The 115343-nt window shown below is 69.9% G+C and carries 104 protein-coding genes, 5 tRNA genes and 1 other RNA gene (2 of these 110 only partly in view); 78 read left to right on the top strand and 32 right to left on the bottom strand.

All coding sequences use genetic code 11. From position 1 onward, the window contains the following. Positions 1–185 carry the end of a bifunctional 3'-5' exonuclease/DNA polymerase gene (locus tag MK786_RS02820; RefSeq protein ID WP_241110719.1) on the top strand. 1543 nt of this gene lie to the left of the window's left edge, so the window shows 185 of its 1728 coding nt (coding positions 1544–1728); its start codon lies beyond the left edge, outside the window; its stop codon occupies positions 183–185. Between the two features lies 1 nt (position 186). Here the strand turns inward: MK786_RS02820 and MK786_RS16415 are convergent, their stop codons facing one another. Continuing rightward, positions 187–1962, bottom strand: coding sequence for a DUF4012 domain-containing protein (locus MK786_RS16415; RefSeq protein WP_241110718.1), 1776 nt, complete (start codon positions 1960–1962; stop codon positions 187–189). A 4-nt stretch (positions 1963–1966) separates the two neighbouring features. Further along, complete coding sequence (locus MK786_RS02810; protein WP_241110717.1) at positions 1967–2671, bottom strand: LPXTG cell wall anchor domain-containing protein; 705 nt, start codon at positions 2669–2671, stop codon at positions 1967–1969. A gap of 155 nt (positions 2672–2826) precedes the next feature. Between MK786_RS02810 and rnpB the strand changes: the two genes are divergently transcribed. Further along, positions 2827–3196: RNase P RNA component class A (gene rnpB / locus MK786_RS02805), an RNA gene on the top strand. A gap of 105 nt (positions 3197–3301) precedes the next feature. On the opposite strand, the gene ppgK is transcribed toward rnpB, so the two are convergent. Next, positions 3302–4063 carry a polyphosphate--glucose phosphotransferase gene (gene ppgK / locus MK786_RS02800; RefSeq protein WP_241110716.1) on the bottom strand — a complete coding sequence of 254 codons (762 nt, stop codon included), beginning with the start codon at positions 4061–4063 and terminating at the stop codon, positions 3302–3304. A 99-nt stretch (positions 4064–4162) separates the two neighbouring features. Here ppgK and MK786_RS02795 point away from each other — a divergent pair, with 99 nt between their 5' ends. From MK786_RS02795 to MK786_RS02785, 3 genes are read left to right on the top strand one after another with little or no spacing between them, the layout of a single operon-like run. After that, entirely contained in the window at positions 4163–4390 is a 228-nt protein-coding gene (locus tag MK786_RS02795) for an SPOR domain-containing protein (RefSeq protein ID WP_191766380.1), read from the top strand. Positions 4391–4428: 38 nt separating this feature from the next. Then, the gene (glnA, locus tag MK786_RS02790) at positions 4429–5766 is read left to right on the top strand and encodes a type I glutamate--ammonia ligase (RefSeq protein ID WP_241110715.1); all 1338 of its coding nucleotides are present in this window, start codon (positions 4429–4431) and stop codon (positions 5764–5766) included. A 13-nt stretch (positions 5767–5779) separates the two neighbouring features. After that, the gene (locus MK786_RS02785) at positions 5780–8782 is read left to right on the top strand and encodes a bifunctional [glutamine synthetase] adenylyltransferase/[glutamine synthetase]-adenylyl-L-tyrosine phosphorylase (protein WP_241110714.1); all 3003 of its coding nucleotides are present in this window, start codon (positions 5780–5782) and stop codon (positions 8780–8782) included. On the opposite strand, the gene MK786_RS02780 is transcribed toward MK786_RS02785, so the two are convergent. Next, positions 8773–9525, bottom strand: coding sequence for a peptidase M23 (locus MK786_RS02780; protein WP_241110713.1), 753 nt, complete (start codon positions 9523–9525; stop codon positions 8773–8775). The genes MK786_RS02785 and MK786_RS02780 overlap by 10 nt on opposite strands. A 153-nt stretch (positions 9526–9678) precedes the next feature. Further along, positions 9679–11103 carry a type I glutamate--ammonia ligase gene (glnA, locus tag MK786_RS02775; protein ID WP_241110712.1) on the bottom strand — a complete coding sequence of 475 codons (1425 nt, stop codon included), beginning with the start codon at positions 11101–11103 and terminating at the stop codon, positions 9679–9681. A 133-nt stretch (positions 11104–11236) separates the two neighbouring features. On the opposite strand from glnA (MK786_RS02775), the gene MK786_RS02770 reads away from it, so the two are divergent. Further along, complete coding sequence (locus MK786_RS02770) at positions 11237–11629, top strand: RDD family protein (protein ID WP_241110711.1); 393 nt, start codon at positions 11237–11239, stop codon at positions 11627–11629. Positions 11630–11636: 7 nt separating this feature from the next. Here MK786_RS02770 and MK786_RS02765 read toward each other — a convergent pair whose 3' ends face one another. Next, entirely contained in the window at positions 11637–12347 is a 711-nt protein-coding gene (locus MK786_RS02765) for a DUF4191 family protein (protein ID WP_241110710.1), read from the bottom strand. A gap of 125 nt (positions 12348–12472) precedes the next feature. Between MK786_RS02765 and MK786_RS02760 the strand changes: the two genes are divergently transcribed. Continuing rightward, positions 12473–13753 (top strand): hypothetical protein, encoded by a 1281-nt coding sequence (locus MK786_RS02760; RefSeq protein WP_241110709.1) that lies wholly within the window; start codon positions 12473–12475, stop codon positions 13751–13753. A 10-nt stretch (positions 13754–13763) separates the two neighbouring features. On the opposite strand, the gene sucB is transcribed toward MK786_RS02760, so the two are convergent. From sucB to MK786_RS02745, 3 genes are all read right to left on the bottom strand, one after another. Then, positions 13764–15581 carry a 2-oxoglutarate dehydrogenase, E2 component, dihydrolipoamide succinyltransferase gene (gene sucB, locus MK786_RS02755; RefSeq protein WP_241110708.1) on the bottom strand — a complete coding sequence of 606 codons (1818 nt, stop codon included), beginning with the start codon at positions 15579–15581 and terminating at the stop codon, positions 13764–13766. A gap of 61 nt (positions 15582–15642) precedes the next feature. Then, positions 15643–17016, bottom strand: a complete 1374-nt coding sequence (lpdA, locus tag MK786_RS02750) for a dihydrolipoyl dehydrogenase (protein ID WP_241110707.1) — start codon at positions 17014–17016, stop codon at positions 15643–15645. After that, positions 17016–18491: a leucyl aminopeptidase gene (locus tag MK786_RS02745; RefSeq protein ID WP_241110706.1), complete on the bottom strand. Its 1476-nt coding sequence runs from the start codon at positions 18489–18491 to the stop codon at positions 17016–17018. Before MK786_RS02745 ends, lpdA begins: the two co-directional genes overlap by 1 nt. Positions 18492–18574: 83 nt before the next feature. Here MK786_RS02745 and MK786_RS02740 point away from each other — a divergent pair, with 83 nt between their 5' ends. From MK786_RS02740 to MK786_RS02730, 3 genes are all read left to right on the top strand, one after another. After that, positions 18575–19498, top strand: coding sequence for a PAC2 family protein (locus MK786_RS02740; RefSeq protein WP_241110705.1), 924 nt, complete (start codon positions 18575–18577; stop codon positions 19496–19498). A gap of 220 nt (positions 19499–19718) precedes the next feature. Further along, on the top strand, positions 19719–21137 hold the full coding sequence (locus tag MK786_RS02735; RefSeq protein WP_241110704.1) for an RNA polymerase sigma factor: 1419 nt from the start codon (positions 19719–19721) through the stop codon (positions 21135–21137). Continuing rightward, positions 21134–21829, top strand: coding sequence for a coenzyme F420-0:L-glutamate ligase (locus tag MK786_RS02730; protein ID WP_241110703.1), 696 nt, complete (start codon positions 21134–21136; stop codon positions 21827–21829). The genes MK786_RS02735 and MK786_RS02730 overlap by 4 nt, the downstream gene beginning before the upstream one ends. 72 nt (positions 21830–21901) lie before the next feature. Here MK786_RS02730 and MK786_RS02725 read toward each other — a convergent pair whose 3' ends face one another. Then, positions 21902–22924, bottom strand: coding sequence for a sugar-transfer associated ATP-grasp domain-containing protein (locus MK786_RS02725; RefSeq protein WP_241110702.1), 1023 nt, complete (start codon positions 22922–22924; stop codon positions 21902–21904). A gap of 45 nt (positions 22925–22969) precedes the next feature. On the opposite strand from MK786_RS02725, the gene MK786_RS02720 reads away from it, so the two are divergent. Then, on the top strand, positions 22970–23716 hold the full coding sequence (locus tag MK786_RS02720) for an alanine racemase C-terminal domain-containing protein (protein WP_241110701.1): 747 nt from the start codon (positions 22970–22972) through the stop codon (positions 23714–23716). Then, a complete protein-coding gene (locus MK786_RS02715; protein ID WP_241110700.1) occupies positions 23713–24759 on the top strand; it encodes an alanine racemase in 1047 nt (348 codons plus the stop codon). The genes MK786_RS02720 and MK786_RS02715 overlap by 4 nt, the downstream gene beginning before the upstream one ends. Positions 24760–24768: 9 nt before the next feature. Here the strand turns inward: MK786_RS02715 and MK786_RS02710 are convergent, their stop codons facing one another. Further along, positions 24769–24990 (bottom strand): hypothetical protein, encoded by a 222-nt coding sequence (locus MK786_RS02710; protein WP_191766395.1) that lies wholly within the window; start codon positions 24988–24990, stop codon positions 24769–24771. Positions 24991–25159: 169 nt separating this feature from the next. Here MK786_RS02710 and MK786_RS02705 point away from each other — a divergent pair, with 169 nt between their 5' ends. Next, positions 25160–27232 (top strand): type IIA DNA topoisomerase subunit B, encoded by a 2073-nt coding sequence (locus MK786_RS02705; protein ID WP_374200402.1) that lies wholly within the window; start codon positions 25160–25162, stop codon positions 27230–27232. 46 nt (positions 27233–27278) lie between these two features. On the opposite strand, the gene MK786_RS02700 is transcribed toward MK786_RS02705, so the two are convergent. Further along, positions 27279–29738 (bottom strand): DNA topoisomerase (ATP-hydrolyzing) subunit A, encoded by a 2460-nt coding sequence (locus tag MK786_RS02700; RefSeq protein ID WP_241110699.1) that lies wholly within the window; start codon positions 29736–29738, stop codon positions 27279–27281. A 66-nt stretch (positions 29739–29804) separates the two neighbouring features. On the opposite strand from MK786_RS02700, the gene MK786_RS02695 reads away from it, so the two are divergent. Next, complete coding sequence (locus MK786_RS02695; RefSeq protein WP_241110698.1) at positions 29805–30920, top strand: alkaline phosphatase family protein; 1116 nt, start codon at positions 29805–29807, stop codon at positions 30918–30920. Positions 30921–30985: 65 nt separating this feature from the next. Here MK786_RS02695 and sepH read toward each other — a convergent pair whose 3' ends face one another. Next, positions 30986–32020 (bottom strand): septation protein SepH, encoded by a 1035-nt coding sequence (gene sepH / locus MK786_RS02690; RefSeq protein ID WP_241110697.1) that lies wholly within the window; start codon positions 32018–32020, stop codon positions 30986–30988. Between the two features lie 208 nt (positions 32021–32228). On the opposite strand from sepH, the gene MK786_RS02685 reads away from it, so the two are divergent. Then, positions 32229–32522: a DUF4193 domain-containing protein gene (locus tag MK786_RS02685; RefSeq protein ID WP_241110696.1), complete on the top strand. Its 294-nt coding sequence runs from the start codon at positions 32229–32231 to the stop codon at positions 32520–32522. Here the strand turns inward: MK786_RS02685 and MK786_RS02680 are convergent. Then, a complete protein-coding gene (locus MK786_RS02680; protein WP_241110695.1) occupies positions 32497–32985 on the bottom strand; it encodes a DUF3093 domain-containing protein in 489 nt (162 codons plus the stop codon). The two genes, MK786_RS02685 and MK786_RS02680, sit on opposite strands and share 26 nt — an antisense overlap. A gap of 12 nt (positions 32986–32997) precedes the next feature. On the opposite strand from MK786_RS02680, the gene dut reads away from it, so the two are divergent. The 6 genes from dut to pepN all read left to right on the top strand — a co-directional run bounded on the left by dut (position 32998) and on the right by pepN (position 42531). Further along, positions 32998–33522: a dUTP diphosphatase gene (gene dut, locus MK786_RS02675; RefSeq protein WP_241110694.1), complete on the top strand. Its 525-nt coding sequence runs from the start codon at positions 32998–33000 to the stop codon at positions 33520–33522. Further along, positions 33519–34121, top strand: coding sequence for a DUF3710 domain-containing protein (locus MK786_RS02670; RefSeq protein WP_241110693.1), 603 nt, complete (start codon positions 33519–33521; stop codon positions 34119–34121). The genes dut and MK786_RS02670 overlap by 4 nt, the downstream gene beginning before the upstream one ends. Continuing rightward, entirely contained in the window at positions 34118–34912 is a 795-nt protein-coding gene (locus MK786_RS02665) for a DUF3159 domain-containing protein (protein WP_374200401.1), read from the top strand. Before MK786_RS02670 ends, MK786_RS02665 begins: the two co-directional genes overlap by 4 nt. A gap of 137 nt (positions 34913–35049) precedes the next feature. After that, positions 35050–37884, top strand: coding sequence for an aconitate hydratase AcnA (gene acnA, locus MK786_RS02660; protein ID WP_241110692.1), 2835 nt, complete (start codon positions 35050–35052; stop codon positions 37882–37884). 97 nt (positions 37885–37981) lie between these two features. After that, complete coding sequence (dxs, locus tag MK786_RS02655) at positions 37982–39940, top strand: 1-deoxy-D-xylulose-5-phosphate synthase (RefSeq protein ID WP_241110691.1); 1959 nt, start codon at positions 37982–37984, stop codon at positions 39938–39940. Between the two features lie 71 nt (positions 39941–40011). Further along, positions 40012–42531 (top strand): aminopeptidase N, encoded by a 2520-nt coding sequence (gene pepN, locus MK786_RS02650; RefSeq protein ID WP_241110690.1) that lies wholly within the window; start codon positions 40012–40014, stop codon positions 42529–42531. 188 nt (positions 42532–42719) lie between these two features. Here the strand turns inward: pepN and MK786_RS02645 are convergent, their stop codons facing one another. The 4 genes from MK786_RS02645 to MK786_RS02630 all read right to left on the bottom strand — a co-directional run bounded on the left by MK786_RS02645 (position 42720) and on the right by MK786_RS02630 (position 47940). After that, positions 42720–44867 (bottom strand): 3-hydroxyacyl-CoA dehydrogenase NAD-binding domain-containing protein, encoded by a 2148-nt coding sequence (locus MK786_RS02645; protein ID WP_241110689.1) that lies wholly within the window; start codon positions 44865–44867, stop codon positions 42720–42722. Positions 44868–44879: 12 nt separating this feature from the next. Further along, on the bottom strand, positions 44880–46085 hold the full coding sequence (locus tag MK786_RS02640; protein ID WP_241110688.1) for a thiolase family protein: 1206 nt from the start codon (positions 46083–46085) through the stop codon (positions 44880–44882). Between the two features lie 72 nt (positions 46086–46157). Next, the gene (locus MK786_RS02635) at positions 46158–47357 is read right to left on the bottom strand and encodes a ribonuclease D (protein ID WP_241110687.1); all 1200 of its coding nucleotides are present in this window, start codon (positions 47355–47357) and stop codon (positions 46158–46160) included. Then, positions 47350–47940 (bottom strand): DUF3000 domain-containing protein, encoded by a 591-nt coding sequence (locus MK786_RS02630; protein ID WP_241110686.1) that lies wholly within the window; start codon positions 47938–47940, stop codon positions 47350–47352. Before MK786_RS02630 ends, MK786_RS02635 begins: the two co-directional genes overlap by 8 nt. A 25-nt stretch (positions 47941–47965) precedes the next feature. On the opposite strand from MK786_RS02630, the gene MK786_RS02625 reads away from it, so the two are divergent. Then, positions 47966–49186 carry a S9 family peptidase gene (locus MK786_RS02625; protein WP_241110685.1) on the top strand — a complete coding sequence of 407 codons (1221 nt, stop codon included), beginning with the start codon at positions 47966–47968 and terminating at the stop codon, positions 49184–49186. Between the two features lie 13 nt (positions 49187–49199). Here MK786_RS02625 and MK786_RS02620 read toward each other — a convergent pair whose 3' ends face one another. Together MK786_RS02620 and MK786_RS02615 are read right to left on the bottom strand one after the other, a co-directional pair. Continuing rightward, entirely contained in the window at positions 49200–49640 is a 441-nt protein-coding gene (locus MK786_RS02620; protein ID WP_241110684.1) for a SufE family protein, read from the bottom strand. A 34-nt stretch (positions 49641–49674) separates the two neighbouring features. Then, positions 49675–50577 (bottom strand): sulfurtransferase, encoded by a 903-nt coding sequence (locus MK786_RS02615; RefSeq protein ID WP_241110683.1) that lies wholly within the window; start codon positions 50575–50577, stop codon positions 49675–49677. Between the two features lie 119 nt (positions 50578–50696). Here MK786_RS02615 and zapE point away from each other — a divergent pair, with 119 nt between their 5' ends. The 3 genes from zapE (at position 50697) to MK786_RS02600 (ending at position 53770) form a co-directional block, all read left to right on the top strand. Further along, a complete protein-coding gene (gene zapE, locus MK786_RS02610) occupies positions 50697–51725 on the top strand; it encodes a cell division protein ZapE (RefSeq protein ID WP_241110682.1) in 1029 nt (342 codons plus the stop codon). Between the two features lie 205 nt (positions 51726–51930). Continuing rightward, positions 51931–53172 carry an ammonium transporter gene (locus MK786_RS02605; protein ID WP_241110681.1) on the top strand — a complete coding sequence of 414 codons (1242 nt, stop codon included), beginning with the start codon at positions 51931–51933 and terminating at the stop codon, positions 53170–53172. A 70-nt stretch (positions 53173–53242) separates the two neighbouring features. After that, a complete protein-coding gene (locus tag MK786_RS02600; RefSeq protein WP_374200400.1) occupies positions 53243–53770 on the top strand; it encodes a type II toxin-antitoxin system PemK/MazF family toxin in 528 nt (175 codons plus the stop codon). 95 nt (positions 53771–53865) lie between these two features. Here the strand turns inward: MK786_RS02600 and MK786_RS02595 are convergent, their stop codons facing one another. From MK786_RS02595 to MK786_RS02585, 3 genes are all read right to left on the bottom strand, one after another. After that, positions 53866–56091: a glycoside hydrolase family 43 protein gene (locus MK786_RS02595; protein ID WP_241110680.1), complete on the bottom strand. Its 2226-nt coding sequence runs from the start codon at positions 56089–56091 to the stop codon at positions 53866–53868. 304 nt (positions 56092–56395) lie between these two features. Beyond that, a tRNA-Val gene (locus MK786_RS02590) sits at positions 56396–56474 on the bottom strand. A 274-nt stretch (positions 56475–56748) separates the two neighbouring features. Further along, positions 56749–57024, bottom strand: coding sequence for a hypothetical protein (locus MK786_RS02585; protein ID WP_241110679.1), 276 nt, complete (start codon positions 57022–57024; stop codon positions 56749–56751). Between the two features lie 177 nt (positions 57025–57201). On the opposite strand from MK786_RS02585, the gene MK786_RS02580 reads away from it, so the two are divergent. Both MK786_RS02580 and MK786_RS02575 read left to right on the top strand, forming a co-directional pair. Continuing rightward, positions 57202–57867, top strand: coding sequence for a hypothetical protein (locus MK786_RS02580; protein WP_241110678.1), 666 nt, complete (start codon positions 57202–57204; stop codon positions 57865–57867). A 137-nt stretch (positions 57868–58004) separates the two neighbouring features. Then, entirely contained in the window at positions 58005–58409 is a 405-nt protein-coding gene (locus tag MK786_RS02575) for a trypsin-like serine protease (protein WP_241110677.1), read from the top strand. A 117-nt stretch (positions 58410–58526) separates the two neighbouring features. Here the strand turns inward: MK786_RS02575 and MK786_RS02570 are convergent, their stop codons facing one another. Continuing rightward, a complete protein-coding gene (locus tag MK786_RS02570; protein ID WP_241110676.1) occupies positions 58527–59096 on the bottom strand; it encodes an ImmA/IrrE family metallo-endopeptidase in 570 nt (189 codons plus the stop codon). Here MK786_RS02570 and MK786_RS02565 point away from each other — a divergent pair. Then, on the top strand, positions 59014–59412 hold the full coding sequence (locus MK786_RS02565) for a tyrosine-type recombinase/integrase (RefSeq protein ID WP_241110675.1): 399 nt from the start codon (positions 59014–59016) through the stop codon (positions 59410–59412). The two genes, MK786_RS02570 and MK786_RS02565, sit on opposite strands and share 83 nt — an antisense overlap. 60 nt (positions 59413–59472) lie before the next feature. Here MK786_RS02565 and MK786_RS02560 read toward each other — a convergent pair. Next, a tRNA-Val gene (locus MK786_RS02560) sits at positions 59473–59545 on the bottom strand. Positions 59546–59698: 153 nt separating this feature from the next. Between MK786_RS02560 and MK786_RS02555 the strand changes: the two genes are divergently transcribed. The 3 genes from MK786_RS02555 to MK786_RS02545 all read left to right on the top strand — a co-directional run bounded on the left by MK786_RS02555 (position 59699) and on the right by MK786_RS02545 (position 59999). Beyond that, a tRNA-Gly gene (locus tag MK786_RS02555) sits at positions 59699–59771 on the top strand. Positions 59772–59827: 56 nt separating this feature from the next. Next, positions 59828–59901, top strand: a tRNA-Cys gene (locus MK786_RS02550). 23 nt (positions 59902–59924) lie between these two features. Beyond that, a tRNA-Val gene (locus tag MK786_RS02545) sits at positions 59925–59999 on the top strand. Positions 60000–60063: 64 nt separating this feature from the next. Here MK786_RS02545 and MK786_RS02540 read toward each other — a convergent pair. Then, positions 60064–60276: a KTSC domain-containing protein gene (locus tag MK786_RS02540; RefSeq protein WP_241110674.1), complete on the bottom strand. Its 213-nt coding sequence runs from the start codon at positions 60274–60276 to the stop codon at positions 60064–60066. A 226-nt stretch (positions 60277–60502) separates the two neighbouring features. On the opposite strand from MK786_RS02540, the gene thrS reads away from it, so the two are divergent. Next, positions 60503–62494, top strand: a complete 1992-nt coding sequence (gene thrS / locus MK786_RS02535; protein WP_241110673.1) for a threonine--tRNA ligase — start codon at positions 60503–60505, stop codon at positions 62492–62494. Continuing rightward, on the top strand, positions 62491–63048 hold the full coding sequence (locus MK786_RS02530) for an HIT domain-containing protein (RefSeq protein ID WP_241110672.1): 558 nt from the start codon (positions 62491–62493) through the stop codon (positions 63046–63048). The genes thrS and MK786_RS02530 overlap by 4 nt, the downstream gene beginning before the upstream one ends. 151 nt (positions 63049–63199) lie before the next feature. Here MK786_RS02530 and pdxY read toward each other — a convergent pair whose 3' ends face one another. Together pdxY and MK786_RS02520 are read right to left on the bottom strand one after the other, a co-directional pair. Then, positions 63200–64051 (bottom strand): pyridoxal kinase PdxY, encoded by an 852-nt coding sequence (gene pdxY, locus MK786_RS02525; protein WP_241110671.1) that lies wholly within the window; start codon positions 64049–64051, stop codon positions 63200–63202. Positions 64052–64058: 7 nt separating this feature from the next. Then, on the bottom strand, positions 64059–65402 hold the full coding sequence (locus MK786_RS02520; RefSeq protein WP_241110670.1) for an aminotransferase class I/II-fold pyridoxal phosphate-dependent enzyme: 1344 nt from the start codon (positions 65400–65402) through the stop codon (positions 64059–64061). A gap of 114 nt (positions 65403–65516) precedes the next feature. Between MK786_RS02520 and pdxS the strand changes: the two genes are divergently transcribed. The 12 genes from pdxS to MK786_RS02460 all read left to right on the top strand — a co-directional run bounded on the left by pdxS (position 65517) and on the right by MK786_RS02460 (position 76486). Continuing rightward, entirely contained in the window at positions 65517–66407 is an 891-nt protein-coding gene (gene pdxS, locus MK786_RS02515; RefSeq protein ID WP_191766422.1) for a pyridoxal 5'-phosphate synthase lyase subunit PdxS, read from the top strand. A 16-nt stretch (positions 66408–66423) separates the two neighbouring features. Beyond that, positions 66424–67053, top strand: coding sequence for a pyridoxal 5'-phosphate synthase glutaminase subunit PdxT (pdxT, locus tag MK786_RS02510; RefSeq protein WP_241110669.1), 630 nt, complete (start codon positions 66424–66426; stop codon positions 67051–67053). A 60-nt stretch (positions 67054–67113) separates the two neighbouring features. Further along, positions 67114–67350 (top strand): DUF1697 domain-containing protein, encoded by a 237-nt coding sequence (locus MK786_RS02505; protein ID WP_241110668.1) that lies wholly within the window; start codon positions 67114–67116, stop codon positions 67348–67350. After that, on the top strand, positions 67296–67646 hold the full coding sequence (locus tag MK786_RS02500; RefSeq protein WP_308220018.1) for a DUF1697 domain-containing protein: 351 nt from the start codon (positions 67296–67298) through the stop codon (positions 67644–67646). The genes MK786_RS02505 and MK786_RS02500 overlap by 55 nt, the downstream gene beginning before the upstream one ends. 144 nt (positions 67647–67790) lie before the next feature. Beyond that, positions 67791–68549, top strand: a complete 759-nt coding sequence (locus MK786_RS02495) for a YebC/PmpR family DNA-binding transcriptional regulator (protein WP_241110667.1) — start codon at positions 67791–67793, stop codon at positions 68547–68549. 63 nt (positions 68550–68612) lie between these two features. Further along, positions 68613–69191 (top strand): crossover junction endodeoxyribonuclease RuvC, encoded by a 579-nt coding sequence (ruvC, locus tag MK786_RS02490; protein WP_241110666.1) that lies wholly within the window; start codon positions 68613–68615, stop codon positions 69189–69191. Positions 69192–69240: 49 nt separating this feature from the next. After that, the gene (ruvA, locus tag MK786_RS02485) at positions 69241–69861 is read left to right on the top strand and encodes a Holliday junction branch migration protein RuvA (protein ID WP_241110665.1); all 621 of its coding nucleotides are present in this window, start codon (positions 69241–69243) and stop codon (positions 69859–69861) included. After that, positions 69854–70882, top strand: coding sequence for a Holliday junction branch migration DNA helicase RuvB (gene ruvB, locus MK786_RS02480; protein WP_241110664.1), 1029 nt, complete (start codon positions 69854–69856; stop codon positions 70880–70882). The genes ruvA and ruvB overlap by 8 nt, the downstream gene beginning before the upstream one ends. Before the next feature lie 84 nt (positions 70883–70966). Beyond that, positions 70967–71410 carry a preprotein translocase subunit YajC gene (gene yajC, locus MK786_RS02475; protein WP_241110663.1) on the top strand — a complete coding sequence of 148 codons (444 nt, stop codon included), beginning with the start codon at positions 70967–70969 and terminating at the stop codon, positions 71408–71410. A gap of 40 nt (positions 71411–71450) precedes the next feature. Continuing rightward, positions 71451–73190 carry a protein translocase subunit SecD gene (gene secD, locus MK786_RS02470; RefSeq protein ID WP_241110662.1) on the top strand — a complete coding sequence of 580 codons (1740 nt, stop codon included), beginning with the start codon at positions 71451–71453 and terminating at the stop codon, positions 73188–73190. Next, the gene (secF, locus tag MK786_RS02465) at positions 73190–74182 is read left to right on the top strand and encodes a protein translocase subunit SecF (RefSeq protein ID WP_241110661.1); all 993 of its coding nucleotides are present in this window, start codon (positions 73190–73192) and stop codon (positions 74180–74182) included. The genes secD and secF overlap by 1 nt, the downstream gene beginning before the upstream one ends. 54 nt (positions 74183–74236) lie before the next feature. Next, complete coding sequence (locus MK786_RS02460; RefSeq protein ID WP_241110660.1) at positions 74237–76486, top strand: bifunctional (p)ppGpp synthetase/guanosine-3',5'-bis(diphosphate) 3'-pyrophosphohydrolase; 2250 nt, start codon at positions 74237–74239, stop codon at positions 76484–76486. Here MK786_RS02460 and MK786_RS02455 read toward each other — a convergent pair. The 3 genes from MK786_RS02455 to MK786_RS02445 all read right to left on the bottom strand — a co-directional run bounded on the left by MK786_RS02455 (position 76473) and on the right by MK786_RS02445 (position 79134). Further along, positions 76473–77027, bottom strand: a complete 555-nt coding sequence (locus MK786_RS02455; RefSeq protein ID WP_241110659.1) for a type IV toxin-antitoxin system AbiEi family antitoxin — start codon at positions 77025–77027, stop codon at positions 76473–76475. The two genes, MK786_RS02460 and MK786_RS02455, sit on opposite strands and share 14 nt — an antisense overlap. Positions 77028–77111: 84 nt before the next feature. Beyond that, positions 77112–78716 carry a DUF349 domain-containing protein gene (locus MK786_RS02450; protein WP_308220016.1) on the bottom strand — a complete coding sequence of 535 codons (1605 nt, stop codon included), beginning with the start codon at positions 78714–78716 and terminating at the stop codon, positions 77112–77114. Between the two features lie 100 nt (positions 78717–78816). Beyond that, positions 78817–79134 carry a dioxygenase gene (locus MK786_RS02445; RefSeq protein WP_241110658.1) on the bottom strand — a complete coding sequence of 106 codons (318 nt, stop codon included), beginning with the start codon at positions 79132–79134 and terminating at the stop codon, positions 78817–78819. Positions 79135–79300: 166 nt separating this feature from the next. Between MK786_RS02445 and MK786_RS02440 the strand changes: the two genes are divergently transcribed. From MK786_RS02440 to MK786_RS02300, 29 genes are all read left to right on the top strand, one after another. Further along, the gene (locus MK786_RS02440) at positions 79301–80602 is read left to right on the top strand and encodes a replication-associated recombination protein A (RefSeq protein WP_277397224.1); all 1302 of its coding nucleotides are present in this window, start codon (positions 79301–79303) and stop codon (positions 80600–80602) included. A 195-nt stretch (positions 80603–80797) separates the two neighbouring features. Continuing rightward, positions 80798–81427, top strand: coding sequence for a 30S ribosomal protein S4 (rpsD, locus tag MK786_RS02435; protein WP_191766437.1), 630 nt, complete (start codon positions 80798–80800; stop codon positions 81425–81427). A gap of 166 nt (positions 81428–81593) precedes the next feature. Next, entirely contained in the window at positions 81594–81878 is a 285-nt protein-coding gene (locus tag MK786_RS02430) for an ATPase (protein ID WP_241110656.1), read from the top strand. A gap of 61 nt (positions 81879–81939) precedes the next feature. Next, positions 81940–84597, top strand: coding sequence for an alanine--tRNA ligase (alaS, locus tag MK786_RS02425; protein WP_241110655.1), 2658 nt, complete (start codon positions 81940–81942; stop codon positions 84595–84597). Then, positions 84594–85061 carry a Holliday junction resolvase RuvX gene (gene ruvX, locus MK786_RS02420; protein WP_241110654.1) on the top strand — a complete coding sequence of 156 codons (468 nt, stop codon included), beginning with the start codon at positions 84594–84596 and terminating at the stop codon, positions 85059–85061. Before alaS ends, ruvX begins: the two co-directional genes overlap by 4 nt. A gap of 1 nt (position 85062) precedes the next feature. Continuing rightward, a complete protein-coding gene (mltG, locus tag MK786_RS02415; RefSeq protein ID WP_241110653.1) occupies positions 85063–86799 on the top strand; it encodes an endolytic transglycosylase MltG in 1737 nt (578 codons plus the stop codon). Beyond that, positions 86766–87638, top strand: a complete 873-nt coding sequence (locus MK786_RS02410; RefSeq protein ID WP_241110940.1) for a shikimate dehydrogenase — start codon at positions 86766–86768, stop codon at positions 87636–87638. The genes mltG and MK786_RS02410 overlap by 34 nt, the downstream gene beginning before the upstream one ends. A gap of 35 nt (positions 87639–87673) precedes the next feature. Beyond that, entirely contained in the window at positions 87674–88903 is a 1230-nt protein-coding gene (gene aroC / locus MK786_RS02405; RefSeq protein ID WP_241110652.1) for a chorismate synthase, read from the top strand. Next, positions 88887–89432, top strand: coding sequence for a shikimate kinase (locus MK786_RS02400; RefSeq protein WP_241110651.1), 546 nt, complete (start codon positions 88887–88889; stop codon positions 89430–89432). The genes aroC and MK786_RS02400 overlap by 17 nt, the downstream gene beginning before the upstream one ends. Next, a complete protein-coding gene (gene aroB, locus MK786_RS02395) occupies positions 89429–90505 on the top strand; it encodes a 3-dehydroquinate synthase (protein ID WP_241110650.1) in 1077 nt (358 codons plus the stop codon). Before MK786_RS02400 ends, aroB begins: the two co-directional genes overlap by 4 nt. A gap of 101 nt (positions 90506–90606) precedes the next feature. After that, positions 90607–92178: an MFS transporter gene (locus MK786_RS02390; RefSeq protein ID WP_241110649.1), complete on the top strand. Its 1572-nt coding sequence runs from the start codon at positions 90607–90609 to the stop codon at positions 92176–92178. A 12-nt stretch (positions 92179–92190) separates the two neighbouring features. Then, entirely contained in the window at positions 92191–92649 is a 459-nt protein-coding gene (aroQ, locus tag MK786_RS02385) for a type II 3-dehydroquinate dehydratase (protein ID WP_241110648.1), read from the top strand. Between the two features lie 98 nt (positions 92650–92747). After that, entirely contained in the window at positions 92748–93308 is a 561-nt protein-coding gene (gene efp, locus MK786_RS02380; protein ID WP_241110647.1) for an elongation factor P, read from the top strand. 3 nt (positions 93309–93311) lie between these two features. Continuing rightward, positions 93312–93722 carry a transcription antitermination factor NusB gene (nusB, locus tag MK786_RS02375; RefSeq protein ID WP_241110646.1) on the top strand — a complete coding sequence of 137 codons (411 nt, stop codon included), beginning with the start codon at positions 93312–93314 and terminating at the stop codon, positions 93720–93722. Between the two features lie 109 nt (positions 93723–93831). After that, a complete protein-coding gene (locus MK786_RS02370; RefSeq protein ID WP_241110645.1) occupies positions 93832–95397 on the top strand; it encodes a Rieske 2Fe-2S domain-containing protein in 1566 nt (521 codons plus the stop codon). Positions 95398–95572: 175 nt separating this feature from the next. Further along, entirely contained in the window at positions 95573–96112 is a 540-nt protein-coding gene (locus MK786_RS02365; protein ID WP_241110644.1) for a DoxX family protein, read from the top strand. 120 nt (positions 96113–96232) lie between these two features. Continuing rightward, positions 96233–96763, top strand: coding sequence for a bifunctional pyr operon transcriptional regulator/uracil phosphoribosyltransferase PyrR (gene pyrR / locus MK786_RS02360; protein ID WP_241110643.1), 531 nt, complete (start codon positions 96233–96235; stop codon positions 96761–96763). Further along, entirely contained in the window at positions 96760–97746 is a 987-nt protein-coding gene (locus MK786_RS02355; protein WP_241110642.1) for an aspartate carbamoyltransferase catalytic subunit, read from the top strand. The genes pyrR and MK786_RS02355 overlap by 4 nt, the downstream gene beginning before the upstream one ends. Further along, on the top strand, positions 97743–99089 hold the full coding sequence (locus MK786_RS02350; RefSeq protein ID WP_241110641.1) for a dihydroorotase: 1347 nt from the start codon (positions 97743–97745) through the stop codon (positions 99087–99089). Before MK786_RS02355 ends, MK786_RS02350 begins: the two co-directional genes overlap by 4 nt. Continuing rightward, positions 99086–99595: a hypothetical protein gene (locus MK786_RS02345; RefSeq protein ID WP_241110640.1), complete on the top strand. Its 510-nt coding sequence runs from the start codon at positions 99086–99088 to the stop codon at positions 99593–99595. The genes MK786_RS02350 and MK786_RS02345 overlap by 4 nt, the downstream gene beginning before the upstream one ends. Beyond that, positions 99592–100749, top strand: coding sequence for a glutamine-hydrolyzing carbamoyl-phosphate synthase small subunit (carA, locus tag MK786_RS02340; RefSeq protein WP_241110639.1), 1158 nt, complete (start codon positions 99592–99594; stop codon positions 100747–100749). Before MK786_RS02345 ends, carA begins: the two co-directional genes overlap by 4 nt. Then, positions 100742–104029: a carbamoyl-phosphate synthase large subunit gene (carB, locus tag MK786_RS02335; RefSeq protein ID WP_241110638.1), complete on the top strand. Its 3288-nt coding sequence runs from the start codon at positions 100742–100744 to the stop codon at positions 104027–104029. The genes carA and carB overlap by 8 nt, the downstream gene beginning before the upstream one ends. After that, positions 104026–104886, top strand: a complete 861-nt coding sequence (pyrF, locus tag MK786_RS02330; RefSeq protein WP_241110637.1) for an orotidine-5'-phosphate decarboxylase — start codon at positions 104026–104028, stop codon at positions 104884–104886. The genes carB and pyrF overlap by 4 nt, the downstream gene beginning before the upstream one ends. A gap of 1 nt (position 104887) precedes the next feature. Continuing rightward, positions 104888–105778, top strand: coding sequence for a guanylate kinase (gene gmk, locus MK786_RS02325; protein WP_241110939.1), 891 nt, complete (start codon positions 104888–104890; stop codon positions 105776–105778). Positions 105779–105867: 89 nt separating this feature from the next. After that, positions 105868–106122: a DNA-directed RNA polymerase subunit omega gene (rpoZ, locus tag MK786_RS02320; RefSeq protein ID WP_191766458.1), complete on the top strand. Its 255-nt coding sequence runs from the start codon at positions 105868–105870 to the stop codon at positions 106120–106122. 89 nt (positions 106123–106211) lie between these two features. Then, positions 106212–107405 carry a methionine adenosyltransferase gene (gene metK / locus MK786_RS02315; protein WP_241110636.1) on the top strand — a complete coding sequence of 398 codons (1194 nt, stop codon included), beginning with the start codon at positions 106212–106214 and terminating at the stop codon, positions 107403–107405. A 58-nt stretch (positions 107406–107463) separates the two neighbouring features. Further along, entirely contained in the window at positions 107464–109473 is a 2010-nt protein-coding gene (locus MK786_RS02310) for a primosomal protein N' (RefSeq protein ID WP_241110635.1), read from the top strand. 8 nt (positions 109474–109481) lie between these two features. Continuing rightward, the gene (gene fmt / locus MK786_RS02305) at positions 109482–110405 is read left to right on the top strand and encodes a methionyl-tRNA formyltransferase (protein ID WP_241110634.1); all 924 of its coding nucleotides are present in this window, start codon (positions 109482–109484) and stop codon (positions 110403–110405) included. Next, a complete protein-coding gene (locus tag MK786_RS02300; protein WP_241110633.1) occupies positions 110402–111772 on the top strand; it encodes an RsmB/NOP family class I SAM-dependent RNA methyltransferase in 1371 nt (456 codons plus the stop codon). The genes fmt and MK786_RS02300 overlap by 4 nt, the downstream gene beginning before the upstream one ends. A 41-nt stretch (positions 111773–111813) precedes the next feature. Here the strand turns inward: MK786_RS02300 and glsA are convergent, their stop codons facing one another. Continuing rightward, on the bottom strand, positions 111814–112986 hold the full coding sequence (gene glsA, locus MK786_RS02295; RefSeq protein ID WP_241110632.1) for a glutaminase A: 1173 nt from the start codon (positions 112984–112986) through the stop codon (positions 111814–111816). 20 nt (positions 112987–113006) lie between these two features. Between glsA and rpe the strand changes: the two genes are divergently transcribed. The 4 genes from rpe to hisF form a co-directional block, all read left to right on the top strand. Further along, complete coding sequence (gene rpe, locus MK786_RS02290) at positions 113007–113705, top strand: ribulose-phosphate 3-epimerase (RefSeq protein ID WP_308220015.1); 699 nt, start codon at positions 113007–113009, stop codon at positions 113703–113705. Positions 113706–113784: 79 nt separating this feature from the next. Next, positions 113785–114048 (top strand): phosphoribosyl-ATP diphosphatase, encoded by a 264-nt coding sequence (locus MK786_RS02285; RefSeq protein ID WP_241110631.1) that lies wholly within the window; start codon positions 113785–113787, stop codon positions 114046–114048. Between the two features lie 43 nt (positions 114049–114091). Beyond that, positions 114092–114934 carry an ATP phosphoribosyltransferase gene (hisG, locus tag MK786_RS02280; RefSeq protein WP_241110630.1) on the top strand — a complete coding sequence of 281 codons (843 nt, stop codon included), beginning with the start codon at positions 114092–114094 and terminating at the stop codon, positions 114932–114934. Continuing rightward, on the top strand, positions 114934–115343 hold the 5' portion of the coding sequence (hisF, locus tag MK786_RS02275; RefSeq protein WP_241110629.1) for an imidazole glycerol phosphate synthase subunit HisF. The gene runs 373 nt beyond the window's last position; only the first 410 of its 783 coding nucleotides appear in the window; the start codon lies at positions 114934–114936; the stop codon falls past the right edge of the window. Before hisG ends, hisF begins: the two co-directional genes overlap by 1 nt.

Below are 115343 nucleotides of genomic sequence, written 5' to 3'. Positions count from 1 at the left end.
GCCGCCCGCACCTCGCCTTCTTCCTGCACGACGAGGTCATCGTGCATGCCCCGGCATCCCTCGCCGATGGTGTTGCACAGGCGGTGACGGATGCCGCGGCCGCCGCGGGGCGCCTGCTGTTCGGCGACTTCCCGGTGGACTTCCGCCTCGACGTGAACATCGCCGACTCAGCGCTCAAGGGCTGAGTCAGTCGCATCCGACGGGAACGATGTCGATCTCGGGATCCCCGATCAGCGGCGTGTGGAGCACGACCGGCGCGAAATCACGGTCGCTGTCCATCACGAAGCGGAATTCGAGTACGCGTGTCTCTCCGGGTGCCATCGTCACCGCGGCGGCGCTCGAGGGGAATCCGGCCTCCTCCACGTCTGTCGAGATCACCCGTTCACCGTCGACCCGCACGCCGCCGAAGAATGCGCCCGGGGGGGCCGAGACGGTCACGTTGGTCGCGATGTCGCCCGGTCGGACACCCTCGAGACCGCCGCCGGTCAGCCACCACGGCAAGGTGGTGCCGGCGTCCGGCGGCGCGGTGTTAGCCAGCGACACGCTGACCGCCACCTCGCGCTTGCCGTCGGGGCGGCATTGGGCGGTGCCCGCGCTCATGGAGAGGTCGAGGAAGGGTCCCATCTTGCCCGAGGTCGCGTCATTGAAGTACACCGCGAAGGCGTCGGCGCCGGCGGCCTGCTGCCGTGCTGCGGGGCCGCCCAGCGGGCCCTCCGCGAGTCGCTCCGCCTCGTCGGCGTGCGCGCTCCACAGCGCGACGTGACCCTGCTCGACCGGGCCGGCCAGCGCTTCGGCCCACGCGAAGGGGTCGATGTCCTTCGTCAGTATGCCCGACATCAGAGCACTCGTCAGCTCACGCTGGTACACCGTCTGCTGCTCCACGTCCAGCGACAGGTAAGGATCCACGAGAACCCGCTGCACGAGGTTGTCGGCGGTCAGTTCGCTGCCGTCCGGCAGTGGAATCGGACCGGTCGCAGACAGCAGAGCCCGGACGGCCCACATGTCGACGGACAGGATGGCGTCGGGGGCTACGTCGGACCGCGTGGCCCACCAGGCGCGCACGAGTTCGGAGGTCAGGCCGAAGTCCGATGGCATGGACGTGTTCTGCACGAATCTGCCCACGCGATCGCCGTAGAGCGCCGTCACGGACTCCGGCACGGGAGCGATGGGCTCCGTGCGGGCGGCGAACTGCCCGCCGTCCGCCTGGTCGACGACGTCGAGCGTTCCCCGGTCAGCGCGGAGGAGGACGAACGAACCGGTGATCCCGCCTCCCGTGCGCACCTCGGCGCTGTTCTGCAGCATGACCAGGATGTGCCGTTCGCCGTCCAGCCCGAGCATCGGCGGCAGGACCGCCATCGCCGAGGCGAGCGACTCCGCGACCGGCGCGGCTTCCGCAGTCAGGGCGGCGAGCCGGCCGACGCCGTCCGAGAGGGGGCTCAGCAGCGGGCCCCGATCGATGTCGGCGAGGGCTTCCGCGGCTCCGGTGAGCGCATCGGAGGTGTGCTGGACCGAGGGAGCCAGCTCGGCGAGACGATCGATGTCGAACCCGCCATCCTCGTTCGACGATTCCGCCGCGCCCTGGAGGGCGGGAATGAGTTCCTCGACCGCGCGGGAGATCTCGTCGAGCTGCGCCGACACCACGCGTGCGGCACCCAGATTGGCGCCGAGGACGGGCACGAACTCCGCGATGCGCCACGCGGGATCGCCCGACAGCGCGCGGGCTTCGGCAGCCCGGCCGGCGAGCTGGCCCACGGCCGAGTCGACCCGGGCGAGATCGCGTGCCGCGGCCGCGTCCTGAAGCTCCGCGGCCATCGGCGCCATCGCCTCGAGCTGATCCTTGACGAGGAGCGCGCGAATGCCGACCCAGGCCGCAAGGCCCACGACGACGAGCACGACCGCGCCGATGACCAGCAGGACGGTTCGACGCGAAACCCGTCGCCGTCCGGCGACAGGCTCTGTCACGCGGTCACCCGTTCGCGCGATGGCGGCGCCGCGCTGCGACGACGATCAGGCCGATGGCGGCCAGCAGCCCGCCCACCAGGGCGATCGGGAGCAGCGATGCGCCTAGGCCGGTAGCGGGAAGGAACCCGGCAACCGTCGGCTCGGGCGAGTCCGGACTGAGCATGGGCGTCTCCGGCGCCGCGGCGCACACCGGGGTTGCCGGCGGGTACGACAGCGGGACGGCGACCTCGGGGTTCACGGTGATCTTGGCCGAGATGTTGCCGCGCGTCCACCGGTAGTTGCCATCGGTTTCGACCCACGTGCCGTCCACGAAGGCCCAGCCGGGCCAGCCTGTCGCGTTGCCCGCACCGTCGACCGAGGCGCCGGGCCACAGGATCCGGCCGCTGAGCTTCCCGTCGACGAGGTCGCCGAGCACCAGGGTCGCGGTGTTCGTGCCGTCCGTGATCACGAGGCGCGCGGTGTTCCCGGTCGCCTGCTGGTCGGGGTCGGTCAGCTCGACGGCGTAGCTGATCCATGGCACGTCTCGCTCGCACTCGCCGACCGCGGTCGAGCCTGCGAGCGTGGGCTCGTCGGGCTCGTTCGGCGTGTAGCCGTCGGTGACATCGGTCTCCGTCGAATCGATGGACGCCGGTGCGGCGGCGTGTGCCGCGCTCGGCGCAAGACAAAGCATCGCTGCAACAGCGAACGCGAGAAGTGCGCTCTTACGCATATCGACCAGCCTCCCCAGGCGGCTCTTCGCAGAGCCTCTCCCCAGTTGGAGGCCCTGTGTGCGCTCATGATACTACGCGGAACGAAGCGCTCACGCCAGCGATCCACGAGCCGCCGGTGTGTCGCGGTCGCGAGAGATAGGATCGACTCCGCGAATGGGTCGGCTGGACGGTCGCGTCGCGAGCGGTCCGCCGCTTCGCGCCGAGGAACGTCCGGGCTCCGCAGGGCAGGGCGGTGGGTAACACCCACCCGGAGCGATCCGCGAGACAGTGCCACAGAGAGCAGACCGCCGGGACCTCGGTCCCGGTAAGGGTGAAAGGGTGGTGTAAGAGACCACCGGGGTCGCGGTGACGCGACCCGCAAGGTAAACCTCGCCCGGAGCAAGGCCAGACAGGGGATGATGACGCGGCCCGCTGAGTCCCCGGGTAGGCCGCTGGAGCGGCACGGCAACGTGTCGCCGAGAGAGATGACCGTCCAGGGGGCTCCGGCCCCCGGACAGAACCCGGCGTACAGGCCGGCCCATTCGCCCTCTCGTCAGGTGCGGCGCCGAGAGGTGTCAGGCGAGCGCGAGGGCTGCGGCGCTGTGCCGATGGGATGATCGCGGGGTTCCCCCGCGAGGCACCGAGAGGTGTCAGGCGAGCGCGAGGGCTGCGGCCCCTATGATGCCCGCGTTGTTGCGATGCACGGCCGGCACGATCGGCGTGCGCAGGTCGAGCAGGTGCAGGAACTGGTCGGCGTGCTTCGAGACGCCGCCGCCCACGACGAACAGGTCGGGGCTGAAGAGGAACTCGATGTAGCTGTAGTACCACTGCAGACGCTTGGCCCACTTCTCCCAGCTGAGGTCTTCGCGCTCCATGGCGGAGTAGGCGGCGTACGCCTCAGCATCCTTCCCGTGCTTCGCCCGCTGCACGTGGCCGAGCTCGGAGTTGGGCACGAGCACCCCGTTGTAGAGCAGTGCAGACCCGATGCCGGTGCCGAGGGTGGTGAGGATCGTCAGGCCGGGCTTGCCCTTCGCCGCGCCGTAGCGCACCTCAGCGACGCCGGCGACGTCGGCGTCGTTGGCGAAGTGGATGTCGCGCCCCAGCCCGTCCTCGAAGAACCTCTCGGCCTCGAAGTCGATCCACTTCTCCGAGACGTTCGCGGCCGACAGCGTGCGGCCGTTCTTCACGATCGCGGGGAACGCGACGCCGAGGGGAATGGACTCGCCCGTCACGCCGAGGGTCGAGAGCACTTCGGTGACGGCATCCAGCACGTCCTGCGGCTCCGCCCCCTCGGGAGTCGCGACCTTGATGCGGTCGCTGATGAGCTGTCCGCGCTCGAGGTCGACCAGCCCTGCCTTGATCCCGGTGCCGCCGATGTCCACGCCGACAGCGCGAGTCGCCTGAGAAGCCATGCCTTCACCCTATCCAGCCCCGGCGCGCGGGTGCGAGGCGACGGTCAGTAGGATCGTGCCGAGGGCAGCCTCGACCGATCGGAATCCCTGGAGCGCACCATGACGAGTGACAGCGAGAAGTACTGGTACAACCTCAAGACGGGAGAGGTCGAGAAGGGCTTCGAGTCTCCTGCCCCCGACCGCGCTGGACCGTTCGACACCGCCGAAGAGGCCGCTCAGGCGCCCGAAGTCATCCGCAGACGCTCGCGCGCGTGGGCCGAGGAAGAGGCACGGGAGGACTCCTGGGGTGGTTCCGCCGCGTCCGGTGACGACCGCGACGACCAGTAGTCTGGCTACGGCCGCATCGGGCACCCGGAGAGGATGCGATGGACAAGCAGCGTGACTTCGTTCTGAGGACGATCGAGGAGCGGGGCGTGAAGTTCGTCCGGCTGTGGTTCACCGATGTGATCGGCACGCTCAAGTCGGTGGCGATCGCCCCGGCCGAGGTCGAGGGGGCCTTCAGCGAGGGCCTCGGGTTCGACGGCTCCGCCATCGAAGGGCTCACGCGCTCGTACGAGTCCGACCTGCTGGCGCACCCCGACCCCACGACATTCCAGACCCTGCCGTGGCGGGGCGAGATCGACCCGACGGCGCGCATGTTCTGCGACATCACGACGCCCGACGGGCAGCCCGCGGTCGCCGACCCGCGCCATGTGCTCAAGCGCGCGCTCGCCAAGGCCGCCGACGCCGGCTTCACTTTCTACACCCACCCCGAGATCGAGTTCTACCTGCTCAAGTCGTCGTCGTTCGGCGCCGACGGACCCGAGCCCGTCGACTCGGCCGGCTACTTCGACAACGTGCCGGGCGGCACCGCGCACGACTTCCGTCGCCGCTCCGTCCGCATGCTCGAAGACCTCGGCATCTCGGTCGAGTTCAGCCACCACGAGGGCGGCCCCGGTCAGAACGAGATCGACCTGCGCTACGCCGACGCCCTCGCGACGGCCGACAACATCATGACGTTCCGCACGGTGATCAAGGAGGTCGCGATCGAGCAGGGCGTCTACGCGACGTTCATGCCGAAGCCCCTCAGTGGCAAGCCGGGCAGCGGAATGCACACCCACATGTCGCTCTTCGAGGGTGATGTCAACGCCTTCTACGAAGAGGGCGCGCAGTATCAGCTGTCCAAGGTGGGTCGTCAGTTCATCGCGGGCCTGCTGCGCCATGCCAACGAGATCGCCGCGGTGACCAACCAGTTCGTCAACTCCTACAAACGACTGTGGGGCGGCGACGAGGCCCCGAGCTTCATCTGCTGGGGTCACAACAACCGCTCCGCGCTGGTGCGCGTGCCGCTCTACAAGCCGAGCAAGGGCCAGTCGTCTCGAGTCGAGTACCGCGCGCTCGACTCCGCCGCCAACCCCTACCTTGCTTACGCGCTCATGCTGGCTGCCGGCCTGAAAGGCATCGAAGAGGGCTACGAGCTCCCGCCCGAGGCGGAAGACAACGTCTGGTCGCTGACCGACGCCGAGCGCCGCGCGCTGGGCTACGCGCCGCTGCCCGCGAGCCTCGACCACGCCCTCGAGTACATGGAGGAGTCCGAGCTGGTCGCCGAGACGCTCGGCGAGCAGGTGTTCAACTACGTGCTGCTCAACAAGCGCCGCGAGTGGCAGGAGTACCGCTCGCAGGTCACCCAGTTCGAGCTCAAGAGCAACCTCGAGATGCTCTGAGCCGCCGTGGCGCATGTCCGCGAGCGAACGTTCCAGCTCTCTCACCCATCTCGCGCGCCTCGGCTTCACGAGCCTGAGCGACGCCGACGCCCTCCTCGGGGAGGTCGAGGCGTCGACCGGCGTGCCGCGCGATTCGATGACGTCCGGCGCGCAGCTCGCGGCGGATGCCGATGAGGCCCTGAGCGCGCTCGCGCGCATCGCCCGGCGGGATGCCGATGCCGTGCGACGGCTGCACGGCGACGAACAGGGCTGGCGTGCGCTGTGGGCGCTGCTCGGTGCATCCACGGGGTTCGCCGACTTCTTCCACCGCAACCCGGCTGAGCTGTCGGAGCTCGCCGGAGCAGGCGTGACGCTTCCGTCCTCCTTCGAGCTGCGCGACACGCTCCTCGACGCGGTCGGCGCAGAGGACGGCTTCGCCCAGGACGGGGGAGAGGCAGCCTGGGTCGCCCTGCGCGTCCGCTACCGCCGAATGCTCGCCCGCATCGCCGCTTTCGACCTCTTGAGCGCGTCTCCCGTGGATCATGTGCCGTCGGTGGCGGCTCGATTGGCGGATGCCGCGGCCGCGGTCCTGGAGGCCTCGCTCGCGGTTGCGCGCACCCGGGTCTCGGGCGGCGCAGCGGGCGCCGGACTGTTCCCCCGCGAGCAGGTCGCGCGTGCGAAGCTCGCGATCATCGGGATGGGCAAGACGGGCGCGCGCGAGCTCAACTACGTCAGCGACGTCGACGTCATCTTCGTCGCAGGGACGGACGAGGGCGCGGCTGAGGAGCTGAGCGAGAGCCGCGTGGTCGACATCGCCACGCGCCTCGCCGTGCAGACGATGCGGGGCATCTCGGGCATCGAGATCGAGCCGCCGCTGTGGGAGGTCGACGCCAACCTGCGCCCCGAGGGCAAGCAGGGGGCGCTCGTGCGCACGCTCGACTCCCATCTGGCGTACTACGAGCGCTGGGCGAAGAGCTGGGAGTTCCAGGCGCTGCTGAAGGCGCGCGCGATCGCGGGCGACCTGGCGCTCGGCGAGGCGTACGTCGCGGCCGTGCAGCCGAAGGTGTGGACGAGCGCCGCGCGCGAGAACTTCGTCGACAGCGTGCAGCGGATGCGCGAGCGCGTGACCGAGCACATCCCGGCGGCGGAGGTGGCGCACCAGATCAAGCTCGGCCCGGGGGGCATCCGCGACATCGAGTTCACCGTGCAGCTCCTGCAGCTCGTGCACGGGCTCTCCGACGACCGGATCCGCCAGCGGGGCACGCTCGAGGCCCTGGACGCGCTCGTCGCCGAGGGATACATCGGTCGGAACGAGGCATCCGCCTTCGCCCGCGACTATCGCGTGCTGCGTCTGCTCGAGCACCGCGTGCAGCTGCGCAATCTGCGGCGAACGCACCTGATGCCGTCCCGGCCAGAGGAGCTGCGGGTGCTCGCTCGCGCGACCGGCCTCGCCGACACGGGCGACGGCGTGTGGGAGCTGTGGGAATCGGTGAAGCGCGAGGTTCGCGACATCCATGTCCGTCTCTTCTATCGTCCTCTGCTGTCTGCTGTCGCCGCCCTGCCGGCCGAGGAACGGGCGCTCTCGGCCGAGCAGGCCCACGACCGCCTCGCGGCGATCGGCTTCGCCGACCCAGCGGGGGCACTGCGCCACATCGCCGCGCTGACGAGCGGGCTGCGGCGGAAGGCGGCGATCCAGCGTCACCTCATGCCCGTGATGATCCGCTGGTTCGCGGAGGGCGTCGATCCCGACTACGGTCTGCTCGCCTTCCGTCGGCTGAGCGAGCGGCTGGGCGACACTCCGTGGTTCCTGCGGATGCTGCGCGACTCGTCGGCCGCCGCTGAGAGCCTGACGCGCGTGCTGTCGGGGTCGCGGTACATCGGCGAGCTCATGGAGTGGATCCCCGAGTCGGCCGCCTGGCTCGATGACGACGAGCTGCTGCGCCCGCGGACGGGCATGGCGCTCCAGCAGGAGGCCCGTGCGATCCAGGCGCGCCACGGGTCGGTCGAGGACGCGATGCGATCCGTCCGTGCGCTTCGCCGCAGGGAGCTGCTGCGCACCGCGATGGCGGCAGTCATCGGCACCATCACGATCGAAGAGGTCGCCGACGCGCTCACCACGATCACCGATGTGACGATCCAGGCGACGCTGCGTGCGATCCGCCCGACGATCGTCCCGCCTGAGGACGACGACCTCGATTTCTCGGTCATCGGCATGGGACGGTTCGGCGGGCGCGAGCTGGGCTTCGGGTCGGATGCCGATGTGATGTACGTGTACCGCGCGAACAGCGTCGACCCGCAGCGGGCCCATGAGCTCGCCGTGAAGCTGGTGGCGGCGCTGCGCACGCACTCCGAAGACCACCGTGTGCCGCTCGACCTCGACGCCGATCTCCGTCCCGAAGGGCGCAACGGGCCGATCGCGCGCTCGCTCGACGCGTACGCGGAGTACTACCGGCGGTGGTCGCTGTCGTGGGAGGCGCAGGCGCTCCTGCGGGCTCGCGGGGTGGCAGGCAGCGTCAAGCTCATCGGGTCCTTCATGGAGCTCGCCGACCAGGTGCGATACCCCGCGACCGTCGATCAGCAGGGTCTGCGCGAGATCAAGCGGATCAAGGCGCGCGTCGAGAGCGAGCGGCTACCGCAGGGCGCCGACCCCGCCCGGCATCTGAAGCTCGGCCCAGGCTCGCTCAGCGACGTGGAATGGCTGGTGCAGCTGCTGCAGCTCGAACGCGCCCATGAGGTCGAGGGGATGCGAACGACGTCGACCCTGGCCGCCCTGAAGGCGGCGCAGCAGGCGGGCGTCATCGCGGCGGTGCCGGCGGCGCGCCTCACCGAGGCCTGGCGGCTGGCGAGCCGCCTGCGGTCGGCCAACACGCTGCTCTCCGGCCAGACCAGCGACATCCTTCCTGTGGACCGCAAGCGCCTCGACGGCATCGGTCGCCTGCTGGGATACCCGCCGCGCTCCGCCACGCAGGTCGAGGAGGACTACCTCGGCGCCACCCGCCGGGCGCGACGCGTGTTCGAGAAGCTCTTCTACGGCTGAGCGGGGCAGAGAGTGACGCCCTCGATGCTGTCGCCGTCGAGCGGTGCACCGTTGAGTGCGGCCACCACGCGCACCGCGCGGTTCCAATAGCGCGCGTAGTGCTGCGGATCCGCATTGACCTGCGTGCGGTGCGCGACGAGAGTCGGCTCGAGAACCGCACGGTCGGGCACGCGCGCGAGCATCGCCCGGTAGAAGATCGTCGCCGCGCTGTACGGGTCCAGCCGCGCCTCCCGCGACCCCCAGCCGTCCTGCTGCTGGAACAGCCCGATCGAGGTCGTGCGCGAGCCATCGGGGTTGGTGACGCCGTTCGTCTCCCAGTCGCCGTAGTCGATGTTGCGCAGCGACGACTCGCCCATCGCGGTCATCACGGCGATCGTCTGATCGCGCTCGTCGAGCCCGAGGTCGCGGCCGGCGTTGAGGATCGTGCAGGCGTTCGCGAGCCGCTCGTTGCCGTAGCCTGCGACGCCGGGAAGGGCGGGGAGGATGAACCGTGGAGCCGGTGCGGCCTCGGGTTCATCGATGGGGATGGACAGCGCGTGCGCGACCAGAGCGCCCGCCACCGCGACGCCGGCGACGGTGGTGACGATCGTCGCCGCCAGGGACGCGGCGACGATGCCGAGGACACGCGGGAAGCGTCCCGTCCTGGCGCGCGATGCGCGCCGACGCACGGTCTTCCGGCGCCGCGCAGGCTTCGACGAGCGCGGCGCAGCGCGTCGCTTCGTCGCAGCGGGTCGGGAGGACATCGTTCGTTCGCTTTCGGTCAGACGGAACGCAGCCCGTTCAGCGTACGGGCGGCGACTGGGTGAGCGCCATGGCACGCAGAGCACGACGCGCGGAACGGCCCCCGGCGCGATGCCGGGGGCCGTTCCGGGAGCGATGCTCGACCGCGGTTCGACTCAGACGCCGAAGTACAGCTCGTACTCGAACGGGTGCGGACGCGCCGCGAGCGGCTTGATCTCGTTCTCGAGCTTGTACTCGATCCACGTCTCGATCAGCTCGGGCGTGAACACGCCACCCGCGAGGAGGAACTCGTGGTCGGCCGCGAGGGCGTCGAGCGAGTCCTGCAGCGAGTTCGGCACCTGCGGGATGTTCTTGGCCTCCTCGGGCGGCAGCTCGTAGAGGTCCTTGTCGACGGGCTCATGGGGCTCGATGCGGTTCTTGATTCCGTCGAGGCCGGCCATGAGCTGCGCGGCGAAGGCGAGGTACGGGTTGCCCGAGGCGTCGGGGGCGCGGAACTCGATGCGCTTGGCCTTGGGGTTGGAGCCCGTGATCGGGATGCGGATCGCCGCCGAGCGGTTGCCCGCCGAGTAGACGAGGTTGACCGGAGCCTCGTAGCCCTTCACCAGGCGGTGGTAGCTGTTGAGGGTCGGGTTGGTGAACGCGAGCACCGAGGGCGCGTGCGCGAGGATGCCGCCGATGTACCAGCGCGCGATGTCGGACAGGCCGCCGTAGCCCTTCTCGTCGTAGAAGAGCGGCTCGCTGCCGTTCCACAGCGACTGGTGGGTGTGCATGCCCGAGCCGTTGTCGCCGAAGAGGGGCTTCGGCATGAACGTCGCGACCTTGCCCCACTCGAGGGCGGTGTTCTTGACGATGTACTTGAACTTCAGGATGTCGTCCGCCGCGTGGACCATCGTGTCGAAGCGGTAGTTGATCTCGGCCTGGCCGCCGGTGCCCACCTCGTGGTGAGCCCGCTCGAGGTGCAGACCCGCCTCGATGAGCTTGAGGCTGATGTCGTCGCGCAGGTCGGCCTGCTTGTCGACCGGCGAGACGGGGAAGTAGCCGCCCTTGAACGGGGTCTTGTTGGCGAGGTTGCCGCCCTCTTCGACGCGCCCCGTGTTCCACGCGCCCTCTTCGGAGTCGACCGAGTAGAAGCTGGAGTTCTGCTTCACCTCGTAGCGGACGTCGTCGAAGATGTAGAACTCGGCCTCGGGGGCGAAGAACGCGGTGTCGGCGATGCCCGTCGACGCAAGGTACTTCTCGGCCTTCTTCGCGACCTGGCGCGGGTCCTTGCCGTAGATCTCGCCGTTGCGCGGGTTGTAGATGTCGAAGATCATGATCAGCGTCTTCGCCTCGCGGAACGGGTCGAGGTACGCCGTCGAGACATCCGGGATCAGCTGCATGTCGGACTCGTGGATGTTCGCGAAGCCGCGGATCGACGAGCCGTCGAAGAGCTGGCCGACCGTGAAGAACTCCTCGTCGACGGTCGACGCCGGGATGTTGAAGTGCTGCTGCACACCAGGAAGATCCGTGAACCGGATGTCGAGGAACTTGACGTCCTCGTCCTTGATGAACTTGAGCACCTCGGATGAATCTTTGAACATGAAGGCTCCAGTGATAGGGCATCGGGAACTGCCGCACGCGTGCGCGCTTGTCAGGAACGGTACCCGGAGGGGATTGCCCGGCAGTGACACCATTGTTTCCGGGATGTTACGGGGCCCTGGGTAGGCTTGACCGGTGACAGACCAGGCCCCCGACTATCCCGGGGAACGACTCGGGCTGCCCCGTGAAGGAAGCGGATCGATCGCGCGGCTCGGACGGCGCGTCGGCGCACTCTTCGTCGACTACGGGGCCGCGTACCTGATCTCCGGCTTCTTCGGCTGGGACCCGCTGGCGATCCTGGCGATCTTCGCCGCGATCCAGATCGTGTTCATCCCGACGCTGCAGGGCAGCCCCGGCCACCGCATCTTCGGTCTGCGACTCGTGCGGCTCGACGGGGCATGGACCGGCCTGTGGCGGCCCGTGGTGCGCACGCTGCTGCTGATCGTGGTCGTTCCCGCGGTGATCTGGGACGCCGACCAGCGCGGACTGCACGACAAGGCCGCAGGAACGATCCTGCTGCGCGCCTGACGCGCGATCAGCGCGGGCGCGGAGCTCGCACCTTGGTCGGGTCGATGCCCTTCGGAATCGGCAGCGAGGTGAGCGTCTGGGACACCGATTCGATGCGCTTGATGACCGCGGCCATCGTCGCGCGATCGACCTTGGTGGGCAGTGCCTTGATCGTCGCGGCGAGCTTCGAGATGGGCACGTCGCCTTCGCCGTGGCCGACGTAGAGCACGGTCACGGGGACGCCCGAGGCGACGCGCTGCACCTTCGAGCGCTCGTCGTTGACGAGGCGGGTGAGGCGACCCCGCGCGCCCTCGCCGACGATGACGACGCCACCGCGGCCGACGGCGCGGTAGACCGCCTCCTGGGTCTTCGGGTTGACGCCCACCGGCATGTCGGCCGCCTGCCACTTGCGGCCGAGCGACGTCGACAGCACGTGGCCGGCGGCTCCGGGCATCCCGTCGATCTTCTTGAACATCGCCCGGGTCGACAGGCGCGTCATGAGCATGAGGGAGCCGAGGATGCCGAGCATGAGTCCGGTGATGCCCCACAGGATGATGCTCCAGATCGCGACGGGCGGGATCAGGAAGCCCACGCCCACGCCGGCGGCGATGCCGAGCAGCACGATGCCCACGAGGAGCCACGGCAGCCAGGAGTACGCCTGCTGCGTGAACGTGTAGAGGGAGCGGATCTGCGAGAAGAAACCGGGGCGCTTCTCGGGAGCGGTACTGCGGGCGGCCATGGGGTCCAGCCTACCTTTCCGCGCGGGCGGACTGCGGCTCCTCCCCATGTCCTCGCGACCGGCGATCGTCCACAGGCGGAGATGAGCCCTCCCGGCGACCGCGAGTGCGCCGCAACGCTGGTGCGGTGACCCGTGAGACCGATGCCCTGCGCGCGCCGTACCGACCGGTGCGACCTGTGGGGGCGACTGATGACGGGCCCTGGCCGGGCCTTCTGGTGGGCCTGGAGTCGGGCGAGCGTCGCGTCCTCGTCGATGCGGCGGTGCTCGGACGCGAGTGGAAGGGGTGGGATGCCGCGCCCCACGGTCACGTGCTGGCGCCGATCGACGTCGTCAGGCGAAGCGACGGGCACGACGTGGCTCTGCCGGTGTGCACCGAGCGCGTCACCGATCTGCTCGCGCGCCGGGCGGCGACCGGCCCGCCGCTCATGCCCGGCGAGGCGGTGACGCTCGCCGTGAGCGTGCTGCGCGGATTCGCCGAGCTGCGCGATCCGTCCGCTGTCACGGGGGAGTGGTGGCTCACCGATGCCGGGCGCCCCGTGTTCGTGACGGATGCCGCGCCCCGATCGCTGCGCGACGCGTCGATCTCGCTGCTCGCCGGCGTGGCCCTCGGAAGGCCGCACGAGGCGTGGGACGCGGCGGGCGCCGCGATCATGGCGGAGCGTCCGTCGGCCATCGAGCTCGAGCGCGCTGAGGCATTGCTGTTCCACCTGGCCGAACCTCTCGCCATCACGACGGAGCCGGCCGGCCCGGGCGGCGTGCGGCCACTCGCGCGGTACGACCGCCATGACGCGTCGGCGGACGAGTCCGTGGACCGGCGGCGTCCGTGGGACGGTCTCCTCCGCCACGTCGACGGCGACCTCGCCGACCTCGTCTCGCGGGCCACGACGCGCGTGTGGCGGCGTGCGACGAGCGCACGCACGTCTTCGCGCCGGGCGTCGCTGCTCGTAGCGGGCGCCGCTGCGGCGGCGGTGCTCGGCGTGGGTCTGTTCTGGCCATCGGACGGCGACGACGCGGCGACGGCGGAGGTGCCGGTGCCCGCGACCACGGCGACGATCGAACCTGAGGGTGCGACTTCGACGGGGTCAGCTGATCCGGTCGGTGCGGTCGGCGAGGTCGAGACCGATCTGAGCCGCGTGGTGGGCGAGCTGCTTCACCAGCGCCTCGCCTGTCGCGGCGAGATCGACTGCCTGGCCGGCGTGATGGTGGATCCGGAGTCGTCGTGGGCGGCCGGGCCGATCGACGCGCCGCGCGAGCAACGGGCGATCGCGTTGCTCGACGACTTCGGCGGGGTCGCCGTGCTGCGCGTAGACGCGGTGGACGGCACAGCAGCTCAGTTCGTCGTCATCGAGCGCAGAGACGACGAATGGCTGCTGCGCGACGTGCACGCCGCCGCGCAGCAGCCATAGTCAAGGTGGCTCAGATGCCGAGCTGGCTCTCGAACTCCGCAGCCTCGAGACGGGCCTTCACGGCGCCGAGGAAGCGCGCGGCGTCGGCACCGTCGATCACGCGGTGGTCGTACGACAGCGCGAGGTAGACGTACGAGCGGACCGAGATCGCGTCCTTGCCGTCGACCGTCACGACGCCCGGGCGCTTGACGACGATTCCGGTGCCGAGGATTGCGGTCTGGGGCAGGAAGACGACCGGGGTGTCGAACAGCGCGCCGCGCGAACCGGTGTTCGTCAGCGTGAACGTGCCGCCGGCGAGCTCGTCGGGCTTGAGCTTGTTGTCGCGCGTGCGGGCGGCCAGGTCGGCGATCTCGTGTGCGATCTGCGCGAGGTTCTTCGACGCGGCATCGCGAAGCACGGGCGTCAGGAGGCCTCGCTCGGTGTCGACCGCGATCGAGAGGTTCTCGCCCGGCGGGTACACGATGTCGGTGCCGTCGACCGTGGAGTTGATCACGGGGTACGCCTGCAGCGCCTCGGCGGCGGCGAGCGCGAAGAACGGCAGGAACGACAGCTTGTCGCCCGTCTTGGACTGGAAGTCGCCCTTCACCTTGTCGCGGAAGCTCGAGAGCTTCGTGACGTCGACCTCGACCACGGTCGTCAGCTGCGCCGTCGACTGCATGGAGGCGACCGCACGCTCGGCGAGAACCTTGCGCAGACGCGACATGGGCTGGGTCGTGCCGCGAAGCGGCGAGACCTCGAGCGGTGCTGCCGCCGATGCGGGGGCGGCACCGGCTTCGGGCGCAGGAGCGGACGCCGCCTCGGCGGCCTTCAGCACGTCTTCCTTGCGGATGCGGCCACCGACGCCGGTGCCCTTGACCGTCGCGAGGTCGACGCCCTGCTGCTGCGCGAGCCGGCGCACGAGCGGGGTCACGTAGGAGACGACCTCATCGTCCTCGGTGGCCGGCGCAGCGGGAGCCTCGGCGGCGGGAGCAGGGGCAGGTGCGGCAGCCGGGGCGGGCGCGGGAGCCGGTGCAGCGGCAGGAGCCGGAGCGGGCGCCTCGGCGGGGGCGGCCGGAGCCTCTGCCGCGGGAGCCTGAGCCGCGGCTGCGGGAGCTTCGGCTGCGGGAGCAGGAGCAGGAGCTTCGGCTGCGGGAGCAGGAGCTTCAGCCGCGGGAGCGGGAGCGGCGGCGCCAGACTCACCGATGCGTGCGAGGGCCGACCCGACCTCGACCGTCTCGTCCTCCTGGACGAGGATCTCCTGAAGGGTGCCGGCGAAGGGCGAGGGGATCTCGGTATCGACCTTGTCGGTCGAGATCTCGAGCAGCGGCTCGTCGACCGCTACCTCGTCGCCGACCTGCTTCAGCCAGCGGGTCACGGTGCCCTCGGTCACGCTCTCGCCGAGCTCGGGAAGCACGACGTCCTTGCCGCCGGACGAGGCCGGGGCGGCAGCGGGTGCAGCTTCGGCGGCGGGCGCGGCCTCGGCGGGTGCAGCTTCGGCGGCGGGCGCGGCCTCGGCGGGTGCAGCTTCGGCGGCGGGCGCGGCCTCGGCGGGCGCGGCTGCCTCGGGCTGTGCGTCGGCCTCGGGCTGCGGGGCGGCCTCCGAGGATCCCGAGCCGTCGCCGATCTTGGCGAGCACGGCGCCGACCTCGACGGTCTCGTCCTCCTGGACCAGGATCTCCTCGATCACACCGCTGACGGGCGACGGGATCTCCGTGTCGACCTTGTCCGTGGAGATTTCGAGCAGGCCCTCGTCCGCCTGGACGGTGTCGCCGACCTGCTTGAGCCAGCGGGTGACCGTACCCTCGGTGACGCTCTCACCGAGAGCGGGGAGGACCACGGAAGTGCTCATGACGATGTCTCCTTCGGAATGGATATCGGATCTAGCTTAGTGATGCCGCGGGGCCCCAGCGTCAGAGCGCGTGGAGCGGTTTTCCGGCGAGTGCGAGGAACGCCTCGCCCAGGGCTTCGCTCTGGGTGGGGTGTGCGTGGACGAACGGAGCGATGTCCTCGGGATGCGCTTCCCAGCCGACGGCGAGCTGGCCCTCGGTGATGAGTTCGCCGACCCGGTCGCCGACCAGGTGCACGCCGATCACGGGGCCTTCCTTCACGCGGACGACCTTGACGATGCCGCCCGTGCCGAGGATCTCGCTCTTGCCGTTGCCGGCCAGGTTGTACTCGTAGGCCACGACTGCGTCAGCGCCATGTGCCTCGGATGCTTGCGCCTCGGTGAGGCCGACGGACGCGACCTCGGGGTGGCTGTAGGTGACCTTCGGGATCTGGGTATCGGAGACGACGACGGGGGAGAGACCGGCGATCTCCTCCGCGACGAAGATCCCCTGCTGGAACCCGCGGTGGGCGAGCTGCAGGCCGGGGACGATGTCGCCGACGGCCCACACGTGGGGCACGCTCGTGCGCAGGCGCTCGTCGGTCACCACGAAGCCGCGGTCGATCGTGACGCCTGCCTCCTCGTAACCGAGCCCGGCGGTCGCGGGGCCCCGCCCCACGGCGACGAGGAGGTAGTCCGCCTCGAACGTCTTGCCGTCCTCGAGCGTGACGGTCACCCCCTCGGGCGTCTGCGTCACACCCTGGAACCGCACACCGAGCGACGACGCGATTCCCCTGCGCCGGAACGCGCGCTCGAGGGCCTTGCTGAGCGCGACGTCCTCGTTGGGGACGAGGTGGTCGAGCGCCTCGACGATCGTGACATCGACGCCGAACGAGCGCCACACGCTCGCGAACTCCACGCCGATGACACCGCCGCCGAGGATCACGACGCGCGACGGGATCTCGTCGAGTTCGAGCGCGTGCTCGCTGGTGAGGATGCGACCGCCGATCTCGAGCCCCGGGAGGGTGCGGCTGTAGGACCCCGTCGCCAGGATGACGTCGGTGCCGCGGTACACGTCGTCGCCGACGCGGACGGCGGGTCCGGCCTCGAGGCGGCCCTCGCCCGGGACGACGGTGATGCCTCGCGACTTGACCAGTCCTTCGAGTCCCTTGAACTTCTTCGCGACGATGCCCTCGCGGTAGGCGCGGACCCCCGCCGGGTCGATGCCCTCGAAGGTGGCGCGGATGCCGATGGTCGCGGCATCCCGAGCAGTGTCCGCCACCTCGGCGGCGTGGAGTAGCGCCTTCGTCGGGATGCAGCCCCGGTGCAGGCAGGTGCCGCCCACCTTGTCCTTCTCGACGAGGGCGACGGACTTGCCGAGCTCTGCGGCGCGAAGTGCCGCTGCGTAGCCGCCGCTGCCGCCGCCGAGGACGACGAGGTCGAAGGTGTGGTCGGTCATCAGGACTCCTCTGTCGTGACGAAGCGGATCAGGCTGCGGACGGTGGCTGCCGTCGGTCCCTTGTCGGTGTAGCCGTAGCCCCCGCCCTTGTTCATCCCGACACCGGCGATGTCCAGGTGCACCCACGGTATGCGCGGAGCGTCCGCCTCATCGCCGGTGCGACCGACGAAGTGGCGCAGGAAGAGGCCGGCGAACAGCGAGCCGCCGGCGGGGTCGCCGATCTTCGCGTTCTGCAGATCGGCGATGGGGGAGTCGAGCTCATCCACCATGTGCGCGGGCAGCGGAAGCTGCCACGCCGGCTCAGCCTCGGCGGCGGCGGCGGCGAGGTAGGCGGCGACCGCCTCGTCATCGCCCATGACCCCCACGTGGCGGGTGCCCAGGGCGACGGTGATGGCGCCGGTGAGCGTGGCGACGTCGACGATGACATCGGGATGCTCGCGACTCGCCGCGACCAGCCCGTCGGCGAGCACCAGCCGGCCTTCGGCGTCGGTGTTGAGCACCTCGACGGTCGTGCCGTCGAGCATGCGCAGCACGTCGCCGGGGCGCGTGGCGCGGCCGGACGGCATGTTGTCGGCGACGCAGAGCCAGGCGGTGACCTTGACCGGCGCGCCGACGGTGGCGACGGCACGGAGCACGGCCAGCGCGGTGGCGGCGCCGCACATGTCGTACTTCATGCCGACCATGGACGCGGCCGGCTTCAGCGACAGGCCGCCCGTGTCGAACGTGATGCCCTTGCCCACGAGTGCGACGTGTCGCTTCGCGCTCTCGGGGGCGTACTCCAGGCGGATGAGGCGGGGCGGCCGGTCGGAGCCCTGCCCGACGCCGAGGATGCCGCCGTAGCCGCCCTCGCGCAGCGCGTCCTCGTCGAGCACCTCGACCCTGACGCCGAGGCCGTCGACGGCCTGGGTCGCGCGCTCGGCGAAGTCGGCGGGCCCGAGCCACTCGGCCGGCGTCGTCACGAGATCCTTCACGAGCGCGACCGCGTCGGCCGTCGCCGTGATCGCGGCGAGCCTCTCGGCGTCGGCGGCCGCGGTGCCGTGGACGACGACCTTCGACGCGCGGGGCTTGGGCGCCTCGGACTTGTAGCCGTCGAAGCGGTAGCCCCCGAGCGCGGCGCCTTCCGCCGCAGCGGTCCACAGGGCGTCGTCGGCGAACGGCGCGGCGACGGCGACCGTGGCGAAGCCGGTCAGGGTGCGGATCGCGGAGCCGACCGCGTCGCGCAGGGCCGCGGCATCCGGGGCCGCACCGGTTCCCACGACGGCCAGCGGCTTGTCCGACGTCTGCGGCGCGTAGACGCGCTGGAAGGAGTTGGGTGAGCCGGTGAAGCCGGTGGCGAGGAGTGCCTCCCGCAGGCCGGGCCAGCCGCCCAGATCGGGGGCGCCTTCGCCGTCGACCGGGGGAAGGGCGAGGAGAAGGACGTCTGCGTCGGACTCTCGGACGGGGGATTCGCTGTACGCGAGGTCGGGAAACGACATGGTCTCCATCCAACCACGGGTGTTCGCTCTGAGCGGGACGGCCGCCGACCCCGGGCGTCGGCGTCGGCTCGTAGCATGGAGGCATGCCCCTCACCGGTCCGCTGTTCGAGCGCTCCGCCTCCGCGCCTCCCGTGCCCCGGGGCCTCCCGCTCGTGGTGGCGCTGACCGGATTCACCGACGCGGGCAACGCGGTCAGCCGGGTCGTCGACTATTTCCGCGACGACATCGTGCCCACCCCGCTCGCCGTCTTCTCCAACGACGTGCTCCTCGACTACCGCGCCCGCCGCCCGGTGATCGCGTTCGACCAGGATCACCTGACCGACTACCGGCCGCCTCGGCTGGAGCTGTCGTTCGCCCACGATGCGCTCGGCCAGCCCTTCCTGCTCCTCGCCGGCTACGAGCCCGATTTCGCGTGGGATGCCTTCGCCGCCGCGGTCCTCGACTTCGTCGACGACTACGAGGTGTCCACGGTCACGTGGGTGCACGCGATCCCGATGCCTGTGCCGCACACGCGACCGATCGGCACGACCGTGAGCGGGACCCGCAGCGAGCTCACCGAGGCGCACTCGGTGTGGAAGCCGCACACCCAGGTTCCCGCCACCGCAGGGCACCTGCTCGAGTACCGCCTCGCTGAGGCGGGCATGCGCGTCGCCGGGTTCGTACTCCTCATTCCGCACTACCTCGGCGACACCGAGTACCCGGCCGCCGCTCTCGCCGCACTCGACAGCCTCACGGTCGCCACCGGGCTCGTGTTCACCGGAGAAGAGCTGCGCGAAGAGAACCGCGACTACCTGTCCAAGGTCGAAGAGCAGGTCTCCGGCAGCGACGAGCTCTCCCGCATGGTGAAGGGCCTGGAAGAGCGCTACGACGCCTATATGGCGGGGTCCACGCTCGCTGCGCCGATGATCCACACCGGCGACCTGCCCAGCGCCGACGAGCTCGCCGCCGAACTCGAGCGGTTCCTGGCGAGCCGCCCCACCGGCGACGAGGACAAGCGTGGCCTCTGATCGGAATGAGCGGGCTGTCCTGGGTGTTGTAGAGGAGAGCGATCCGATGCATTGCCGCGAATGCTGGCGGCAGATCCCAAGTATGCGATACTGGATGCTCTGACCCGTTGTCAACTGGTTCCCCGAGGTGCACTCGGCGGCGCCGGGACTTGACAAGGGTCTTACTAGTGTCCGAAATCTCCCGGGGGCGTCGGCACACACTCCCGGTGAAAGGCGAAACGTGACCTCAGGCACGAACACCAAGGCCCGCTCGGCCGCGAAGGACACCGAGACGGACGAGACCACGGCGGCCGAGGCTGCGACGAAGGCGCCCGCGAAGGCCGCGTCGAAGCCCGCCGCCAAGAAGACGGCGACCAAGACCGCGCCCAAGAGTGCGAAGGCCGCGCCCAAGAGCGCCAAGGCCGCGCCCAAGAAGGCTGCGACGAAGGGCGCCGCGTCCGACGAGGATCTCGAGGACGACGTCGAGGAGCTCGACGACGTCGAGCTCAACGCCGACGACGATCTGGAAGAGGCGGGCGACGACGACGCCGAGACGCCTGCTCGCCCGGCTGCGCGCCGTGGCGCGAAGGCCGCCGCAGCCGACGAGACTCCTGCGGCCGAAGACGAGGAGGAGGAAGAGGAGAGCACCAAGCCGGCGTTCACCGAGCCTCTTCCGACCGGTGCGATCGTCATCACCTCGAGCGACGAGGACGACGTCCCCGTCTACTCGACGCAGATCACCGGCGCGACGGCCGACCCCGTCAAGGACTACCTGAAGCAGATCGGCAAGGTGCCGCTCCTCAACGCGGCCGAAGAGGTCGAGCTGGCGATGCGCATCGAGGCGGGTCTGTTCGCCGAGGAGAAGCTGTCGCACATGTCGGCGGCCGAGAAGTCGTCGCAGCTCGGGCTCGACCTGCAGTGGGTCGCCCGTGACGGCCAGCGTGCGAAGTCCCACCTGCTCGGGGCCAACCTGCGCCTCGTGGTGTCGCTCGCCAAGCGCTACACCGGCCGTGGCATGCAGTTCCTGGACCTGATCCAGGAGGGCAACCTCGGTCTGATCCGCGCCGTCGAGAAGTTCGACTACACCAAGGGCTTCAAGTTCTCGACCTACGCCACCTGGTGGATCCGCCAGGCGATCACCCGTGCCATGGCCGACCAGGCGCGCACCATCCGCATCCCGGTCCACATGGTCGAGGTCATCAACAAGCTCGCGCGCGTCCAGCGCCAGATGCTGCAGGACCTCGGGCGCGAGCCCACGCCAGAAGAGCTCAGCCGCGAGCTCGACATGACCCCCGAGAAGGTCATCGAGGTCCAGAAGTACGGACGCGAGCCCATCTCCCTGCACACCCCGCTCGGCGAGGACGGCGACAGCGAGTTCGGCGACCTGATCGAAGACACCGAGGCCGTCGTCCCGGCGGATGCCGTCGGCTTCACGATGCTTCAGCGTCAGCTCGAGTCCCTCCTCGACTCGCTCTCCGAGCGCGAGGCGGGCGTCATCCGCATGCGCTTCGGGCTGGGCGACGGTCAGCCCAAGACGCTCGACCAGATCGGCGACACCTTCGGCGTGACGCGCGAGCGCATCCGTCAGATCGAGTCCAAGACGATGGCGAAGCTCCGTCACCCCAGCCGTTCGCAGTCGCTGCGGGACTACCTCGAGTGAGCGAGGCGAACGACGGCAAGGCGCTCACCGTCTCCGTCGAGGGTTCGTCGTACGCCCGCATCCCGATCCGCACGCGGGTCGTGATGCCGGGCGACGACCTCGACGGCTTCGTGAGCGAGTACGCCTCAGGACTCGTCCGTGACGGCGACCTGCTCTTCGTGACGGAGAAGATCGTCGCGATCACCCAGGGTCGCTCGTACCTCGTCGAGGACATCAGGCCGCGCAAGCTCGCCTACTTCCTCTCGAAGTACGTGACGCGCACGCCGTACGGCATCGGCCTCGGCATGCCCGAGACCATGGAGATGGCGCTGCGCGAGTGCGGCACGATCCGCATCTTGGTCGCGGCCGCCGTGTCGGCCGTGACCAAGCTGTTCGGCCGCAAGGGCGACTTCTACCGCATCGCGGGCGACAAGGCGCGGGCGATCGACGGACCGACGAGCGGCACCATCCCGCCGTACAACAAGGCCGTCGTCCTCGGGCCCGAGCGTCCCCGCGAGGTCGCGGCTCATCTCAAGGCGCTCCTCGGGGGCGTCCCCGAGGTCGCGGTGGTCGACATCAACGACCTCGGCGGCAACATCCTCGGGTCGACCGTCGACAAGGCGTACGAGAAGCGCCTCATCGCGATCCTGCAGGACAATCCGCTCGGTCAAGGGCATCAGTCCACGCCGCTCGGAATCATCCGCGCGGTCTGACCGCCCCCTCCCGCGTACGAAGGCGCGGCACCCCTCGGGGTGCCGCGCCTTCGGCGTTCGGGTCCGATCGGCTCAGAAGCCGATCGCGGCGCGGTAGCGGGGCTTGTGGCCGGTGCGGATGCCGGTGACGCTGGGCTTGTTCTCGTACACGCCGGCGCCCCAGTTGCCCTCCACGAGCACGGGGCCGTCCGGGGTCACGACGATGTCCCAGCCGACGTACTGCACCTGCGGCACGACGCGGGCGACGCGGTCGACGAACGCCTTCACCTCGTCGATCATCGGCAGCTGGAAGTCGGCGATGACGAAGCCGCTGTCGGGGTGCTTCTCGTGCACGTGGGCGTGCGAGTCGTACCCGGGGCCGACGGCGTGGCCGTCCTCGTCGAGCATCGTGTAGAAGCCGCCGAAGGTCATCTGGTCGCTCACGGCGCCGCGGCCGAACTTCTGCGCCATGGCGAGGATGTGCGTCTCCTCGCCGTCGAAGAAGGCGGTGACCCGGGTCGTGTTGACGGTGCCGGGGCACACGGCGGCGAGATCGGGGTGCTGCTGGATGACCTCCTCCATGAGCACCTCGCCGCGGTGGAGCAGCCCGCGGTGGAAGGCATTCCAGTCGTCCACGTCCTCGGCGCGGTATCGGTGCACGCCGGTGCCTGCCTGACCGATGGGTTCTTTCGTCACGATCGTGCCGAGGCGCTTGGTGAAGGCGCGGACGGCGTCGGCGTTGTCGTCCTCGACGACCATCCACTCGCGGTGCAGATGCTCGCTGAACACGCGGTTGAATTCCACCTTGTGATGGAACTGGTGCCGGAAGTCGGGGTGGTCGTACTTCTGCGACAGCTCATTCGAGACGGGGTGCGTCATGTAGGTCGCGCGCTCGGCGCGGCTGAGGATGGCGAAGTCGTAGTCGACGTAGTCCTGGAACCCGACCTGCCGGAAGCCGGCCGACCACAGCATGTCGACCAGGACGGCGGGCGTCCACTTGCCGTGCTGCTGCGACGTCTCCTTCGCACGTTCGACCACGGATCCGACGTCGATGCGACGGGCGCGGGCGGCGAGGTAGCGAAGGCGGGGCGCGAGGCCGAGGCCCTGAGAAGGCATGCGTACTCCGGGTTGGGGATCGGGGGTCCCGGATAGTCTAGAGGCGTGAGTTCGGCGAACCCTGGGCATGGCGACGCTGCGTGGATCCATGAGCCGTCCAGTGCCCCGGTCGCCCGAGTCTCGGCCTCCGCCATCGCGCACAACGCCACGCTGGCCGTGGCGCGGCTGCCGGAGGGCACGCGGGCGGTCGCCGATCTGCGGGCCGATGCCTGGGGTCACGGCGCACCCGCAGTCGCCGCAGAGCTGCTCGCCGCCGGGGTGGACCGCCTGATCGTCGACGACGCCACGGCTGTCCGCGTGCTCGCCGACGCGCGCGTTGCGGGAGCCACCGCGAGCGATTCGCCCGGCCTCGATACCCTGACGCTGTACGGGCTGCCGGGCGGTGCGCCCGACGCGGTGCCGGCGATGCGCCTGAGCGGCACCGTGCTGGGTGTGAAGGCACTCCGCGCAGGGGAGGGCGTGTCGTACGGGTACCGCTTCCGCGCGGCCGCAGACACCCGTGTGGCGCTGGTCACGGGCGGCTACGCCCAGGGCGTCGTGCGCGACCTCGGCAACCGGGCGCGCCTGACGATCGGCGGCGCATCGCTTCCCATCATCGGCCGCGTGGCGATGGACGTGTGTGTGGTGGATGTCGGCGCCGCCCCGGTGCGGCGCGGCGACGAGGCCGTCTTCTTCGGCGATCCTCGGGCGGGCGAGCCGTCGGTCGCGGAGTGGGTGGAGGCCACCGGCCTGCGCGCCGACGAGCTCGTCACCGTGGTCGGCTTGCGTGCGGCGCGGGAGTGGATCGCATGAGCGGGGTGCTTCGTATCGACCTCGATCGCTTCGCGGCCAACCTTTCTCGCGTGCGCGAGGCAGTCGCTCCGGCCGAGCTGATGCTCGTCGTGAAGGATGACGCCTACGGGCACGGGCTCGACGCGACCGTGCGGCGAGCGCGGCGCGAGGGCGTGCGCTGGATCGGCGCCTTCGACGTCGCCACCGGCCGTCGCGTGAGGGACGTGCTGGGCGGCGACGTCCGCGTCTTCTCGTGGATCGCTGCCTCGCGGGCGGAAGCGGCGGAAGCCGTGGCGGCGCGACTGGACCTCGGGGTCGGCGACGCCGAACTGCTTGAGGACGTCGCCGCCGAGGCGCGGGTCGCCGGTGCGCTCGCGCGCGTGCACCTCAAGATCGACACGGGCCTGCACCGCAACGGCGTACGTCCCGAGGAGTGGCCGGAGTTCACCGCCCGTGCGGCACAGCTCGCAGCGGAGGGATGCCTGGAGGTGGTCGGCATCTGGAGCCACATCGCCGAGGCATCCGACGAAGAGGACGACGCTGCCCGCGCTCTGTTCGACGCCGCGGTGACCACCGCGCGCCAGGCAGGCCTCTCGCCCACGATGCTGCACCTCTCGGCCAGTGCCGCCTCGTTCGCCCGGCCGGAATTCCGCTACAACCTCGTGCGGGTGGGGGCATTCTGCTACGGCATCCGCTCCGCCGGCGGCCCAGACGAAGAGCACCTCGGCGTGCGGCCGATCGCGACGCTCGAGGCGCGGGTCACCGCGGTCGACGACGACGGAGCCTCGATCGACGTCGGTCCGCTCGACGGCCTGCCGTCGATCCTCGCCGGCCGCGTGACCGTCGGCACTCCGGGTGGTCCGCGTGCCCTGACCGCTTCGGGATCGGGTTTCCGAGTGGAGGGGTGGACGAATTCCGCGCCCGGCGACGTCGTGCGCATCTACGGCCCCGGCGACGGGGGCGAGTCCTCGGCGACCGATCTCGCTGAGGCGATCGGGACGATCGGCGAAGAGATCGCGGTGCGCGTCTCGCCGCTGGTGCCGAGGATCTACTCGGGAGAGTGAGTCCCCGGCTCAGTTGGCCTCAGCCAGGCGGGCCGTCTCGTCGTGCCACGAGGTGGCGACGGCGCGGAGCTTCTCCTCGTACTTGCGGCCGTGGTGGGCGCAGAAGAGCAGTTCGCTGCCGTTGACCTCGGCCGCGATGTATGCCTGAGCGCCGCAGGAGTCGCAGCGGTCCGCCGCGGTGAGGCGGTACTCGAGGACGGAGCCCAGCTCGGTGGGTGTCGAAGTAGTCATCTCGGTGCCTCCTCGTAGTGATAGAACTCCGGTGCGGGTCATGAAATACAACCACGCCTTTGTTTCGAGAATGCCGCGAACGGGTCACATTTCGCTCAGCGCGTACGGCGCGGCCCCAAGAAGCGTGTCGGCCGACCGGCGTCTGTGACCCCGGATACCCTTGGAGATTGTGACCGCCGAGTACTCCGCCCACCATCTGCAGGTCCTCGAAGGACTCGAAGCGGTCCGCAAGCGCCCCGGCATGTACATCGGCTCGACCGACTCCCGTGGCCTCATGCACTGCCTGTGGGAGATCATCGACAACTCGGTCGATGAGGCGCTTGCCGGCCACGGCTCGCTCATCGAGATCATCCTGCACGCCGACGGCAGCGTCGAGGTGCGCGACCGCGCCCGCGGCATCCCGGTCGACATCGAGCCCCGCACCGGACTCTCGGGCGTCGAAGTCGTGTTCACGAAGCTCCACGCGGGCGGCAAGTTCGGCGGCGGATCGTACGCCGCATCCGGCGGCCTCCACGGCGTCGGCGCGTCCGTGGTCAACGCCTTGTCCGAGCGTCTCGACGTCGAGGTCGACCGCGGGGGCAAGACGTGGGCCATGTCGTTCCACCGCGGTGAGCCCGGCATCTTCGCGAACGGGTCGCCGTCGTCGGCGTTCACCCCCTTCGAGAAGAGCTCCGAGCTGCGCGTCGTGGGGCGCGCCGCGAAGGGCGTCACGGGCACCCGTATCCGCTACTGGGCCGATAAGCAGATCTTCACAAAGGATGCCGCGTTCACCCTCACCGAGCTCGAGCAACGGGCACGCCAGACGGCGTTCCTGGTGCCGGGTCTCGAGATCCTGATCCGCGACGAGCGCGGCGAAGAGGCGGTCGAGACCAGCTTCCGCTTCGACGGCGGTATCTCGGAGTTCGCGGACTTCCTCGCGCCCGACGCACCGATCACCGACACGTGGCGCCTCACCGGCAGCGGCTCGTTCACCGAGACGGTGCCGGTGCTGCAGCCGTCCGGGGCCATGGTGCCGACCGAGGTGCAGCGCGAGTGCGAGGTCGACATCGCGGTGCGCTGGGGGACCGGCTACGAGACCACGACCCGCTCGTTCGTCAACATCATCTCCACGCCTAAGGGCGGGACGCACCAGCAGGGCTTCGAGCAGGGGCTCATGAAGGTGCTGCGCACGCAGGTCGAGCAGAATGCGCGCCGCCTGAAGTTCGGCTCGAACGACAAGCTCGAGAAGGACGACATCCTCGCCGGACTCGCGGCGGTGCTCACGGTGCGCATCCCCGAGCCGCAGTTCGAGGGCCAGACCAAGGAAGTGCTCGGAACTCCGGCCGTCCGCCAGATCGTGGCGAACGTCGTCGCCAAAGAGCTCACCGCCCGGTTCACCTCGACCAAGCGCGACGACAAGGCGCAGACGTCGCTCCTGCTCGACAAGGTCGTTGCAGAGATGAAGGCGCGCATCTCGGCGCGCGCGCACAAAGAGACGCAGCGCCGCAAGAACGCGCTCGAGTCCTCGTCGCTGCCGGCCAAGCTCGCCGACTGCCGCACGAACGACGTGGCGGCGTCAGAGCTGTTCATCGTGGAGGGCGACTCGGCCCTCGGCACGGCGAAGCTCGCGCGCAACAGCGAGTATCAGGCGCTCCTGCCGATCCGAGGCAAGATCCTCAACGTTCAGAAGGCATCGATCAGCGACATGCTTTCGAACGCCGAGTGCGCCGCGATCATCCAGGTGATCGGCGCCGGCTCGGGGCGCTCGTTCGACCTCGACGCCGCGCGCTACGGCAAGATCATCCTGATGAGCGACGCCGACGTCGACGGGGCGCACATCCGCACGCTGCTGCTCACGCTCTTCTTCCGCTACATGCGGCCGCTGATCGACGACGGTCGCGTGTACGCCGCCGTGCCGCCGCTGCACCGCGTGGTCGTGATGAACCCCGGCACGAAGCCGAACGACACGATCTACACGTACACCGAGCAGGAGCTGCACGCCCTGCTGACCAAGCTCACCAAGGCGGGCAAGCGCTGGCAGGAGCCCGTGCAGCGCTACAAGGGCCTCGGAGAGATGGACGCCGACCAGCTCGCGACGACCACGATGGACCGCGCCGGCCGCACGCTCCGACGCGTGCGCATGCAGGACGCCGAGGCCGCGGCATCCGTCTTCGAACTCCTCATGGGCAACGACGTCGCCCCGCGCAAGGAGTTCATCATCGACTCGAGCGACCGCCTCGCCCGCGAGCGCATCGACGCGTGAAGCACCTGGGGCGGGTGCGACCCGCGCCCCGCGGAGATCAGCCGGATCAGCGGATGCCGGTGCCGACCGCGCCGATGACCGCGTCGAGCGGCGTGCCCGAAGCATCCCGCTTCGCACCCGCGTCCGGCAGCGTGCGAGTCGCGCCATCCGGAGCCACTGCACGGGGATCGGAGCCGACCCAGGCGAGCGTGAGCATGTCCTCGCCCTTGAGCAGGCGCTGAGCGCGCACGCCGCCGGTGGCGCGTCCCTTAGCGGGGAACTCCGTGAACGCCGAGACCTTCGCGCTTCCGGGGTCGGTGCCGGCGAGGGCGGCGCGGGAGCCTGCGACCGTGACCACCACGGCGTCGAACGCCGACGCACCCACGACGCCGAAGGAGATGACCTCGGCGCCGTCGCTCAGGCGGATGCCCGCCATACCGCCGGCCGCGCGCCCCTGCGGGCGCACCGACGACGCGTCGAACCGCAGGAGCTGGGCGTCGTCGGCGACGAACACCAGCTCGGCGCCGTCGGTCGCCGGCGCGGCGCCGACCACCCGGTCGCCGTCGCGCAGCGAGATGATCTCGATGTCGTGCTTGCTGCCGAGCTCGGTGGCCGCCACGCGCTTGACCACGCCGTGGCGCGTGCCGAGGGCGATGGGCGGGCCGTCCTCGAGGGGGACGATCGCCACGACGTGCTCGCCGGACGGCAGACCCAGGTACTGGTCGGCGCGTGTTCCGGCGGCGAGCTGCACGGAGTTGCCGGGCACGGAGGGCAGGTCGACGGGAGAGAACCGGATGAGGCGCCCGGCGCTCGTGACCGCACCGACGTCTCCGCGCGTGGTCGTGTCGACCCACGAGCGGATGGCGTCGTGCTTCGCGCGCCGCGACGGCGGCACGATGCCGCCGTTGGGCGCATCCGCAACCACTTCGGCGCGAGCCATGCGCCCCGTCGCCGACAGGAACACGCGGCACGGCGCGTCCGCGATCTGCAGATCGGCGGCTGCGGCGGCCGCACGTGATCGGGGCGCCGCCGGTCCGCCGTTGAGGAGAAGGGTGCGCCGCGGGGTGCCGTACGTCTCGGCCGCGGCATCCAGCTCCCGCGCCACCTGTGCGCGCAGCAGGATCTCGCTTCCGAGGAGCTCCTCCAATTCGGCGATCTCGGCCTTGAGCTTGTCGCGCTCGGCCTCGAGCTCGATGCGGGAGAAGCGCGTGAGCCGGCGCAGGCGCAGCTCGAGGATGTACTCGGCCTGCGGGTCGGACAGGTCGAAGACGTCCATGAGGCGCGTGCGTGCCTGCTCGCCGTCGTCCGACGTGCGGATGACCTGGATGACCTCGTCGATGTCGAGGATCGCGATGAGCAGGCCCTCGACGAGGTGCAGGCGCTCCTTGCGCCGCGCGAGCCGATAGCGGCTGCGGCGCGTCACGACGCTCATGCGGTGGTCGAGGTAGACGCGCAGCAGCTCGCGCAGTCCGAGCGTCTGCGGCTGACCGTCGACCAGGGCGACGTTGTTGATGCTGAACGAGTCCTCGAGGGGCGTCAGCCGGTAGAGGTGCTCGAGCACCGCATTCGGGTCGAAGCCCGTCTTGATGCCGATGACCAGCCGCAGGCCGTTGTGGCGGTCGGTGAGGTCGGTCACGTCCGCGATGCCCTGGAGCTTCTTCGCGGTGACGGCGTCCTTGATCTTCTCGATGATCCGCTCGGGACCGACGAGGTACGGCAGCTCGGTCACGACGATGCCGGTCCGGCGCGGGCCGAGCGACTCGATGGAGACCTTGGCCCGCGTGCGGAAGCTGCCGCGACCCTTCGTGTAGGCGTCCTTGATGCCGTCCAGGCCCACGATGATGCCGCCCGAAGGCAGGTCGGGGCCGGGCACGAACTCCATGAGCTCTTCGACGGTCGCCTCGGGGTTGTCGAGCAGGTGGATCGCCGCCCCCACGACCTCGATGAGGTTGTGGGGGGCCATGTTCGTCGCCATGCCGACGGCGATGCCGGTGGCGCCGTTGACGAGCAGGTTCGGGTACGCGGCGGGCAGCACCTCGGGCTGCTGGAACTGGCCGTCGTAGTTGGGGATGAAGTCGACGACGTCCTCGTCGAGGTTCTCCGTCAGTGCCAGAGCCGCCGCCGCGAGGCGCGCCTCCGTGTAGCGCGGAGCGGCGGGGCCGTCGTCGAGTGAGCCGAAGTTGCCGTGGCCGTCGACCAGGGGAACGCGCAGCGAGAAGGGCTGCGCCAGACGCACGAGCGCATCGTAGATCGGGGCGTCACCGTGCGGGTGCAGCTTTCCCATGACCTCGCCGACGACGCGGGCGCTCTTGACGTGGCCGCGATCGGGGCGCAGGCCCATGTCGGCCATCTGGTACAGGATGCGGCGCTGCACGGGCTTGAGCCCGTCGCGCGCGTCGGGCAGGGCGCGCGAGTAGATGACGGAGTACGCGTACTCGAGGAAGGACCCCTGCATCTCGGTCGAGACGTCGACGTCCTCGATGCGGCCGTGGTCGACGGGAGCGGAATCGGTGGGGGATGCAGGCATGACGATGTGGCCTCGGGTGACGGCGGTGCGGCGAGGGTCACCCGCGGGTGTGCGAGACTGACCCCGATGTCGATCAGCCTACCCGCGGACCCGCCGCGAGCCCGGAGCCTCACCGGTGTCGTGCCGCAGATGTCGGCAGCGCTCGATGGGACGTCGGACTGGTTCGCGCCCGCCGAGAGCGCCGTGGTGTTCGTGCTGGATGGCCTCGGATCGCACAACCTGTCGGCACGCGCCGGGCACGCGCGCTTCCTGGCGCAGGCGGGATCGAAGAAGGACGTGGCGCGCACCGTCTTCCCTTCGACGACGGCGTCCGCTCTGACCAGCCTGCTCACCGGCACGCTGCCGGGGGAGCACGGCATCGTCGGCTACCGCGCACGAGTCCCGGGGACCGACGACGTCGTGAATCAGCTGCGCGGATGGGACACCGACGGACTGCCGCTCGAGTTCCAGCGCGCGACGCCGCTCGCCACGTCCCTGGCCCGGCCGTTCTTCGTCGTCACGAAGAGCGAGTACCGCGGCACGGGCTTCACGGCAGCGACGCAGGCGGGCGCGGAGTTCATCGGCGTGGACGACCTCACCGAGCGCGTCCTCACTGCGGCGCAGCTCGGGACGCAGCATCCGGGATCCCTCATCTATCTCTATGCGCCCGAACTCGACGGCGTCGGGCATCGTCGCGGCTGGCAGTCCGACGAGTGGACCGTGATGCTGGAGAGAGTGGATGCCGCGGCCCGCGCTTTCGCCGAGGCGCTGGCACCGGGCACCGGCGCGGTGGTGACGGCCGACCACGGCATGGTCGACATCCCACGGCATCGGCAGATCCTCCTCCGGGACGGCGACCCTCTCCTCAACGGCGTGCGGCTGATCGGAGGCGAGCCGCGCATGCTGCACCTCTACGCAGAACCCGGCCACGCGGAGGACGTGGTGCACGCGTGGCGCGCGTCGGAGGAGGCGCGGTCGTGGGTGCTCTCACGCGACGAGCTGATCGCGTCGGGCGTGCTCGGGCCGGTGAGCCCCGAGGTGCGGGAGCGCCTCGGCGACGTCGTCGTCGCGGCGCGCTCGGGCGTCGTCTACTACGACGACCGACTCGCGGACAAGGCACCGCAGAAGATGATCGGCCAGCACGGCTCGTTCACCACCGAGGAGCGGGTCGTCCCGCTGCTGCGGCTGGGCGCGTTCGCCTGAGGGCGCCGCGGCTCTCGGTGCACGTCGGCGCGGTTCGCGCGGCGCCGCACCTGATCGGAGAGAGGTCAGTCGTCGCTGCGGGCGCCGAAGACGATCTCGTCCCACGACGGCATCGATGTGCGGCCCTTGCGGCGACCTGCCTCCGCCACTGCGGACGGCGCCACGTCGAAGTCGGAGACCTCGGGGTCGTCGTCGCCGGGGGCTTCGTCATAGCCGGGCTCGAGCGCGTCGAACAGCGCGACGGGCGACTGCGAGCGCGACGTGGAGGCCTCTTCGGCCCCGGGCAGCGGTTCGCGCTGACCACGGCGGCGGCGGAGCGCCTCGAGGAGGTCGGCCGTCTCGGCTGAGGTCACGGCCGGCTCGTCGGCGCGCTTGATCGCCGCCTGCTGCACGGCCGGCGCGGCGGGCGCAGGCAGATCGGGCGACTCGAAGTCGGCGTCGGGCAGCTTGCGCGGCCCGAAGGCTCCGCTGTCGAACCGGGTCTCGTCTTTGGCCGGCGTCGTCTCGAGCGCGCGCAGGCGGGGGATGAGGCCCTCGGGCAGCGAGCCCTGACGCGACAGCTGGATGGCGTCGGCGTTGAGCGGAGACAGCGTGCTGCGGCGGGGGTCGAAGCCCCAGCGTGCGTCGTGGTCGACCTCGCTGGCCGTGAACTCGAGCTTGATGATCCAGCCGGTGGGCTCTTTCCAGCTCGTCCATCGCTCGCCCGAGGCGCCCGCCTCGTGCAGCTTGGCGCGGACGGCGGCGCCGAACGTGGGGTTGCCCTCGCCCTCGAAGCCGCCGCCGAGCAGCACGGCGACCGCGAGCGCCTGGCCCACGATGTGCTCGCGCTCCGCGAGGACCGGGCCTTCGAACCGGCGGACGTCTTCCACGCGCGCGCCGAGAAGGTTCGCGACCTCTTCGGCCGAGAGCCCCGCGCGGATGTGCGATTGGATGTCGCGCGGACTCGGCCGCGCCGCCTGCGTGTCGTCGTCGCGGTCGCGACGCGCCTTGCGCAGTTCGATGCGCAGCACGTCGTCGACGGCGAGGGCGAACCTCTCGCCGGACTCGGTAGCCAGGACGAGTGTGTCGTCCTCGGTGCCGATGACCTTGAGCTGTTCCATGCGAACGCCCCTCCGATCCTGCGTGTCCCGGCCATGCTGACACAGGCGGTGTCCAAGGCCGGGAATATCCAGCGCGTGGCGCGAGTTTCACGGGGACGCATGGTCGAACAATCTGCGGCGCGCATTTGCGAAAACGGAGACGGTCATGCAAACTATCGCCGCCTGAACGGGCGCACCCGCGAGACTTCGGAAGTTGAGACGTTTACGAATGGCCACCGATTACGACGCCCCCCGCAAGACCGAGGACGACAGCGAGTCGATCGAGGCTCTCAAGGAGCGCGTTCCCGACAAGCTCTCGGGAGCGGTCGACGTCGAGGATGCCGACAACCCTTCGGGCTTCGAGCTCCCCGGGGCTGATCTGTCCGACCTCGAGCTCGACGTCGTCGTGCTGCCGCCGCAGGAGGACGAGTTCACGTGCTCGAACTGCTTCCTCGTGAAGCACCGCTCGCAGCTCGACCACGAGACCCCGGACGGGCCTATGTGCCGGGAGTGCTCGGCTTGACCTGGGCGCGGCGCACGGCGGCGGCGAGCCGGTCGGGTGTCCGCGACGAGATCACCCATGCCGGTGTCGGATCCTGAGGATCTGACACCGGCATCACTACGAGTCCGTCGATCCCACCCCGGATGACGTGCCACGATCGCGGGTCGAGAGCCGCGCCGCGGTGCTGACGGGCATCCTCCCCGACGTGCACCGCCGGGTCGCCCAGGAGGTCCACGGGGATGTGCGCACGCCCGGCGCGCAGCTCTCCGCCCTCGACGGCGACGACCGGCGAGCCCGCCACCAGCAGCGCGACCACGGCGACCCCGACGACCGCCCCGATCACGAGGGCGATCGTGGTGTCGATGGGGGCGAAGACGAGGGCGACCATCGGTCCGGCGACCGCGGCGCTGACCATGACCCAGAGGGACGGACCGAGCCGTTCGCGATAGTCGCGGGCTCCGACGTCGTGCGCTGTCTTCTGCATTACCCTCATTGGGTGACTGAAACGGTGGACGTCCCCATTATCGCCTCAGACGTCCCGGTGTACGCGCACCCGGGCGACGCCGGCGCCGACCTCATGGCCGCAGAGGCGATCCGCCTCGAGCCCGGCCGACGGGCGATGGTGGGCACCGGAGTGCGCATCGCCCTCCCGGATGGATACGTCGCGTTCGTCGTCCCGCGCAGCGGACTCGCCGCCAAGCACGGCATCACGGTCGTGAACGCTCCCGGGACGGTCGACGCCGGCTATCGCGGTGAGATCAAGGTCATCCTCTTGAACACCGATGCCGAGCAGGCCCACGACATCGCGGTCGGCGACCGCATCGCCCAGCTCATCGTGATGCCGGTGCCACGCGCCCGGTTCGTCCCCGTCGAGGCTCTGCCCGAGAGCGCCCGAGGCGAAGGCGGCTTCGGCTCCACGGGCTTCGCGGGCGGGGGCGCTGCTGTGCCGCCGACGAGCCTGGGCGAGTCCACGCGGGAAGCTCCCCGCGATCTTGACAAGAAGGACGGAGTCCTCGCATGACCGACCCCACTCCCGCAGCCGACTCCCCGCGCAAGGACGCGCCTGAGGACCGCGCCGTCGCCGGCCCGTTCGACGAGTCCGAGGCGAACCCCGTCCGCCCGTACATCGATCTCGGCGGGATCAAGATCCTCCCGCGGGAGGGCCTCAACTTGCGTCTCGAGGTCGAGGAGCAGACCAAGCGCATCGTCGCGGTCGGGCTCGACTACGCCGGTTCGACCCTGCAGGTGCAGCCGTTCGCCGCGCCGCGGACCGTCGGACTGTGGGCTGAGACGCGCGAGCAGATCCGCCAGCAGATCCGTCAGCAGGGCGGGCGCGTCGAGGAGCGCGAGGGTCCCCTCGGCCCGGAGCTCCTCGCTGAGGTTCCCGTGGCGGCGGGTCCCGACGGCACGTCGGGCAAGCGGCTCGCCCGGTTCGTCGGGGTCGACGGACCGCGCTGGTTCCTCCGCGGCGTGATCGGCGGTGCGGCGACGTCGGACGTCGAGGCCGCAGCTGCCGTCGAGGACCTCTTCCGCTCGATCGTGGTCGTGCGCGGCGGCTCGCCGATGCCGCCTCGCGACCTCATCCCGCTGCGCATGCCGGCCACCCCGGGCGCGGCGTGACCGACCAGCCCACGCCCTCGACCGGCGACGAGCAGCGCAGCGCCGGTCTGACCCCGCCCCCGGCGACCGAAGCATCCGCTTCCGACCTTCTCGGCGCCGCGCTCGGCGGTGCCGCGCGCCGTGCGGGGCTCGACCCCGCCGAAGGCGCCTCGACCGGTCACGTCGTCTGGGCCGCGATGGGCGGGTGGCGGGGCGTCCTCGAGTCCGTCCTGCCCGGCCTTGTCTTCATCGTCGTCTACACGCTCACCATCGATCCCGGAACGGGCGACGGCAACCTGTGGCTGTCGCTCGGACTGTCGGTCGGCATCGCGGCCGTCTTCACCGCGGCGCGGCTCATCGCCCGTCAGCCTGTGACGGCGGCGATCGGCGGACTGGTCGCGGCGGGCGTCGCCGCGGCCTTCGCGGCGTTCACGGGCGAGGCATCCAACAACTTCATCCCCGGCTTCATCACGAACGCGCTATACGGAAGCGCCTTCCTGACCTCAGCGCTCATCGGATGGTCGCTGATCGGCCTGGCCGCGGGATTCCTGATGGGAGAGGGCACCGCCTGGCGGGCCGACAAGCGCAAGCGCCGCGTGTACTTCTGGCTCGCGATCGCGTGGGCATCGCTCTTCGCCGCACGCCTGCTGGTGCAGCTGCCGCTGTACTTCGCCGACAACGTCACCGCGCTCGGGACGCTCAAGCTCGTGATGGGGCTGCCTCTTTTCGCGCCGCTCGTCGCCGTCACGTGGCTCGCCGTCCGCGCCCTGTATCCGCGTGGCGAGTCGAACGAGGCCACCGCCGCGGAGTGATACATTTATCTTGATATCAAGATAAATTGACCCCGCCGCGGATTAGGTCATCCTCACTAGCCGAGGGCTCCGGTGCGGGGGAAGATGGGGAGTGCCGGGCTCCGGCCCCGCTCCCGCCGCCGACGAAGGAGACAGACGTGTCCACGGTTGACAGCTTCGGTGCCAAGAGCACCCTGACGGTCGGCAGCACCGACTACGAGATCTTCCGCATCGACAAGGTCGCGGGCTACGAGAAGCTCCCGTTCAGTCTGAAGGTGCTGCTCGAGAACCTTCTCCGCACCGAAGACGGTGCGAACGTGACGAAGGCGCAGATCGAGGCACTCGGTTCGTGGGATGCCGCGGCCGAGCCCGACACCGAGATCCAGTTCACGCCCGCCCGCGTCGTGATGCAGGACTTCACCGGGGTTCCGTGCATCGTCGACCTCGCCACGATGCGCGAGGCGGTCACCGCGCTGGGCGGCGACCCCAACAAGATCAACCCGCTCTCACCCGCCGAGATGGTCATCGACCACTCCGTCATCGCCGACCTCTTCGGTCGCGAGGACGCCCTCGAGCGCAACGTCGAGATCGAGTACGAGCGCAACGGCGAGCGCTACCAGTTCCTCCGCTGGGGACAGACGGCGTTCGACGACTTCAAGGTCGTCCCGCCGGGCACCGGCATCGTGCACCAGGTGAACATCGAGCACCTGGCCAAGGTCATATACGACCGCAACGTCAACGGCGTGCTGCGTGCGTACCCCGACACGTGCGTCGGCACCGACTCCCACACCACCATGGTCAACGGCCTCGGTGTGCTCGGCTGGGGTGTCGGCGGCATCGAGGCCGAGGCCGCGATGCTCGGCCAGCCGGTCTCGATGCTCATTCCGCGCGTGGTCGGCTTCAAGCTCACCGGCGAGATCCCCGCCGGCGTCACGGCGACCGACGTCGTACTCACGATCACCGACATGCTCCGCAAGCACGGCGTCGTCGGCAAGTTCGTCGAGTTCTACGGCGAAGGCGTCGCGTCGGTGCCGCTCGCGAACCGCGCCACGATCGGCAACATGAGCCCGGAGTTCGGCTCCACGGCCGCGATGTTCCCCATCGACGACGTCACGATCGACTACCTGCGTCTGACGGGTCGCGACGAGGCTGCGGTCGCACTCGTCGAGGCGTACGCCAAGGAGCAGTCGCTCTGGCACGACCCGGCCCGCGAGCTCGTCTTCAGCGAGTACATGGAACTCGATCTCGGCACGGTGGTGCCCTCGATCGCCGGTCCGAAGCGCCCGCAGGACCGCATCCTGCTGTCCGAGGCGAAGTCGCAGTTCGAGGTCGACATCCTCAACTACGCCGACCCGACGGAGTCGAACGACATCGTCGACCTCGAGTCGAAGCACTCGTTCCCCGCCTCCGACCCCGGTGCGGTCCCGGGGGACGAGCACGAGGAGACGCGCGTCGTCCACATCTCCAGTGGCGGCCCGGCTGCGGCATCCAAGCCCGTCAAAGTCACCACGCCCGAGGGCACGTCGTACATCCTAGACAACGGAGCCGTCACCCTCGCCGCGATCACGTCGTGCACCAACACGTCCAACCCGTCGGTGATGCTCGCGGCTGGACTGCTCGCCAAGAAGGCACTCGACAAGGGCCTCAAGAGCAAGCCGTGGGTCAAGACCACACTCGGACCGGGCTCGAAGGTCGTCACCGACTACTACGAGAAATCAGGGCTCGACAAGGCGCTCGAGGGTCTCGGGTTCTTCACCGTCGGCTACGGCTGCACGATCTGCATCGGCAACTCGGGCCCCCTCATCGAGGAGGTCTCCGCCGCGATCAACGAGCACGACCTCGCGGTCACCGCCGTCCTCTCGGGCAACCGCAACTTCGAGGGGCGCATCAGCCCTGATGTGAAGATGAACTACCTCGCTTCGCCGCCGCTGGTCGTCGCGTACGCCCTGGCAGGCTCGATGCACTTCGACTTCGAGTCCGACCCGCTCGGCAAGGACACCGACGGCAACGACGTGTTCCTCAAGGACATCTGGCCGACGCCCGAAGAGGTGCAGGCGACGATCGACTCGTCGATCTCGCGTGAGCAGTTCATCAAGCAGTACGCCACCGTCTTCGACGGCGACGAGCGCTGGAAGAGCCTGCCCACACCCGACGCCGCGCAGTTCGAGTGGGACCAGGACTCCACCTACGTCCGGAAGGCGCCGTACTTCGACGGGATGACGATGGAGCTGACCCCGGTGGCCGACATCACCGGTGCCCGCGTGATGGCGGCCCTCGGCGACTCGGTCACGACCGATCACATCTCGCCGGCGGGCAACATCAAGGCCGGCACCCCGGCCGCGCAGTACCTGACCGAGCACGGAGTGGCGCAGAAGGACTTCAACTCCTTCGGCTCGCGTCGCGGCAACCACGAGGTCATGATCCGCGGCACGTTCGCCAACATCCGTCTGAAGAACGAGCTGGTCGCGGCGGTGAACGGCGGCCAGATCGTCGAGGGCGGCTACACGCGCGACTTCACGCAGGAGGGCGGCCCGCAGTCGTTCATCTACGACGCGTGCATGAACTACCAGGCGCAGGGCACCCCGCTGGTGGTCTTCGGCGGCAAGGAGTACGGCTCGGGTTCGTCGCGCGACTGGGCTGCCAAGGGCACCAGTCTGCTGGGCGTCAAGGCGGTCATCACCGAGAGCTTCGAGCGCATCCACCGCTCGAACCTCATCGGCATGGGCGTCGTCCCGCTTCAGTTCCCGGCCGGGGAGAGCTGGAAGTCGCTGGGTCTCGACGGCACCGAGATCGTCTCGATCTCGGGGCTCGAGCAGCTGAACGAGGGCGTCACGCCCAAGACGGTGCGGGTCACCGCCGAGCCGAGCGAGTTCTCGCCCGAGGGCAAGCAGACGGTCGAGTTCGACGCGGTCGTGCGCATCGACACGCCCGGCGAGGCGGACTACTACCGCAACGGCGGAATCCTGCAGTACGTGCTGCGTTCGCTGGTCTGACAGCTGATTCACGGGGGACCGGATGCCCCGGCATCCGGTCCCCCGTCTTGTCACAGGTAGACTTGCAGAGCCCTTCCGGGGCCGGAAAGGAGCCGGGATGTCGCTGCTGCCGTCCATTGGCGGACCCCGCGATCTCGACGCGCTGAGCACCACGGAGCTGGAGCGACTCGCGGAGGAGATCCGTGCGTTCCTCATCGAGAACGTCGCCCGCACCGGTGGCCACCTCGGTCCCAACCTCGGTGTCGTCGAGCTCACGATCGCCCTGCACAGGGTCTTCGACTCGCCCTCCGACCCGTTCATCTTCGACACGGGCCATCAGTCGTACGTGCACAAGCTGCTCACCGGTCGGCAGGACTTCTCCCACCTTCGCTCGCGCGGCGGCCTCGCCGGCTACCCGCAGCGGTCCGAGAGCCCGCACGACGTCGTCGAGTCCTCGCACGCATCCAGTTCGCTGAGCTGGGCCGACGGCGTCTCGCGCGCCCTGACGCGCACCGGGCGCAAGGACCGCCACGTGGTCGCCGTCGTCGGAGACGGCTCGCTCACCGGCGGCATGACGTGGGAGGCGCTCAACAACATCTCCGACGACAACGACCGCAATCTCGTCATCGTCGTCAACGACAACGGACGGTCGTACGCGCCGACCATCGGCGGCATGGCCCGGTACCTCAACCGCGTGCGCACCGCCGAGACGTACCGCAACCTGCACCGCGGCTCCGACACCCTCTTCCGCAAGCTCGGCCCCGCCGCCCGCGCCGTGTATCGCGGCGTGCGCGGCGGTACGCACGGCTTCCTCTCGCGCTTCACGAACAACGCGGCGCTGTACTCCAACCTCGACATCAAGTACCTCGGCCCGGTCGACGGTCACGACCTGCCCACGCTCATCGAGACGCTGGAGCTCGCCAAGTCGTACGGCGCGCCCGTCATCGTGCACGCGATCACCGAGAAGGGCCGCGGCTACCAGCCCGCCCTCGACGACCAGGCCGACGCGTTCCACGCTGTGGGCAAGATCGATCCGCTGACCGGCAAGACTGTCGGCAGTTCGGGCGGCGCGCCGGCGTGGACCGACGTCTTCGCCGACGAACTGGTCTCGGTGGGAGAGAAGCGCGACGACATCATCGCGATGACGGCCGCCATGCTGCGCCCGACCGGCCTGCTGCCGTTCGCGCAGCGATTCCCCGATCGGGTGTACGACGTGGGCATCGCCGAGCAGCATGCGGTCGCCTCGGCTGCCGGGCTCGCCTTCGGCGGGCTGCACCCCGTGGTGGCGATCTACGCCACGTTCATGAACCGCGCGTTCGACCAGGTGCTGATGGATGTCGCGCTCCACCGCGCGGGTGTCACATTCGTGCTCGACCGCGCCGGCGTCACCGGACCCGACGGTCCGAGCCACCACGGCATCTGGGACCTCGCCATGCTGCAGCTGGTACCGCACATCCGCATCGCAGTGCCGCGCGACGCGGAGCGGCTTCGCGAAGAGCTGCAGGAGGCCGTGGCCGTGCACGACGCTCCCACCGTCATCCGGTTCCCGAAGGGCGGTGTCAGCCCCGAGCTGCCCGCCGTCGAACGCCTCGAAGACGGGGTCGACGTGCTGGTCCGCTCGGAGGCGCAGGACGTGCTCATCGTCGGCATCGGTCCGATGGCGCACATCGCCGTCGACGTCGCCGGGCGCCTCCGCGATCAGGGCATCGGCGCGACGGTCGTCGATCCGCGATGGGTCGTGCCCGTCCAGCCGTCGATCGTGACGCTCGCGGCATCCCACCGTCTCGTCATCACGATCGAGGACGGCATCCGCGTCGGCGGCATCGGCACGCGTGTGCGCCAGGTGCTCCGCGAGGCGGGCGTCGACACCGCCGTCGACGAGCTCGGCGTGCCCGACGAGTTCATCGACCATGCCAGTCGCGAGCAGATCCTCGACGACGCCGGCCTCACGCCGGCGAAGATCGCGCACGACGTCGTGGCGCAGGTGCTGGGCACCCGCATCCCCGTCGCGCGCGGCGCGCAGACGACCGAGATCCCGACGATCCCCGCGCTCGCGCGCGACCAGCAGCGGCGCTGACGCCTCGCGCAGGCGGCGCGTCGGCTTCGGTGTCGGCGGGGTGCCGGCATCCGTCGTGAAAGCATGGACGGATGACCAGCGCCAACCTCAGCAGGGCGGAGACCGCAACACGGTCCGCCGCCGTCTCCGTCCTCACCGCCCGCGTCGAGCTGGACGTGACGACGGCGCCGGACGTGGATGAGACCGGGTTCGCGACGGTGAGCACACTGGAGATCGAGACGGATGCCGCAGCCGCCGGGTCCGCGGAGTCCGACGTCGAGACGTGGGTCGACTTCATCGGCGAGTCCGTCGAGGCTGTGGAGGTCGACGGCGTCGCGCGCCCCGTGGAATGGGACGGCGCCCGCGTCCGGATCACCGGACTGCGGGGGCGGCACATCGTGCGCGTCGCCGCGCGGGCGGCGTACAGCCGGTCCGGCGAGGGCATGCACCGTTTCGTCGATCCGGTCGACGGCCAGACGTACCTCTACACGCACTACGAACCCGCCGACGCACGCCGGGTGATGGCGTGCTTCGAGCAGCCCGACATGAAGGCCCGCTACACGTTCGTCGTCACGGCTCCTGCCGGCTGGACCGTGCTGTCGAACCAGGCGGTCGCAGATCGCACGGCCGACCGCGGCGCGCAGCGCGTGGAGTTCGCCGAGACGCTGCCGATCTCGACCTACATCACCTCAGTGGCGGCGGGACCGTACCACCGGGTCGAGGGGGAATGGCGTCGCGGCGATCAGGTCGTGCCGCTGGGGGTCTACTGCCGGGAGTCGCTCGCCGAGCACCTCGACGCCGACGAGATCCTCGAGATCACCGGGCAGGGCCTCGACTTCTTCGCCGACGCCTTCCGCTACGCCTACCCGTGGGGCAAGTACGACCAGATCTTCGTGCCCGAGTACAACATCGGCGCGATGGAGAACCCGGGCCTGGTGACCTTCACCGAGGCGTACGTGTTCCGCGGCGCGGCGACGGTGGCGCAGCACGAGGGCCGTGCCAACACGATCCTCCACGAGATGGCGCACATGTGGTTCGGCGACCTCGTCACGATGCGCTGGTGGGACGACCTGTGGCTCAAGGAGTCGTTCGCCGACTACATGGGCGCGCACGCCACGGCGGCCGTCACGAGGTTCCCGGACGCGTGGGTGACCTTCGCTGCGCGGCGGAAGGCGTGGGCGTACCTCCAGGACCAGCTGCCGACGACGCACCCGATCGTCGCCGACATCGCCGACCTCGAGGCCGCCAAGCTGAACTTCGACGGCATCACGTACGCAAAGGGGGCGTCGGTGCTCAAGCAGCTGGTCGCGTTCGTCGGCGAGGAGGAGTTCTTCGAAGGCGCCCGGCAGTACTTCGCCGCACACGCCTTCGGCAACACCACGCTCGACGACCTGCTCCGCCACCTCGCGGCCGCCTCCGGCCGGGATGTCCGCGCATGGTCTCGCGCGTGGCTGGAGACCACCGGCATGTCGACCCTCCGCATCGAGCGCGACGCGGAGAGCGCCGTGCTCGTGCAGTCCGACCCGCGCCCGCACCGGCTGCGGGTGGGGCTGTTCGATGTGCGTGACGAACGGCTGGTGCGCACCCGCACCATCGACGCCGACATCGCGCACGAGCGCACTCCGCTGGGCGAGATCGGAGCCGCCGACCTCGTGCTGGCCAACGACGGCGACCTCACCTACGCGAAGGTGCGTCTCGACGCCGTGTCGCTCGACGCGGTCGAAGCCGCGCTCTCGACGATCGACGACGCCCTCGCGCGCGGTCTCGTGTGGTCGGCGCTGTGGAACGCGACGCGGGACGGGGACCTGCCCGCGGCGCGGTACCTCGGCATCGTCCGACGGCACGCCGGCGCGGAGACGAACTCCGCGCTGCGCGCGGACGTGCTCGCGAACGCCTCGTTCGCGGTCGGCCACTACGTCACGGCGGAGCGCCGGCCGCAGGAGCGGGCGGCGTGGCTCGAGACGGCGTGGCAGCAGCTGGCGGCGGCCGACGCGGGCAGCGATGCTCAGCTGGCGTGGGCTCGCTCAGTCGGATCAGCGGCGCGGTACGACGATGGCAGGGTGGAGGAGCTGCGGGGGATGCTCGCCGGCACGGTGGCGGTGCCCGACGGACTGGAACTCGACCCCGAACTGCGGTGGGCATGGCTCACGGCGCTGGCGACGACGGGCCACGCGACGGTCGCCGAGGCCGACGCGGAGCTGCGCCGCGACCCGACCGCGAAGGGCCGGACCGCGCATCTGACGGTGCTCGCGGCACGGCCCGACGCAGACGTCCGCGCCGCCGCGTGGCACTCCGCGTGGGAGGACACGACGCTCACCAACGATCATCTCAGTGCAACCATCGCGGGTGTTCGCGCCGGCGGCCGGCGCGACCTCATCGCGGCGTTCGACGAGGCCTACTTCGCGCGGATCCGCGGTGTGTGGAGCGCACGAAGCATCGAGATCGCCGCGCGCCTGGTGCGCGGGCTGTTCCCGGAGGGCGAGTCGCTCGACCTGGTCGACGCCTGGCTTGCGCGGAACGAGGACGCACCGGCAGCTCTGCGGCGCATCGTGACCGAGCAGCGCGACCACCTGGCGCGCGATCTGCGCGTCCGCGCGGCTCAGCCCTCGTAACGTCCGGCGGCATGGCGGATCGCGTGCGCCACGTGCGAGGATTCTCCGACCCCGTGGAGCGGGGTGACCTGCCGGAGAACGGCGACGGCGCGCCCATCGATACGGTGGGTCCGGGCGGCTGAGCCACCCCCGCCCAGACGCACGAGCGGCCCCGGACCGAAGTCCGGGGCCGCTCGTGGCAGAAGGCGTCAGTTCGAGCCGATGCCCGTGATGACCGGGTGGTGGAACGTGTCGCCGAAGGCGCGCTCCGATGCCCCCTCGCGGTCGAGGTACGGCGAGGCGCCGCCGTCGATGAACGGCCAGCCCGCACCGAGGATGAGGCAGAGGTCGATGTCTTCGACCTCGGGCACCACTCCCTCGTCGAGCATGATCTTGATCTCCTGCGCGAGTCCGTCCTGCACGCGACGGAGGATCTCATCGGCCTTGGCCGGCGTCGACCCCACCGCGGGCTTGAGCACCTTCTCGGCGGCCTTGGTCCAGCCGGTGACGCGTCCGCCCTTGTCCTTCTCGACGACCTCGGGAAGCTCCGCGAGCGCGTGGAAGTTCTCGTTCGCGTAGAACCGATCGGGGAACGCGCGCACCATGGTGTCCTGCACGTGTGCGGCGACCTTCCAGCCGACCAGGTCGATCAGCTGGAACGGTCCCATCGGCAGGCCGAGCGGCGCGAACGCCTTCTCGACCTCCGCCACGGGCGTGCCCTCATAGACGGCGCGCGCTGCCTCGCCCATGACCTTGGCGAGAAGCCGGTTCACGACGAAGCCGGGCGCATCGGCGGTGAGCACGGCGTTCTTGCCGAGGCTCTTCGCGACGACGAAAGCCGTCGAGAGCGCGGCATCCGATGTCTGGGGCGTCTTCACGATCTCGACCAGCGGCATGACGGCAACCGGATTGAAGAAGTGGAACCCGACGAGGCGCTCGGGGTGGGCGAGCTTGGCGCCGATCTCCTCCACCGACAGCGACGAGGTGTTGGTCGCGAGGATGGCATCCTCGGCGATGATCTGCTCGATCTCGCCGAACACCTGCTGCTTGACGCCGACCTCTTCGAAGACGGCCTCGATGACGAAGTCGCAGTCCGCGTAGAGGCTCTTGTCTGTCGTGCCGGTGACGAGTCCGCGCAGCCTGTTGGCCGCGTCGCCGTCGAGACGGCCCTTGGCCTCGAGCTTGCCGATCTCTTCGTGGATGTAGGCGATGCCCTTGTCGACGCGCGCCTGGTCGAGGTCGGTGATCAGCACGGGCACCTGCAGCTTGCGCACGAACAGCAGCGCGAACTGGCTGGCCATGAGACCTGCGCCGATGATGCCGACCTTCGTGACCTTCTTGGCGAGCGCCTTGTCGGGGGCGCCGACCGGACGCTTCGCGCGCTTCTGCACGAGGTCGAACGCGTACATGGATGCCGCGAACTGGTCGCCGGCGACGAGTTCGGCAAGCGCCTCGTCCTCGCGGGCGAAGCCCTCTGCCTTGGTGCCGCTCTTCGCCTTGTCGAGCAGGTCGAGCGCGACGTACGGCGACTTCGGCACCGTGCCGATCTTGGACTCGAGCATGCCGCGCGCCATCTTGATGGCGATGGGCCACTTGGTGAGGCGCTCGATCTTGCCGGGCTCGTTCTTGCGCTCCACCTTGGTCTTGCCGGTGAGCACGCGGTCGGCCCACGCCAGCGAGTCCTCGAGGTAGTTCGCGGCGGGGAAGATCGCGTCGACGATCCCGTAGTCGAACGCCTGCTGCGGCTTGAGCATGCGGTTCTGCTTGAGCGGGTTCGAGATGACGACCTCGAGCGCGTTCTCGATGCCGATGAGGTTCGGCAGCAGGTACGCGCCGCCCCAGCCGGGGATGATCCCGAGGAACACCTCGGGGAGCGCGATCGCGGCGGCCGAGGCGTCCACGGTCCGATACGTGGAGTTCAGGGCGATCTCGAGTCCGCCGCCGAGCGCGAGCCCGTTCACGAAGGCGAACGACGGCACGCCGAGGGTGCCGAGCTTGCCGAACACGTGGTGGCCGAGCTGCGCGATCAGGCGAGCGTTGTCCTTCGAGCCGACACGCGAGATGTCGGACAGGTCGGCACCGGCGGCGAGGATGTACTGCTTGCCGGTCACCGCGACGGCCTGGATCTCGCCGGCGGCGGCACGGGTGGAGAGCGCGTCGAGCGTCTCACCGAGCTGCGTGAGCGTGGTCGGGCCGAGCGTGTTCGGGCGGGTGTGGTCGCGGCCGTTGTCGAGCGTGATGAGCGCGAGCACCTTGCCGGAGGGGAGGCGGATGTCGCGCACGCGGGAGTGCGTCACCACCTCGCCGTCGGCGAGGGCGCTCAGCGGCGAGAAGTCGATCTCGTCGTAGTTCGTCATTGCGGCGGGCTCCTACTTCTTCTTCTTGCCGTCGTAGTGCGGGTTCTCCCAGAGGACCGAGCCGCCCTGTCCGAGGCCGACGCACATCGCGGTGAGGCCGTAGCGGACGTCGGGGCGCTCGGCGAAGTGGGCTGCGAGCTGGATCATGAGACGCACGCCCGAGGCGGCGAGCGGGTGACCGAACGCGATCGCCCCGCCCCACGGGTTCACGCGCGGGTCGTCGTCGGCGATGCCGAAGTGGTCGAGCAGCGAGATCACCTGGATGGCGAACGCCTCGTTCAGCTCGAACATGCCGATGTCGTCGATCGTCAGGCCGGCCTTCTTGAGTGCCTTCTCGGTCGAGGGGATCGGTCCGATGCCCATGATCTCGGGCTGAACGCCCGCGAACGCGTACGACACGAGTCGCATCTTCGGGGCGAGTCCGAGCTCCTTCACGGCGCCGCCGCCGGCGAGCAGCGACATCGTCGCACCGTCGGTGAGGGGCGACGAGGTGCCGGCGGTCACGCGACCGTGCGGACGGAACGGCGTCTTCAGGCCCGCCAGGTCTTCCATCGTGGTCTGCGGACGACGGCCCTCGTCTTCGGTCGCCAGGCCCCACGAGCCCTCGGCGTCCTTGATCGCGACGGGCACGAGGTCTGGCTGGATCTTGCCGGCATCATACGCAGCCTGCACCTTGTGCTGGCTGAGCATGCCGAACCGGTCCGAGCGCTCCTTGGTCAGGTGCGGGAAGCGGTCGAAGATGCGCTCCGCGGTGACACCCATGTTGAGCGCACCCGGGTCGACCATCTTCTCGGCGACGAAGCGCGGGTTCGGGTCGGCGTTCGCGCCGATCGGGTGGTGACCCATGTGCTCGACTCCGCCCGCGAGGGCGACGTCGTACATGCCCATCCCGATCGAGCCCGCCATTGTGGTGACGCTCGTCATCGCGCCCGCGCACATGCGGTCGATCGCGAAGCCGGGGACCGACTGGGGGAGGCCGGCGAGGATCGCCACGCTCCGGCCGAGGGTGAGCCCCTGGTCTCCGGTCTGACTGGTCGCGGCGATGGCGACGTCGTCGATGCGCTCCTTCGGAACGTTCGGGTTGCGCTCCATGAGCCCGATCGTCGCCTTCACGGCGAGGTCGTCCGCTCGGGTGTTCCAGTACATGCCTTTTTCGCCGGCGCGCCCGAAGGGGGTGCGCATTCCATCGACGAAGAAGACGTCCGAGATCTCGGCCACTCTGCCTCCAAAAATAGGGATGCCGCCAGCCTAGGATCGCGACGGAGGGCAGGAAAAACGGGTGGCGGAAACCTACGAAGCCGTTTCCGCCGCTTTCGTCGGCTCTTGCACGGAACCCACAAAGGCATCGACGATTACCTGTGCAGTCTGCGCAATCTGCCACTCGCGCGCGCCGAGCGAGGACAGAGCCTCGCCGAGCGATGCCGCGGTCAGCGGCTCGGGCGGAGCCCACGCGACACGGCGCAGCAGCTCAGGGGTCAGCAGATTCTCGGTCGGCATGCGCAGCGCTTCGGCCAGCTGCTCCACGGCGGGCCGTGCGGCTTTCAGTCGGGCGTCGGCCTCAGGGTTTCGATCGGGCCAGGCCCGGGGCGGGGGAAGCGAGTCGCCGCCCGTCGCCCGCTCGAGCGGAAGGTCCTTCGAGGCGCGTCCGTCCTCGATCGCCGCCCACCACCGGTCCAGCTGCGAGCGGCTGGCCCGGCCGGTGAACTCCTTCACGCCGGCCAGCTCCTGCTTCGACTTCGGGTCTGCGAGGACCGCGGCGACGAGCGCGCGGTCCGGCACGAGCCGACCCGGCGCGACGTCCTCGTTGCGGGCGTAGTCCTCGCGCGCGGTCCACAGCGAGCGGGCGACCGCGAGCGCCTTCCGGCCTCGGACGGTGTGCAGGCCGCTCAGCCGACGCCAGGGCTCGTCGCGCGGAGGCTTGGGCTCGCGCTCGAGCACCGCCCGGAACTCCTCGTCGGCGAAGGAGGTCTTGCCCTGCTGCTCGAGCTCGCTCATCAGGACGTCGCGCACGTCGACGAGGTGCTCGACGTCGAGCGCGGCGTACTCGAGCCAGGATTGGGGGAGTGGCCTGGTGGACCAGTCCGAGGCGGAATGCGCCTTGGCCAGCGTGATGCCCAGCGTGTCTTCGACGACTGCGCCGAGGCCCACCCGGTCGTGCCCGAGGAGGCGGGCGGCGAGCTCGGTGTCGAACATCGACGCGGGCTCGAGTCCGAGCTCGCGCAGCGACGGCAGGTCTTGGCTCGCGGCGTGCAGCACCCATTCGGTGTCGCCGATCGCGGCCTGGAGCGAGCTGAAGTCGCCGATGGGCGGCGGGTCGAAGAGGAACACCCCTGCTCCGCGGCGGAAGACCTGGATCAGGTACGCCCGCTGGGAATAGCGGAAGCCGGATGCGCGCTCCACGTCGACGGCGACCGGTCCCTGGCCCTCGCCGAGGCGCCGCGACGCGTCGATCAGGTCGTCGAGCCGATCGATGACGAGGTACTCAGTCACGCGTCGCCTTACGAGAACCCAGCATTGCAATCCCTTCCGAGCCCGGCGGAAGACCCGCGAGCATGCACACCAGCTCTGCCCATGCTTCCACGTGCGGAGCGATCCCGCCTTCGGGAGACCACGAGGCGCGCAGCTCGATCTGCGCGCCGTCGCCCTCGTGCTCCAGCGATCCGAAGCCTTTGGAGAGGGTCTTGGTCGCAGTGCCCGAGGCCGAGTGGAATCCGGCGCGCCGCGACCGGAGGGCATCGGTCAGCCATGACCAGGCGACGTCGGCGAGGAGCGGGTCGACGCCGATGTCGGGCTCGAGGGGCGCCTGTGCGAAGCAGACGATGCGCCAGGAGCCGTTCCACTGCGGGTGCTCCTCGGGATTGTGGAGCAGGATGAAGCGGCCGGTGCCGTAGGCGGAATCGACGCCCTCCTGCTCGGGGCGCACGTCACCGGCGAGAGCGAGCGCGAACGGCGCGAGTCCCGACGGCGCGGGGATCTCGCGGACGGCGATGTCGGCGCGGAAGTCGATCGCCCGAACCTGGTCGGCCACCTGCTCGAACGGCGTCGGAGCCGCGGGGGGACGATGCTCAGCCACGCGGACAGACTAGAGTGAGGCCTCGATGGTCGCCTCCAGGCGCGCCGCGATGAGCGGCGCAGCCCCCAGTCTCGTCGCCGGGATCCGGGCCGCGCTCACCGTGATCAGCGTGGCCCTCGCCGGCGTGCTCTCCGCTCTCGCCGTCGCGTCGGTGCACATGGCGCGCCGGGTGGTCACGCCGGCCGTTCGCCTGCCCGACACCCGCATCCTGTCGCTCGACACCGCCGCGCAGACGATCACGCTCACGCGCACACCCGACACCGAGCTTCCCGGACGCTATGGGCTCTTCACGAGCGGGACGTCGAACTACGTCAAGCTCGGCTCGGTGCTGTCCGAAGACGAGACCAGCGTCAAGCGCAAGCTGCTCACCCACATCGGCTCGGACTCGCGGCTGTCGCCCGATGCCGCGTTCAGCGGGTGGTACTTCGACCGTCCCGACGAGCTGCACCTGCCCTACACGCCCGAGCTGATCGGCTCGGCGGTCGGACCGTGCCCGGCGTGGCTGTTCCCCGCGGGAGACGGCGCGGTGTGGGTCATCCAGGTGCACGGCCGAGGGACCTCCCGCGCCGAATGCCTCCGGGCGGTGCCTCTCTTCCACCAGGCGGGGATCACCTCGCTCGTGGTGTCGTACCGCAACGACGGCGAGGCACCGCGCAGTCGCGCAGGCACCTACACGCTCGGCGCAACGGAGTGGCGTGACGTCGACGCGGCCGTGGGGTTCGCGCGCCGACGCGGCGCGGAGCGCATCATCCTCATGGGGTGGTCGATGGGCGGGGCGATCTCGCTGCAGGTCTCGCTGAACTCGCCCCACCGCGACGCGATCGCCGGGCTGATCCTCGAGTCACCGGTCGTCGACTGGCGACTCGTGCTCGAGTACCAGGCGCGCATCATGAAGGTTCCGCCGACGGTGAGCGGGCTCGCCATCGGCGCGTTGAAGAGCGAGTGGGCGACACCGATCACTCGGGCGGGCAGCGCGATCCCCTTCGACCGCCTCGACGTGGTCGCGCGCGCGGGAGAGCTGCGGCATCCGATTCTCATCCTCCACAGCGACGACGACGGCTTCGTCCCGTCCGACGCGTCGCACGACCTGGTCACGGCGCGTCCCGACATCGTCGAGCTCGAGGTCTTCGAGGTGGCGCGCCACACCAAGCTGTGGAACTACGACCAGGAGCGCTGGAGCGCACGCATCCGCACCTGGCTCTCGGCCCATGACCTCAGCGCCGTGACGTCGTCCGCCGAGGACTGATCGCGGCAGCCTGTCAGGCGCTGCGCTTCGCCTGCACCTGGCGCTTCGCCCGCATGAGCATGCCGGTCATGCCGGAGATCCGCAGCGGCGAGACGACCCGCGTGAGGCCGATGCTCTGCGGGAAGTCCGCGGGGATCGCGAGCACCTCGTCCGACGTGAGCCCGGTGATCCCCTGGGCGAGGATGCTCGCGAACCCGCGGGTCGTCGGCGCCTCGGGCGGTGCCGTCGCGTGCATCGCGACCACGTCGTCGTCGCCGACGTCGATCACGATGAACACGGGGGACTGGCACTCGGCGACGCGCTCGTAGAGCTCGGGGTGCCCCTCGTACTCGGCCGGAACCGGCGGGAGCTCCTGCGAGAACTCCAGCAGCAGCTGCAGCCGCTCGGATTCGGGCAGCTCGAGGAAGTCGTCGCGGATCTCGGCGAGGCTCGCAGGCAGAACGGGGTCAGACATCCCCGCCATCATTTCACGTGCGACGAGCGCCGGCTCAGCGCGCCGGCGCTTCGCCCGGCTCCGAGCCCGCGACGATGGGCACGCGAACCGCGCTGCCCCACTCCGTCCACGAGCCGTCGTAGTTGCGGACGTCCTCGAAGCCGAGGAGGTGCTTCAGCACGAACCAGGTGTGGCTCGAGCGCTCTCCGATCCGGCAGTACGCCACGACGGAGTCACCGTCGGACAGGCCGACCTCGTCGCGGTAGATGGCGTCGAGCTCCGCGCGCGTCTTGAAGCCGCCGTCCTCGGCGACCGCGCGCGCCCACGGCACGCTCTTCGCGGTCGGGATGTGGCCGGCGCGCAGCGCGCCCTCCTCGGGGTACGCCGGCGCGGACGTGCGCGACCCGTCGTACTCCTCGGGCGAGCGCACGTCGATGAGGGGCTTGCCGAGGTGGGCGAGCACGTCCTCCTTGTATGCGCGCAGCGCGCGGTCGTCGCGTTCGACGACCGGGTAGTCGGTCGCGGGCCGGTTGGCCGGTTCGGTCGTAATCGGGCGGCCTTCGGCGATCCATTTGTCACGGCCGCCGTCGAGCAGGCGAACATCCTCGTGACCGAAGAGCGAGAAGACCCACAGGGCGTAGGCGGCCCACCAGTTGCTCTTGTCGCCGTAGATCACCACTGTGTCGTCGCGGCTGATGCCTTTGCGGCTGAGCAGCTCGGCGAAGCCGGCGCCGTCGACATAGTCGCGGACCACCGGATCGTTGAGCTCGGTGTGCCAGTCGACCTTCACCGCGCCCGGGATGTGACCGGTCTCGTACAGCAGCACGTCCTCGTCGGACTCGACCACGACCAGACCGGGGGTGTCGAGCCGTTCCTGCAGCCACTCGCCGGTCACGAGCCGGTTCGGCTCGGAGTACTCGGCGAACTTCGCGGACGACGTGTCGGGCTCGACGGTCATGGGCTGCTCCTCGGGTCGGGGCGTCAAAGGGGACGACTAGGGTTGAACCGTCCGATCTCACCCTAGATTCCCGGGCACGCACACCGCCTCTTCCCGTAAGACACCGACACAGGATGCGCATGACCGCTTCGACCACCCGTACCGGCATCGTGCACCTCGTGGAGCGCGCGCCGCAGCTCGCCGGTGCCGACATGGTCGCAGCCCTCGTGCCGCCGCCGCAGTTCGCCGACGCGACCTTCGAGACCTACCGCGCTGATCCCGCCTACCCGTCTCAGCAGGAGGCGAAGGATCTGCTGCTCGCGTTCTCGGGCGCCGGGCAGCCGGCTAAGGGCGGCTTCTTCCGCAAGGCCAAGCGGCCCGAGACGAAGCCGGGCGTCTACCTCGACGGCGGCTTCGGCGTCGGCAAGACGCACCTGCTGGCCGCGATCTACCACGCGCTGCCGGCTCGCCGGAAGTACTTCGGTTCGTTCATCGAGTACACCGCGCTCGTCGGAGCGCTCGGCTACAAGAACACCGTCGAGCTGTTCCGCGGAGCCGACCTGCTCTGCATCGACGAGTTCGAGCTCGACGACCCGGGCGACACGATGGTGATGACGCGTCTGCTCGGTGAGCTCGTGTCCTCCGGCACACGGCTGGCGGCGACATCCAACACCCCTCCCAACGCCCTCGGCGAGGGACGGTTCGCCGCCCAGGACTTCCTGCGCGAGATCCACGCGATGGCGTCGAGCTTCCAGACCATCCGCATCGACGGCACCGATTATCGTCATCGCGCGGTCGACGGACACGCCCAGGTGCTGACCCAGCCCCAGTACGAAGCGGCGGTGGCGGATGCCTCGGCCTCGGGCCTGGTGTCGGACGACACGTTCGCCCACCTGGTCTCGCATCTCGCGAAGGTCCACCCGTCCCGGTACATCCGCCTGATCGAGGGGCTCAGCGCCGTCGGCATGCGCGACGTGGAGCCCTTCACCGACCAGTCCGCCGCCCTGCGGTTCGTCGCCTTCATCGACCGCGTCTACGACGCCGAGCTGCCGATCCGGGCGACCGGGATCTCGCTCGACCTCGTCTTCCCCGAAGAGATGCTCGCCGGCGGGTACCGCAAGAAGTACCTGCGCGCCGTCTCGCGGCTCGTCGCGTCGACGCTCGCGTGACGCACACCTCCTCCTGCGCGGATTCGCGGCGCGTTCTCGTCGCGCCGAAACAGGATGTTTACACGTACGGGGCCGCTGTAACGATCGGGAAACACGACACGCACGGCCGGTGAAACGCTCGCTCGCCAGACTGACGGAACACGCAGCGCCCTCCCGAGTGCTTCGTGGCTCTGTCACCACCGAACCCGATGCGAGGTATCACCCCATGGACGCACCCGGCAACATCGCCTGGGCGGTAACCGCAACCGCTCTAGTCCTCCTCATGACGCCCGGTGTGGCGTTCTTCTACGGCGGCCTGGTCAAAGCGAAGAGCGTCGTCAGCATGATGATGATGAGCTTCGGCGCACTCGGCCTCGTCGGTGTGCTCTGGATCCTGTACGGCGCCAACATGAGCGTCGTCGACGGCACCTGGAGCTTCGCCGGCAACCCCTTCAGCGACTTCGGGCTCGCGAGCCTCGCGTCGGGTGAGGATGCGAATGTGGGCCTGCTCGGCACCGCGTACGGCGCCACCTTCGCCATCATCACCGTCGCCCTCATCTCCGGCGCCATCGCCGACCGCGCCAAGTTCGGCGCATGGATGATCTTCGCGGGCCTGTTCGCGACGCTCGTCTACTTCCCCGTCGCCGCTTGGGTGTGGGGCGGCGGCTGGGTCTACAACCTCGGCACCACGCTGTTCGGCGAGGAGAGCGGCGTCGCCGTCATCGACTACGCCGGTGGTACGGCCGTGCACATCAACGCCGGTGCCGCAGCCCTCGCCCTGGCTCTCGTCCTCGGCAAGCGCATCGGTTTCCAGAAGGGCATCCTCAAGCCGCACAACGTGCCCCTGACGCTGCTGGGCGCATCGCTCCTGTGGTTCGGCTGGTTCGGCTTCAACGGCGGCGCGGAGTGGCTGTCGGAGGACATGGGGGGCGTCGGCCTCATCACGATCAACACGCTCGGCGCGACCGCGGCCGCGGTCATCGGCTGGATCCTCGTCGAGAAGTTCAAGGACGGCAAGCCCACGTCGGTCGGCGCCGCCTCCGGTGCCGTCGCCGGCCTCGTCGCGATCACCCCGGCCTGCGCCAACCTCACCCCCGGATGGGCCCTGCTGCTCGGTGTCGTCACCGGTGCCGTCTGCGCCCTGGCGATCGAGCTTAAGTTCAAGCTCGGCTTCGACGACTCGCTCGACGTCGTGGGCATCCACCTCGTCGGCGGTCTCATCGGCACGATCTACCTCGGCTTCTTCGCGACCGAGACCGGCCTCTTCCTCGGCGGCGGCCCCGAGCAGCTCGTCGTGCAGGTCATCGCCGCCCTCGGCGTGCTGATCTACTCCTTCGCGGTGTCGTTCGCGATCGGGTTCGTCATCGAGAAGACGATCGGCTTCCGCGTCAAGAACGAGGACGAGATCGCCGGTGTCGACACGGTCGTGCACGGTGAGGAAGGATACCTCCTGGACGAGCGCGTCTGACGCACCGACCGAACGAGGGGCGTCGCGGTCCGACCGCGGCGCCCCTCATCGTCAGCGCTAGGGTGACCTGGTGACGCAATCCCGCCTGCTCAGCCGATTCGCGCAGCTCTTCCATTCGGCAGGGGCGAGCACACGGCCCTCCGACGTCGAAGGCGATGAGCCCGGCCGGTTCGGAGACACCGCCACCGTCGAGATCGTGCCTCCGGCACCGGGCGGCCTGCACATCAGCTATCTCCCGGATGTCGACGGCGAGCCGGACGCGGGCGAGATCATCTGGACCTGGGTGCCGTACGACGAGCGTGACGGACGCGGCAAGGATCGGCCTGTGCTCGTGATCGCACGCGAGGACCACGACTGGGTGTACGCCGTCCGGCTCACGAGCAAATCCCACGACGGCGACCGCGACTATCTCGCGCTCGGCTCGGGATCGTGGGATGCGCGAGGTCGGCCGTCCTGGGTCGACATCGAGCAGATCTACCGCGTCCACCGGGCCGGCATGCGGCGCGAGGCGTCCGTCCTCGAGCCGGACCGCTTCGCCCGCGTGGCCGCGGCGCTCGGCAGCCGCTACGGCTGGGGCGCGGAAGGCGCCACGGCGTAGGGCCTACGGATAGGCCGGCTCGGACCCTCTCACGCAACGAGGGGCACGCCGCCGGCCGAGCCGGCGACGCACCCCTCGAGCGCGTGTGCTGCGGATCAGCCGCAGGTCGACGCGGAGTAGTCGATGACGTCCTCCACGGTGATCGTCTCACCGCCGATCGTCGCCGTGCTCGTGATCTCCACGGAACCGGCCGGGATGCTCTCGAGGCGGGTGGCGAAGGCCTGCGAGCGGCTCTTGTCCGCACCCAGCGACGGCACCGGGCGCGATCCGTACGTGGTCGTCACCGTGGACGAGACACGTGCGTCCTCGATGTTGGTCACCGTGACGATGAGCATCACCTTCGAGCCGACGCACCGGGTGTCGATCGAGGTCGAGACGAGACCGGAGCCCTCGACCACGGCGGTCTCGGTGCTCTCGTTCCCCGCGTTGTCGGTCGCCCGGACCGTGGCGGTGCGGTCGACGATCGACGGCTCCAGCGTCGACGTGGCTTCGCAATCGGCCCACTCGCCCTCGTCGACGCGCAGCTCGCAGGTGGCGATGCCCGAGTTCTCCGCGACACCGGCGGGAAGCGGGTCAGTCGCCGAGACGGCGACGTCCCAGCCGTCCACCTGGACGTCGACGTCGGGCGCTGTCGTGTCCAGCTTGTACGCCACGTCGGTCGTCCACAGCATGACCGCGTCGCCGCCGAGCGAGGCATCCCGATACTCGAGCTGCGCCCAGTTCGTCCCCTCCACGGCATTGACGGGCACGGTCATGCCCCGAGAGATGTCGGTGATCGTGTCGGCTGCGACGACACGGGGGCCGTCGTTGTGGCCTTCGACCAGCCGCAGCCATGCCGGCGAGAGACCGGTGTCGTTGAAGTCGGTCCAGTCCACCTCGAGGTGGGGCGCCTCGTTCAGCCAGGCGTCCTCCTCGACGGCCGCACCGCTCTCATCGACGACCGACGCCTCGACATGCACGGGGGAGTTGTAGTGGGCCATGACGCCCTCCCACTCCTCGAGCGTGACGGGAAGCACCGAGCCATGGCGCGGGCTGACGGGCAGCGACCAGTGCGGCGACGTCTCCGATCGGGCATTGCACGAGCTGGAGAGGCCGGTGGTGTTGCACCACGACTGGCCGAGGTACTCCCACTCGTTCGGCGGCGTGTCCATCGAATCCGCACGCCACGCGACGTAGCCGCCACCGGAGGCGTAGTCGATGAAGACATACCACTTGTCCTCGACGTTGTCCTTGAAGACGAGTGGTCCCTCGAGGTTGCCGCCGGAGAGACCCGGGATCTGCCACTTGCTCGAGCCGTTGGGGTTGCCCACCATCGTCCACGCGTTGGGGTTCTCGGTCAGCGGCGTGATGGGGTTGCGGTTCGTCACGTACGGGGTGGTCTCCTCCGCGCCCCACGTGTCGTACAGGTCGTCGAGCGAGTCGATGTACTGCAGCAGCACCCGGAAGCCGTTCTCGTCCTTGGTGAGACGGTAGATCCGGTCATCCGTCGCGATCATCGTCGAGTCGATCATGCCCCAGCCCTGGCGGCCGGTGGAACGATCGAGGTTGACCCAGGTCGTCGGCTCGCTGAAGGTCACGAAGTCCTTGGTCGTGGCCACGCGGATGCGGTTGTACGAGATCTGCGACGTGTTGCGGCTCTCGATGTTCTCGTCGGGGTAGAGGTTCGACGCCCAGAAGACGATGTACTGCTCGTTCTTCTCGTCATAGAAGGCCTCCGGCGCCCAGACGTTGCCGGCGTGATCGTCCTCGACCTTGATGAAGCGGGGCTCCGACCAGTTGACGAGGTCGTCGGATTCGTAGACCACGAGGTTCCGCGAGCCCTTCGACTGGCGGTACGACCACGACTGGCCGTCCTGGTAGGTCTTCAGGTCGGTCGCGAGGAGGAAGAAGCTCTCACCGTCCGCCGAGCGGATGAGTGACGGGTCGCGCAGGCCCATCTGCCCCTGGGGCGGGTTGACCGTCTGGAGGATCGGCTGTGACACCGACGTCCCCTCGTCGTAGTTGAGCTCGTACCAGTTCAGGGGGTCGTTCCCCTTGGATGCGCTGATCCAGATCTGCTCGCCGTTCCTGCCGCCGTCATCGCCGCCGTGGAACGACGCGAAGACGTAGCGTTCGTACTCCTGCTCCGGCGCTTCTTGCTCCGCCGCCGTGACAGCGGCGGCGTCAGGCGGAGACGAGGTCTCGGGGATCTGGGCCATCGCGGGGGTCGCGGCGAGCATGGCGACGCCCAGCGCGCCGGTCGTCGCCAGCGACAGGAGGCGGGCCGTGACTCGGCGGCTCGGTGTTCGGTTCGGCGAGGTGGGGGATGGGATCTGTGGCATCGGTGCCCTCTTTCCGGACGGTTCTGGAACGTCGCCTGGTCCGACGCGGGCGTCGTGCACGGCGAGTCAAGACTCGTCGCAGTGGCGACCACCGTGTCGACCGGAGATCCGCAGGGGAGCGGATTGATGGCCACGCTATCGCGTTACCGCTCACATTCGCCGAGGCGTGAGAGCATCCTCATCCGGCGCCACCATCTCGTGCGGATCCCGGTCAGAGGGTTCGCGTACGGGACACGGTCGGGACGACCGGCTCTGTCGAGGGCTCCGACAACGGAAAACCCCCGCCGGAGCGGGGGCATTTCGGTGGGCGATACCAGACTCGAACTGATGACCTCTTCCGTGTGAAGGAAAGAAGACCGTCCCAACGGGTCCCATCTCGTCCCCAGAAAGCCCGGAATCTCGGTGCCCAGTAGCATCGGCAGCACGCGCCGTCCCAACGCATCCCAAACCATCCCATCCCGTCCGCACACACACGCGCACACAGCGCCGGTCGTGCCGTACCTGCGCCCGCGCCCGCGCGGGTTTCGCTTCGACCGGTCGAACGGGCGCTCGCGCGCGTTTGGTCATCGACTGGTCGATGAGCGCGGCAAGTGCTGATGATTAGCCGCCAGGCGATGGTCGAAATGGGGACCACCGGTTCGGACCCGCTCTCCAGCATCACTTGGCGGCGCCGACCATCCAAGGCTCACCATCGATGCAATCAGCGTTGGCCCATGCCGCGTCGACCTCGTCACCAGGCCCACCGGTCATTGTCACGGTGGACCCTGATGCGGCGACGGCGTCCCCGTCGGCGTTCAGGACGGTGAACGCCTGGCTGTCCCCGTGGACGGTGTATCCGCTAGGCCACACAAGATTCACGGTGCCGCCCGCGGTCTCCGCCTGGACACACCCCTTGTCGCCGATGACTAGGTCTGCGGTGAGCTGAACCTCCATGCCGGTCGGTTCGGTCTGGTTACTCGTGACAATCCGGATCTCGTCCCCGGTCGGGGTGGGGTCAGGCGGGGAAACGGAAGTGCAGCCCGCGGCAACCAGGGTGATCAGTACAGCACCACTCACCGTGCCAAACGATCTCCATTGCGCCCTCATGACGGCGCACCATAGCATGCGAAAATGCAGCGGAGTCTTCTTGGCGTCGTCGGTCTTCTCGCAATCGGGCTCTTCGTCGCCGGCTCGACCAACGTCGCGTTCGCCGAGGAGCGCACAGCGCCCCGTTCCGTGGACGACGGCAAAGAGACACCACCCGACCAGGACCCTCTTCCTGCCGATCTGACCGGCGACGCTGACCAGTCGGCCGAACGCGATCGGTTGCGGTCGCTGCTTGCGCCACTGGTGGAGTACGACGGCGGGCTCCTCTGGGACGGCGATTCTGGAGTGCTGACCGTTCGGATGACTTCTGACGCCGCCCTGGAGCAGGCCCGGAAGATCGTTTCCGCGTCCGCGACCCCTCTCGCCACGGAATTTGAGCGAGTTGAGTATTCACAGCGCGAGCTCGACGAACTCGCGGCCAGGTTGCTCGAGCATCAGAAGGAGTGGGCCGGAGCCACTGGCATCGGCGGGGGTCATGATCCGGCGAGCAACCGGGTGTTGCTGCAGGTTGACCCGAATTTCAAGGACGCCCCGATCCTCATTCGTGCCATCGAGAATCTCGACGACCCCAGGGTCGTTCTTGAGCGAATCGAGCCGGTGGAAGGGTGGGCACCCGAGAGCCGCGTGGACGACTACCAGCCGTACACGGCCGGCGCAGCTATTGATTCCGCTAACTACGGATGCACCTAGGGTTTACGTGGAAGCGCTGGGGTTCGGGGCAAATCGTAGGCTCGACAGCCCGACACTGCATCGATGTCAGCTGGTATAACAACGGCACGTATGTCGGCACAGTGTTCCAGTCGAAGCCGGGCGTCGACTCAGCCATCATGAGCGGGACCTCCTACTCGCCCACGGTTTTTGTCGGCAACCAGACGACGAACGTCGTCCGTCGCGTAGTCGCGATCGACACCGCCTGGGGCGCGGGCGATTCCGTCGCGATGAGCGGACGAACCACCGGTCTCACCGTCGCGACCGTGAAGATGCCGACTTACACCCTGCCCTCGTGCGCGGGTACAACCTACTCCGGCATGAGCGGTGTCCTCATGAATCAGCACTACACCGACCACGGCGATTCGGGCGGCCCCTGGCTCACAACCCAATCGGTGACGGGTTACGCCGTCGCCCACGGCCAGCACTTCGGCTTCGGATGCGCGTCCGGATATACCGGCTCGTTCTTCGTGAAGCTCAACGCCATCAGCGCGGCGCAAGAGGCCTCGATCCTCTTCTATTGAGAACAGGGGTTGTCGGTCCATCCATACCCGGTGCGGCTCGCCAGAATCGTCACGTTGGCCGCATTCTCGATCCAGCAGGACTTGCGACACGAGCTCCTGACGCCGATCCTGTCGATGTCATAGCGCCCGCAACTGCGCAACCGGGCGTGAGGTGGTCGACCTACCGACTGCGGCAGGAGCGGGCGCGAGCGCGCGAAGGGTCATGACCGGGAATGCGAGCTCGTGCTCGATGCGCTCAGCAGCGTAGGGGTTCTCGCCATAGCGATCTTGAAGGAGGCGGAACAGCAGGCGCGGCGTCTCTGCGCCAACGTGCACGGGCTCCTCCTTGCGCCATCCGCGAGACGAGATTTGACGGTAGAGCGTCGAGACGCGGTCTTTGTCGATCGTGCCGGCTGCCTCGCCCCGTTTCACCAGCGCGGCGATCGAGACGCCCCAACCAGCTTTCACCCGCGCGAGCTGCTGCAGCGTCGAGTCTGGTGGAATCAGTTCGGCCGCGCGAGAGTCGGGAACGAGGAACGCGCCCGCAAACAGGTGCGCCTCCGTCTCCGGATCCGCCGACTGGCGGAAGGAGTGGAGCACAAGATGGCCGAGCTCGTGCGCGAGAGTGAAACGAATCGGTGCACTGCTCAGCTGGCGGCTGCGGCAGGACAGCGAGCGGGAGCTCTGGGGCGAAGCGTGGACCGACACGGGCTATGTCTTCACCATGGAGAACGGCGAGCCCGTGAAGCCCGACTACGCGACGCGCCTGTTTGAGACGCTCCGCAAGCGCGCGGGGCTCCCGAAGATCACGCTGCACGGCGCGCGGCATGAACACGCGTCACTCTGGATCGCGGGCGGGGGAGACGTCACGCAGCTGTCGAAACGGCTCGGCCACTCGACGAGCCGCATCACCGCTGACCTCTACGTGGCGCGCGTCGGCGACGCCGACCGGGTGCACGCAGAGCGCGTCTCAGCGATGATTCCGAGGGCATCGTCACACACACCGCACACACAACCGGCCTGAGCGGGCAAAGCAAGAGGCCCGGAATCCGCGACTTCCGCGTGATTCCGGGCCTCTTTCCGGTGGGCGATACCAGACTCGAACTGATGACCTCTTCCGTGTGAAGGAAGCGCGCTACCAACTGCGCCAATCGCCCGCTGCCCCGAGGGGCCGAGAGTCGATACTACCGGATACGGGAGGGTGCCCGAGACCGGAATGTGAGACACGCGCGGGTCGCGCTCGGTTTGGCGCTCCGCCGTTCGTGGGATAAAGTTCTTCAAGTGCCCGGGTGAGAATCCGGGAACGAAATGCGGATGTAGCGCAGTTGGTAGCGCATCACCTTGCCAAGGTGAGGGTCGCGAGTTCGAGTCTCGTCATCCGCTCGAGTGCAGGGGCCTTCTCACCGGGAGGCCACGGCACGTGGGGTCAAACCACACGCGGTGGCGTGGCCGAGCGGCTAGGCACCGGCCTGCAAAGCCGTTTACACGGGTTCGAATCCCGTCGCCACCTCCACTCGAACTGAATAGCCTGTACAGGCGCGATTGGCGCAGCGGTAGCGCGCTTCCCTGACACGGAAGAGGTCACTGGTTCGATCCCAGTATCGCGCACCACCCGGAAGACCCCCGCATGCCGGGGGTTTTCGCGTTTTCGGCTCCGAACCGCGCGAGCCGTGTCTCACCGCTTCCGACGGTCGGGGTACCGCTCCCGGATGCGCGACTGGAAGAAGCGCCCCGGGCTCTCGGCGGCGAGCAGTCCGTCGTGCACAGACGGCGGAACCGCGAAGAATTCGTACACGTCACCTGATGTGAACTCGATCTCGAGGATCGCCATCGCGGGGTCGTAGCCGACCGCCGCGATGGCGGAGGACTCGATGCGCCGTCGCCTCATGTCGCCGAGCGTACGACGGAGCGGCCATGCCGGACCGCCGCCCGCGCCGCGGGCGCGGTGCGCCCGGAGCGACTGGATAGACTCGACGAATGGAACTCGCCGTGTCGACGCACGCATTCTGGGCCGTGACGGCCGGCACGCGAACGCTCGGCGCCTGAGCGGGCAGGACGCGCCCGGCGTCCGAAGCTGAGTAGCCTTGATCCGAGCCACCTCCAGGAGAGTTTCCGTGACTGACGTGTCGTACCCCGCCGACGGGTTCGCCCTTTTCCCCGACCGCTCTGTGGTCGCCCTCCGCGTGAACGGCGAGCTGAAAGACCTCGCCACGCGGGTCGAGGACGCCGATGAGGTCGAACCCGTCATCATCGACAGCCCCGACGGGCTGAACATCCTGCGGCACTCCGCAGCGCATGTCCTCGCCCAGGCCGTCCAGCGCATCAACCCGCAGGCCACCCTCGGCATCGGCCCGCCGATCACCGACGGCTTCTACTACGACTTCGGTGTCGAGCACCCGTTCACGCCCGAAGACGTGAAGGCCATCGACAAGGAGATGCAGCGCATCATCCGCGAGGGGCAGCGCTTCGTGCGCCGCGTCGTCTCCGACGAGGAGGCGCGCGTCGAACTCGTCGACGAGCCGTTCAAGCTCGAGCTCATCGGGCTCAAGGGCGGCACGAAGGAAGCCGCCGAGGGGGCCTCCGTCGAGGTCGGCGCCGGCGAGCTGACGATCTACGACAACGTGGACCGCGACGGGCAGACGGTCTGGAAGGACCTGTGCCGCGGTCCCCACCTGCCGAACACACGCATGATCGGCAACGGCTGGGCGCTCCAGCGCGTCGCGGGCGCGTACTGGCGCGGCAGCGAGAAGAACCCGCAGCTGCAGCGCATCTACGGCACCGCCTGGCCTTCGAAGGACGAGCTGCGCGCCTACCAGCAGCGAATGGAGGAGGCCGCCAAGCGCGACCACCGAAAGCTCGGCAAGGAGCTCGACCTCTTCTCGTTCCCGGACGAGATCGGCTCGGGCCTGTCGGTGTGGCATCCGCGCGGCGGAGTCGTGCGGGGCGAGATGGAGCAGCACGCGCGTCGTCGCCATGTCGAGGGCGGCTACACCTACGTGTACACGCCGCACATCTCGAAGCAGGACCTCTTCCTGCAGTCCAACCACCTCGTCACCTACAAGGAGGGGATGTTCCCGCCCATCCACCTCGACGAGGAGCGCGACGAGGCCGGCGAGATCACCAAGGCAGGCGTCGACTACTACCTCAAACCGATGAACTGCCCGATGCACATCCTGATCTTCAAGGAGCGTGCACGCAGCTACCGCGACCTGCCGATGCGCCTCGCTGAGAACGGTACGGTCTACCGCAACGAGCTGTCGGGCGCCCTGCACGGGCTCACCCGCGTGCGCGGCTTCACCCAGGACGACTCGCACCTGTTCGTCACCCCCGACCAGCTCGAGCAGGAGACCACGCGCGTCCTCGAGTTCGTCATCTCGATGCTGCGCGACTTCGGGCTCGAGGACTTCGAGCTCGAGCTCTCGATGCGCGACGACGAGAAGGACAAGTGGATCGGCTCGGACGAGTTCTGGGACTACTCGACGAACGCGCTGCGCAACGTGGCGCACGCGAGTGGCCTCAAGGTCACCGAAGTCCCGGGCGAGGCCGCGTTCTACGGCCCGAAGATCGACCTGAAGACGAAGGATGCCATCGGCCGCACCTGGCAGCTGTCCACGGTGCAGGTCGACGTGAACCTGCCCGAGCGCTTCGAGCTCGAGTTCACCGACCGGGACGGCCAGAAGAAGCGGCCGATCATGATCCACCGGGCACTGTTCGGCTCCATCGAGCGCTTCTTCGCGATCCTGCTCGAGCACTACGCGGGCGCGTTCCCGGTGTGGCTGTCGCCGGTGCAGGTCGTGGGCATCCCCGTCGCCGACGACTTCGCCGACTATCTCGGTGAGGTCATCGCGCAGCTGAAGACCGAGGGCGTCCGCGCCGAGCTCGACCACAGCGACGACCGCATGCAGAAGAAGATCCGCACGCACACCACCCAGAAGGTGCCGCTCATGCTGATCGCGGGCGCGCAGGATCAGGCCGCCGGCACGGTGTCGTTCCGCTTCCGCGACGGCACACAGGAGAACGGTGTGCCGATCGCCGACGCCGTGCGCCGAGTGCACTCGGCGATCGCATCGCACGCTCTGGTGAACGGCGCCGAGGACTTCTCGTGACGGATGGCCGCCCGGGTGCGGACCCCGCGCTCATCGACGCGGCGACGCTCCCGGGTGTGCCGGACGGGTTCCAGCGCCTGTGGACCCCGCATCGCATGGCGTACATCAAGGCCGGGCCCGATCCGCTGCGCGAGACGTGCCCGTTCTGCGAGGCCCCGGACAAGTCCGACGAGGACGGGCTCATCGTGGCGCGCGGACGCACCGCCTACGCCCTGCTGAACCTGTTCCCGTACAACTCGGGCCACCTCCTGATCTGCCCGTACCGCCACATCGCGACCTACGACCAGGCCACAGATGAAGAGGTCGTCGAGATCGGCGCGCTGACGCAGCAGGCCATGCGGGTGCTGCGGACGGTGTCACGCTGCGACGGCTTCAACATCGGCATGAACCAGGGGAGTGTGGCCGGTGCCGGCGTCGACGAGCACCTCCATCAGCACGTCGTGCCACGGTGGGCGTCCGACGCGAACTTCTTCCCGATCATCGCGCGCACCAAAGCGCTGCCGCAGCTGCTCGGCGACGTGCGCCGCGCGGTGGCCGAGGCCTGGGCAGAGTGAGAACAGAGGAGCGGGGGGGGGGGGGGCGGGCCAGCCCACCACCAGAAAACACCCCCGGGGGGGGGGCCCGGGAACCACGGCGGGGGGCCGGGCGGTGGGGATGTGGCCAAACCGTTGGGGGTGTCCTGGGCCGGTGGCCCCCGCTCCTCTCTCATGCCACGCGGGTGACGTCGAACTGCATCCGCGGGCTGGCGTAGGCCTCCTGCGACTCGACGAGCTGCAGCTCGCGCTGTCCTGACGCGTGCGTGCGCTCGAGGAGGTCGAACACGCTCGACGTGGTGCACGCGAGCGCGTAGGCCAGATCGCCCGTGCCCCGGTAATGCGCCGTGAAGAGCGCCGCGGTGACGTCGCCCGAGCCGTTGGCCTTCATCGGGATGTGCGGGGTGCGCACGATCCAGGCGCCGGAGTCGTCGACGGCGAGCATCTCGATGGTCTCGTCGGGTGCGTCCGGGCGTTCGACGCTCGTGACGAGCACGGTGCGCGGCCCGGTGGCGCGGATGAGCTCGACGGAGGCGAGCGTCGTCTCGAGCGTGTCGGGCTGGGTGTCGGTGAGGAATCCCAGCTCGAACTGGTTCGGCGTGATGATGTCTGCCGCCGGTACGACCCGATCGCGCAGCAGGATCGGGATCGCAGGGGCCACGAAGCAGCCGGACTTGGCGTTGCCCATCACCGGGTCGCACGAGTACACGGCCGACGGATTGGCCTGCTTCACGCGCTGCACGGTGTCGAGGATGACGTCGGCGATCCCCTCACTGCCCTGGTAGCCCGAGAGCACGACGTCGATCTCGGGGAACGCACCGCGCTCCTCTATGCCGAGGATGACCTCGCGCACATCATCGGGGCTGATGAGCGGACCGCGCCATGCTCCGTAGCCGGTGTGGTTCGAGAAGTTCACCGTGTAGACGGGGAGGACCTCGACGCCGATGCGCTGCAGCGGGAAGACGGCGGCCGAGTTGCCGACGTGGCCGTAGGCGACGGCCGACTGGATCGAGAGGATCTTCACCGCTCGATCATCCCACCTCGGCCAGCACAGGCCGGCCGCGCGCCGCGCGGACCGCTGCCGCGAGGTCGGCGGCGAGCTGCTCGGCGTCGTCGTCTTCGAGATCGTGCACGGTCAGGCGCAGTCGACGCGAAGGTGTGCCCACCGAGAGGACGAACTCGTCGCCGGTGCGGGCGAGCCAGCCGCGCCGCATCAGCTGCTCCGACACCGAGCGGGCCGGCGCCGGCAGCGACACCCACAGGTTGAGGCCGTCACCCGCTTCGGCGGGGATGCCGTGCGCGGTCAGCCGCTCGGCGAAGGCGGCGTTCCGCGCGGCGTAGTGCTCGCCTGCGTCATGGATCGCCCCGACGGTGGCGGCGTCCGTGACCTGAGCGTGCACCAAGCGCTGCAGCAGGTGGCTCACCCAGGTGGTGCCGGGCGTGAGCCGCATCGCGAGCCGGTCGGCGGTCTCGGGGTCGGACGCGGTCACAGCGAGGCACATGTCGGGTCCGAGGAACTTCGACACCGACCGCACGAGCGCCCACCGCCGCTGCTCCGGCCCGATGAGCGAGTGGTACGGGCGTCGCGAGAGCATCGAGAAATGGTCGTCCTCGATGACGAGCACGTAGGGGTGATCGCGCAGCAGCGCGCGCAGATCGGCGGCACGGCGCTCGGAGAGGCTCGCCCCCGTCGGATTCTGCGCGCGCGGGGTGCACACGACCGCCCGCACGCCGTCCTCGAGTGCCCGGCGCAGGCCGTCAACGGTCATGCCCTCGCCGTCGACCGGAACCGGCACGGGTCGGTAGCCGCCGAGCCGGACGGTGTGGATGCTCGCCAAGAAGCACGGATCCTCGAGCGCCACCGCATCGTCGCGCGTCAACGCCTGCGCAAGCAGTCTCTCGACCGCGTCGGCCGCTCCGCTGGTGATGGTGAGGCGAGCGGATGCCGCGGCCGTCAGCCCTTCGGTCATCCACCGCTGCGCCCAGACCTCGAGGTCGGGATCGATCACGGGTTCGCCGTAGAGCACCGGCCGACCCGCGGCCCGCGCGAGCGCCTTCTCGAGTCGCGGGATCCGGTCGGGATCGGGGTTGCCGGTCCCGACATCGCGCAGCACGCTGTCGGCGGCGAATCCCTCCTGGGCCACGGCGGCATGGTCGGCGACGTGTGTGCCTCCGCGTCCGCGCGTGACGATGACACCCGCCTGGGTGAGCTGGCGGTAGGCAGCAACGGCGGTGTTGCGGTTGACGCCCAACTCGTCGGCGAGAGCGCGCACCGACGGGAGCGGGTCGCCGGGGCGGAGCATCCCGCGCTCGATGAGGGAGCGGAGACTGTCCGCGATCTCCGATGCGGATCGTCCGCTGATCTCGAGGTCCATGGCACCGCCCTTCGCGGTCCGAGTCTAGGTCGCGGTACATGATATCTTTTGGCCTAGGTCAAACCCGATCCACTCTCCGCCGCGCGGTCGCGCGGCCCTCCGAAGGGAATCGCTGTGAGCACTGTCGACACGGGCACCGGACGCGTCAAGCGCGGACTGGCCGAGATGCTCAAGGGCGGCGTCATCATGGACGTCGTCACGGTCGAGCAGGCGAAGATCGCCGAAGACGCCGGCGCCGTCGCCGTGATGGCGCTCGAGCGCGTTCCGGCCGACATCCGCGCACAGGGTGGAGTGTCGCGGATGAGCGACCCCGACATGATCGACGGCATCATCGAGGCCGTTTCGATCCCCGTCATGGCGAAGGCCCGCATCGGCCACTTCGTCGAGGCGCAGGTGCTGCAGGAGCTCGGCGTGGACTACATCGACGAGTCCGAGGTGCTGTCGCCGGCCGACTACGTCAACCACATCGACAAGTGGGGCTTCACCGTGCCGTTCGTGTGCGGTGCGACCAATCTCGGTGAGGCCCTGCGGCGCATCAACGAGGGAGCGGCCATGATCCGCTCCAAGGGCGAGGCGGGCACCGGAGACGTGTCTGAGGCGACGAAGCACATCCGCAAGATCACCAGCGAGATCAACCAGCTCAAGTCGATGACGAAGGACGAGCTGTACGTCGCCGCGAAGGAGCTGCAGGCGCCGTACGACCTGGTCGCCGAGGTCGCCGAGACCGGGACGCTTCCCGTCGTGCTGTTCGTCGCCGGCGGAGTGGCCACCCCGGCCGACGCCGCGATGATGATGCAGATGGGCGCCGACGGCGTGTTCGTCGGCTCGGGCATCTTCAAGTCGGGCAATCCCGCGCAGCGCGCGGCCGCGATCGTGAAGGCGACGACGTTCTACGACGACGCCAAGGTCATCGCCGACGTCTCGCGCGGGCTCGGCGAGGCGATGGTCGGCATCAACGTCTCCGACCTCCCGGCACCGCACCGCCTGGCCGAGCGCGGCTGGTGATCGGAGCCGCCTCGTGATGTCGTCCCGGCCTGCCGTCGGCGTCCTCGCACTGCAGGGAGACGTCCGAGAGCACGCGCGCGTGCTCTCGGGCCTCGGCGCCGACGTGAGGCTCGTCCGGCGCCCGGACGAGCTCGCGGCGGTCGAGGGCCTCGTGATCCCGGGCGGGGAATCGAGCGTCATCGACAAGCTCTCGCGCGCGTTCGGGATGCGTGAGCCCGTCCGAGCGGCGATCGCCGACGGGCTGCCGGTGTACGGCACGTGCGCGGGCATGATCCTGCTGGCGGATCGCATCACCGACGGCATCAAGGGGCAGCAGACGTTCGGCGGCCTCGATGTGACGGTGCGGCGCAACGCCTTCGGCAGCCAGGTGGACTCGTTCGAGACCGATCTGGCGATCCCGGTCCTGGGCGACGAGCCCGTGCACGCGGTGTTCATCCGCGCGCCGCTCGTCGAGGAGGCGGGCGCGGGCGTCGAGAGGCTCGCCCGGCTCGACGACGGGCGGATCGTCGCCGTGCGCCAGGGCAATCTGATCGCGACCGCGTTCCACCCCGAGGTCACCGGCGAGGATCGGTTCCACCGACTCTTCCTCGACACCGTGCGCTTGGTCCGGAGCGTGAGTCGTCCGGCGGTACATTCGGTCGCATGACGCTCATCGACTCGCTGTCTCCCTCGCCGCGATTCCCCCTCGAGTTCGCCCTCTGAGACGATGACGACCTGGGTCGCGCTCTTGCGGGGAGTGAACGTCGGCGGCATCACGATCCGCAGCGCCGACCTCGCGGAGGTCTTCGCCGAGCTCGGCTTCGAGAGTGTGCGCACCGTGCTCGCCAGCGGGAACGTCGTGTTCGAGGCCGGGGAGCGGCATCCCGTCGGGCGAAGCTCAAGACCGCGATCGAAGGGGCGCTGCGCACCCGCTTCGGCTATGACGCGTGGATCGTGCTCGTGACCCGGGGCGAGCTCGCCACTGCCGTGGACGGGTTCCCGTTCGACGACGCCGATGCGTCCCGGCAGCCCTGGGTGATCTTCTGCGTCGACGATGCGACCCGCGATGAGCTCGTGACCGCAGCGGCGCCGCTGGATGCCTCGGCCGATCCGGTCGTGTCCGGACCCGGCGTCGTCTACTGGAATCCCGTCAAAGGCACGACCGTGGACACGCCGTTCGCGAAGGTGCTCGCGAAGACCGCCTTCAAGCCGCGCACCACGAACCGCAATCTGCGCACCCTCCGGCGCATCCTGGGCTGATCGGCTCGACGACTGCGCGCAGCGCCCGTCCACCGCGGCACGCGACGGACGAGGCAGGTTTAGAATGGTCAGCCGGTGGCCGGACCCGAGCGCGGTCGGCCGCGGCCGGGCGGGAGAGCCGCCGCCGAGCTGATCAGGAGAAGCATGTCCGGGCATTCCAAGTGGGCCACGACCAAGCACAAGAAGGCGGTCATCGACGCGCGCCGTGCCAAGTCGTGGGCCAAGCTCATCAAGAACATCGAGGTCGCCGCGAAGCTGGGCGGCCCCGACCTGCAGGGCAATCCCACTCTCTTCGACGCCGTCCTCAAGGCGAAGAAGACGTCGGTCCCGAAGGACAACATCGACCGTGCCATCAAGCGCGGCGCCGGCATCGGCGGCGAATCGGTCGAGTACCTGTCGATCATGTACGAGGGCTACGGTCCCAACGGAGTCGCCCTCATGATCGAGTGCCTCACCGACAACAAGAACCGTGCGGCGGCGGAGGTGCGCACGGCGCTCACCCGCAACGGCGGCACACTCGCCGACCCCGGCAGCGTCGCGTACAACTTCACGCGCAAGGGCGTCATCGTCGTCTCGGAGGAGGGCACGAGCGAGGACGACGTCATGATGGCGGTGCTCGAGGCCGGCGCCGAAGAGGTCGAGCCTCACGCGCAGGGCTTCGAGGTCATCACCGAGGCGACCGACCTCGTCGCCGTCCGCACCGCGCTGCAGGACGCGGGCATCGAGTACGAGTCGGCCGACGTCGAGTTCGTGCCGAACCTGAAGGTCGAGATCGACGCCGAGACGGCACGCAAGGTGTTCCGCCTGATCGATGCGCTGGAGGACAGCGACGACGTGCAGAACGTCTTCAGCAACTTCGACCTGAGCGCCGACGTCCAGGCCGAGCTCGAGAACGACGAGTAGACCTCGGCTCCGACCGTGGCGCGCCTGGAGCGCGCCTGCGCACAACGCGCCTAGCGTGGGGGAGTGACCACTCCCTCCGCGCGCGGTGTGCTGCGTGTCCTGGGCATCGACCCCGGGCTCACGCGCTGCGGCGTCGGCGTCGTCGACGTGTCGCCTGATCGCTCCGCGCGGCTCGTGCACGTGGGTGTGGTGCGTTCCGATCCCGGCGCGGCGATCGAGCAGCGGCTCGCGCTCATCGCCGCAGGACTGCGTGCGGTCATCGACGACCACGCGCCCGAGGTGGTCGCCGTCGAGCGCGTCTTCGCGCAGCACAACCGCCAGACGGTGATGGGCACCGCGCAGGCGAGCGGCATCGCGCTGCTGGTGGCGGGGGAGCGCGGCCTTCCCGCAGCGACGCACACGCCGTCCGAGGTCAAGGCCGCCGTGACCGGCTACGGCGCGGCCGACAAGCGCCAGGTTCAGGCGATGGTCGCGCGGGTGCTGCGTCTCGATGCGCTGCCGCAGCCGGCGGACGCCGCCGACGCCCTTGCCCTCGCCCTCTGCCACGCGTGGCGCGGCGGACGGGCGGCGGCCGCGGCATCCGGTCCCCTCACTCCGGCGCAGCGTGCATGGGCCGATGCCGAGCGCCTCGCGCGGCGATGACGAGCGTGTCGCTCGAACAAACGTCCGAACGCACACGTAGGCTCGGAGCATGATCTCGTCAGTCCGCGGCACCGTGCTGCACATCGAGCCCGATTCGATCGTGGTCGAGGTCGGCGGGGTCGGGCTCTCGGTCGCCGTGACCCCGCAGGTCGCGCGCGCTGCGCACCTCGGCGAGCAGATCATGCTGCACACCAGCCTCATCGTGCGCGAAGACGCGCTCTCGCTCTTCGGCTTCGAGGGTCGCGACGAACTGACCGTCTTCACGCAGCTGCTCGGCGTGACCGGCGTGGGCCCGAAGTCTGCGCTCGGCGTGCTCGCCACGCTCACCGTCCCGCAGATCGCCGACGCGGTGAGCGCCGACGACGACGCCCCGTTCCGGCGCGTTTCGGGCATCGGCCCCAAGACCGCCAAGCTCATCGTGGTCCAGCTCGCGGGAAAGATCGTGGCCTCGCACACGTCACCGGCGAGCCGGGCGGATGCCTCGGCCGCCGTTCCCGCGCAGGTGGTGCAGGCGCTCATCGGCCTGGGCTGGTCGGAGCGCGTGGCCGCCGAGGCGGTGGAGTCCGTCGCCGGCGATGCGGCGCCCGCCGATCGCGCGTCGGTGCCGGCGCTGCTGCGGCTGACGCTGTCGGTGCTCGGGCCCGCGCGGAAGGAGCCCGTCGGTGGATGACTTCCGAGACGCCGCCGAGCCCGTCGACGAGACCGAGCTGGCGATCGAGGGTGCGCTGCGCCCGGCCTCCCTCTCGGAGTTCGTCGGACAGCAGAAGGTGCGCGGCCAGCTTCAGCTGCTGCTCGACGCCGCGCGCATCCAGCAGCGTCCGCCCGACCACATCCTGCTGTCCGGTCCGCCCGGTCTCGGCAAGACGACCCTCGCGATGATCGTCGCCCACGAGAGCGCGCGCCCGCTGCGTCTCTCGAGCGGACCCGCCATTCAGCACGCCGGCGATCTCGCAGCACTCCTGTCGAGCCTCACTCCGGGCGAAGTGCTGTTCATCGACGAGATCCACCGCATGGCCCGTTCGGCCGAAGAGATGCTGTACCTCGCCATGGAGGACTTCCGCATCGACATCATGGTGGGCAAGGGCGCCGGCGCGACCAGCATCCCGCTCGATCTCGCGCCGTTCACCCTGGTCGGCGCGACCACGCGCTCCGGCTTGCTGCCGAACCCGCTCCGCGACCGCTTCGGCTTCACCGCTCACCTCGAGTACTACGAGCCCGAAGAGCTCGAGCAGGTCATCGCGCGGTCGGCGGTCATGCTCGGCGTCTCGGTGCCACCTGAAGCCCGCGCCGAGATCGCGCGCCGTTCGCGCGGCACGCCCCGCATAGCGAATCGCCTGCTGCGCCGCGTGCGCGACTACCTGATCGTCCACGGCGACGGCGAGGCGGCCGACACAGCGCTCGTCGACGCCGCGCTCGACCTGTACGACGTGGACTCGATCGGCCTCGACCGGCTCGACCGTGCCGTGCTGGACGCGGTCGTGCGACGGTTCCGCGGCGGCCCGGTTGGGCTCGGCACGCTGGCGGTCGCGGTCGGGGAGGAGGCGGAGACCATCGAGTCGGTCGTCGAGCCCTACCTGGTGCGGATCGGATTCATGGGGAGGACCCCCCGAGGGCGCGTCGCGACACCTGAGGCATATGCTCACCTGGGCGCCCGGCCCGTCGAATCGGTGCTCGACTTCGATGACCTATAATCGCTGGAGGCTTTCGCCTACCCTCCTCCTCGCAGGCAGCGCCGCCATGGTGTGTGCCTGACCCGAAAGGTCACCTCACCTCCAATGAACGAGTTCTTCACCAACTACGGCCTCATCATCCTGCTGGTCGTGCTCCTGGTCTTCATGTTCTGGAGCTCGCGCCGTCGGATGGCGAAGCAGAAGCTCGAACAGGAGGAGCGCGCGCGCAACACCGTGCCCGGTGCCGAGGTGCTGCTGCAGGGCGGGCTCTACGGGACGATCGTGTCGTACGACCCCGAGAACCTCGACCAGCCGGCGGTCGTCGAGATCGCGCCCGGCGTCGACATCAAGGTGCACAGCCAGGCGATCCTCCGCGTCGTCACCGCGACCGTCGAGCAGCCCACCGAGGATGACTTCGTTCCGACGACCTCCCCGGCCGATGACGTCGTCGTCGAGCCGGCGCCTCTCGTGAGCGATGACGTCGCCGACGGCCCCGCGAATGCGGACTCCGACCCGGACTCCGACAGCGGCACCAAGCCCCAGGCCTGACCACCGGCCCTGCGGGGCTGCCTTCCAGAAAGCGGAATCAGTGGCGACTTCCACTCCCGTCCGGCATGCGTGGCGCGCGCTGACCGGTCTCCTCGTCATCACGGCCCTACTTGCCGCGATCAACGCACTCGGTGTCTACGTCTTCCAGCAGAGCTCCTGGACGCCGGAGCTCGCGCTCGACCTTCAGGGCGGCACGCAGATCGTGCTCGAGGCGCAGACCGAGGACGGCGCTGCTCCCTCCGAGGAGCAGATGAACCAGGCGGTCACGATCATCCGCCAGCGCGTCGACGCCTCGGGCGTCGGCGAGGCCGACGTCACGACTCAGGCGGGCAACCAGATCGTCGTGCAGATCCCCGGTCAGGCCGACGAGGAGACGCGCAACCGCATCGAGGCGTCCGCCCAGCTGCAGCTGCGCGCTGTGCTGTACACGGGCTCGCCGGCGACGTCGTTCGTGGGCGAGGACGGCAAGGAGACTCCGTTCCCGACGCCCGAGCCGACGCTGCAGGCCACCCCGACCGCCGAGCCGACGAACGGCAGCGACCTTGCGTGGATCACACCGAAGCTCCAGGCCGAGTTCCAGTCGTACGACTGCGCAGATCCTTCGAACGATCCCGCCAACGCGCCAGCCGACCAGCCGCTCATCACGTGCGACCCCGCCGGCGAGATCAAGTACATCCTCGGACCGGTAGAGCTCGACGGGTCGTCGATCGACGACGCCAACTTCGGCCTCCAGCAGCAGAACGGGCTGTGGGCGGTGAACCTCCGGTTCGACGAGGAGGGCACGCGCATCTTCGGCGATATCAGCCAGCGCCTGTTCGGTGCCGAGCCGCCCGTCAACCAGTTCGCGTTCGTGCTCGACGGGTACGTCCTCTCCGCGCCCTCGATGAACGCGGTGATCCTGGGCGGCGACCCGAGCATCACGGGCAACTTCACGCAGGAGACCTCGAAAGTCCTCGCCGATCAGCTGAAGTACGGCGCCCTGCCGCTGAGCTTCAGCGTCGAGAGCTCGAACTCCATCTCAGCGACGCTCGGTTCGCAGCAACTGCAGATCGGCCTGATCGCCGGTCTCATCGGCCTGGCGCTCGTGGCGATCTACTCGCTGATCGTCTACCGTGCGCTGGGCTTCGTGATCATCGCGTCGCTCGCGGTGATGGCGGTGCTGACCTACCTGACGCTGTGCATCCTCGCCTGGCGGATGGGCTTCCGCCTGTCGCTCGCCGGTGTTGCGGGCCTCATCGTGACGATCGGCTTCACGGCCGACTCCTTCATCGTCTACTTCGAACGGATCAGGGACGAGCTGCGCGACGGCAAGTCGATCACCAGCGCCGTCGAGGACGGCTGGAACCGCGCCAAGCGCACGATCTACATCTCCAAGTCGATCAACATCCTGGCGGCCGTCGTGCTGTACATCCTCGCGGATGCCACGGTGAAGGGCTTCGCGTTCACGCTCGGACTCACGACCGCGATCGACGTCCTGATCTTCATCCTGTTCACCCACCCGGTCATGCAGCTGCTCGCGCGAACCCGGTTCTTCGGCGGCGGCCACCCGCTGTCGGGTCTCGACCCCACCGCGCTCGGCGCCGTCTACCGCGGGCGCGCGCAATTCCGCGAGCCGGTTGCCGCGACGGCCACGACGGCAGCAGGGCGTCGCTCCGTCAAGTCGCGCGGCGAAGCAGTCCGCCGCCAGACCATCGCCGAGCGCAAGCAGGCTGAACTGGCCGCAGCTGCCGCGTCCGATACCTCGAAACCCGGCACGACCGCCAAGGAGGGAGACGACTGATGCGCTCCATGAGCCAGTTCGGCAACGACCTCTACACGGGCAAGACCTCGTTCCCCTTCATCGCTCGTCGTCGCCTGTGGTTCCTCATCGCGGCGATCCTCGTGATCGGCTCCGCGCTGGTGCCGCTGTTCCGTCCCATCCAGTTCTCCATCGAGTTCACCGGCGGCTCCCAGTTCACCGTGAGCGGCGTGAGCACCCCCGTCGACCAGTCCCTGGCCACCGACGCCGTGCACAGCGTCGTCCCCGACGCCACGACGAAGGTGGTCACGATCGGCGACGACGCCGTGCGCGTGCAGACCGATCAGCTCGAGGACGCCGAGAGCCGCGAGGTCGCGACTGCGCTTGCCGACGCCTACGGCGTCCCCGAGAGCGAAGTCAGTGCGTCGTTCATCGGCCCCAGCTGGGGAGCCGACGTCACCCGCCAGTCGCTGTGGGGTCTCGCGATCTTCCTCGCGCTGACCTTCATCATCCTCGCGCTGTACTTCCGGACCTGGAAGATGTCGGTCTCGGCCATCATCGGCCTCGTGGACGTGCTCATCATCACCGTCGGCGTCTACGCGCTCTTCGGGTTCGAGATCTCGCCGGCGGCCGTCATCGGATTCCTGACGATCCTCTCGTATGCGCTGTACGACACCACTGTCGTGTTCGACAAGATCCGGGAGAACACCAGTGAAGACGGTGAGGTGTCGGGTCGCACGTTCGGCGAGTCCGTCAACCTCGCCGTCAACCAAACGCTCGTGCGAAGCATCAACACGACCGTCGTCGCTGTGCTGCCGACGGGAGCGATCCTGTTCATCGGCGCGCTGTGGCTGGGCGCTCAGACGCTCACCGACCTGTCGCTCTCGATCTTCGTCGGAACGATCGTGGCCGCCTACTCGACGATCTTCGTGGCGGCGCCGCTGTACTCGCTGCTGCGCGAAGGCGAGCCGGCGATCAAGGCGCGCGACGAGCGGGTCCTGGCGGCGCGCGAGCTGGCGCGGACGCCGGCCTGACGCGCATCCGCGCGGGCGTAGGATTGTGAGGTCCAGCGGAGGGGAGGGGTTCGGATGACCGAGACCGTCCCTCCCGCCCAGACCTCCTCGCTTCGCCGCCTCGTGCCGCGCATCTTCTCGCGATCCGCCCGGCGCGACGACGTCGAGCAGCTTCTCCGCACGGTGCGCACTCACCACCCCAAGGGCGACCTCTCGATCATCGAGCGCGCGTACGCCGTCGCCGACAAAGCGCACAGCGGGCAGACCCGTCAGAGCGGCGAGCCGTACATCACCCACCCGCTCGCGGTCGCCCAGATCCTGGCCGACCTCGGGCTGGGGCCGAAGGCGATCGCCGCCGCGCTGCTCCACGACACCGTCGAAGACACCGGCTACGCGCTCGATGCGCTCACCGCGGAGTTCGGCGACGAGGTCGCGATGCTCGTCGACGGCGTCACGAAGCTCGACAAGGTCAAGTACGGCGAGAGCGCTCAGGCCGAGACGGTCCGCAAGATGATCGTCGCGATGTCGCGCGACATCCGTGTGCTGCTGATCAAGCTGGCAGACCGCCTTCACAACGCGCGCACCTGGGGCTTCGTTCCACCCGAGAAGGCGCGTAAGAAGGCGACCGAGACCCTCGAGATCTACGCACCCTTGGCGCACCGGCTCGGCATCCAGGCGATCAAGTCCGAGCTCGAGGATCTCTCGTTCGCGGTGCTGCACCCGAAGCTGTACGCGGAGATCGAGAGCCTCGTCAAGCAGCGCACCCCGCAGCGCGAGCAGTACGTGCAGAACGTGATCGATGCCGTCGACACCGACCTGCGCGAGCTGCGCATCCGCGGCCGCGTCATGGGCCGTCCGAAGCAGCTGTACTCGGTGTACCAGAAGATGGTCGTGCGCGGCCGCGAGTTCGACGACATCTACGACCTCATCGGCATCCGCATCCTGGTCGGCAGCGTGCGCGACTGCTACGCGGTCCTCGGTGCGATCCACGCACGCTGGACGCCGCTGCCCGGGCGGTTCAAGGACTACATCGCCACCCCGAAGTTCAACCTCTACCAGTCGCTCCATACGACCGTGATCGGTCCGGGCGGGCGCACCGTCGAGATCCAGATCCGCACCAACGAGATGCACCAGCAGGCCGAGTACGGCGTCGCCGCACACTGGAAGTACAAAGAGCGGATGAACGGCGGCAAGAGCGACACGAAGGCGCTCGACACCGACATGGCATGGCTCGCGCACATCTCCGACTGGCAGGCCGAGACCGCCGATCCCGGTGAGTTCCTCGATTCCCTGCGGTTCGAGATCGGCGCGAAAGAGGTGTACGTCTTCACGCCGAAGGGACGCGTCATCGGGCTCCCGGCGGGCGCGACACCGGTGGACTTCGGCTATGCCGTGCACACCGAGGTGGGCCATCGCACGATGGGCGCCAAGGTCAACGGGCGCCTCGTGCCGCTCGAGTCCGAGCTGAAGAGCGGCGACGTCGTCGAGGTGTTCACGTCGAAGAACCCGGACGCCGGCCCCAGCCAGGACTGGCTCGGCTTCGTCAAGAGCACGCGCGCACGCAACAAGATCCGCGGCTGGTTCACCAAGGAGCGGCGAGAAGAGGCCATCGAGCAGGGCAAGGAGTCCATCGCCCGCGCGATGCGCCGCCAGAACCTGCCGCTGCAGCGGCTGATGAGTCAGGACTCGTTCACCGAGGTCGCCCACCAGCTCCGCTACGAGGACGTCTCGGCGCTGTATGCAGCGGTCGGCGAAGGCCACGTGTCGACGCAGTCCGTGATCGAGAAGGTCACGGCGCTGGTCAGCGCCAACGACACGAGCACGGGTCCGATCGAGCTGCCCGGCGTCGGCCGCCCACGCCAGCCGCGCAACGGTGACAGCGGAATCCTCGTGCGAGGAGCCCCCGACATCCTCGTCAAGCTCGCGAAGTGCTGCACGCCCGTGCCCGGCGACCAGATCATGGGATTCGTCACTCGCGGCAGCGGCGTGTCCGTGCACCGGGCGGACTGCACGAACGTCAAGTCGCTGATGGACGACCCCGAGCGTCTGATCGACGTCGAGTGGGCCCCGACGACCAAGAGCGTCTTCCTCGTGCAGATCCAGGTAGAGGCGCTCGACCGCTCCGGCCTGCTCAGCGATGTGACGCGGGTGCTCAGCGAGCATCACGTCAACATCCTGTCGGCGTCGGTCTCGACATCGAGCAACCGGCTGGCCCTGAGTCGTTTCGTGTTCGAGATGGGTGACATCGTGCACCTCGACCGCGTCCTCAACGCAGTGCGACGGATCGACGCGGTGTACGACGTCTACCGCGTCACATCGTCGTAGCGGCCTCTGCGGCGGCGAGGCCGCGCAGCAGGACGATGGCGGCGCGCTTGTGGGGGAGCGCCCCCGCCTCGAGTCGTGCGATCGCCGCGTCGACCAGGTCGCTCCGGCCCATGGCGAGCAGACGGGCCGCGCGCGTGTGCGCGTCGTCGCCGACCCGGCAGAGATCTTCGAGAGTGCGCACCGGAGTCGTCACGCGCACGCCGCCGACGGTCACGAGGTCGGCAGGATCGACGGCCAGGTCGCGGTAGACGAGGTGGCGACTGGGCACGCGATGCAGCCGCCGCGGCACGGCGCGCTGCACGGTGTGCGGGGAGGGCGGCTTGGAGAGCACTCCGTGCACCCAGGCGGCGGTGAGATGCGTGGCGGCGAGGGTGTCGCCCAGCAGGCCGGTCAGCGAACCGGCGCGCAGAGCCCGCGTCTCGACCGCGTCGGCGGGGATGTAGGCGTCGCCCAGCTCGACCACGTCGCCGTCCAGACGCGCCGCCATGAGCTCGGCGAGCGAGAGACGGTCATCGACGAAATAGAGGAACGGCGAGGCCATAGCGGCAGTGTGCCGCACTGATCAACGCACGCGACACCGTTCCCGCCACGCTGTGGAGAACCTGGCGGGAGACGAGATCGTGGGTCAGCCTCCGACCGCCTTCAGCCACGCCTTGCGAGCGTTGAGCGCGTCCGTCGCGTCGGCGATGGCCTTCTTGTCGCCGGACTGCTTCGCGGCGGCCAGCTCGGCCTCGAGCTTCTCGATCGCGTCGGTCAGCTGACGCGTCATGTCATTCGCGCGCGCCTTGGTCTCGGGATTGTTGCTCTTCCAGTCTGCGTCCTCGCGCGTGCGCAGGGCCTGCTCGATCTTGCGCAGGTCGTCGTCGAGCGAGCGCTCGGCGTCGCGCGGGAAGATGCGCCCTATCTCGTCCCAGCGACGCTGGATTCCGGTGAGCAGCGTGCGTGCCTTGCCGAGGTTGCGCTCATCGGCGACCGCTCCGGCCTCGACGAGGAGCGCGCGCTTGGCCTCGATCTTCTCGCGGGATGCCTCGGCGTCGGCCGCCTCGCGCTCGACGCGTGCTCCGTACAGGGCGTCACCGGCTGCCTTGAAGCGCACCCAGAGGGCGTCGTCGACCTTCTTGCCGGCGCGGCCGGCGGTCTTCCACTGGTCGAGGAGCTCGCGGTAGGCGGGGATGCCGTCCTCGCCCTTCGTGGCGAGCGCTTCAGCCTTCTCGACGAGCTTGGTCTTGCGCTCGCGAACGCCCTTGTGGACCTCGTCGAGCTCGGCGTAGAACTCTCGGCGGTGCTTGTCGACGGTCGAACGCGCGTCGCGGAATCGCTTCCACAGCTGCTGGGCGGTCGACTTCGGAAGGCGGGGGCCGTTCTGCTGCTGCGACTGCCACTGCTCGAACAGCTCGTTCAGCTCGGCGGTCGCCTGCTTCCACTGCACCGTGCGCGGGTCGCGCCCGGCGAGGGCCTCAGCCTTCTCCACCAGCTCGGTGCGAGCGCGGACCGCCTCGTCGACGGCCTCGCGCGCGGCGGCGGCTTCGGACTCGGATGCCGCGGCCAGCGTCTCGGTCAGCGCGGCGACGCGCGCCTCGAGGGCGGCGAGGTCGCCCACGGCTGCGGCGCCGTCGAGCTTGGCCGACACGGCCTTGGCAGCGGTGCGCAGGTCGGAGGCCGACGCGCCGCCCCGGCGCCGGCGCACCTCGAGGAGAGTCACCTCGCTCGCGAGATCGGCGTACTTGCGCTCGAAGTAGGCGAGAGCCTCCTCAGGGGAGCCATCGGGGAACTGCCCCACGACGCGCCATGTGTCACCTTCGCGGACCGACACCGTGCCGTCGTCCTCGACCCGACCCCAGGGCTCGCTCGGCGCGGCGACCTGCGCCGCGACCGTCGCACGCGGGCGCGGCGTCGGCACCGGCGCGGCCGGACGTGCCGGCGCGGGAGTCACGGACGTCTCGGGCGCGGCGGTCTCGCCTTCGGTTGCGTCGTGCGCGGCAACAGAAGCCTCGGCGTCAGGGACCTCCGCCTCCGCAGGCGCTTCGGCCCCCGCTGCCTCAGCAGCCTGAGGCGCTTCGACCTCGGGCGCGCCGGACTCGGCCTCGATGACGGCGTCGTCGCCGTCGGACCGGACGTTCTCGGAGGCCTCCGTCGCGGGGACGTCGGCGTCGACGACCTCGGGCTCGGGCTGGGTGTCCGCGGTCGAGGGACCGGTGGACTCGGGAGTGGACTCTGCTGCAGCAGTCACGGGATGCACCTCATCGCGGCTCGCGCCGCCTGTGGGGGGTTGGACGGCTCCCAAGCCTAGTACGGGGAGCCGTCTGCTCAGATGCCCGGACCGCCGTGTTCTACGGCGTCGGAGTGGGTGTGACGCTCGGGGTGGGCGTGTCCGTCGGCGTCCCCGTCTCGGTGGGGGTGGGCGCGGGAGTCTCGCCGGGGTTCATGCTCTGCGTCGGCTCGGGCGCGGGGGCGCCGGGACCGCTGACGAAGTACGCGGTCTGCGCGGCGAGGACGCCGACGACCAGCAGGCCACCGGCGATGCCTGCGATGAGGTTGTCGCGGGTGCGGCGGCGAGACTGTCCGTTGTGGAACTCCACACGCGCCTGGTACAGCCGTGCACGCTCCCGCGCCTCGCGCGAGCCGCGATCCTTGCCACCGTTAGCCACGGAACCTCCTCCGCTCCGGGTCGGTTCCCGGGCCGGGTTGATCCTATGGCGCCGCTTCACCGGCGGCAAAACTCCCTCCGCGCCCGCCGTCGCAGGCGCGGGCTAGCCTGGGACGGTGACTTCTCCGACCGCGCTCTTCCAGGGGCAGACGCCCCTTGCGGTGCGGATGCGTCCGACCTCGCTCGACGAGGTCGCCGGGCAAGGACATCTCCTTCGTCCCGGATCGCCTCTGGTCACGCTCGCGAATCCCGAGGCGGCGGCCCGCGCGGCCACGTCCGTCATCCTCTGGGGACCGCCCGGGACGGGCAAGACGACGCTCGCGCAGGCGATCGCGCGCTCTTCCGGGCGCCGTTTCGTCGAGCTCTCCGCGGTGACGGCCGGCGTGAAAGACGTCCGCGAGGTGATGCAGGAGGCACTCACGCAGCGCGACCTCTACGGACAGTCGACGATTCTCTTCCTCGACGAGATCCACCGGTTCACGAAGGCGCAGCAGGATGCCCTGCTGCCGGGCGTCGAGAACGGCTGGGTCGTCCTGATCGCCGCCACGACCGAGAATCCCTCGTTCTCGGTCATCTCGCCGTTGCTCTCCCGCTCGCTGCTCCTGACGCTCAAGCCCCTCACCGACGACGACCTGCGCCTGCTCATCGATCGCGCGGTCGCCGACGCCCGGGGTCTTGCCGGGGCGGTGGCGCTGACGGATGAGGCCCGCGATGCGCTGGTGCGCCTGTCGTCCGGCGACGCGCGTCGCGCGCTCACCGCGCTCGAGGCGGCGGCCTCCTTCGCCGAGCCCGCCGACGATGAGGCCGAGACCGCCGACGGCTCCGAGCCGCCGCAGATCACGCCCGAGCACGTCGCGCAGGCGGTCGACCGCGCGCTCCTGCGCTACGACCGTCAGGGCGACGAGCACTACGACGTCATCAGCGCGTTCATCAAATCGATCCGCGGTTCCGACGTCGACGCTGCGATGCATTACCTGGCGCGCATGATCGAGGCGGGGGAGGACCCCCGCTTCATCGCCCGTCGCCTGATCATCTCGGCAGCCGAAGACATCGGACTGGCCGACCCCCAGGCGCTGGGGATCGCGGTCGCCGCCGCCGACGCCGTGCAGCTGATCGGCATGCCCGAAGGGCGCATCCCGCTCGCCGAGGCGACGGCGTACCTCGCCACGACAGCGAAGTCGAACGCCGCCTACCTCGCGATCAACGCCGCGATCGCCGACGTGCGCGCCGGCGGCTTCGGCCGGGTGCCGGTGCATCTGCGCGACGCGCACTACCCGGGCGCGAAGCGCCTCGGTCACGGCAAGGGGTACGTCTACCCGCACGACTCCGAGGTGGGCGTCTCGCCGCAGCAGTACCTTCCCGATGAGCTGCGCGGCCGCCGGTACTACGAGCCCACGAATCACGGCCAGGAGCGCGATGTGCAGGCACGGCTCGAGAAGATCCGGCGCATCCTCGCGGGGGAGCGCTGAGGCGCGGCATCCGCTGGGCTCGTCCCGAGCCGCCGTCTGATAAACTTGACCGGCTCGAAACACAGTTTTCGGGCATCCTCTCTCTTCTTCACCGACCTTCCGGCATGCCCCGGCGTGCATCCGGACAGGGCGAAGAGACCGAGATACGTCCGCGAGCCGTGATCGACATGGCCGCGTCATCGAAAGGAACGCTTCGTGGCAACGAAGTCCCAGGACCGCCGCAAGGTCCGTCTCTCCCGCGCTCTCGGCGTGGCACTCACCCCGAAGGCCGCCCGCTACCTCGAGAAGCGTCCGTACGCTCCCGGTGAGCACGGCCGCACCAAGCGCAAGCAAGACAGCGACTACGCCGTCCGTCTGCGTGAGAAGCAGCGTCTGCGCGAGCAGTACGGCATCCGCGAGAAGCAGATGCGCAACACGTTCAACGAGGCCCGCCGCACCCAGGGTCTGACCGGTGAGAACCTCGTCGAGCTCCTCGAGATGCGTCTCGACGCCCTCGTGCTCCGTTCGGGCTTCGCCCGCACGACCGCACAGGCGCGCCAGCTCGTCGTGCACCGTCACATCCTCGTCGACGGCCAGCTCGTCGACCGCCCGTCGTTCCGCGTGAAGCCGGGTCAGCTCATCCACGTCAAGGCCAAGAGCGAGGGCACCGAGCCCTTCCAGGTCGCAGCCGCCGGCGGCCACGCCGACGTCCTGCCGCCCGTTCCGGGCTACCTCGAGGTCGAGCTCGACAAGCTCCAGGCCCGTCTCGTGCGTCGCCCCAAGCGCGCCGAGGTCCCCGTGGTCTGCGACGTCCAGCTCGTCGTCGAGTACTACGCGGCCCGCTAGGGCCGCGCCAGGAGGCTGCGCGAAGCGCCGCGTCCGAATTCGCACTGCCCGCTAACTCGAGCCGCGAGAATCGCGCGAAGGGCGTCGGGGATTCCCGACGCCCTTCGTCGTTTCCGCCTACGATGGTGGGATGCCGCGCCCCGCGGCTCCGCGAGGAAGTGGTGACATGAAGAACGTGCTGTGGTTCCTGTTCGGCATCGCCGGCGGGTTCGTCGTCGCACACCTCATGAACAAGGACCCGCGAGGACACGAGATCCTCGCCGAGGTCGACGCCCGCATCACGGAGTTCACCGACCGCATCGGCGATGCGTATCGCGAGCAGGAGTCCCGCATCTCGGGCCTGGCCGACGATGTGAAGGATGCCGCAGCCGACGTCGCCGAGACGGCCCGCGCCACGGCGGCCGGCGCCGCCGAAGCCGCAGCCGACACGGCGAACAAGCTCACCGACTGACCCAGCGCGCCGCTGCCCCGTCTCAGGGGAGTGGACCGCGCGTTTTCTGCGAGGAACCCGAATGAAGACCGCCGAGATCGCTCAGCGCTACCTCGACTACTTCGAGAAGAACGGCCACACGATCGTCCCCTCCGCCTCTCTGGTGACGGACGACCCTGCGCTGCTGTTCACGGTCGCCGGCATGGTGCCGTTCATCCCCTACCTGAGCGGCGACGTCCCCGCGCCTTACCCGCGTGCGGCCGACAACCAGAAGTGCATCCGTCTCAACGACATCGAAGAGGTCGGCAAGACGCCGCGCCACGGCACGTTCTTCCAGATGCTCGGCAACTGGTCGTTCGGCGACTACTTCAAAGAGGGCGCCATCCGGTACGCGTGGGATCTGCTGACCTCGTCCGAGGCAGACGGCGGTCTCGGGTTCGACCCGAAGGACCTCTGGGTCACCGTCTACGAAGAGGACGATGAGGCGCACGACCTCTGGCTGGAGCTCACGGACCTGCCCGAAGAGCGCATCCAGCGGCTCGGCAAGGACACGAACTACTGGAGCACCGGTCTGCCCGGCCCTGCCGGACCCTGCTCCGAGATCTTCTTCGACCGCGGTCCCGCGTACGGCGCCGACGGCGGCCCGGCCACCGACGACGACCGCTATGTCGAGATCTGGAATCTCGTCTTCATGCAGTACGAGATCACCAACGTGCGCTCGAAGTACGACTTCGACATCGTCGGCGAGCTGCCGAACAAGAACATCGACACCGGCATGGGCCTGGAGCGCATCGCGTTCATCAAGCAGGGCGTCGACAACATGTACGAGACCGACCAGGTGCGCCCGGTGCTCGACCGTGCCGTCGCCCTCTCGGGTCGCACCTACGGCGCGAACCACGACGACGACGTGCGCTTCCGCGTGGTCGCCGACCACGTGCGCTCGTCGCTCATGCTGATGTCCGACGGTGTGACGCCCTCCAACGACGGGCGCGGCTACATCCTGCGGCGGCTCATGCGCCGCGCGATCCGCTCGATGCGCCAGCTCGGCGTCGAGGGCCCGACGTTCGCCGAGCTCTTCGCCGCATCGCGCGACGCGATGAAGGACGTCTATCCCGAGGTGGAGGCCGACTACGCCCGCATCTCGCAGTACGCGCTGGCTGAGGAGGAGACCTTCCTGCGCACGCTCGCGGCGGGTTCGAGCATCCTCGAGGACTCCGTCGCGCAGACGAAGCGCGACGGCGGCACCGCGCTCACGGGCGCCGAGGCGTTCCTCCTGCACGACACGTACGGGTTCCCGATCGATCTCACCCTGGAGATCGCCGAAGAGGCCGGGCTCACCGTCGACCGCGCGGCGTTCGACACGCTGATGCAGGAGCAGCGCGCGCGGGCGAAGGCCGACGCGCGTTCCCGCAAGCGCCAGCTCGCCGACACCAGCGTCTACCGCGAGTTCCGCGCGAAGGGCGAGACGGTCTTCACGGGCTACACCGATCTCGAGACCGAGTCGCGTGTTCTGGGCATCCTCGTCGACGGCATGGCCGTCGATCGTGCCTCCGCGGGACAGATCGCCGAGGTCATCCTCGCCGAGACGGCCCTCTACGCGGAATCGGGCGGCCAGGTCGCCGACAAGGGCGTCATCGTCGGTCCGGGCTACGAGCTCGAGGTGCTCGACGTGCAGAAGCCCGTCGCGGGACTCATCAGCCACACCGTCGAGGTGACGACCGGTGAGGTCGCCGTCGACCAGCCGGCGACGACGGTGGTGGACGCCGTGAACCGCCGGGCCGCACGGCAGGCCCACTCGGCCACCCACCTCGTGCACGCCGCTCTGCGCGACACGCTCGGCAAGACGGCGACGCAGGCGGGCTCGCTCAACCGCGCCGGCTACATGCGCTTCGACTTCACGTGGGGGCAGTCGCTCTCCGACGAGACCAAGAGCGAGATCGAGGAGATCGCCAACAACGCGGTGCGCGACAACCTCGAGGTGACCACCCGTGTGCTCGCGCTCGACGAGGCCAAGTCGCTCGGCGCCATGGCGCTGTTCGGCGAGAAGTACGGCGACACCGTGCGCATGGTCGACATCGGCGGTCCGTGGTCGCGCGAGCTCTGCGCGGGAACGCACGTGTCGACGAGTGCCGAGGTCGGCCTCATCAGCCTGGTCGGGGAGTCGTCCGTCGGGGCCGCGAACCGCCGCGTGGAGGCGCTCGTCGGTCTCGACGCGTTCCGGTCGCTCGCGGCCGAGCGGGCCATCGTGTCGCAGCTCACCTCGACGCTCAAGACGCCCCGCGACCAGCTCCCTGCGCGCATCGCCGAGCTGACCGCGAGCCTCAAGGCCGCCGAGAAGAAGATCGCCTCCTTCGAGGCCAAGGCCCTCGGCGACCGCATCCCGGCCCTCGCGCGCTCCGCGTCGACGATCGGCGGCCATCTCGTTGTCGCGGAGTCGCTCGGCGCCGCGTCGTCCGCGGACGACGTTCGCTCCCTTGCCCTCCAGGTGCGCGAGCGCCTCGGCGCCCAGCCTGCGGTCGTCGCGCTCGGCGCGGAGATCGGCGGTCGCGCGGTGGTCATCGTCGCCACGAACGACGCCGCACGCGCCGCGGGCGTGAAGGCCGGCGTGCTCGCGAAGACCGCGGCCGGAGTGCTCGGCGGCGGCGGCGGCGGACGCGACGATGTCGCCCAGGGCGGTGGGACGGATGCCTCGGCGCTGTCCGCTGCGCTCACCGCGGTGAAGGACGCGCTCAGCGCGTGAGCGGATTCCGTCGCGGGGTGCGGCTCGGCATCGACGTCGGGAGGGCGCGAGTCGGCGTCGCGCGCTGCGATCCCGACGGGCTGCTCGCCACCCCCGTCGAGACGGTGAAGCGAGACGTCGGCGCTGTGGCGCGCGTCGCAGCGCTGGCGGAGGAGTACTCGGCGGCCGAGATCCTGGTCGGTCTGCCGCTCAATCTGCGCGGCGAGGACACCGCCTCGACTGCCGATGCCCGGGACTTCGCCGCGGCGGTGGCCGCGGCATCCGCTGTGCCGGTGCGGCTCGTCGACGAGCGCCTGTCGACGGTTTCCGCGCATGCCGCACTGCGTGATTCGGGCCGATCCCAGCGTTCGTCTCGTAGCATTGTGGATCAGGTCGCCGCGGTCGTGCTGCTCCAGCAAGCACTCGACGTCGAGAAGAGCACCGGCCGACCACCCGGAACACCCGTCCACCAGGAGCCCGCCTGACATGCCCGAGACCCCGTCTGGAGATCCGTTCGCGGATCTGTTCGGCCAGCTTCCCGACCCTCGGTCGCGCGATTTCCGGCGCTCCGGCGATGACGCCGGCTTCGGCTCACGCGCGGGCGACGGTGGCGAGGAGGACGGGGCACAGGGTCCCGCACGCCCGGCGACCGGAGCGCCGCTGTCGCGCCGCGAGCTGCGTGCGGCAGCCGCCGGCCTGAGCGCGGCGGCGCGTCGTGCGGGCGCGCCGGCCGACGAGTCGCCGGCTCAGACGGCCGTCGACGCGGGGCCGACTGCGGCGATGCCGCGCTCGGCGCAGCGCGAGGCCGTCACCGATGGGTCGGGCGTGCTCGCGCAGCCCCGCGCCTACACGCCCCGCCCCGCCGATCCGGTCGACGACGACTCCTGGATGCTCGCGGGCGACGCCGAGCCCGCGCTGCCGTACAGCCGCACCGGGGCTACCCCGATCGCCCCCGCCTCCTCAGGCTCGCCCGTCGACCCGACCGAGGCGTTCGGGGAACGGGTGACCGCCGCCAGCGCGCGCGCCACCTCGCCTGCGACGCTGGAAGACCTTTTCAGCGGCCACAGCTCGAGCGATGACCTCGGCAGCGTGCCGCCGCCCAAAGACAAGCGCAAGCGGCGCATCGGCGGCTGGATCGCCCTCGGCGTGATCTTGCTGATCATCGGCGGCGTGGCGGGTGGCGCCTGGTACGTCTGGACGACGTACGAGGACAAGGTCCGCGAGGTGATGGGCTGGGAGCTGCCCAAGGACTTCGAGGAGGGCCTCGCGAACGGCGAGGCGTACGTCACCATCAACGAGGGCGACACCGGCATGCCGATCTCGCAGGCGTTGTTCGACGCGGGCGTCACGATGACGCCGAACGCGTTCTACGACTACCTCATCGACACGGGCGAGAACCCGCCGTTCGTCCCAGGCGTCTTCAAACTGCAGCTGCAGATGACGTCGGAGGCGGCGCTGGCGGCGCTGCTCGATCCGGCGAACAAGATGGAGAACACCGCCCAGCTGCGCGAGGGTCTCACCGTCGAGCAGTCCCTGCCGCTCCTGGCCGAGGGCACCGGCCTCCCCGTCGAGGACTTCGTGGCCGCGACAGCCGACGCGTCCGCCTACGGCGTCACGCCCGATCCCGCGGTCGTGGCGGCGGGCGGGCAGCCGCTGGAAGGCTGGCTGTTCCCGGCCACCTACACATTCAACCCCGACGTCACGGCCGAGCAGGTCATCCAGACACTCGTCGACCGCACGGTGCAGTCGCTCGATGCTGCGGGGGTTCCCGAAGAGGATCGTCAGCGCGTGCTGACGGTCGCCTCGATCATCGAGCGCGAAGCACGGTACGAGGCTGACATGCAGAAGGTCGCCACGGTCATCGAGAACCGGCTCGACCCGGACAATCAGGAGACCTTCGGTCTGCTGCAGATGGACTCGACCGCCCAGTACGGCTTCGGCGAGATGCACGACGGGTCGGCGAGCACCTCCGAGGAGGCGCAGTTCGATCCGAACCCGTGGAACACCTACGTCAACGCCGGACTGCCTGTCGGACCGATCTCCAATCCGGGCGACGCGGCGATCTCGGCCGTCATGAATCCGTCGGGCGGCGATTGGATGTACTTCGTGACGGTCAACCTCGACACCGGCGAGACGGTGTTCACGACGAACCTCGGCGATCACAACCGCGCCGTCGCGCAGTGGATCGCCTGGTGCGAGGATCACCCGGACTCCGGGTGCTGAGCTCGAACGCCTCTCGCCTCGAGGTGTGGGGCGACCCGATCGCGCACAGCCGATCGCCCCAGCTCCACACCGCGGCGTACGAGGTGCTCGGGCTGCCGTGGTCGTACGGCCGCCGCCGGGTGGACGACAGCGCGTTCGCGGGGGAGCTCGCCGGCCTCGACGCTTCGTGGCGGGGTCTGTCGTTGACCATGCCGCTCAAGAAGGTCGCCCACGACGCCGCACACGAGCTCGACCGGCGCGCCGAGCTGACCGGCGCCGTCAACACCCTGCTGCTGGCGGGCGGAGCCGCCCGCGGATTCAACACCGACGTCGGAGGGATCGTCCGTGCCCTGGCTGAGGAGGGGATCACCCGCCTCGACGAGGCCCGGATCATCGGCGCCGGAGCGACCGCTACCTCCGGGCTCGTGGCCCTCGCCGAGCTCGGCGCGACACGGATCGACGTCGTCGCCCGGCGACCCGAAGCCGTGGCGCGACTCGCCGATCTCGGTCGCCGACTGGACATCGACGTCACCACGACGCCGTTCGAGGCATCCGCTCTCCCGACCGTTCCCGTGACGATCGCCACGCTCCCCGGAGATGCACCGGTGGCGGATGCCGCGGCCGACGCGTTCGCGGCCGCCGGAGGGCTCCTCTTCGACGTCGTGTACGGGCACTGGCCCACGACGCTGTCCGCGGCATGGCAGCGTGCCGGCACCGCGGCGGTGTCGGGGCTCGGGATGCTGCTGCATCAGGCCGTCCTTCAGGTGAGGATCTTCGCCACCGGCGCCGTCGACACCCCGCTCCCCGACGAGGGCGCCGTCGTCACGGCGATGCGCCGCGCACTCGAGTCCGCCTCCTGACGTAACCGTCCTCCCGCACGTGGGAGACTGGAGCAATGCTCCGCGTGCTCACGGCCGGCGAATCCCACGGCCCCGAACTCGTCGCCATCATGGAGGGCCTCCCTTCGGGCGTCCCCATCTCGAGCGCCGCCATCCAGGCGGACCTCGAGCGTCGCAAGCTCGGCTACGGTCGCGGTTCGCGCATGAAGTTCGAGCAGGACGAGCTGACGATCTCGTCCGGGGTGGTGCACGGCAGGAGCCTGGGGAGCCCGATCGCCCTGCGCATCGGCAACACCGAATGGCCGAAGTGGGTCGAGGTCATGAGCCCCGAGCCCCTCGAACTCACCGAGAAGTCCCGCGGCCGCGGCGCGGCCCTCACGCGGCCCCGTCCGGGTCACGCCGACCTCGTCGGCATGCAGAAGTACGACTTCGACCAGGCCAGGCCGATCCTCGAGCGGGCGAGCGCCCGCGAGACGGCGGCGCGCGTCGCCCTCGGCGCCGTCGCCCGGGCGTTCCTGTCGGAGCTCGGCATCCGCCTCGTGAGCCACACGCTCTCGATCGGTCCCGTCCGCGTGCCCGACGACGCGGCGCTGCCGACTCCTGACGACGTCGCTGCGCTCGATGCCGATCCGCTCCGCTGCTTCGACGCCGCCACGAGCGAACGGATGGTGGCAGAGGTCGATGACGCCCGCAAGGACGGCGACACGCTCGGCGGCATCGTCGAGGTGCTGGCCTACGGGCTTCCTCCGGGACTCGGGTCGCACGTGCACTGGGACCGCCGCCTCGACGGCAAGCTCGCTCAGGCCCTCATGAGCATTCAGGCGATCAAGGGCGTGGAGGTCGGCGACGGCTTCGTCACCACGACGCGCCGCGGCTCGCAGGCGCACGATGAGCTCTTCGCGACGGGCGACGGCATCGCGCGGTCCTCCGACAAGGCAGGCGGCACCGAGGGTGGCATGTCGACCGGCACGGTGCTGCGCGTCCGCGCGGGCATGAAGCCGATCGCCACGGTCCCCAAGGCGCTGCGCACCGTGGATGTCGCGACCGGCGACACCGCGTCGGCCCACCATCAGCGCTCCGACGTGTGCGCCGTGCCCGCCGCGGGCGTCGTCGCGGAGGCGATGGTCGCGATCGTCCTGGCCGATGTGGCGCTCGAGAAGTTCGGCGGCGACAGCGTCGCCGAGACCCGACGCAACCTCGAGGCGTATCTCGCCGCGATCCCCGAGGCGCTCCGCACTGCGGACGCCAGCGATCCCTCGCTCGCACAGCATGACCTCGCCCTCTAGCGCCGTCGTCCTCATCGGCCCGATGGGCGCGGGCAAGACCAGCGTCGGCAAGAAGGTCGCCCGTGCGCTCGAGATGCCGTTCTTCGACACCGACGCCGCGGTGTCGCGCGCGCACGGCCCGATCGAGCGGCTGTTCGCCGAGCGCGGCGAGACGCACTTCCGCGCGCTCGAACGGGAAGCGGTCAAGGAAGGGCTCGCCGGCGGGGGAGTCGTCTCGCTCGGGGGCGGCGCGGTCCTCGACCCCGACACCCGCGCCGACCTCGCGCGGCACCGGGTCGTGCTGCTCACCGTCGCCCCGCGGGTCGTCGCCACGCGGGTGCGCGGCTCGAGCCGTCCGCTGCTCGCCGGCGAGGACCCGCTCGAGCGATGGACCCGCATCTACGAAGAGCGGCGCCCGATCTACGAACAGCTGGCCGACGTGACGTTCGACACGTCGAGCGGCCCGCTGCAGACAGTCGTGGAGCGCATCGTCGACTGGGCTCGCCCTGAGCACGCTGCGCCGTCCACCCACCTCGAGGGAGATTCATGACCGACGCCACGACCATCACGGTGAGCGGCGACGCGAGCTATGCGATCACGGTGGGGCGCGGCGTCCTGCCGATGCTCGGCGATGCCCTGCCTCCCGCTGCCCGCAAGGTGCTCGTGATCCATCCGCCCACCCTCGCTGCACAGGCAGAGGGCCTCCGCGAACTGCTGAAGGGCGATCGGGAGGTGCTCCTCGCCGAGATCCCCGACGCCGAGGCGGGGAAGCGCATCGAGGTGGCCGCGTTCTGCTGGCAGGTCATGGGGAAGGCCGACTTCACACGGACCGACGCGGTGATCGGTTTCGGCGGCGGGGCGGTGACCGACCTCGCCGGGTTCGTCGCGGCCACCTGGCTCCGGGGTGTCGAAGTGGTGCAGGTGCCGACGACGGTGCTGGGCATGGTCGACGCCGCGGTGGGCGGCAAGACCGGAGTGAACACCGCCGAGGGCAAGAACCTCGTCGGCGCGTTCTGGGCGCCCCGTGCCGTGCTGTGCGACCTCGACCTGCTGGACTCGCTCTCGCGCAACGAGCGTGTCGCCGGCTACGCCGAGGTGGTCAAGGCGGGCTTCATCTGGGCTCCCGAGATCCTGGATCTCATCCAGGCCGACCCGGAGGCCGCGACCGACCCACGCAGCGACGCCTTCCGCCGCACGATCGAGCTCGCGATCGACATGAAGGCCCGGGTCGTCGGAGAGGACCTGCGCGAAGCGGGGCTGCGCGAGATCCTGAACTACGGGCACACGCTCGGCCACGCGATCGAGCACGCCGAGCGGTACCGCTGGCGTCACGGCGCCGCGATCTCCGTCGGGATGGTGTTCGCGGCCGAGCTGTCGCGACTGGCAGGGCGACTGCCGGATGCCGCGGCCCAGCGCCATCGCGAGATCCTCGACACCCTCGGCCTGCCCACGTCCTACCGGGCGGGCGCATGGCCGCAGCTGCTCGCGACGATGCAGCGCGACAAGAAGAGCCGTGGCGGGATGCTGCGGTTCATCGTGCTGGACGACATCGCGAAGCCGACGGTGCTGCAGGCGCCCGATGAGTCGCTGCTCTTCGCGGCGTACCAGGAGGTCGCCGGCTAGCGCCCCGCGAAGATCACCCCCGAGGTGGGACCGCCCTTCCGGCAGGATGAGGGCACCGGGTCGTCGCCGCGCCCCGGCACCACATTAGGGAGGCGGTCGTGATGGCCACTGCTTCGACCAGTCCGTCACGTTCGGTGGCGGTGCTCGGCACGCTGATCCTCGTCGCAGCGGTCGCGAATCTGCCGCTGGCGGTGGCGAACGTCGCGCTTCCCGACATCGGCATCGCGTTCGACGCCTCCCAGACCCAGCTCAACCTCGTCGCCATCGGATACTCGCTGGGCCTCGCCGCATCGGTGCTCTGGCTGGGAGCGGTCGGCGATCGCCACGGCCGTCGGATGATGCTCCTGATCGGCGTTCTCCTCTCGCTGCCGGCAGGGATCGTCGCGGCCTTCGCTCCCACGATCGAGGTGCTCATCGCTGCGCGTGTCGTGGGCGGCATCGCGGCGGGCATGGCGTACCCTACGACGCTCGCGCTGATCACCGCACTGTGGTCGGGCGCGGCGCGCACGCGCGCCATCGCCCTGTGGTCGGCCACCGGCGGGGCGATCTCGGCGCTCGGCCCGCTCATCTCGGGCCTGCTCCTGGAGACCTTCTCGTGGGGGTCGGTGTTCCTCGTGACGATCCCGCTGATCGTGGTTGCCGTGCCGCTGGTGCTCAGGTTCATCCCGGCGCACGTGAACGAGGCGACCGAACCGGTGGACAACCTCGGCGGCCTGCTGTCGGCGGTGCTCATCGGGGCGCTGATCGTCGCGATCAACTTCGCGACCGTGCCCGACTCGACCGTGCTGGTGCTGAGCATGACAGGGCTCGCGCTCGTGACCCTCGTCGGCTTCCTCTGGCGGCAGCGCCGCGCGGCGAACCCGCTGTACGACCTCGACGTCGCGAAGCGCCCGGTCTTCTGGGTCGCCGCGGTGGCGGGGATCATCGTGTTCGGCTCGCTGATGGGCGCGATGTTCATCGGACAGCAGTTCCTGCAGAACGTCTTGGGCTACACCACGATCGAGGCGGGCGCCGCCATCCTCCCCGCAGCCCTTTTCATGGTGATCCTCGCCCCGCGCTCGGCGAGGCTGGTCGAGAGCCACGGCGCTCGGTTCACGATGCTCATCGGCTACGTGCCGGTGCTGCTCGGCTTCCTCACGATGCTGCTGCTGTGGCGCGAGGGCGCGAGCTACTGGAGTGTCGCGCTCGGCTATGCGTTCATCGGCGCCGGCGTGGGGCTGGCGGGGACGCCGGCGTCCCGCTCCCTGACGGGGGCCGTGCCGGTGCGGCGTGCGGGCATGGCGTCCGGCACCGCCGACCTGCAGCGCGATCTCGGTGGCGCCATCATGCAGTCGATCTTCGGCGCACTGCTCACGGCGGGGTATGCGTCGTCGATGCTGTCGCAGATCGGTGGCTCGGCAGATGCCTCGCAGATCACCTCCAGCCAGCAGTCCACGCTCACGAAGTCGTTCGCGAGCGCCGAGGCGGCGGCGAAGCAGTACCCGCAGTACGCCGACGCCATCACCCAGGCGGCCAAGGAGTCGTTCCTGCAGGGACAGGACTGGGCGTACCTCGCCGGCATCATCGCCGTGCTCGTCGGAGCGGCACTCGTCTTCTGGTTCTTCCCGAAGGCGGCGCGCGAGCGCGAGCTGCTCGCCCAGTACCACGCCGAGGACTCGGCATCCGGCCGCTGATAGCGTGACGAGGTGACCACGCCGCACCGCCTGCTCCTCGTGAACGGGCCCAACCTCAATCTGCTCGGCACGCGCGAGCCCGGCATCTACGGATCGTCCACGCTGTCCGACGTCGAGGCGCTGGCGGCGGCCGCTGCGGCCGCCAGAGGCTTCGAGCTGCGCGCGGTGCAGAGCAACCACGAGGGCGTCCTCCTCGACGCCATCCACGACGCACGGCACGATTGCGCGGGCATCGTCATCAATCCGGGCGGACTCACGCACACCTCGGTCGTACTCCGCGATGCGCTGGCCGGCGTCGCGCTGCCCGTCGCCGAGGTGCACATCTCCGATGTGAACGCGCGCGAGGAGTTCCGCCGTCACTCCTACGTCGCGGACGTCGCCGTCGTGCACGTCGTCGGCGAAGGGGTGCAGGGCTACGCGACCGCCATCGAGCGACTGATCGCCGTCATCACCGGGCAGGCGGACGGATGATCGGATGCCGCGTCGAGGGGTCTCGCCGCGGCATCCCGTAGAATGCACTGTCGGCCGCGATCGGCCCTTTCCCCTCACGAACGGAAACCACCACCCCCATGGCATCCACCGCAGACATCAAGAACGGCGTCGTCCTGAACATCGACGGTCAGCTCTGGAGCGTCGTGGAGTTCCAGCACGTCAAGCCCGGCAAGGGTGGCGCGTTCGTCCGCACGAAGCTCAAGAACGTCATGTCCGGCAAGGTCGTCGACAGGACGTTCAACGCCGGTGCCAAGGTCGAGCTCGAGAACGTCGACCGCCGCGACTTCACGTACCTGTACAACGACGGCGAGGGCTTCGTCTTCATGGATGTCGCCGATTACGACCAGATCACGGTCAACGCCGCCACTGTGGGCGACGCCGCGAACTTCCTGCTCGAGAACCAGCAGGTGCAGATCGCGCTGAACAACGGCAACCCGCTCTACATCGAGCTTCCCGCGTCGGTGGTGCTCGAGATCACGTACACCGAGCCGGGCCTGCAGGGCGACCGTTCGTCGGCCGGCACGAAGCCGGCGACGGTCGAGACCGGCTACGAGATCCAGGTGCCGCTGTTCCTCGAGACCGGCACGAAGGTCAAGGTCGACACCCGCACCGGGGACTACCTCGGCCGCGTCAACTGACCGTTGAGCGCCCGCAGCAAGGCGCGCAAGCGCGCCCTCGACATCCTCTTCCAGGCTGACGTCCGCGGCGACGAGCTCCCGTCGACGCTCGCCGCCGAGGCGAAGCGCGCCGCGAACGAGCCGGCGCGCGAGGCCTCCTGGCTGTACGCCCGCGAGATCGTCGACGGCGTGATCGACAACCGCGAGGCGATCGACGAGCAGATCACCACCTTCGCGAAGGACTGGTCGCTCGCCCGCATGCCCGCGGTCGACCGGGCCGTGCTGCGCATCGGCGTGTGGGAGATCCTCTACAACGACGAGGTGCCGGCGGCGGTCGCGATCGACGAGGCGGTGGAACTCGCCAAAGAGTTCTCCACCGACGACTCGGGCTCCTTCGTCCACGGAGTCCTGGGGCGCATCGCGCGCTCCTCCTGATCTTCGGCGATGCACCGCCCCCTGCGGGTGCGGTGCATCTCCTTTTGCACGGCGGGGACGCCCTGGTGCGCCATGGCCCCCTCATAGACTTGTCGAGGAAGGAGCCAGCATGCGCATCACGGGCCTCGGTCACGCCGGAATGTTCATCGAGACGGCAGGGGGGAGCATCCTCTGCGACCCGGTCATCGGCCCCACCTTCTTCGGATCGTGGTTCCCGTTCCCCGACAACCGCGGGCTCGACTGGGCGAAATACGGCAAGGCCGACTTCCTCTACATCTCGCACCGTCACCGCGACCACTTCGACCCGGCGCTGATGGAGCGCCACGTGCCGAAGGACATCAAGGTCCTGCTGCCCGACTACCCGACTGACGACCTGGAGCAGGATCTCCGCAGGCTCGGCTACGACAACATCATCTATACGCAGGCGGGCGTCCCGCTCGAGTTCGGTCCGCTCACGCTGATGGTGACCCCGCTGCGGGCTCCCAGCGACGGCCCGATCGGCGACTCGTCGCTGAGCGTGGACGACGGCACCGCCAGCATCCTGAACCAGAACGACTCGCACCCGCTCGACCTCGACAAGCTCATGTCATTCTCGAAGCCCGAGGCGTACTTCACGCAGGTCTCGGGTGCGATCTGGTGGCCCATGGTCTACGACCTGCCTCAGGACGCCAAGCAGAACTTCGCCAAGCTCAAGCGCGACGCGCAGAACAAGCGCGCGATGTACTACATCGAGAAGGTGGACGCCGAGCACGTCTTCCCGATGGCCGGCCCGCCCATGTTCCTCCGCGAGGAGCTGTTCAAGTTCAACGGCACAGGACTGGACGACGACGCGATCTTCACCGATCAGCGCGAGTTCCTGGCCCACATGGCCGAGCTGCGCCCCGAGCAGAAGGGCTACGAGTTCGTGCCGGGAACGGTCGTCGAGCTCAACGGCGGAGAGCTCAGCGTCACGCAGACGCTGTACACGCAGGCCGAGATCGACCGCATCTTCGACGACAAGTGGGCCTATCTCGCCGAACAGCGCGACTCCCGGCAGGACGAGATCCGCGCCGAGGAAGCATCGCGCGCGCCCTTGCTGCCGCCCGACGAGATGCTCGCGGCGATCAAGGAGTGGTGGGAGCCGCTGCTGCGACGGGCACGCACGATCCGCAACGGCGTGGGCGGAATGGTTCGCTTCCGCATCGGCGACCTCGACATGGTCGTCGACTTCCCCAAGGCCAAGGTGCGCGAGTACGCGGGGGAGGAGTGCATCTACTGGTACACGATCCCCGCCGACCTGGTCTCGACGAACATCCGAGACGGCGAGATCGACTGGTCGAACTCGATCTTCCTGTCGATGCAGTTCGAGGTCGGGCGCAGTGGCAAGTTCAACGAGTTCCTCACCACCTTCCTCAAGTGCCTGTCGCGCGACCGCATCGAGTATGTCGAGAACTGGTACGCGGAGCAGACCGACCAGACCGAGGACGCCCAGCTCGGCGAGTGGATGGTGCAGCGCCGCTGCCCGCACCTTCGGGCCGACCTCACGAAGACCGGCAAGATCGAGGACGGCGTGCTGACCTGCTCGCTGCACGACTGGAAGTGGGACCTCGCGAGCGGCAGGTGCCTGACCAGTCAAGGTCATCCCATCCGCGCCGGCAAGGTCGAGGACGACGCGCAGCGCGAGCCCGCGGCCTGACCCTCCTTCGAGCAGGCCGGTCTTTGTAGATCTCTCACAAGGCGAGCCGCGTTGGTCGCCGGAGCGGCTGTGGAGACAGCGCCAATCTGTGCGGCGACGTATCATCGCGCGTCCGTTCGGATCCTGATCACCGTGCCCGCGAATGCGGGCGGTCAGATTTCGAAGGAGTCCCGCCATGACCACCATTCCCGTCCACGGCGCCGCGGGCGTCGTCGGTTCTTCGTCCACCGGTGGCCCGAACCCGATCCGCTCGCTGTTCGCGGCGGAGGCCCGCGCTGAGGCCGCACTGAAGGTGTCGCTCCAGCGCTGGAGCATCCCGGCGCTGCGCATGGCCGTCGGACTGGTCTTCGCCGTGTTCGGCGCCCTCAAGCTCTTCCCGGGGGTCAGCCCGGTCGAGGCGCTGGTCAGCCAGACGTGGGAGAAGCTCACGTTCGGGCTCATCACCGGCCAGGCGGCACTGGTCGCGACCGCGGTCATCGAGGTCGCCGCCGGAGCGCTTCTCATCGCCGGCGGTGCGTTCGCCCGCGTTGGCCTGGTCGTGCTCGCCCTCGCGTTCGTCGGCATCCTGTCGCCGATCGTGCTGCTGCCCGCCGAGGTGTTCGGCCCTGTCGGCCCGACCCTGACCGGGCAGTACATCTTCAAGAACATCGTGCTGATCGCCGCCGCCCTCGTCGTCGCCTCGCAGGTGCTGCGAGGTCCGGCTGCGCGCCGCTGACGCGCACGCGACGGCGAAGGCCGGTCCCTGCTCGGGATCGGCCTTCGCCGTGTCGTAGACTGGGCCGCGATCACCAGCAACCTTTAAGCCCGTCCCGTGAGGCGGAGAAGGGAGCGGCGGATGAGCACGCGCATCGTGCTGCACCAGGCCGACATCACCCGGGCCCTGACTCGGATCTCGCACGAGATCCTCGAGTCCAACCGAGGCCCCGAGAATCTGGTCCTCCTGGGCATCCCCACTCGAGGAGTCACGCTCGCCCGCCGCATCGGCGCGCTCGTGGAGCAGTTCGGCGGCGCCTCCGTGCCCGTCGGCGCGCTCGACGTGACGATGTACCGCGACGACCTGCACCGCAACCCCACGCGGGCGCCGCAGCCGACGTCGATCCCGCCGGGGGGCATCGACGGCAAGGTCGTGGTGCTCGTCGACGACGTGCTGTTCTCCGGTCGCAGCATCCGCGCCGCCCTCGACGCCCTGCAGGACATCGGCCGGCCGACGGCAGTGCGCCTGGCCACGCTCGTCGACCGCGGGCACCGCGAGCTGCCGATCCGGCCCGACTTCGTCGGGAAGAACCTCCCCAGTTCCCGCGACGAACGCGTGAACGTGCGGCTCGACGAGACCGATGGCCGCGAGGAGGTGACGATCGAGTCATGAGGCATCTGCTCGACACCAAGACCCTGTCGCGCGCGGACGCGCTGCGCATCCTGGACGTCGCGGAGGACATGGCCGACACTCAGCAGCGCGAAGTCAAGAAGCTGCCGACGCTGCGCGGCAAGACGGTCGTGAACCTGTTCTTCGAGGACTCGACACGCACGCGCATCTCGTTCGAGGCCGCGGCGAAGCGACTGAGCGCCGACGTCATCAACTTCTCCGCCAAAGGCTCCAGCGTCTCGAAGGGGGAGTCGCTGCAGGACACCGCCCAGACGCTCCAGGCGATGGGCGCCGACGCGGTCGTCATCCGTCACGGCGCCTCGGGCGCGCCGCGCACCCTCGCGACGAGCGGCTGGATCACTGCCGGCGTCGTGAACGCCGGCGACGGCACCCACGAGCACCCCACGCAGGCACTGCTCGACGCGTTCACGATCCGCAAGCGCCGGTTCGGCGCCGACAGTCGTGGACGCGACCTCGCCGGTGTCTCGGTGACGATCGTCGGCGACATCCTCCACTCCCGCGTCGCCCGCTCGAACGTCTGGCTGCTCACCACGCTCGGTGCGGACGTGACCCTCGTCGCGCCGCCGACGCTGATCCCGCAGGATGTCTCGGCGTGGCCCGCGCGGGTGGTGTACGACCTCGATGAGGCGATCGCGGGCAGGCCCCACGCGCTCATGATGCTGCGGATCCAGCTGGAGCGCATGAATGCCGCGTATTTCCCCACTGAACGGGAGTATTCCCGCCGCTGGGGTCTGGACGCCCGGCGTCTGCAGTCGCTCGGTGCAGATAGCATTGTCATGCACCCCGGTCCGATGAACCGGGGACTGGAGATCTCCGCAGAGGCCGCGGACTCGCCCCGCTCGACGGTGCTCGAGCAGGTCACGAACGGCGTCTCGGTGCGCATGGCCGCGCTCTACCTGCTGCTGGCAGGGGCGGAGAGCGGCGAGGATCCCCGAGCGGGCGCAGAGAAGGAGAACCCACGATGAGCCTGCCCCGATCCGCCGCGAGCGGCGATTCCCCGGCAGAGACCCTCCTCTTCCGCGGCGCCCTGGTCGAAGGCTCGACCGCCGCCGACGTCCTCGTCGCAGACGGCATGATCGTCGAGATCGGCACGGGGGTGAGCCGCGCCGGTGCGACCGTGGTCGACGCCGACGGCCTCGTGCTGCTTCCCGGCCTCGTCGACCTGCACACCCACCTGCGCGAGCCCGGGTACGAGGCATCCGAGACGATCCTGAGCGGCTCCCGCGCAGCAGCGGCCGGCGGCTACACCGCCGTGTTCGCGATGCCCAACACCTCGCCCGTCGCCGACACGGCCGGCGTCGTCGAGCAGGAACTCGCTCTCGGCGAGGCGGCCGGCTTCGTCACCGTCCAGCCCATCGGTGCGGTCACCGTCGGACAGAAGGGCGAGCGACTCGCCGAGCTCGGCGCGATGGCCGACTCTCGCGCCCAGGTGCGCGTCTTCAGCGACGACGGGTTCTGCGTGTGGGACCCGCTCATCATGCGCCGCGCACTCGAGTACGTGAAGGCCTTCGACGGCGTCATCGCGCAGCATGCGCAGGACCCGCGCCTGACCGAAGGCGCACAGATGAACGAGGGCGCCGTGTCGGCCGAGCTCGGTCTCGCGGGGTGGCCTGCGGTCGCCGAGGAGTCGATCATCGCCCGCGATGTCCTCCTCGCCGAGCACGTCGGGTCGCGGCTGCACGTGTGCCACCTCTCGACCGCCGGCTCGGTGGAGATCATCCGCTGGGCCAAGAAGCGCGGCGTCGACGTCACGGCCGAGGTGACGCCGCATCACCTCCTGCTGACCGACGAGCTCGTGCGCGACTACGACGCCCGGTTCAAGGTCAACCCGCCGCTGCGGCGGGAAGAGGACGTGCTCGCGGTGCGCGAGGGCCTCGCCGACGGCACGATCGACATCGTCGCGACCGACCACGCGCCGCACCCCGCGGAGGCGAAGGCGTGCGAGTGGCATGCCGCGGCCAACGGTATGCTCGGCCTCGAGAGCGCCGTGCGCGTCGTGCAACAGGCGATGGTCGACACCGGCCTGCTGACGTGGGGTGACGTCGCTCGGGTGATGTCGCGCGAGCCCGCCCGCATCGGGCGTCTGCGCGGGCACGGCACGCCGTTGACCGAGGGGCAGCCCGCATCGCTGACCTTCTACGACGCCGCGCCCGTGCGCACGTTCTCGACCGCCGACCTGCGTGGCCGCAGCGTCAACTCGCCGTATCTCGGCCGCGAGCTTCCCGGCGAGGTGCGCTGGACGCTCCACGCCGGGAGTCCGACCGTCGTCGACGGCGTCGTGCTCGACGCGCTGGGAGTGCGCGCATGAGCCAGCAGACCGCCATCCTGATCATGGTCGGCGCCGCGGTCCTGCTCCTCGCCCTCGGGACGTGGGCCTGGCTCGGGCGCCGCAAGCGCGACCGCGGTCTGCTGGCGCCGGTGGGCGAGATCCCCGCGGGAGCGACGACGCGGTCGGTTCACCCTGTCCTGTACGTCGCGACGACCCGCCACGGCGAGCCGCTCGAGCGCCTCGCGATCCGGGGCCTCACGTACCGGTCGCGTGCGGACCTCACCGTCACCGACGCCGGTGTCGCGCTCGATCTCACCGGTCAGCCGCGCGTCTTCATCGACGCGGACCGTATCGCCGGCGCCGGTCAGGCGACGGTCACCATCGATCGGGTCGTCGAGCGCGACGGTCTCCTGCGCCTGTCGTGGCGCCTCGACGACGGCACCGTCGTCGACTCCTATCTCCGCCCGCAGGACGCCTCGGCCCGTGCCGTCGCCGACGGCATCTCGGCGATCCACACCCCCACGCAGACGGGAACCGACGTATGACCTCCCTCTTCCATTCCGACCCCGCGGTGCTCGTCCTCGAGGACGGCACGCGCCACGTCGGGCGCGCGTACGGCGCTCAGGGCACGACTATGGGTGAGGTCGTCTTCGCGACGGGCATGACCGGCTACCAGGAGACCCTGACCGACCCGTCCTACGCAGGGCAGATCGTGCTGCAGACCGCACCCCACATCGGCAACACCGGCATGAACGACGAAGACCCCGAGTCCCGGCGCATCTGGGTGTCGGGCTACATCGTGCGCGACCCCTCGCGCGTCGTGTCGAACTGGCGCGCCGACGAGTCGCTCGACGACGCCCTGGTGAACGACGGCGTGGTGGGCATCTGCGGCATCGACACGCGGGCGGTGACCCGCCACATCCGGGCGGCGGGAAGCATGCGCGGCGGCATCTTCTCGGGGGATGCTGCGTCGCTCGACGCAGAGCGCCAGCTCGAGCTCGTGCGCGAGGCGCCGCAGATGGCCGGGCAGAACCTGTCCGCGCAGGTGTCGGTGGAAGCCGCCCAGGTGACCACCGCGACGGGGGAGCGCATCGGCAATCTGGCGGTGCTCGACCTCGGGGTGAAGCAGGCCACGATCGACAACCTCGCCGCCCGCGGGTTCGACGTACACGTGCTTCCGCAGAACGTCACGATCGACGACATCCGCGCCATCGACCCGGTCGCCGTGTTCTACTCCAACGGACCGGGCGACCCGGCGGCGTCGGGCGACCACGTCGAGCTGCTGCGAGGTGTGCTCGACGACGGCCTCCCGTTCTTCGGCATCTGCTTCGGGAACCAGCTTCTGGGTCGTGCCCTCGGCCTCGGCACCTTCAAGCTCCCCTTCGGTCACCGCGGCATCAACCAGCCGGTGCTCGACAAGGCCACGGGCCGCGTCGAGATCACCGCCCACAACCACGGGTTCGCCGTGGACGCGCCGATCGAGGGCGCGTTCGACAGCCCCCACGGCTACGGACGCATCGAGGTCAGCCACGTCGGGCTGAACGACAACGTCGTCGAGGGCCTTCGCGCCCTCGACATCCCGGCCTTCTCGGTGCAGTACCACCCCGAGGCCGCGGCCGGCCCGCACGACGCCAACTACCTGTTCGACCGCTTCCGTGACCTCGTCGTCGCGACCCTGGAGACCAAGAAGAATGCCTAAGCGCGACGACATCAATTCCGTCCTCGTCATCGGTTCCGGCCCGATCGTCATCGGCCAGGCGTGCGAGTTCGACTACTCGGGCACCCAGGCCTGCCGGGTCCTGCGCGACGAGGGCGTGCGCGTCATCCTCGTCAACTCGAACCCGGCCACGATCATGACCGACCCCGACTTCGCGGACGCGACCTACATCGAGCCCATCAACTGGCGCGTGATCGAGACGATCATCGCGAAGGAGAAGCCTGACGCGATCCTGCCGACGCTCGGCGGCCAGACGGCTCTCAACGCCGCGATCGACCTGCACAAGAACGGCATCCTCGAGAAGTACGACGTCGAGCTCATCGGCGCCGACTTCGAGGCGATCAACAAGGGCGAGGACCGCCAGATCTTCAAGGAGCTGGTCATCGCGGCCGGTGCCGATGTCGCGGCATCCGTCATCTGCCACACCATGGACGAGCTGCTGGCCGGCGCCGAGAGGCTCGGGTACCCGCTCGTCGTGCGCCCGTCGTTCACCATGGGCGGACTCGGATCGGGCTTCGCATACGACGAGGCCGACCTCCGCCGCATCGGCGGAGCCGGCCTCCACGACTCGCCGACCAACGAGGTGCTGCTGGAGGAGTCGATCCTCGGCTGGAAGGAGTACGAGCTCGAGCTCATGCGCGACACCGCCGACAACACGGTCGTCGTGTGCTCGATCGAGAACGTCGATCCGGTCGGCGTGCACACGGGCGACTCCATCACAGTGGCGCCGGCGCTCACCCTCACCGACCGCGAGTACCAGAAGCTGCGCGACATCGGCATCGACATCATCCGCGCCGTGGGCGTCGACACCGGCGGCTGCAACATCCAGTTCGCGGTCGACCCGAAGACGGGACGCATCATCGTCATCGAGATGAACCCGCGCGTGTCGCGCTCATCGGCGCTCGCCTCGAAGGCGACCGGCTTCCCGATCGCGAAGATCGCGGCGAAGCTCGCCATCGGCTACCGCCTCGACGAGATCCCGAACGACATCACCAAGGTGACGCCGGCGAGCTTCGAGCCGACGCTCGACTACGTCGTGGTGAAGGTGCCGCGCTTCAACTTCGAGAAGTTCCCCGCAGCCGACACGACCCTCACGACGACCATGAAGTCGGTCGGCGAGGCGATGGCGATCGGCCGCAACTACGCCACGGCCCTGCAGAAGGCGCTGCGCTCGCTCGAGAAGCGCGGGTCGAGCTTCCACTGGGGCGACGAGCCGCGCACGGTGGACGAGCTGCTCGAGGTCGCGAAGACCCCGACCGATGGCCGCATCGTCGTGCTGCAGCAGGCGCTGCGCAAGGGCGCGACCGTCGAGCAGGCCTTCGAGGCGACGAAGATCGATCCCTGGTTCCTCGACCAGATCGTCCTCATCAACGAGGTCGCCGAGTTCGTGAGGACAGCGGCGGAGCTGGATGCCCCCACCCTGCGCGTCGCGAAGGAGCACGGCTTCAGCGACGCCCAGATCGCGGAGCTGCGGGGCGACAGCGAGGTGTCGGTGCGCGGCATCCGCCACGCGCTCGACCTGCGCCCGGTCTACAAGACCGTCGACACCTGCGCGGGGGAGTTCCCGGCCCTCACGCCGTACCACTACTCGAGCTACGACTACGAGACCGAGGTCACGCCGTCGGAGCGGACGAAGATCGTCATCATCGGCTCCGGCCCGAACCGCATCGGGCAGGGGGTGGAGTTCGACTACTCCTGCGTGCACGCCTCGTTCGCCCTCTCGGACGCCGGCTTCGAGACGGTGATGGTCAACTGCAACCCCGAGACCGTCTCGACGGACTACGACACCTCCGACCGCCTGTACTTCGAGCCGCTGACGCTCGAGGACGTGCTCGAGGTCCTGCACGCGGAGTCCCGCTCGGGGAAGATCCTCGGCGTCATCTGCCAGCTCGGCGGCCAGACGCCGCTCGGCCTCGCGAAGGGCATCGAAGAGGCCGGCTACACGATCCTCGGCACGAAGCCCGCGGCGATCGACCTGGCCGAGGAGCGCGAGCTCTTCTCGCGGCTGCTCGACGATGCCGGACTCGTGGCGCCGCGCAACGGCACCGCGACCGATGTCGAGGGCGCGGTCCGCGTGGCCGAGGAGATCGGCTATCCGGTGCTCGTGCGTCCCAGCTTCGTGCTCGGAGGTCGCGGCATGGAGATCGTCTACTCCACCGAGGCGCTGCGCGACTACTTCGTGCGCATCGCCGACGCGGCGATCATCGGTCCCGGGCTCCCGCTGCTGGTCGACCGCTTCCTCGACGACGCGATCGAGATCGACGTCGACGCGCTGTTCGACGGCGACGAGCTCTACATCGGAGGCGTCATGGAGCACCTCGAGGAGGCCGGCATCCACTCCGGCGACTCGAGCTGCACGCTGCCGCCCGTCAGCCTCGGACGCTCCGACATCGACCGCGTCCGCACGGCGACCCACGCGATCGCCGAAGGCGTCGGCGTGCGCGGCCTTCTCAACGTGCAGTTCGCGATCTCGGCCGGCGTCCTCTACGTCATCGAGGCGAACCCGCGTGCCAGCCGCACGGTGCCGTTCGTGTCCAAGGCGCTCGGCATCCCGCTCGCGAAGGCAGCGTCGCGCATCATGGCGGGAGCGACCATCGCCGAGCTGAAGGCCGAGGGTCTGCTTCCCGTGCAGGATGGCTCGCGCGTGCCGCTTGACGCCCCTGTCGCCGTGAAGGAGGCCGTGCTCCCGTTCAAGCGGTTCCGCACGGCCGAGGGCCAGACGGTCGACTCGGTGCTCGGCCCGGAGATGCGCTCCACCGGCGAGGTCATGGGCATCGACCGCGACTTCCCGACGGCGTTCGCGAAGTCGCAGGAGGCCGCGTACGGCGGCATGCCGCTCGAGGGGACCGTCTTCATCTCGGTCGCCGACAGCGACAAGCGCGCCGTCATCCTTCCAGCGCACCGCCTCCAGCAGCTCGGCTTCGACCTGGTCGCGACGGAGGGCACCGCCGAGATCCTCTCGCGCAACGGCATCAAGGTGCGCGTCGTCGGCAAGTTCTCCGAGACGCAGGAGACCGGCGCCACCAACATCGTCGACCTCATCAACGCCGGTGAGATCGACATCGTCGTCAACACCCCGAGCGGCGGCAGCGCCCGCGCCGACGGCTACGAGATCCGCGCCGCGGCCGTGGCCGGCGACAAGGCGCTGTTCACGACGATGGCGGTGCTCGGCGCGGCGGTGAGCGCCCTGCCGGTGCTGCGCGAGGGCTTCGATGTGAAGAGCCTGCAGGAGTACGCCGCGGACCGGGCGGTGCGCGCGTGACCGCATTCGGCACGCGGCTGCGCGCCGCGCTCGACGCCCACGGCCCCCTGTGCGTCGGCATCGATCCGCATGAGCACCTGCTCACCGAATGGGGAGTGGATGTCTCGGCCGCCGGCGTGCGCGAGTTCGGCCTCCGCGTGGTCGAGGCCGCGTCAGGCCGCGCCGGGGTGGTCAAACCGCAGGTCGCGTTCTTCGAGCGCTTCGGCTCGGCCGGCTTCGCCGCGCTCGAAGACGTGCTGTCGGCCGCGCGCGGCGCGGGCCTGGTGGTGATCGCCGACGCCAAGCGCGGCGACATCGGAACGACCATGGACGGCTACGCCGCCGCGTGGCTCACCGCCGGCTCGCCGCTCGAGGCCGACGCGGTGACGCTGAGCCCGTATCTGGGCGCAGACTCGCTGCGTGCCACGCTGACGACCGCCGTGCGCCACGACAAGGGCGCGTTCGTGCTCGCCGCCACCAGCAACCCGGAGGCCTTCGCGCTGCAGAGCGCGCAGGTCGTCGACGTCGCCGCGGGCGACGGGCAGACCGTGGCGGAGCGCGTCGCGCGCGACATCGCCTGGGTGAACGGATCGGCCGCGTTCGCGGGCGGGCTCGGACCGGTCGGTCTCGTCGTGGGGGCGACCGTCGACCGTGCCGCGGTCGGGCTCTCCGACGAGGCGCTCCGGGGCGCTCCCATCCTGGCGCCCGGCTTCGGCGCGCAGGGTGCGGCCCCTGAGGATCTTCCTGCGCTGTTCGGCGCCGCCGCCTCCCACGTGGTCGCGTCCGAGAGTCGCAGCATCCTATCGGCGGGGCCTGCCGACATCGCGGCCCGCATCGCGGAACGTGCCGAGCTCTACCGGGAGGCCCTCCGTGGCTGACATGCGCACCACACCTCCGGAAGTCGACCGGGTGGCGGCATCCCGTCGCGCCGTGGCCGCCCGGCGGGAGCGGGCATCGCTCAAGAAGGACGTCGCGATGCGCGTCATCACGCCGCAGGAGCTGCTGCGGCGTGCCCTGGCCGAGCCGGAGTCGCCGGCGGGCGCCATGCGGGTGACAGAGTTCCTCACGTCGATCCCCGCCATCGGTGAAGGCAAGCGCGACCGGATCCTCAAGGACCTCGAGATCTCGCCGGTCAAGCGACTCGGCGGCCTGGGTGCCCGTCAGCGGGAGACGCTGCGCCGCTTCCTCGACGAGCGCTGGCCCGAGCTCGAGCCGCGCGGCGGTCGCAGCAGGCTCGTCGTGCTCGCGGGCCCGACCGCGGTGGGCAAGGGCACGGTGGCGGCCTACATCAAGGAGCACCACCCCGAGATCCACCTGTCGGTCTCGGCGACCACGCGCGCGCCGCGCCCCGGCGAGGTCGACGGCGAGCACTACTATTTCGTCGACGACGCCGAGTTCGACCGGATGATCGCGGCGGGGGAGTTGCTCGAGCATGCCACCGTGCACAACGCGCACCGCTACGGGACCCCGCGCACCCCGATAGAGCGCGTGCTCGCCGATGGGCGCACGGCACTGCTCGAGATCGACCTGCAGGGCGCCCGCCAGGTGCGGGCGGCCGAGCCTTCGGCAACCCTGGTCTTCCTCCTCCCGCCGAGCTGGAACGAGCTCGTCGACCGGCTGGTCGGCCGCGGCACGGAGGACGCCGAGGAGCGCGCCCGGCGGCTGCGCACGGCCAAGACGGAACTGGCCTCGCAGGGCGAGTTCGACTTCCGTGTCGTGAACGACGACGTCGCCCGCGCGGCGAGCGAGGTGGCACGCCTTGCGCGCTGATCGGCGCCGCTGACGTAGAATGGTGGGATGCCTCGGTTCGTCCGGGGCCCGCAGACCTTCCCACCGTCATCCGATCCAGGAGGATTCCCATGGCCGGAACGAACCAGGGCATCATCGAGCCCCCCATCGACAGCCTTCTCGAGAAGGTCGACTCGAAGTACCAGCTCGTGATCTTCGCGTCGAAGCGTGCGCGCCAGATCAACGACTACTACTCCGACCTCCACGAGGGCAACCTCTTCGACAACGTCGGCCCGCTCGTCGATTCGACCGTCGAGGACAAGCCGCTGACCATCGCGATGCACGAGATCCACGAGGACAAGCTCCGCCTTCGTCCCGTCGAGTAAAGAGCCCGCGATCTCCTGATGCCCCCGGGGCGGCACTGTCCGCCTTCGGGGGCATACTGGTGCCGGCACACTTCCGATCTGGAGCACCGATGACCGACCTGCGTCTGTTCACGTCCGAATCCGTCACGGAGGGGCACCCCGACAAGATCTGCGACCAGATCTCGGACAGCATCCTCGACGCGATCCTCGCGGCCGACCCCAGAGGCCGCGTCGCCGTCGAGACCCTCGTCACGACGGGCCTCGTGCACGTCGCCGGCGAGGTGTCGACGTCCGCGTACGTGGAGATCCCCGCGATCGTCCGATCGGTCGTCAACAGCATCGGGTACACCTCGAGCGACACCGGCTTCGACGGCGACTCGTGCGGGGTGAGCGTGTCCATCGGCGCGCAGTCCTCCGACATCGCCGCGGGGGTCGATAAGGCATTCGAGCGCCGCGAGGACGGCTCCGAAGACCCGCACGACCTGCAGGGTGCGGGCGACCAGGGCATCATGTTCGGCTACGCGACGACCGAGACCCCTCAGCTCATGCCCATGGCGGCATGGACGGCGCACCGCATCGCCGAGCGGCTGTCGGAGGTGCGCCGGTCGGGCGAACTGCCGTTCCTGCGCCCCGACGGCAAGACGCAGGTGACGCTGGGCTATGACGGCCACGTCCCGCGCACCGTCGACTCCGTCGTGCTCTCGACGCAGCACCAGCCCGACATCTCGCAGAAGGCGCTCCGCGCGGCGGTGCGGGCCGAGGTCATCGACCCGGTGCTCGAGACCACGGGCCTCGAGATGCCCGACGTGAAGTACTACATCAACCCCGCGGGCCCGTTCGTGATCGGCGGTCCCAAGGGCGACGCCGGCCTCACCGGCCGCAAGATCATCATCGACACCTACGGCGGCGCCGCCCGGCACGGCGGCGGTGCATTCAGCGGCAAAGACCCGTCGAAGGTCGACCGCTCCGCCGCTTACGCGATGCGCTGGGTCGCCAAGAACGCCGTCGCCGCCGGTCTGGCCGATCGCCTCGAGGTGCAGGTGGCTTACGCGATCGGCAAGGCCAAGCCGGTCGGGCTCTACGTCGAGTCGTTCGGCACGGGCCGGGTGTCCGACGAGGCGATCACCCGGGCGATCCTCGACGTCTTCGACCTGCGTCCCAAGGCGATCATCGATCAGCTCGATCTGCTGCGTCCCATCTACGCCAAGACCGCCGCGTACGGGCACTTCGGCCGCGAGCTGCCGGAGTTCACCTGGGAGCGCACGGACCGCGCCGACGACCTGCGCGCCGCCGCCGGGCTGTGATGCCGGGCGCCCCGCGCCGGGGGCGTGAGGAGCGCCGTTCCGCCTGCGGAGGTCGGGAATGACGGCGCGGAGGGTCGCCCGGGTCCTGCTGGATTCCCCGCTGCCGCAGCTCGATCGGCTCTTCGACTACTCGATCCCGGACCACCTCGCCGACAAGGCCGTGCCGGGCGTGCGCGTGAAGGCGCCGCTGCGCTCGGCCGGCCGCGTGGTCGAGGGCTATCTGGTCGAGGTGGGCGAGCCCGACGCCTCCGATCGCCCGCTGTCCGATCTCGAGGCGGTGGTGTCGCCCGTTCCCGTGCTCACCCCGGGACTGTACGCGCATGCAAGACGCTGCGCGGACCGGGCGGCAGGATCCGCGAGCGACATCCTGCGCCTGGCGATCCCGAAGCGCATGGTCCGCGCCGAGAAGGCCTGGCTCGCAGCGGGGGCGCCCGCGAAGCCCGAGATCGAGCCGGGCGCGCGTGACTGGGCGGACGCGGTGCTCGCCGAATACCCCGGGCTCGCCGGGGCGCTCGACGCATCGGAGCGGCTGGCGGTCGATGCGCCGCCCCAGCCCTCGATCACGGCCGACGGAGCGGCCGTGGGCGCGTGGGCTACTCTGCTCGTGGCCGCCGCCGTCCGCACGCTCGCCGGCGGGCGCAGCGCGGTCCTCGTCGTCCCCGACCACCGCGATCGTGCACAGCTCGAGGCGGCCCTGGCAGGTCGCGTCCCCGCCGAGGCCGTCGTGCGCGATGACGCGAAACAGAGTTCGCCGCTGCGGTACGCGGCCTACCTGCGCACCCTGGCCGATGCCCCGTGCATCGTCATCGGCAATCGGTCCGCCGTCTACGCCCCGGTCCACGCGCTCGGTCTCGTCGCGCTGTGGGACGACGGCGACCCGCTCCTGTCGGAGCCGCTGAGTCCCGGCGTCCACGCGCGCGATGCCGCTCTGCTGCGCCACGAACTCGACGGCGGCGCCCTCGTATTCGCGGGTCACACCCGCACGACCGACGTCGAGCGGCTCGTCGCTGTGGGGTGGCTCCGCGAGCTCGCTGCCTCGCGGCGCCGGAGCCCGCGGGTCGTGCTGAGCGCGACGCGCGAGGGCGAGTCGCGCGGCTCGCGGGTGCCGTCCGCGGCGTTCGCGGCGGCGCGCGAGGCGCTCGCCCACGGCCCGGTGCTCGTGCAGGTCGCGCGGCCGGGCTACGCGCCCGTGCTCGTGTGCGCGGACTGCCGGCATCCCGCCCGCTGCGCCCACTGCGGCGGCCCGCTCCACGCGGCCCGGCAGGGCGCCGTGCCGACGTGCAGCTGGTGCGGCCGTGCCGCAGGAGGGTGGACCTGCCCGGACTGCTCCTCCACACGCGTGCGCATGGCGTCGTCCGGCAGCGAGCGCACCGCCGACGAACTCGGACGCGCGTTCCCCGGCGTGCGCGTCATCGTCGCCGACGGCGAGCACCCCGTGACGCATGTCGACGCGAGGCCCGCCCTCGTGGTCGCCACCCGCGGCGCGGAACCGCTCGCCGCGGGCGGGTATCGCGCCGTCGTCCTCCTCGACGGCGATCGGATGCTGCTCGCCGACGACCTACGGATCGGCGAGTCATGCCTCCGCTGGTGGTCGAACGCGGCGGCTCTGGCCGCGCCGGGCGGGCCGGTGCACCTCGTCGGCGTCGCCGGACCCGTCGCCCGTGCTCTCGCGACCTGGACGCAGTCGGCGTACGCCCGCATGGAGCTCGCGGATCGCAAGCCTCTGCGGATGCCGCCGACCGTGCGCGTCGCAGCCGTGGACGGCGACAGACTCGCCGTCGACGCCGCCCTGGCCGAACTGCGGAGTGCGGTGCCGGAGCTCGACGGTGAGGCGGTGCTGGGTCCGCTGCCGCGCGACGAGGGCGTGCGTGCGCTGGTGCGGTTCGACTACGCGCTGGGGGGCCGTGTCGCCGACAGCCTGCGGGCGTCGGTGGTGAGTGCGGCCATCAAAGCCCGGCGACCGGCGAAGCGCTCGACGGGGCAGGCGACGGACGCCCAGGCGGCACGTGTCGCGGCCGCCCGCAATAGACTCAAAGTTCGGGTCGACGTGCCCGATCTCGACCTGTGAGGAATCCCATGCGACTCGTCTTCGCCGGAACGCCCGAGCCGGCGGTGCCGGCGCTCCGGCGGCTCGCGGCATCCGATCACGACATCGCAGCCGTCATCACGCGTCGCGACGCTCCGCTCGGGCGCAAGCGGGTGCTCACCCCCTCACCGGTCGCCGCCGCCGCCGAAGAGCTCGGCCTGCACCCGCTCCGCACCGACCGGCTCGATGCGGAGGTCACCGAGCGCATCACGGCACTCCGTCCCGAGCTCGGCGTGATCGTCGCGTACGGCGGCCTCGTGCGCGAGCCACTGCTGTCGACGCCCGTTCACGGCTGGATCAACCTGCACTTCTCGCTTCTCCCGCGCTGGCGCGGCGCGTCGCCGGTGCAGCACGCGCTGATCGCCGGTGACGCCCAGACGGGTGCCAGCGTCTTCCAGCTCGTCCCCGAACTCGACGCCGGCGACGTGTTCGCCGAGCGCTCGCATCCGATCGCCGATGGCGCGACGGCCGGCGACCTGCTCACAGCATTGGCGGAGAGCGGCGCGGATCTCCTCGCGGAGGTCGTGGACGCGATCTCGGCCGGCACGGCCGTCGCGCGCCCGCAGGTGGGGGAATCGACCTATGCGCCGAAGCTCGGCGATGCGGACGGCGCCGTGAGGTGGACCGATGCGGCCGACGCCGTGCTCGGCCGCATCCGCGGGGTGACGCCCGAGCCCGGCGCGCACACCACAGTCGACGCCGCGCGTCTGAAGATCCACGCGGCACGCGCCGCCGGCTCGGACGCGCCGTCGCTCGAGCCCGGGCGCATCGCGCTCCACGACAAGGCGGTCCTGGTCGGCACCGGCACCTCGCCGATCGTGCTCGAGACCGTGCAGCCCGCGGGCAAGGGGGCGATGCGCGCAGCGGACTGGTGGCGCGGACTGCGCACCAGCGACCCGGTGGCGGGGTCGTGAGCCGCGTTGCCGGTGCACGGCTGGTCGCGTACGACACCATCCGCGCCGTGCACGAGTCCGACGCGTACGCCAATCTTCTTCTGCCCACGTCGATCGCCCGCGCCGGGCTCTCCTCGGCCGACGCCGCGCTGGCGACGGAGCTGACCTACGGCACGCTGCGACGTCAGGGCACGTACGACGCGGTCATCGCGGTCGCCTCGGATCGCGGCATCGCCGAGATCCATCCCGGTGTGCTCGATGCGCTGCGCCTCGGGGTGCACCAGCTGCTGTCGACGCGCGTCGCCTCGCACGCCGCGGTCAACGAATCGGTCGAGCTCGCCCGCACGGCGGGAGGTCGCGGCGCGGCCGGCTTCGCCAACGCGGTGCTGCGTCGCGTGTCGCGAGACACGCCAGGGGACTGGATGACCCGCATCGCCGAGGGCGCGCGCTCCGACGACGAGAAACTCGGGCTGCTGTTCTCGCATCCGGTGTGGGTGGTGCGCGCGCTGCGCCGGGCGCTGGCCGCCGAGGGACGAGCCGAGGAGCTCGAGGCGCTGCTCACGGCCGACAACGCCGCGCCGCGCGTCACGATGATCGCACTGCCCGGACTCGCGGAGATCCCCGATGACGCCCGCAGGACGCCGTTCTCGCCGTATGGCTTCCGCCTCGGCGGGGGCGACCCCGACGCGATCATCCGCGGGTCGGACGGACGTGTGCGCGTGCAGGACGAGGGCTCGCAGCTGGCCGCGCTGGCGCTCAGCCGCGCCGAGCCGGTGCGCGAGGGCGAGCGGTGGCTCGACCTCTGCGCGGGCCCGGGCGGCAAGACCGCGCTGCTCGCCGCGGAGGCGCTCACCCACGGGGCGCAGCTCGAGGCGAACGAGATCTCGCCGTCGCGCGCGGGGCTCGTGCGCAACGCTCTCGCGGGCGTGCCGCTCGACGTGCCGGTGTCGGAGCAGGATGGCCGCCTCCGTGCCGAGGAGGCGCCCAACACCTACGACCGCATCCTCGTCGACGCGCCGTGCACCGGGCTCGGCGCGCTCCGTCGCAGGCCCGAGGCGCGATGGCGTAAGGCGCCGGGCGACGTCCCCGAGTTGAGCGAGCTGCAGCGCGAGCTCCTGGGCGCGGCGGTGGGAGCGCTCAAGCCGGGCGGAATCGTCGCCTACGTCACGTGCTCTCCCCATCTCGCCGAGACGGCGGGTGTCGTCGCCGAGATCCGGCGCGAGTGGGGGGCGGCGGTCGAAGAGCTCTCGGCGCGAGACGTGGTGACGGGCCTGTCCGACAGCGACCCCGCTCTCGCGCCGCAGGCCGACGGCTCCGGCCGCGCGCAGCTGTGGCCGCACCGGCACAACACCGACGCGATGTCGATCTCGCTGCTGCGCCGCGTCTGAGATCCGCCGGTCCGAGCCGTGCCCGACTGAGCCCGACGGCGTCAGGTCTGCAGCCGCAGACCGAGGGGGAGCCCCTCGAACTCGCCCTCCAGCACGGCGAGCGCGGCAGGGTGGGTGCGTGCGAGCTCGCGGGCGTCGAGCGTCAGCGTCGCCCCCTCCGGCATGCCGCTGGCGAGTTCGCGGAGCACCAGGAGCACGCGCTCCGTACCGGCGAAGCCCAGCTCGCCGCTCAGCCGGATCGTCGGTCCCTCGGCCGTGCCTTCGACGCTGACGGCCGGCGCCGCGAGGTTCTCGTGCGGTTCGAGCAGATGCATGCCGAGCCGCTCCGAGAGTCGTTCGACGATCGCCACCGCGCGCACGCTGTTTCCGTACTCGTCGAGCCGGGGACTGAACGCCGCAACGCCGAACTGCGACGGTGCGACGGCGATGATGCCGCCGCTCACGCCGCTCTTCGCCGGGAGCCCCACGCGCAGCATCCACTGCCCGGAGTAGTCGTACATGCCGCAGCTCGCCATGATCGACAGCACGTCGCGTGCGACGGCCTCGCTGACGACGCGCTCGCCCGTCACGGGGTTCCATCCGCCGAATGCGAGCGTGGATGCCATGACCGCCAGATCGCGGACGGTGACGAGCACGGAGCACTGGCGGAAGTAGGTCTCGACGGCGAGGTCGACCGGCACGTCGATGACGCCGTACGAGCGCATGAGGTGGGCGAGGGCGCGATTGCGGTCGCCGGTCGACGACTCCGACGCGTATACGGACTCGTCGATCCAGAGCGACCGCCCTGCGAAGGCCGAGAGCAGCTCGACGATGCGCGCGGTGCGGGCGTCGACGTCGTCGCCGCCGATGAGCGCGGTGGTCGCGATGGCGCCGGCGTTGATCAGCGGGTTGGCGGGCCGACCGGTGTCGGCCTCCAGGCTGATGGCGTTGAAGGGCTCGCCGCTGGGCTCGGCGCCGACCTTGGCGAACACCGCGTCGCGGCCGTGATCGACGAGGGCGAGGGCGAGCACGAAGGGCTTCGACATCGACTGGATGGTGAACTCGGCGTCTTCGTCGCCGACGGATCGCACTCGCCCCCGTGGTCCGACGACGGAGAGGGCGAGTCGCTCCGGATCGGCTTCGGCGAGCTCGGGGATGTACGACGCCGTGGCGCCGTCGCCGAGCGGCCGGACCTCGTCGAGCGCGCCGCGCAGCAGCCCCGTGATGGTGTCCACGGCTCGACCATAATGGACCCGTGCCTCACCGTGACGAGAACGGCCGCGATGGCGGCGTCCGCATCAATCCGAGCATCCTGGCCGCTGACTTCGCCAACATGCAGGCGGAGCTCGCGCGCATCGCTGCCGCCGACTTCGTGCACGTCGACGTCATGGACAACCACTTCGTGCCGAACCTGACCTTCGGTCCGCAGATGGTCGAGCGAGTCCAGGCGACGAGCCCCGTCCCGCTCGACGTGCACCTGATGATCGCCGACCCCGACCGATGGGCACCCGGCTACGCCGAGCTCGGCGCCGCGTCGGTCACCTTCCACCTCGAAGCCGCCACCGAGCCGGTCGCCCTCGCGCGCCGGCTGCGCGCCATCGGTGCGCGTGCCGGCGTCGCCATCAAGCCGGCGACCGCCGTCGAGGGACTCTTCGATCTGCTCGACGACTTCGACCAGATCCTCGTGATGACGGTCGAGCCCGGCTTCGGCGGCCAATCCTTCATGCCCGAGACGATGCCGAAGCTGCGGCGCCTGTCCGACGAAGCGCGACGGCGCGGCTCGTCGGTGTGGCTGCAGGTCGACGGCGGCATCACCGAGTCGACGATCGCGCAGGCGGCGGACGCGGGCGCCGACACCTTCGTGGCCGGTTCCGCGGTGTTCGGCGCCGAGGATCCCGGCGCCGCCATTACCGGACTCCGCTCGGCGGCGGCGCAGCACCGGCACGCTCACTGACGCTTCGTCGGTGCGCTGCCCGATGCCTCCGCGCGTCACGCGGAGCCGAGGCATCCCGCGCGTTCGCTAACCTGGCATGGTGAAGACGTTCGATGCGCTGTTCGACGAGCTCGCCGCCAAGGCGGCCGAGCGCCCCGAAGGATCGGGGACCGTCGCGCAGCTCGACGCGGGCGTGCACGCGATCGGCAAGAAGATCGTCGAAGAGGCGGCCGAGGTCTGGATGGCCGCCGAGTACGAGTCGGCGGATGCCGCGGCCGAGGAGATCTCGCAGCTGCTGTATCACCTGCAGGTGCTGATGCTCGCGAAGGGGCTGAGCCTCGAAGACGTCTACCGACATCTCTGAGCGCGCGCCCTCCTTCCGCCCTCGAACCGAAAGCTCCGCTGCCATGCTGCGAATCGCCGTGCCGAACAAGGGCTCGCTCGCCGAGACCGCCTCCGAGATGCTCGCCGAGGCGGGCTACACGGGCCGACGCGATCCCAAAGACCTCCATGTCATCGACCCCCGCAACGAGGTCGAGTTCTTCTACCTGCGCCCGAAGGACATCGCGACCTACGTCGGCTCGGGCGCGCTCGACGTCGGCATCACCGGCCGTGACCTGCTGCTCGACGCCCGCATGCCGGGCGCCCGCGAGATCGAGGCGCTCGGTTTCGGCGACTCCACGTTCCGCTTCGCGGGTCCTCCGGGTCGCTTCTCCGACGTCGGCGACCTTCACGGCATGCGGGTGGCCACCGCGTACCCGGGTCTGGTCGACGGCTTCCTCGACGATCACGGCGTCGCCGTCGACCTTGTTCCGCTGGACGGCGCGGTCGAATCGGCCGTGCGGCTGGGGGTGGCGGATGCCGTCGCCGACGTCGTTTCCACCGGGACGACGCTTCGCCAGGCGGGCCTGGAGATCTTCGGCCCCGTCATCCTCGAGTCCGAGGCCGTCCTCATCGGCGCGCCCGACGAGGCCGAGGGCACCGCGACCCTCCTGCGTCGGCTGCGCGGGGTGATGGTCGCGCGTCGGTATGTGCTGATCGACTACGACCTGCCCGTCGCACTGATCGACGAGGCCGTCGCACTCGCGCCCGGCATCGAGTCGCCCACGATCTCGCCGCTGCGCGACCCCGAGTGGGTGGCCGTGCGCGTCATGACGCCGCGGAACAGCGCGAACCAGGTCATGGACGCGCTGTACGCCCTCGGCGCGCGCGCGATCCTCGTCACCGCGATCCACAACGCGAGGCTGTGATGAGCCTCGTCTGCCGCGTCATCCCGTGTCTCGACGTCGCGGGCGGGCGCGTCGTCAAGGGCGTGAACTTCGAGAACCTCCGTGACATGGGCGACCCCGTCGAGCTCGCACGCGAGTACTTCCGGCAGGGCGCCGACGAACTCACCTTCCTCGACGTCACGGCGACGGTCGACGAGCGGTCGACGACGTACGACGTCGTGCGTCGCACAGCCGAGGAGGTGTTCATCCCGCTGACCGTTGGCGGGGGAGTGCGCTCGGCTGAGGACGTCGCCCGCCTCCTCTCCGTCGGAGCAGACAAGATCGGCGTCAACTCGGCGGCGATCGCGCGACCTCAGCTGCTCGATGAGATCGCGGACCGCTTCGGCGCGCAGGTGCTCGTGCTGTCGCTCGATGTCAAGCGATCGACCGC

This window comes from Microbacterium sp. CFH 31415 (genome assembly GCF_022538185.1).
GTDB lineage: Bacteria > Actinomycetota > Actinomycetes > Actinomycetales > Microbacteriaceae > Microbacterium.
The sequence above is the reverse complement of the archived record's forward strand: the minus strand, read 5'-3'. Positions and strand labels throughout refer to the sequence as shown.

Bases quoted from the DNA above. Each gene is read 5' to 3' on its own strand.
- MK786_RS02810 (WP_241110717.1), bottom strand. From the start codon at position 2,671: ATGCGTAAGAGCGCACTTCTCGCGTTCGCTGTTGCAGCGATGCTTTGT.
- ppgK (WP_241110716.1), bottom strand. From the start codon at position 4,063: ATGGCTTCTCAGGCGACTCGCGCTGTCGGCGTGGACATCGGCGGCACC.
- MK786_RS02795 (WP_191766380.1), top strand. From the start codon at position 4,163: ATGACGAGTGACAGCGAGAAGTACTGGTACAACCTCAAGACGGGAGAG.
- glnA (WP_241110715.1), top strand. From the start codon at position 4,429: ATGGACAAGCAGCGTGACTTCGTTCTGAGGACGATCGAGGAGCGGGGC.
- MK786_RS02785 (WP_241110714.1), top strand. From the start codon at position 5,780: ATGTCCGCGAGCGAACGTTCCAGCTCTCTCACCCATCTCGCGCGCCTC.
- MK786_RS02780 (WP_241110713.1), bottom strand. From the start codon at position 9,525: ATGTCCTCCCGACCCGCTGCGACGAAGCGACGCGCTGCGCCGCGCTCG.
- glnA (WP_241110712.1), bottom strand. From the start codon at position 11,103: ATGTTCAAAGATTCATCCGAGGTGCTCAAGTTCATCAAGGACGAGGAC.
- MK786_RS02765 (WP_241110710.1), bottom strand. From the start codon at position 12,347: ATGGCCGCCCGCAGTACCGCTCCCGAGAAGCGCCCCGGTTTCTTCTCG.
- sucB (WP_241110708.1), bottom strand. From the start codon at position 15,581: ATGAGCACTTCCGTGGTCCTCCCCGCTCTCGGTGAGAGCGTCACCGAG.
- lpdA (WP_241110707.1), bottom strand. From the start codon at position 17,016: ATGACCGACCACACCTTCGACCTCGTCGTCCTCGGCGGCGGCAGCGGC.
- MK786_RS02745 (WP_241110706.1), bottom strand. From the start codon at position 18,491: ATGTCGTTTCCCGACCTCGCGTACAGCGAATCCCCCGTCCGAGAGTCC.
- MK786_RS02740 (WP_241110705.1), top strand. From the start codon at position 18,575: ATGCCCCTCACCGGTCCGCTGTTCGAGCGCTCCGCCTCCGCGCCTCCC.
- MK786_RS02725 (WP_241110702.1), bottom strand. From the start codon at position 22,924: ATGCCTTCTCAGGGCCTCGGCCTCGCGCCCCGCCTTCGCTACCTCGCC.
- MK786_RS02715 (WP_241110700.1), top strand. From the start codon at position 23,713: ATGAGCGGGGTGCTTCGTATCGACCTCGATCGCTTCGCGGCCAACCTT.
- MK786_RS02710 (WP_191766395.1), bottom strand. From the start codon at position 24,990: ATGACTACTTCGACACCCACCGAGCTGGGCTCCGTCCTCGAGTACCGC.
- MK786_RS02700 (WP_241110699.1), bottom strand. From the start codon at position 29,738: ATGCCTGCATCCCCCACCGATTCCGCTCCCGTCGACCACGGCCGCATC.
- MK786_RS02695 (WP_241110698.1), top strand. From the start codon at position 29,805: ATGTCGATCAGCCTACCCGCGGACCCGCCGCGAGCCCGGAGCCTCACC.
- sepH (WP_241110697.1), bottom strand. From the start codon at position 32,020: ATGGAACAGCTCAAGGTCATCGGCACCGAGGACGACACACTCGTCCTG.
- MK786_RS02685 (WP_241110696.1), top strand. From the start codon at position 32,229: ATGGCCACCGATTACGACGCCCCCCGCAAGACCGAGGACGACAGCGAG.
- MK786_RS02680 (WP_241110695.1), bottom strand. From the start codon at position 32,985: ATGCAGAAGACAGCGCACGACGTCGGAGCCCGCGACTATCGCGAACGG.
- MK786_RS02670 (WP_241110693.1), top strand. From the start codon at position 33,519: ATGACCGACCCCACTCCCGCAGCCGACTCCCCGCGCAAGGACGCGCCT.
- dxs (WP_241110691.1), top strand. From the start codon at position 37,982: ATGTCGCTGCTGCCGTCCATTGGCGGACCCCGCGATCTCGACGCGCTG.
- pepN (WP_241110690.1), top strand. From the start codon at position 40,012: ATGACCAGCGCCAACCTCAGCAGGGCGGAGACCGCAACACGGTCCGCC.
- MK786_RS02645 (WP_241110689.1), bottom strand. From the start codon at position 44,867: ATGACGAACTACGACGAGATCGACTTCTCGCCGCTGAGCGCCCTCGCC.
- MK786_RS02625 (WP_241110685.1), top strand. From the start codon at position 47,966: ATGGTCGCCTCCAGGCGCGCCGCGATGAGCGGCGCAGCCCCCAGTCTC.
- MK786_RS02620 (WP_241110684.1), bottom strand. From the start codon at position 49,640: ATGTCTGACCCCGTTCTGCCTGCGAGCCTCGCCGAGATCCGCGACGAC.
- MK786_RS02615 (WP_241110683.1), bottom strand. From the start codon at position 50,577: ATGACCGTCGAGCCCGACACGTCGTCCGCGAAGTTCGCCGAGTACTCC.
- zapE (WP_241110682.1), top strand. From the start codon at position 50,697: ATGACCGCTTCGACCACCCGTACCGGCATCGTGCACCTCGTGGAGCGC.
- MK786_RS02605 (WP_241110681.1), top strand. From the start codon at position 51,931: ATGGACGCACCCGGCAACATCGCCTGGGCGGTAACCGCAACCGCTCTA.
- MK786_RS02595 (WP_241110680.1), bottom strand. From the start codon at position 56,091: ATGCCACAGATCCCATCCCCCACCTCGCCGAACCGAACACCGAGCCGC.
- MK786_RS02585 (WP_241110679.1), bottom strand. From the start codon at position 57,024: ATGGAGGTTCAGCTCACCGCAGACCTAGTCATCGGCGACAAGGGGTGT.
- MK786_RS02580 (WP_241110678.1), top strand. From the start codon at position 57,202: ATGCAGCGGAGTCTTCTTGGCGTCGTCGGTCTTCTCGCAATCGGGCTC.
- MK786_RS02575 (WP_241110677.1), top strand. From the start codon at position 58,005: ATGAGCGGGACCTCCTACTCGCCCACGGTTTTTGTCGGCAACCAGACG.
- MK786_RS02540 (WP_241110674.1), bottom strand. From the start codon at position 60,276: ATGAGGCGACGGCGCATCGAGTCCTCCGCCATCGCGGCGGTCGGCTAC.
- MK786_RS02520 (WP_241110670.1), bottom strand. From the start codon at position 65,402: ATGGACCTCGAGATCAGCGGACGATCCGCATCGGAGATCGCGGACAGT.
- pdxT (WP_241110669.1), top strand. From the start codon at position 66,424: ATGTCGTCCCGGCCTGCCGTCGGCGTCCTCGCACTGCAGGGAGACGTC.
- MK786_RS02505 (WP_241110668.1), top strand. From the start codon at position 67,114: ATGACGACCTGGGTCGCGCTCTTGCGGGGAGTGAACGTCGGCGGCATC.
- MK786_RS02495 (WP_241110667.1), top strand. From the start codon at position 67,791: ATGTCCGGGCATTCCAAGTGGGCCACGACCAAGCACAAGAAGGCGGTC.
- ruvA (WP_241110665.1), top strand. From the start codon at position 69,241: ATGATCTCGTCAGTCCGCGGCACCGTGCTGCACATCGAGCCCGATTCG.
- yajC (WP_241110663.1), top strand. From the start codon at position 70,967: ATGAACGAGTTCTTCACCAACTACGGCCTCATCATCCTGCTGGTCGTG.
- secF (WP_241110661.1), top strand. From the start codon at position 73,190: ATGCGCTCCATGAGCCAGTTCGGCAACGACCTCTACACGGGCAAGACC.
- MK786_RS02460 (WP_241110660.1), top strand. From the start codon at position 74,237: ATGACCGAGACCGTCCCTCCCGCCCAGACCTCCTCGCTTCGCCGCCTC.
- MK786_RS02455 (WP_241110659.1), bottom strand. From the start codon at position 77,027: ATGGCCTCGCCGTTCCTCTATTTCGTCGATGACCGTCTCTCGCTCGCC.
- MK786_RS02440 (WP_277397224.1), top strand. From the start codon at position 79,301: ATGCGTCCGACCTCGCTCGACGAGGTCGCCGGGCAAGGACATCTCCTT.
- MK786_RS02430 (WP_241110656.1), top strand. From the start codon at position 81,594: ATGAAGAACGTGCTGTGGTTCCTGTTCGGCATCGCCGGCGGGTTCGTC.
- alaS (WP_241110655.1), top strand. From the start codon at position 81,940: ATGAAGACCGCCGAGATCGCTCAGCGCTACCTCGACTACTTCGAGAAG.
- mltG (WP_241110653.1), top strand. From the start codon at position 85,063: ATGCCCGAGACCCCGTCTGGAGATCCGTTCGCGGATCTGTTCGGCCAG.
- aroC (WP_241110652.1), top strand. From the start codon at position 87,674: ATGCTCCGCGTGCTCACGGCCGGCGAATCCCACGGCCCCGAACTCGTC.
- MK786_RS02400 (WP_241110651.1), top strand. From the start codon at position 88,887: ATGACCTCGCCCTCTAGCGCCGTCGTCCTCATCGGCCCGATGGGCGCG.
- aroB (WP_241110650.1), top strand. From the start codon at position 89,429: ATGACCGACGCCACGACCATCACGGTGAGCGGCGACGCGAGCTATGCG.
- MK786_RS02390 (WP_241110649.1), top strand. From the start codon at position 90,607: ATGGCCACTGCTTCGACCAGTCCGTCACGTTCGGTGGCGGTGCTCGGC.
- efp (WP_241110647.1), top strand. From the start codon at position 92,748: ATGGCATCCACCGCAGACATCAAGAACGGCGTCGTCCTGAACATCGAC.
- MK786_RS02370 (WP_241110645.1), top strand. From the start codon at position 93,832: ATGCGCATCACGGGCCTCGGTCACGCCGGAATGTTCATCGAGACGGCA.
- MK786_RS02365 (WP_241110644.1), top strand. From the start codon at position 95,573: ATGACCACCATTCCCGTCCACGGCGCCGCGGGCGTCGTCGGTTCTTCG.
- pyrR (WP_241110643.1), top strand. From the start codon at position 96,233: ATGAGCACGCGCATCGTGCTGCACCAGGCCGACATCACCCGGGCCCTG.
- MK786_RS02355 (WP_241110642.1), top strand. From the start codon at position 96,760: ATGAGGCATCTGCTCGACACCAAGACCCTGTCGCGCGCGGACGCGCTG.
- MK786_RS02350 (WP_241110641.1), top strand. From the start codon at position 97,743: ATGAGCCTGCCCCGATCCGCCGCGAGCGGCGATTCCCCGGCAGAGACC.
- MK786_RS02345 (WP_241110640.1), top strand. From the start codon at position 99,086: ATGAGCCAGCAGACCGCCATCCTGATCATGGTCGGCGCCGCGGTCCTG.
- carA (WP_241110639.1), top strand. From the start codon at position 99,592: ATGACCTCCCTCTTCCATTCCGACCCCGCGGTGCTCGTCCTCGAGGAC.
- carB (WP_241110638.1), top strand. From the start codon at position 100,742: ATGCCTAAGCGCGACGACATCAATTCCGTCCTCGTCATCGGTTCCGGC.
- gmk (WP_241110939.1), top strand. From the start codon at position 104,888: ATGCGCACCACACCTCCGGAAGTCGACCGGGTGGCGGCATCCCGTCGC.
- rpoZ (WP_191766458.1), top strand. From the start codon at position 105,868: ATGGCCGGAACGAACCAGGGCATCATCGAGCCCCCCATCGACAGCCTT.
- metK (WP_241110636.1), top strand. From the start codon at position 106,212: ATGACCGACCTGCGTCTGTTCACGTCCGAATCCGTCACGGAGGGGCAC.
- MK786_RS02310 (WP_241110635.1), top strand. From the start codon at position 107,464: ATGACGGCGCGGAGGGTCGCCCGGGTCCTGCTGGATTCCCCGCTGCCG.
- fmt (WP_241110634.1), top strand. From the start codon at position 109,482: ATGCGACTCGTCTTCGCCGGAACGCCCGAGCCGGCGGTGCCGGCGCTC.
- hisG (WP_241110630.1), top strand. From the start codon at position 114,092: ATGCTGCGAATCGCCGTGCCGAACAAGGGCTCGCTCGCCGAGACCGCC.